Below are 108,943 nucleotides of genomic sequence, written 5' to 3' on the forward strand. Positions count from 1 at the left end.
CGACCAGCGCGCCGTGAATGAGCGCCACGACCGGGTCGTGCCGCCGCAGCGGGATCAGCACATCGCCGATGGCGAGGCGTCCGCGCCAGATCGGGTTGATCATGGGGTGATCGGCATTCGCCGTCGAGTCCGCGCTGGCGACGGCGGGGTCGGCGCAGAGATGGCGGGTAAGGTCGAGCGTGAGCTGCACGCCCGGCGAATATTTTGCAAAGCGCTCGTCGATCCCAAGCTTGAAGAAGAAGGCGCGATCCTGATGGCGCAACACGATGCCGGCCGCGACCGGCGTCGCGCCGGCGCGAAGGGTGACGATCTCGCACTGCGCGGTCTCTGCCAGCGCGGGCACTGCGCGGCGGATGAAGGTTGCGTCGCCCGCGTGCTGAACCAGCGCGGTGCCCCGCTTGCCCTTCCAGCCGCTCGCTTCGAGCTGCAGGAAGGTTTCGAGCGCACGTCCGATCTGGTCGGAGCTGCGCGCGATCTCGAACACGACGGAGCCGTGCTCCTCGAGACGGTGGCGCTGGCGCCGCAGCTCCTTGAGCTTCTTGGCGCCGAGCGCCTCGCGCAACAGTGCGTCTCCATCCTGCGTCGCATCGAGGCTGGCGCGGATGTAGGAGCTGAGGATTCTCGGCTTCAGGCGGTCGCGCTTCAGCACCTGCTTGAGTGATGCCATCGCTGCGCCGTCGAGCGCGACGTCGGTCATCACGAGCGCATGCGCGCCGGCCTCGCGCGCCTGCTGCAGCAGACGCGCAGCGGCCTCGAGCGGAGCGTCGCGGTCGAGCAGCGGGCTGCACAGCGTGCCATAGGGATGCGCGCTCACCAGGGCGGGCAGGGGGATCTTCAGGGCGTGCCAGAGTGAGACCACCGGCATCAGGCCGATCAGCCGGGCCGAAGTGCCGTCAAATGCGGACAGTGCCGAGGCATCCGTGCGACCGCGCGCAGTTGCGCTGACGGCGAGCTCCCAGGCGGGCAGGTAATATCCGTTCGGCTCGATCGCCCGCTGCGCCAGCGCGCGCCATTGGCCGGTGTCGACGGCCGCAAGCGGGACAGGTGCGCGCGCCATCGCGGCATCCCTTGCCGATGCCGGATTGATCGCAGCCTGATGCGCGATGTCGACCACGTCCCGTCGTCCCCGTTCACACGAGCCGGGGCCCGTGCCACCGGCCATGCTTAGCGCAAAGATTGGAAAATACCGTTGGCACGCCGCCGCAATTCGAGCGGTAGTGTTAACATTCCATTCAGCATCGGGCCGGGGGTGACCCTGAGGAATCGTGGCTAGTCTCCCGGCACGAAATGATCGCGGGTGCTCGCGCGGCCGCCGCTGGCGGTATCGGTGATGGTGATCTCGATGTCGCGGGAGGTCTTCGGCAGGTCGCTGGGCCCGACCTGTACCGAGAGCCTGACCTCGCGGGTCTGATCCTGCCCGACCTCGATGATGGGCTTGCCGCCGGGTTCCGCCTCGATGCCGGCGACGCGAATGGTCGCGCGCGGCAGACCGGAGACTTCGAGCGCAAACGAGCGCTGTGCACTCTTGTTGAGGATACGCACGGTGTAGTCGTTGCGCACGCCGCCGTCCGAAAGCTGGACGAAGAGGGGATTGCGCTCGTGCAGTACGTTGACGTCCATCGTCGCGCGAGTGGCGAGAGTGTACAGCATGATGCTGCCCACAATGGCGATGGCCGCGGCATAGATCAGCGTGCGCGGACGGATGATGCGGTAGATCGGCGGCTTGCCCTCGCGTCGGCGCTGCATGTTGATGTCGGTGTCGTAGCCGATCAGGCCCTGGGGCCGGCCGATGTCGCGCATGACGTTGTCGCAGGCGTCGATGCACAGGCCGCACTGGATGCAGCCGAGCTGGATGCCGTGGCGGATGTCGATGCCGGTGGGGCAGACATTGATGCACTGATGGCAGTCGACGCAATCGCCGGCGGGATCGCCATGGGCGCGCGCGGCATCCGCCTTCTTCACCGACATGCGCGGCTCGCCGCGGTCACGCCGATAGGTGACGTTGAGCGCCCATTCGTCGGTCAGCGCTGCCTGGATCCGCGGCCACGGGCACATGTAGATGCACATCTGCTCGCGGGCGTGACCGGCAAAGACATAGGTCGTAGCGGTGAGGATGCCGATCCAGAGATAGGCGATGAACGGGGCCTGGAAGGTCGCGAGCTCCTTCACCAGCGTCGGCGCGTCGGAAAAGTAGAGCACCCAGGCGCCGCCGGTCCACCAGGCGATCATGATCCAGAGGAAGTGCTTGAGCGCGACCTTGCGAAGATGGTCGAACGTCCAGTAGCGCTTGTCGCCCTGCATGCGCTCGCGCCGGTCGCCCTCGACCCAACGCTCGACCGCGTAGAACAGGTCGGTCCACACCGTCTGCGGGCACATGTAGCCGCACCACAGCCGTCCCGCGACCGCGTTCATCAGGAACAGAATCATCGCCGCGATGATGAGGAGACCGGTGAAATAATAGACCTCCTGCGGCCACAGCTCGATGAAGAAGAAATAGAAGCGCCGATGCGGGAAGTCGATCAGCACGGCCTGGTCGGGCAGGCCGGGTCCGCGATTCCAACGCACGAACGGCAGCAGGTAATAGGTTCCGAGCGTGACGCACAGGATCGCCCATTTGATGCGGCGGAAAGGGCCATTGACCGACTGCGGGTAGACCTTCTTCCGCTTCTCGTAGAGAGGCCCCTCGATGAAGGTGTCGTCGGTCATCCCATGCTCCCCGCGTTTTGCGAAGGCGAGAGTCCGACTTGCCGGCGCAGAAGAGCCGGCAAAGAATCTCCAGCACTGCGCGGACTTTCGGGCTCGCGATGTTGTAGTATATCGTTTGGCCGTCCCGCTTTGGTTTGACCAAGCTCAATGCGCGCATCTTTCCGAGATGCTGGGATAGCGCGGCCATGGTATTTGCGCCCTACGCAAGGGCGCTCTCGCTCAGGAGAGGTCATGGTCACGACGTCTTTTACGCCGATCGCGTCGCTCGTTGGCGGTGCGATGATTGGCCTCGCGGCCGTTCTGCTGATGTGGGCAACGGGTCGGATCGCCGGCGTCAGCGGCATCGCGGCGCGGCTGTTTCCGCCCTATGAGGACAGCGAACTCGCTGGGCGCCTTGCCTTCGTCGCCGGTCTTGCTGCTGCGCCCGTGCTGGTCCGGCTCGTCACCGGAGGTCTGCCGGAGCAGACGATCGCGGCGGGGCCGGCCCTCCTGATCATCGGCGGATTGCTCACGGGTTTCGGTTCGGTGTGGGGCAGCGGCTGCACCTCGGGCCACGGCGTTTGCGGCCTGTCGCGGCTGTCGGTGCGCTCGCTGGTTGCGACCATCACCTTCATGGCCGCCGGCATGGCGACCGTGTTCTTGATGCGGCACTGGAACTGACGGCGATGGCAATCCTGGTTCAATTCGCGATTGGGCTGATCTTCGGCCTCGGCCTCATCGTCTCCGGCATGTCGAACCCCGCAAAGGTGCTGAACTTCCTGGACGTCGCCGGCATTCAGGCAGGGACATGGGATGCAAGCCTCGCCTTCGTGATGGCGGGCGCGGTGGCCGTGACCTTCGTCGGCTTCAGCCGCGTTCTCAAGCTTCCGCGTCCATTCTTCGCTGATCGATTCTATTTGCCGACGCGGCGAGACATCGATCCCAGGATCGTCGCAGGTCCGGCGATCTTCGGCATCGGCTGGGGGCTGGTAGGCTTTTGCCCGGGGCCGGCGCTGACCGCGCTCGGATTTGGCTCGCTCTCCGCCGTCATCTTTGTCGTGGCGATGTGCGCCGGCATGGTGCTCGCCCGCTTCATCGCTCAGCTGCCGTCATCGACGCGCTACATCACGCCGGCCGATCCACTCGAAACCTGAGGTCACGGGACCGGGCGAATAGTCTCGCCCGGTCTCCGACCATCAAGCCTTCATCGCTCACCAGCTACCGACGCCGACGCTGACGCCGGGCGCGCGAATGCCGACGCCGGCGCGCGGGCCGTCATCGTAGTGGCGATGATAGCTCCGGCGCTCATAGTAGCGGTCGCGCGGCATGTAATTGTAGGAATCGCGCACGATCACGCGCGACCCGCCGCGCGTGCGATAGCAGCGACCATCCTCGTCGCAGACGAGTCGCACCTGCTGCACGAGATCCGGATTGGTGTATTCGCTGGTCGTATAGATATCGGAAGCCTTGGCCCCCGAGGCGGCGGCCAAGGCCCCCACGCCTGCCAGCAGCGCAATAGTCAACGTCCTCATCATGTCCTCCTCGAAACTGCCCTCGGCGGTAACAAGAAGGGGAGGCGGTGATCGTTCCGGGTCATCTACAGGTTTTTCCCGGAACCTGTCGTCAGGGGCGGGTTCCTAGATCGGCTCGTAAGTCTCCGTGCCGCAGATGTCGTCGGCGTCGGCGCGCCGGCGGTCCACGACCCTGCCGTCGTTGATCGTCACGATGTAGGTCTGGGCGCCGAGCGACGTACCGGTCGCCGAGGTGAGCTGCGCGCGGACGCACGCGGTCCAGCCCGGTCCTCGCAGCTCACGATGCGGCGGGGCGACGTGAACCTCGCGCGGATAGGACGTTGCGAGAAAGACGACGTCGATCTGCTCGCGCACCACGCGCTTGACGTCGGGCGGCGCTTCCGGCGGCTGCTCGGGCTCCTTCATGCGCATGAATTCCGGCACCGGTGCGCGGCTGTCGGCAAAGCCGCAGGCACCGAGCGCAAGCGCGCCAATGAGCAGCGCCGCATGAGCAATGATCCGCAACATCCGTGAAAGGTCCCCTGCGGGCCGACAGATAGGCACGAATGCGATCGGACGAAGTCCAGGCCGATCAAGATTTGCTGAGGTCCCGGAACCCGGACATCGCTATTCCGCGATTGGGGGCTGGCTTGTACCCCAGAGGTGGGGGATTGCGGTAATGCGGATTCTGGTCATCACGCCGCCGTGCTGGCGCTGAGGGCCGCCTCAGCGCAGGCGCAGTGCCCGCCCAATGACCGCGTCGAGTCGATCGACGTTGCGGGGCTCATCATCGCTCGCGGGTGTTACGCGCGTGATTGCGAGCCAGTCATGATGGTGGTGTGCACGCGATGCGAACCTTCGTTCACATCGCGCCCGCTATTGCACGAAAGCGAGGCCGACGCGCTTGTCGCTGCGCCAAACTGTGCGACAATGCCGTACGAAATGGTCACAGGCGATCGAGAGCGTGACCGATTGCGGCAACATGACGGGAGTGTCGAGGTCGATCGCCGCGCCGCCCGCCGACATGTTTCGCACCGTGCAAGGAATGCCGCTGTTTTCGAACGTGATCTTTCCGCCCTTGAAAACACGGTGACGTTGCGATGTGCGCTTCTCAATCATCTGCATCAGTCCTGCCGATGAGTATGAAGTAGTGCATAGAAATTACGTTGAACTAAACTCAATACTGGCGCTACTTGCACGGCGTTTCAGACTTTGTTTACGACGTTGGAGCGGCGAGCCGCTCCCACGAACCTGCCCAAAGAGCCTACCCAAAGAGCCTACCCAAGTGCCTTTCCTTTATGGCGCGACGCGCCGATGGAGATATTGATGAAGACTTCGCTTTCGATTTTGTTCGCCGCAGCGCTCTCGCTGGCCTCGATGCCCGCCCACGCCGTCAAGTGGGACCTCTCGACCATGACCTGCAAGCAGTTCCTCGAGAGCGGCGAGGACAACATCGGCGTCGTGCTGACCTGGATGGACGGCTGGTACAAGGGCGACGAGGACAATGCGATCATCGACACCGACGTCTTCATCGAGAATGCCAAGAAGTTCGGCGCCTATTGCGGAAAGAATCCGACCGTCAGCGTCGTCACCGCGGCCGACGAGATCCTCGGCAAGTGACATTGCCGGCGCAATGACGGCAAGCGCGATCGCGCTTGCTGTCCCGACACGATTTCCATCGAGAGCCGCCTCGAGCCTTGCGCTTCGCGCGGCTCTCTTGTTTTCAGGGCGCGTTCACCCCGGCAGCATCGCGAACGCGCTCGACACCATCGCGGCCGGCTTGCCGTCGGCGGCCGAGAGCAGCGTGACGCGGCCAAAGCTCATGGTGCGCCCGAGCCGCACCACGCGCGCATCCGCCAGCACGTCGGACGCGGCGATCGCGCGCATGAAATGCGTGGTCTGATCGACCGTGGTCATGGGACGGTAGCCGCGATTGGCCGCGAGGATCGCGATCACCATCGCGGTATCGGCGAGCGCCATCAGGGCCTGGCCGCAGACCACGCCGCCGTTGCGGCACAGCCGCTCCGAAAACGGCATGCGCAGCAGCGCGCCGGGCTGCCAGTCCGGGTCGTCCGCGGGCTGTACATGCTCGATGCGCTCGACCGCGAGGTTGAGATCCTGGACCCAGGGCGCAAAGACCTCGCCGAGGATGCGACTGGCGTCGGCGGGGCCGAACTCGGCTTCTGGCTGCGTTTGCATTGCTGTCGCGCTCTCCTGTGTTGCCGGATGTTTCACCGCATTGTGCGCGCATCCGCGAGGCAAAGTCACCCGGTCTGGCGCCGGCCGCCTCGGCTTGAAAATGCCTGACTTGGCCCGATATGATGCCTGGCTTGGGTAGGGGTGGATGATGTTGCGTCGCTGTATCCTCGTCTTTGGCATGGGCCTGCTCGGTCTCGCGCTGAGCGGGTGCACCAAATGCGGTCCGATCTGGGACGATTGGCTGCAGGCGCCCAAATCATGCCGATCGGATCGGCACTAGCTGCCACCGGGTCGTGACCGGGCTGACGAGGATGACACGGCGCGGGGCGATCCGCGCCTCATGGAAGACTTAAGGAGTGGATGATGAAGCTTTTCCGTTTGGCCGCGGTGCTGGCCGTGCTGGCGGGACCTGCCTACGCGCAAATGCCCAACATCAACTTGATGCAGGATGCCCCGAGCAAGTCGCCGGAGGAGAAGGCCATCGAGGCCGAGCGTGAGAAGGCCTACAAGGAAACGCTGAAGAAGATTCCGGATACCAAGGCGTCCAGCGATCCCTGGGGCGGCATGCGCGCCGAACAGCCGAAGCAGCCGGCGGCGCCGAAGGCGTCGGCCGCGACCAGTGCGCCGAAGAAGGCCAAGAGCGGGACGGCCGCCAACTGACCCGTTCCGGGGAGGCACAATGCTCCTCGGAAGGACTCCTCTTGATCCGGCCCGCGCCCTACATTGTCCGTAACGTAGTGCGCAGAGGAAGGCAGGACATGGCCGATCGTCCGCGGGATCTCGCCGAGCGGATGGCGCGCCGGCGCAAGGCGGCCGGCAAGCCCGGCCAGTCCGCCGGCGATGGCTATCTGCGCGAGACCTTCACGCTGCCGCGGGCGGCGGCACGGGAGCGGGCGCAGGCCTTCTTCGCCCGCTACCCCAAGGCCGGCTATATGAGCGAGGTCGAGACCTGGCGCGAATTGCCCGGCGGCGATATCGAGTTCACCATGCGTCGGCTGCCCAGCGCCGACTGACGCGCGCTATGACGCAGAAGGCGAAACGGTTCAGGCCGTCTTTCGCCCGATCGCCTTCAGCTCGCGGTCGATGCGCAGCTGCACGCGCCGGATCGCCAGCAGGTCGATCCTGGTCTCGGTCTTGCCGGTCTTGATCCGGTCGCCGATGCGGAACTGCCACTGCCAGACTCCGGGAATCGCCGTCTTGGCGATGGTGAACTCGACGCCCCTGTGATTCATGGTCACCTCCCACGATTCACCCTTGTGCCTGCAAACATGTTGGTCGTCGCAATATTCCGCAGGCAAGAAAAATGTCGCCCGCGCCTCCGTGGTTCTCCGACCATGAACAAAGTTCCTGGAGCCCGGCCGGGGTGCATCCGGCGGTCCCGCATCGCGGTTCCAATCGAAGCGCCGGATCCGCTCGACGGCATGTGCCTTGCTTGCCGATCACGGGCAAGCAACCATGGGCGCCTCATGCTCGGCATTCCCCGCCGCTACTCGCATTTCGTCTTCGGCATCATCCAGTCCGGGCTGACCTCGCTGATCGCGGCGGGGATCGCCAGCTTTCCCGCCGGCAGCCCGATGCTCTTCGTGCGGCACTGGATGGTGTCCTGGCTGATCGCATGGGCCGCGATGCTGCCGGTCGTGCTGCTGGCGGCGCCCGCGATCCGCGCCTTCTCGCTGCGCCTGACGCAGGAGGAGCAGGAGCCCCGCGCCGGCCGGTAGCCGGGCGAGCTAGCCGGCTGGCTGACGAAAGCAGGCGCGCGAGGCCGCAGACTGGCCCCGTACCGGTCCCAATTTCGACATCCGTCCGCACCACTGCGGACACACCCGTCGGCAAGATTTTATCCGTTCGGCGCAGCCATGGGGGAAACGTGGCGCGCCGGAAACGGGGTGGCATCATATGGATAACGTAGAGCGGTCATTCGCCGCCGCGACGGCGGCTGGCTTCGTCGTGCTGGTGATAGGTCTGGTTCTGCTGGCGGTGCTCTAGCAGGCGCTGCTGCAGACGGAACTGACGTGCCGGGCCGTCCTATCGAAGGCGCCGGCGCGCCTTGCCTCTCAAAAGTGGCAAAACAACCCCATGCACAGTAGGGGTCCTGGCGATTTCATCGCTTCGCCAATGGGTTATGGGTAGTATTTAGCTACCTGGTGGATCCGCGGTCGCGGGCCCCGACCGGCGATGCCGATCGGAGGTTCCGGCCAAGGACCGGAGCGGAGTGCCGCATCGCGGGCGGCCTGGCCGGCACCGGACGCCGGTCCTGGCAGTGCCTAATGAACCTTGATCTCGTTCAGCGGCAGATGGAGCTCGGCGGCGCGCTCTTCACGGTCCCTCTTGCGGAACTCGTTTTCCTTGCGCTCGAACTTCACCATCTCCTCCTGCGCCGCCTCCAGCATCGGCTTTCGCCTCGGCGTATCGTGCAGCGTGTCGTTGTTTGTCATGACTAGAGATCCCCAAAAGTTGCGGTCCCATCCCCACAGAAAACCGGAGACCGCGAAAAGGTTCGGTGCCGCAGGATTACGGAAACATGACGGCGCCCCAGTCGCGCGTCGTTGATCCCGGTCATGGTCGCTTCCAGGAACCCGACGGAGGCCCGGTTTATTTCGGCGGCTGCAGCCCCGGCGATTTGACCCAATCGTTGAGATGATTGGCAACGTCGGCCTGGCGGGCCTTCTTGAGCAGCGCGTCTCGCTCCGGCCCGGGAGGTAGCTTGGAGGCCTGTTCGCGGATCTGCTTCACCCATGCGGACAGCCGGTCCTGAAGGGTCAGTTGCTGCTTGAAACGTCGTCGCTTGAACATGGCGCGCTCTTTCCGTGCGATGAGGCGGGAGCGCGAGGTGAGCGTTCTCATCACCGATAGTGGCCGGGGTCCGCGCGGTGATGATGCATTAGGATCCGGAAATGGATCCGCGTCTGTTCAGTTGTGCACGCAGAGCAAAGCGGGGAGCGTGACGATCCAGCATGGCTGGTTTGTCAGAGGTTGATTTATCAACCGAAAGAGGCCGCCAGACGAGGCGGCCTCCGGTCATCCCAGGAACTTGCCACCAGGGCACCGAATGAGGTTGCGGTGACGGCGAGGAAGGCCACGAAATACCATAGGCGATGCATGCCGCGGCAACGCGGACGCGCAGCCATGGTTCATGAAGCTGTTTCGAACAGCTCTGTGGTCTTCTGGTCCAGTCGGCAAGACAAAAACCCTTGGGGCTGTCCTAATTAGGACACCCGCAGAGACAGATTAGAACAGTTAGAGAATTCTCCCCTTGAAGCGGATTGGCTGGGCCATTTTGATTTCCATCGCATCGGGTTTGGCTTTCGTCTTGTTGACGAAGCCGAATTGTTTCCGCGGTACCGAGCGCCTGACGCTAACCGGCTGGGAATGTGTTCAGGACAGGCCGCCGCTTTGACACTGCTGAGGGAAATTAGGGCAAAGGGGAAAACCCGCAAAAGAACATATTGCGAACTGAGAACAAATGGGGTACATTGCTTTTATCGCCGAGCTGCCTCGCAACCGTTTGTCCCTCACGCGAATCCTCGCCATAAGGAGCACGACCCAATGTCCGCAACTGCCCTGCGTATCGTCGAAGGATCTTCCATGGACAAGAGTAAAGCTCTGGCCGCCGCGCTCTCCCAGATCGAGCGGCAGTTCGGCAAGGGCTCGGTGATGAAGCTCGGCAAGAACGACCGCTCCATGGACATCGAGGCGGTGTCCTCCGGGTCGCTCGGGCTCGATATCGCGCTCGGCATCGGCGGCCTGCCCAAGGGACGCATCGTCGAGATCTACGGGCCGGAATCCTCGGGCAAGACCACGCTGGCGCTGCATACGGTGGCGGAAGCGCAGAAGAAGGGCGGCATCTGCGCCTTCATCGACGCCGAGCACGCGCTCGATCCGGTCTATGCCCGCAAGCTCGGCGTCAACATCGACGAGCTCCTGATCTCGCAGCCCGACACCGGCGAGCAGGCGCTGGAGATTTGCGACACCCTGGTGCGCTCGGGCGCCGTCGACGTTCTCGTGGTCGATTCGGTGGCGGCGCTGGTGCCGAAGGCCGAGCTCGAAGGCGAGATGGGCGATGCGCTGCCGGGACTTCAAGCGCGGTTGATGAGCCAGGCGCTGCGCAAGCTGACGGCCTCCATCAACAAGTCCAACACCATGGTGATCTTCATCAACCAGATCCGCATGAAGATCGGTGTGATGTACGGCTCGCCGGAAACCACCACCGGCGGCAATGCGCTGAAATTCTACGCCTCCGTCCGCCTCGACATCCGCCGCATCGGCGCGATCAAGGAGCGCGACGAGGTGGTCGGCAACACCACGCGCGTCAAGGTGGTCAAGAACAAGCTGGCCCCGCCCTTCAAGCAGGTCGAGTTCGACATCATGTACGGCGAGGGCGTCTCCAAGATGGGCGAGATCCTCGATCTCGGCGTCAAGGCCGGTATCGTCGAGAAGTCCGGCGCCTGGTTCTCCTATGACAGCCAGCGCCTCGGCCAGGGCCGCGAGAACGCCAAAGCGTTCCTCAAGGGCAACCCCGACATCACCGCCAAGATCGAGACCGCGATCCGCCAGAATTCCGGTTTGATCGCCGAGCAGATTCTGGCCGGCACGCCGGAGCGCGACGCCGACGGCGAGGAGCCGGCGGACGAGTAAGACCTAACGCGAAAATTTTTCGCGAGGAGCGGGCACTGAGGACGTTGAGTTGCCGACGTCTTCGGTGCCCGTTTCGTTTTGCGTCGCGTTGATCAGGTGGTGCGATGAAGCGGCTGATCTTGACTGGCTGGGGCGGCGGGAGTGATCTCGGTCGATCGGGGTTGGCCGAGATCGTCATACCTTTCCATTTTCAATTTGAGTGGGGGCCGCTCCCGCCGGCGGAAAAGCTCTCAGCTTATTTGGCTGCCCAAACCGCAGAGCTAGGCCATGCCGAACATTGGTCGGATTGGGTCCGCTGGTCCCGCGGCGCCAAGGGCCGCAAATTGTCGCTGGCCGAATTTTGCGAGCCGTATGACGAGATCGAACTCTGGTTCGGAGCGACTCCGCGCGACCAATTGCAACTGGTCTGGTTGCTCGATCACCTCAGCAGCTATCCTGCGCTAGCGCAGAAGCTCGGGCTGCGATTGCTGGACTCCGATCTGTTTTTCAGTCCCGATTATGATTTCGCCAAGGGCGAGCCCCATATTCCTGTTATGGACGTTGCTGCGGAGGAGTTCGAGACTGCCAAGTTGGCGTGGTCGGCCTATCGCGCGCGGACGCCTGAGGCTTGCATGGATTTGCTTCACCGCGATCTGAGTGCCTTGCTGATGCTGCGGCCGGTTTTGCTCGATCTGCTGGCGGAACTGCCGTCACCCAGGACCGGGCTTGGTGCGACCGAGACGCGATTGCTTGAGATGCTTGCCAGAGGGTTTGCCAACACGAACGGGTTGTTTCACCTGCGCTCGCAGCGGCGTACCTATGTGTTCGGAGAATTTGAGTTGGGCTCGTTGCTTGAGGGGCTAGCGCTCGGCCCGAGGCCGGCCGTGGCCGGCTTGGGCGACGAACTGCGCACGATCGACCCTAAGAATTTGAGGGCTCGGCATGAAGTCTATCTGCGCAGCCGCCTTTCGCTGACCGAGTTCGGGAAGGCTGTCCTGGCGGGCCATGACGACTTCAGCCGTTACAATCCGATCGATCGTTGGTGGGGTGGCACGCATCTGACCAACGATCGGCTGTGGCGCTCCGGCCCTGTCCTGACGATGCCCTGAGAGGCTGACGTGACGCGGCTCATTGTGACAACAGATTCGTCCGCCGCCGGCGCGATACAGCGGGCCGGCCTTGCCGACCTCGTCCTTGCGATCGAGCGTCGCTTGGTCTGGGGACCGCCGCCCACGCAAACGGAATGCCAGGCATTCTTCTCCCCGCGCGTGGCTCAGCCGAACGGCCTGCACTGGCTCGACGACACGCCGGTTTGGCGCCTGGAAAGGTCTGGGGTGAAGGGGCGCGGACTGATTGATCTGTTGTCCGAATGTGGCTCGGCCGAACTATGGATGGGGCCAGAGCCGAACGCACAATTACTTCTGCTCTGGCTACTCGACCATTGCGGCATCGAGGAAGCGGCATTGTCCAAGCTCGCGATACGTCACCTGGACCTTGCCGTAGGCGATGTCGCGCCAACGCAACTGGCGAAGCTGAACCCACCGATTGTCAAGCTCACGAAAGATCACCTTGAACTGGCTGGTCGCGCCTGGCGAGCTTACCGTGCGCCGACGCCGCAGGCCTGGTTCGATCTCCTCGAAACGGATTTGCGCCTGCTTCCGCAGCTCGAGCGTTGCGTCGTTGATCTGCTCGAAGAGCTTCCCAACGTGACCAGCGGCCTTGGGGCCACGGAAACGCGGATTCTGGAATTGATCGCGCCGGGCGAGGTGCAGTCCTTTGATGTGTTCCCGGGATATCAGAAGCCCAACGAGCGTCGCGTCTTCGATTACTGGGAAGTTGGCGCCCTGCTTGATGGACTAGCACGATGCGAGAGGGCAGCGGTCGCTGGACTGGACGAAGGCCCGTTTTCCCTGGAGATGCACGACGATTCGAGCCGCCTCCAGCGGTACAAGCAATCCCGCTTGTCGCTCACCGCGTTCGGCAAAGCGGTGCTTGGCGGCGATGAAAACTTTTGCCGCCATAACCGAATCGATCGCTGGTGGGGCGGCATCCATCTGACCAACGACCGGCTGTGGCAGTGGGACCCCGAGGCCCTCTCACTCATCGCGCCTGATTAGTGCGTAACTCTTCGCTCAGAGTGTTCTTGTATTGTATCATTTCGAGAGGCAATCGTGTCACATTTGATCCTGGCAACGAACGATCGTGCGGAGGACACACTTCGCCAGTCCGGCGTTGCGAACGTCGCGCTCGGGTTCTATCCGCGGTTCGTCTTGGGGGAACTGCCTTCCGACGAGCAACTCTTGAGGGGGCTGGAGCGCCGATCGGAAAAGCACCGCAATCCCGGCGATCATTGGCTCGATGACGTTTGTCGCGGTGCACTCGACGGCTTCGGCACGCGCGATATTGGTTTGTTCGAGCTGTGCGAGAAGTTCGACTCAATTGAAATATGGGTGGATGCTCGGCCCAATGATCAACTTGTGCTCGTCTGGCTGCTGGACCTGATTCGTCCTCACAGGGAGATCACGAGCAAGCTGAGCCTGGTGCATGCGGACGATACTATTGCCAACAATACCCCGGAGTCTGTCGCAAAATGGAAGCTGCCGGCCTTCAAGGTGACCGAGAACCATTTGGTGACGGCAAGCCGCGCCTGGCGGGCCTATCGGGCTGAAACGCCAGAATCCTGTTTCGATCTGCTCATGACGGATCTGATGCTCCTGCCGAGACTTCGATCGGCGCTAATCGCGGTGCTCGAAGAGCTTCCGGACAGCGTGACGGGACTCGGTGCAACTGAAATGGATCTGCTGGATTCTGTGAACGACGGGCAAACCGACCCAAGGCTCGTCCAACACGCGAGATGGCTTCGCGATGTATTCGGCGAAAACGACGCGCGTGACGCTTTGCTCGAGCTGGGGGCGTATTCGGCGCCGTCGCTCTTATTGGGCGATCCGGCGTTCGACAATGAGGATCGTTACTTCGGCAGGAGTGAGTGGAGGCTCACGCTGACTGAACTCGGGCGTTCACTTCTCGCCCGCGAAGACGATATGTGGCGGCACAATGCCATTAAACGATGGTGGGGTGGGACCGAGTTGACCAACGAACGGCTGTGGCGGTGGGATCGCGAAAGCCGATTGCTGGTTGCGCCCTAGGTCAGCTTCGTAGGATGGACTAGTCTTACTGAGTCACTCGGCCGCGCCGCGAGAAGTGTTATCGGTCCGGCAGCGCGGATGAGGCCACTGCTTGACTATTGTACCGGCCTGATGCTGCCGGTGAACAAGGGCGCGTCGACGATGAAGCGTGTGATTCTGACTAGTTCGTCCGGCGTTGGTCTCACCTATGCCGGTCGTGCTGACATGGTCGTCCCGTTGATCTTTCGGTTCGTTTGGGGGCCGTTGCCTACGTCGCACCACCTCGAGGACTATCTTACGGGAGGCTATTACAGGGGCGATCCGGAGGTGCGGTGGTCCGATCTTGTTGGCCGGTTGCCTCAGACCGGTCTCGCGCACAAGGAGACTGGCCTGGTTTGGTTTTGCGAGACCTATGGCGTCGAGTTCATCGAGCTGTGGTTCGACCCTGAGCCTAACAGTCAATTGCAACTCATCTGGATCCTGGACTATTTGCGGTCCCATCCATCGATCACCCATTGTCTTAGACTGCGACGGGTCAATTTCGATCTGCGCGAAGCGGACGGCCCGCAACTTCGCGATCGTACGGTGCGGGAATCGGAGATCGCAGAGTGCGACTTCGAGATAGCCAACATGGCCTGGGAGGCGTATCGGGCGCCGACGCCTGAACTCTGCTTCGGGTTGCTGACAAGGGATTTACCAAGGCTACCTTTCCTGAAGCCGGCTCTGGAAGCGTTGCTAGCTGAACTGCCGTCACCAATCACCGGATTGGGCGCGACGGAGGCGCGGCTTATCGAGCTGATTGCAAGGGGGCACAACCGTACAAAAGAACTGTTTCAGCCGGGCGGGCTGCTCGAAACGCGCGTGTTCGACCAGTGGGAGCTGGGTCCGTTGCTCGAAGGGCTTGCGTCGGGCCCGATGCCGGCGGTCGCAGGTCTCGATCCGAAACTCGCGACGCTCGCCCCGCACGATGCGCGAGGTCGCAACGCCGCCTATCGTCGGAGCCGGTTGTCGCTGACCGAATTTGGCAAAGCGGTTCTGGAAGGCCGCGAAGATTTCCGTCGCCACAATCCGATTCGACGTTGGTGGGGCGGCACGCTGCTCACCAATGAACGGCTGTGGCGGTGGGATCGCGAAAGCCGGTTGCTGATTGCGCCTTAGCGGCGCGTTCGGCGCCGTAGGGTGGATTAGCCGAAGGCGCAATCCACCACTGTTTAGGTGGGTTACGCGTCGCGGACTGCGCTTTGCGCAGCCGCGAGGCTAACCCACCCTACAAAGCTTACTCCGCGGCTTCTGCGTAATCGCTCACCGGCGGGCAGGAGCACACCAGGTTGCGGTCGCCATAGACGTTGTCGACGCGGCCGACGGGGCACCAATATTTGTCGGTGCGCGAGACGCCGTCGGGGAAACACCCCTCGCTGCGGGTGTAGGCGCGCTTCCAATCGTCGTCGGCGATGTCGTGCACGGTGTGCGGGGCGTGGCGCAAGGGCGAGGCTGCGATCTCAAAGCGGCCGGCCTCGACCTCGGCGATCTCCTTCCGGATCGCGATCATGGCGTCGCAAAAACGATCCAGCTCGGCCTTGGATTCCGATTCGGTCGGCTCGATCATCAGTGTGCCCGGGACCGGGAAGCTCATGGTCGGGGCGTGGAAGCCGTAGTCGATCAGGCGCTTTGCGATGTCGTCGACGGTGACGCCGCTCGTCGTTTTCAGCGGACGGGGATCGACGATGCACTCATGCGCGACGCGGCCCTTCGCGTTCTTGTAGAGCACCGGGAAGTGCGGATCGAGGCGCGCTGCGATGTAATTGGCGTTGAGGATCGCGATCTCGGTGGCGCGCTTCAGGCCCTCGCCGCCCATCATCAGGATGTAGATGTAGGAGATGGTGAGGATCGAGGCCGAGCCGAACGGCGCGGCCGAGACCGGACCGACCGGCGCGTCTGCCTTCGTCGCGGGGTGGCCAGGGAGGAACGGCGCGAGATGCGCCTTGACGCCGATCGGGCCCATGCCGGGGCCGCCGCCGCCATGCGGGATGCAGAAGGTCTTGTGCAGGTTGAGATGGCTGACATCGGCGCCGTAGTCGCCGGGCCTGGAAAGGCCGACCTGCGCATTGAGATTGGCTCCGTCGAGATACACCTGGCCGCCATGGCCGTGCACGATGTCGCAGATCTCGCTTATATGCTCCTCGAACACGCCGTGCGTCGAGGGATAGGTGATCATGACCGCGGCGAGATCGTTTGCATGCTTCTCCGCCTTGGCGCGGAGATCATTGACGTCGACGTCGCCGTTCTTCTCGCAAGACACCACCACCACGTCCATGCCGACCATCGCGGCCGAGGCCGGATTGGTGCCGTGGGCGGAGGAGGGGATCAGGCAGATCTTGCGATGGCCCTGTCCGCGCGCGGCATGATAGCCGCGGATCGCGAGCAGCCCGGCATATTCGCCCTGCGCGCCCGAGTTCGGCTGCAGCGAGATCGCGTCATAGCCGGTGATGTCGCAGAGCCATTTCTCCAGGCGTGCGAACAGCGCGTGATAGCCGGCCGCCTGCTCGCGCGGGGCGAACGGATGCAGCGAGCCGAATTCCGGCCAGGTCAACGGCATCATCTCGGTGGTCGCGTTCAGCTTCATGGTGCAGGATCCCAGCGGGATCATGGCGCGGTCAAGCGCGAGGTCGCGGTCACTGAGCTTGCGCATGTAGCGCAGCATCTCGGTCTCCGAGCGGTGCGCATGGAACACCGGATGGGTCAGGAATGCGGTGGCGCGCTTCAACGCGTCCGGCAGCGCCTCGCGCGTCTCGGCGTCGATCTCGGCATAGGCAAGCTTGCCGCCGAAGGCGCGCCAGACTGCTTCAATCGTCGCAGGCGTCGTGGTCTCGTCGAGCGCGATGCGAAGAGCCGTATCGCTGACGCCGAGATTGATCTTCTCGCTTGCTGCCCGCGCGACGATCTCGGCGCGCTTGCCGCCGGCATCGACGCTCAGCGTGTCGAAGAAGCTGTCCGATTGCGGCGCGAAGCCGAGCTTGCGCAGGCCGGTCGCGAGCACGGCGGTGCGGCGGTGGACGTTGCGCGCGATCTGCGTGAGGCCCTCGGGGCCGTGATAGACCGCGTACATCGAGGCGATCACGGCGAGCAGCACCTGCGCGGTGCAGATGTTGGATGTCGCCTTCTCGCGGCGGATGTGCTGCTCGCGGGTCTGCAGCGCGAGCCGATAGGCCGGCGCACCGCGGGAATCGACGGAGAGGCCGACGATGCGGCCGGGCAGCGAACGCTTCAGCGCATCGCGCACCGCCATATAGGCGGCGTGCGGCCCGCCATAGCCCATCGGCACGCCGAAGCGCTGGGCCGAGCCGATGGCGATGTCGGCCCCGAGCTCGCCGGGCGAGGCGAGCAGCGTCAGCGCCAGGAGGTCGGCGGCTAGAATCGCGAGTGCGCCCTTGGCCTTCAGCGCGGCGATCGCGGGCCTGAGGTCGCGCAACGCGCCCGAAGAACCGGGGTATTGCAGCAGCGCACCGAGCACGTCCGATTTGTCGAGATCGGTGAGGGGATCGCCGACGACCAGAGTCCACCCCAGCGGCTCGGCGCGGGTGCGCATCACGGCCAGCGTCTGCGGATGCACGTCCTTGTCGACGAAGAAGGCCCTTGCCTTGACCTGCGAGTGGCGCTCGGCGAGCGCCATGGCTTCGGCCGCCGCGGTGGCTTCATCGAGCAGCGAGGCGTTGGCGACGTCGAGCCCGGTGAGGTCGCAGATCATGGTCTGGAAGTTGAGCAGCGCTTCCAGCCGGCCCTGGCTGATCTCCGGCTGGTAGGGCGTATAGGCCGTGTACCAGGCCGGGTTCTCCAGGATGTTGCGCTGGATCACCGCAGGCAGGATGGTGCCTGAATAGCCCTGGCCGATCAGCGAGGTGAAGACCTGGTTTTGACGCGCAAGCTCGGTCATGTGCGCGATCGCCTCGGTCTCGCTCAAGGGCTTGCCCAGATCGAGCGGGGCGGCCTGCCGGATCGAGGCCGGCAAGGTCTCCGCGATCAGCGCATCGACGCTCTTGGCGCCGACTGTCTCGAGCATGGCGGTGACATCGCGCGCCGATGGGCCGATGTGGCGGCGGACGAAGGAGGTGGCGGTGTCGCCGTTGGACTTGCGGTGCGCGGTCATCATTGGGTCCTCGCTTCAGATTTCGCTGTCAGTGTCATGCCCCGCGAAGGCGGGGCATCCAGTACTCTCCAGCAGCGCGGATTGAACCGAGGGGCCGCGGCGTACTGGATCACCCGCCTTCGCGGGTGATGACACTGAGCATGAGGTTAGACTTCGCTTCATCTCACGCCGTATGCGCCTTGTAGGCGGCTTCATCCATGAGGCCGCCGAGCTCGCTTCTGTCGGCAATCTTGATCTTGAAGAACCAGGCCTTGCCTTGCGCGTCCGAGTTCACCAGCGCCGGCTCGGATGCGAGCTCGGCGTTGGTCTCGAGCACTTCGCCAGAGATCGGCGCGTAGACGTCGGAGGCCGCCTTGACGGATTCGACGACCGCGGCGGCTTCGGCCTTCTTCAGCGCGCGGCCGACCTTGGGCAGCTCGACGAACACGACGTCGCCGAGCTGCTGCTGCGCGTAATCGGTGATGCCGACGGTGGCGACATCGCCGTCGATCGCCAGCCATTCGTGATCAGAGGTGTACAGCGTCGTGGTCATTTCGAATCCTCAGCGTTTGTAGGTGTTTTTCACGAAGGGCATGGCGGCGACCTGTAAGGGCAGTCGCTGGCCGCGCACCTCGGCGAAGAGCTTTGTGCCAAGCGCGCTCAGATTCGTGGGCACGTAGCCCATCGCAACCGGCGCATTCAGGCTCGGGCCGAAACCGCCCGAGGTGACTTGTCCGATCGGCTCGCCGCTCGCGTCATTCGCAAACAGCAGCGCGCCCTCGCGCACCGGCGCGCGGCCTTCGGCGCGCAAGCCGACGCGGCGGCGGGATGCGCCGCCATCGAAATGGGCGAGGATCTTCGCAGCGCCGGGAAAGCCGCCGGTGCGCGCACCGCCGCTGCGGCGGCTTTTCTGCACCGACCATTCCAGCGCGGCCTCGACCGGCGTGGTCGTGGTGTCGATGTCGTGGCCGTACAGGCAGAGCCCGGCTTCCAGCCGCAGACTGTCGCGGGCCCCGAGGCCAATCGGGAGCACGTCGGGATTTTCCAGCAGCATTTTTGCCAGGCGTTCGGCATCGCCTGATGGAACCGAGATCTCGAAGCCGTCCTCGCCGGTGTAGCCGGAGCGCGAGACGAAGCACTTGATGCCGGCGACCTCATGCGGGCCGGCATCCATGAATTTCATGGCCGGCGCGTCTGCACAGAATTTCGCCAGCGCCGCTTCCGCCTTCGGGCCCTGCAACGCGATCAGCGCGCGGTCGGCAAGCTGCTCGATCACGCAGGCGTCGGACAGGTTCGCGCGCAGATGCGCCTCGTCCTGGGCTTTGCAGGCGGCGTTGACGACCAGGAACAGGTGATCGCCGAAATTGGCGACCATCAGGTCGTCGAGAATGCCGCCGTCGTCATTGGTGAACTGGGCGTAGCGCTGCCGCCCTGCGGCGATCGCCACGATGTCCTGCGGCACCAGCCGCTCCAGCGCGCGGGCGGCGTCCTCCACATTGCCGGATTTCGGCCGGAGCGCGAGCTGGCCCATGTGGGAGACGTCGAACAGGCCCGCTTTGGTGCGGGTATGGAGGTGCTCTTTCAAGACGCCCGCGGGGTACTGCACGGGCATGTCATAGCCCGCGAACGGCACCATCTTGCCCCCTAGGGACACATGAAGGTCGTAGAGGGGGGTGCGTTTCAGGGAGTCTTGGTCGTGCGCTAGCATCTTGAGGGCCCTCGGCGGTTCCCCCGGGGAGGATTCCCCGATGGACACCAGTCGAAGCCCCATCTGTCGCTGTGCCTGAGAGTATTATCCCGTCGGCGGACGCTGTCCGGGCCTAGACCCGTCGGCGCCTCTTTCCAGATGCTGTCAAAGCCACGCGGTCCTTTTGCCTGAGAGTTTCCGGGGCGGTTGCTCCTTCGGCGCCGGCTACCAAGTGCCGGTCTCTCCCGACGTGGCCGTACGATACAGATGGGTAGAGACCACAGGGGAGCCAAGCCTGTCAACGCGTCCGCGCGCCCTATCCAACGGGATTGCAAGGGGATTGAGCGCCTGCGGCAACCCTCTGATCTCTCTGCACAGTTTCTGGACAGCGAAGCTGGCCTTGTCTAAAAGCGCTTTGGCCCGCAGATATCAGCCTTAACGGTCCGGTTTGGACCGCGAAAAGCGGGCCCAAGCATACCCGATTGGATGAACATGAGCGGCGTCAACGAGATCAGGTCGACCTTTCTGAACTTCTTTGCCGAGAACGGCCACGAGATCGTGCCGTCCTCGCCACTCGTGCCGCGCAACGACCCGACGTTGATGTTCACCAATGCCGGCATGGTGCAGTTCAAGAACGTCTTCACCGGCGTCGAGAAGCGGCCCTATCAGCGCGCCACCACCTCGCAGAAATGCGTGCGCGCCGGCGGCAAGCACAACGACCTCGACAATGTCGGCTACACCGCGCGCCATCTCACCTTCTTCGAGATGCTCGGCAATTTCTCGTTCGGCGATTACTTCAAGGAGCGCGCGATCGAGCTCGCCTGGAAGCTGATCACGAGCGAGTTCGGGCTGAAGAAGGACAAGCTGCTCGTCACCGTCTACCACACCGACGACGAGGCGGCCGGCCTGTGGAAGAAGATCGCCGGCTTCTCCGACGACCGCATCATCCGCATCCCGACCTCGGACAATTTCTGGGCGATGGGCGACACCGGGCCGTGCGGCCCGTGCTCGGAGATCTTCATCGACCGCGGCGAGCACATCTGGGGCGGTCCTCCGGGATCGCCGGAAGAGGACGGCGACCGCTTCCTCGAATTCTGGAATCTCGTGTTCATGCAATACGAGCAGGTGACGAAGGAGGAGCGCGTTAATCTGCCGCGTCCCTCGATCGACACCGGCATGGGCCTGGAGCGCATGGCCTGCATCCTCCAGGGCGTCGAGAGCGTGTTCGAGACCGACCTGTTCAAGAACCTGATCGACGCGACCTCGTCCGCGCTCGGCAGCGGACCGAACGAGCAGAACGTCGGCTCGTTCCGCGTCATCGCCGATCACTTGCGCTCGTCCGCCTTCCTGGTCTCCGACGGCGTGCTGCCCTCGAACGAGGGCCGCGGCTATGTGCTGCGCCGGATCATGCGCCGGGCGATGCGCCATGCCCAGCTCTTGGGTGCCAAGGAGCCTTTGATGCACCGCCTCGTCTGGGCGCTGGTGCGCGAGATGGGCCAGGCCTATCCGGAATTGATGCGCGCGGAAAAACTGATCGAGGAAACGCTGCGGCTGGAAGAGACCCGCTTCCGCAAGACTCTCTCGCGCGGCTTGGCCATCCTCGACGAGAAGAGCGCGTCCTTAAAGAAGGGCGACATGTTCGACGGCGACGTCGCCTTCACGCTCTACGACACCTACGGCTTCCCGCTCGACCTGACGCAGGACGCGCTGAAGTCGCGCGGCATCGGCGTCGACCAGGCGGCGTTCACTGACGCGATGGAGCGTCAGAAGGCCAAGGCGCGCGAGTCCTGGAAGGGCTCGGGTGAGGCGGCATCCGAGGCGATCTGGTTCCCGCTGCGCGAGAAGCTCGGCGCCACCGAATTCCTGGGTTACGAGACCGAGAGCGCCGAGGGCGTGGTCTCGGCGCTGGTCAAGGACGGCGCCGAGGTGACGAGCCTCAAGGCCGGCGAGACCGGCGCGATCGTGCTGAACCAGACGCCGTTCTATGCGGAGTCCGGCGGCCAGGTCGGCGACACCGGTGTGCTCTCGGGCGAGGGCGGCATCAAGGTTCGCGTCACCGATACGCAGAAGAAGCTCGGCGATCTCTTCGTCCATATCGGCACGGTCGAGAGTGGCGAAGTGAAGCTCGGCACGGCGCTGCAGCTCGAGGTGGATCACGCACGCCGCTCGACCATCCGCGCCCATCACTCGGCGACTCACATTATCCACGAGGCGCTGCGCCAGGTGCTCGGCGATCACATCGCCCAGCGCGGCTCGATGGTCGCGCCGGATCGGCTGCGCTTCGACTTCGTGCATCCGAAGCCGATCACGGCTGAGGAGCTCGCCCGGGTCGAGGACATCGCCAACGACGTGGTGTTGGAGAACGACGAGGTCACCACGCGCGTCATGGGCGTCGACGAGGCCCGCGAGGCTGGCGCGCGCGCGCTGTTCGGCGAGAAATATGGCGACGAGGTCCGCGTCGTCTCGATGGGCAGGACCGCGCGCGAGCGCGGCGCCAACGCGCTCGGCTGGTCGGTCGAGCTCTGCGGCGGCACCCATGTGAAGCGCACCGGCGATATCGGCCTGATCACGGTCACGAGCGAGAGCGCGGTCGCCTCCGGCGTGCGCCGGATCGAGGCGCTGACGGGCAACTACGCGCGAAAACATGCCAACGACACCATGGCGCTGGCGAAGATCGCGGCGAACGAGCTGCGCACCTCGCTCGACGACGTGCCGGCGCGCATCTCGGCGCTGATGGAGGAGCGCAAGAAGCTCGAGCGCGAACTCTCCGATGCCCGCAAGAAGCTGGCGATGGGCGGCGGCGCCGCAGCCGGCAACAACGGCGCAGCGTCGGGCGTGCGCGAGGCCGGCGGCGTCAAGCTGATGGCGCGTGCGGTCGAAGGCATCGAGATGAAGGATCTCAAGAGTCTCGCCGACGACGGCAAGAAGCAGATCGGCTCGGGCGTCGTCGCCATCGTCGGCGTCACCGGGGACGGCAAGGCCGGAATCGTGGTTGGCGTCACGCAGGACCTCACCGCGCGCTTCAACGCGGTCAATCTGGTCCGCATCGCCTCCGAGGCGCTCGGCGGCAAGGGCGGCGGCGGCCGGCCCGACATGGCCCAGGCCGGCGGCCCCGATGGCGCCAAGGCGTCCGAGGCCCTGAGCGCGATCGAAAAAGCGATGGCGGGCGCGTAAGGCGCGCGTCGCCAGGGTCGTCTCACCGGCTTCAATGGCATCGGCGTGGCACCTTGATCGCGCCGCGCGGTTCGGCCCGTAAAGCGATCAGCCCTTCTTCAGGAAGACGTAGTCGGCGGAGTAGGGCACGCTCCTGAATTCGCCGGCCTTGTCGCAGGCGCCGTCGAGCTTGCCGCCCTGGGTGTTGATGCGCTGGACCGTGGTGACAGGCGCAAGCACGCCGCTGCCGCGGTGAGTGGTGACGTCCAGCTTCAGCCAGGGGATGTCGGCTGCGGTCGCGCCCGGCGCATTGCCGACGGCTTTACCAGTCACGGCGCTGCCGTCGGCAAGCTCCCAGTTCGGGCCGGCATAATGGCGGCCGATGGTCTTGCTTTCGGACAGCAGCGTCGCGATCGGCTCGCGAAAAGCCCACGCGAGCTTGCCGTCGAGGCCAGCCTTGCACTCATAGACCTGCGCACCTTCGGCGTGGACGCTGAGCACGACGGTCTCGCCGGGGGCGGCGATCGCGTTGGGGAGTGGGTCGGCGGCGACAGCGAGCCCGGCCATTGCGGCGAGCAGGAGCAGGCAGGGGGTGGCAAGCTTGATGAACATGGCGGTCTCCGCGAATGCTCTCAAAAAAACGGGCCGCGCTGGTCGCGCGGCCCGTGATGATGTCTGGCTCCGTCGGGCGAAATTGCGGTCGACTTACGCCGCCAGCTCTTTCGTGAGGTTCTCGGCGACCTTGTCGAGGAAGCCGGTGGTCGAGAGCCAGCGCTGGTCGGCGCCGACCAGCAGCGCGAGGTCCTTGGTCATATAGCCGGCCTCGACGGTGTCGACGCAGACCTTCTCCAGCGTGGCCGCGAACTTGGCGAGCTCGGGGTTGTTGTCGAGCTTGGCGCGGTGCGACAGGCCTCTCGTCCAGGCGAAGATCGAGGCGATCGAGTTGGTCGAGGTCTCCTTGCCCTTCTGGTGCTCGCGGTAATGGCGGGTCACCGTGCCGTGGGCAGCTTCCGCCTCGACGGTCTTGCCGTCGGGGGTGAGCAGCACCGAGGTCATCAGGCCGAGCGAGCCGTAGCCCTGCGCGACCGTGTCGGACTGCACGTCGCCGTCGTAGTTCTTACAGGCCCAGACATAGCCGCCGGACCATTTCAGCGCCGAGGCCACCATGTCATCGATCAGGCGGTGCTCGTAGGTCAGGCCCTTGGCGTCGAACTCCTTCTTGAACTCGCGGTCGAAGATGTCCTGGAAGATGTCCTTGAAGCGCCCGTCATAGACCTTGAGGATCGTGTTCTTGGTCGACAGGTACACCGGGTAATTGCGCAGCAGGCCGTAATTGAAGGAGGCGCGGGCGAAGTCGATGATGGAATCGTCGAGATTGTACATCTCCATGGCGACGCCGGCGCCGGGCGCCTTGAACACTTCCTTCTCGATCACGGTGCCGTCCTCGCCGACGAACTTCAGCGAGAGGGTGCCCTTGCCGGGGAACTTGATGTCGGTGGCGCGGTACTGGTCGCCATAGGCGTGGCGGCCGATGATGATCGGCTTGGTCCAGCCGGGAACCAGGCGCGGCACGTTCTTGCAGATGATCGGCTCGCGGAAGATCACCCCGCCGAGAATGTTGCGGATGGTGCCGTTCGGCGACTTCCACATCTGCTTGAGATTGAACTCCTTCACCCGGGCTTCATCCGGGGTGATGGTGGCGCATTTGACGCCGACGCCGACCTTCTTGATCGCCTCGGCGGCGTCGATCGTCACCTGATCGTTGGTGTGGTCGCGGTATTCCATGCCCAGGTCGAAATAGAGCAGCTCGACATCGAGGAACGGGGTGATCAGCTTGTCCTTGATGTACTGCCAGATGATCCGGGTCATCTCGTCGCCATCGAGCTCGACGACGGGATTGGATACCTTGATTTTTGCCATGATCGGGGAAGCCTCTTGGGAACGGCGCTTTCGGCGCGCCACGGGAATATCCGCCGCCTCTTAGCACCTGATAGCAGCGGGCGAAAGCCAAGGGATTATGCACTTTTAGCTCATCCAGCTTGCGCAGGCGGGAAGCGGCCGGCCGGCCCTCGGCCCGGCCTTCGGGCCCGTTTCGGGCGAGATTCAAAGTCGAATCCAAGTCGTTATTTCCCTTGAGAATTTTGTCAGGACAGGCAAACGACAGACCGCGAGGCGGCCCGGTCGTGGGGGCCGCTTGAATCAATTCCTAAGGCGGCCTTGCCAAGGCCTTGAGACGAAGAGTGGAAGCGAAAGCAGATGTCGGGGACTGACAAGAGCAAAGCGGGCCTTTCCCTCGACGGTCCCATCGTGATCCTGGTCGAGCCGCAGCTCGGCGAGAATATCGGCATGGCCGCGCGCGCCATGGGCAACTTCGCCCTCGACCGGATGCGCATCGTCAATCCCCGGGACGGCTGGCCCAACATCGCGGCCCAGCGCGCCGCGGCCGGTGCGGACCATATCCTGGAGAAGGCGCAGCTGTTCGACACGGTCGAGCAGGCGGTTGCCGACCTCGACCTCCTGTTCGCCACCACCGCACGCCCCCACGACCAAGCCAAGCCCTTGGTCGGGCCGGAGGCCGCAGCGGCCGAGATCGCAGGTCACGTCGCGACCGGCGGCAGGGCCGGCATCCTGTTCGGCCGCGAGCGCTGGGGTCTGACCAACGAGGAGGTCGGGCTCTCCAACCGCATCATCACCTTTCCGGTCAATCCGGGCTTCGCCTCGCTCAACCTCGCTCAGGCCGTGCTGCTGGTCGGCTATGAATGGTTCAAGCGCGCCACCTCCGGCGAGCTGCCGCACGCCATGCCTGAAAGATCCGAGCGCGCCTCGCAGCACCAGATGCAGGCCTTCTTCGACAATCTCGTGCGCGAGCTCGACAAGGTCGAGTTCCTGCGCCCGGCCGAGAAGCGCGACACCATGCTGGTGAACCTGCGCAACATCTTCACCCGGATGGAGCCGACCAAGCAGGATATGCACACGCTGCACGGCGTGATCATGGCGATCGCCGAGGGGCGCAAGGGTCCGGCCAAGGGCGGCGTGCTCGATGGCGAGCAGGCCACGCGCCTGCGCGCGCTGCTGGCCGAGCACGGGCAGGGCGGCGGCGTGCCGGACAGCGGCTCGACCGTGCGCGGCCTTGCCCGCCTGCTCCGCCGCAACCCGACCGACGCCGAACGCCTGCTCTGGCAGGCGCTGACGCGTGATCGCCGCTTCGCAGGTGGGTTCAAGCGGCAGACTCCCGTGGGGCGCCACATCCCCGACTTCGTCTCATTTCCGCACCGGATCGCGATCGAGCTGGTGAACCCGGGCGAGGGGGAGGCGATTGCGGCCGATCGCGCGGGACGGCGGACTTGGCTCGAGGCGCGCGACTATCGGGTGCTCGACATCCGGGCAGTGGATGTGGAGCGCGATCTCGAGGCGGAGCTGGTGCGGCTTGCCGGGATGTTGGGACAGTAGAATCTCAGCGGGCCGCGGCGTCATCGAAGCGAGCGGATGCGGTGACGATGGCGGCAAGCAGCGCGGCGATCAGGATGATGGCCAGTGCGGCCGTCCACCCATAGGCTTCAACGGCACTTCCGACCGCGACAGGCCCGGCCACCTGGCCGAGATTGCTGCCCTGCATCACCAGACCGGTGACAACAGGAATGAGTGCGGCGGATGGCGCGAGCAACGGGATCGATGAGATCAGGACGGCCGGCATCAGGCCACCAACCGCCGCGAACAGGATGCACAGCAGAAGCGTCGGCGTATCGCCGAATATCTGCAGGAAGATGCCAGGAGCTGAAAAGCCCATGGCCAGACAGGCCGCGAAGATCAGCACTGAACGCCGGGCACCGCGCGCGAGCAGGTAGCCGGCAGCGACATTCCCGATGATGTTGCTTGCGGTGGCGAGGGCACTGAGCATGCCGGCCGTGCCATGGGGGATGTTCATCCGTTCCATCAGCAGCACCGGGAGGAAGCTGAACAGCGCGAAGAACATCAGGCTGTAGAGGACAAAACATCCGGCCAGCAGAAGCGGGCCTTTGCTTGCCGCCACGTACACGGCATCGGACATCGTCCGTCGCCACGATGCCGGGGTGCGCTTCGGAGCGGCCGGAATACTCATCCACGCGGCCACGATGGCGATCGCTGCAGGACCGGCGCTGCCCCACCACAGTGCGCGCCAGTCGCTGAAGAACGTCCCGACGAGCATCGCGAGCGCAATGCCGGCCGGCATGAAGCAGCTCCACAGGGCAAGCGGAACGTCCTGTTGCCCGGACGGGACTGCTCTGTTCAGGATCGCCGGCCCCGCAACAATGATCAGAAGAAATCCTGCCCCTTCCAAAATGCGCGATGCGAGAAGCACCGCATAGTCGGTTGCGAGCGCGCCGATGATGGCGCCAAGGATGAGCAGCCCGAGGCCGAGAATGAGACTTCGCCGATCTCCGGCGCGGGCGACGAGGGAGCCGGCAGGGATACCGCCCAACAGGCCGAGAACAGCGATGATCCCGGTCAGCCAGCCGGCAGCGGCGAGGTCAAGGCCCAGATCCTTTTGCAGCATGGGCGTGGCGATCGCAGCCTTCCCCACCTGGATCGCGGCGACGGCGCCGGAGCCCACGACGATGCTCACCACATGCCAATGCCGATCTCGCAAGGACGAGGCAGGTGCTGCCGCCGCCATCAGGCCGCCTCCGTGAGCCGCCCAGCGGCCAGGGCGCGAGCGATCTCGGCGACATGGCGTCCCTGAAAGCGTGCCCCAGCCAGTTCGTTGGCGCTTGGACGACGATCCCCGCCGCTGCCGTCGTCGGCGAGGGTCGATGCGCCGTAGGGCGAGCATCCGGTGACCTCGTCCATGCGCATCTGTCCCTTGAATGTGTAGGGCAGCCCGACCACGATCATGCCGAGGTGCAGCAGCACGCTGTGCACGGACAGAATGGTGCTTTCCTGGCCGCCATGCTGGCTGCCCGTCGATGTGAAGACGCTGCCGACCTTGCCCACGAGCTTGTTCTCGAACCACAGGCCGCCGCACTGGTCGAGGAAGTTCTTCATCTGCGCGGCCATGTTCCCGAAACGCGTCGGGGTGCCAAGGATGATCGCGTCGTAGTCCGGCAATTCGGCCACGGCGGCGGTGTCGGCGCGTTGATCGACCTTGTATCCGGCCCTCTGCGCGACGTGGTCGGGAACAATTTCCGGCACGCGCTTGATGGCGACTTCGGCTTCGGCCTCCCGTGCACCCCGGGCCATCTCTTCAGCCATCGTCTCGATGTGACCGTAGGACGAGTAGTACAGCACCAGGACCTTCGTCATTTTGCTTCCTCGCTCTCAGGTGGGGGCTAGCAGCCAAAATAGGTCTGTGCTTGATCAGCGGTAGCGCGATAAGATCGATGAGTTCGATCGATTGGATAGATCATGCTGGATGTGCTGACGCTTGATCAGTTGCGAACATTCGTGACGGTGTCGGAAAGCGGGAGCTTTCGCTCGGCGGCCGCTCGGCTGTCCCGTGTTCAGTCCGCCATCAGCCATGCCATCGCCAATCTGGAGGCCGAGCTGGGTCTTGCGCTGTTCGATCGCACGGGTCATCGGCCCGTCCTGACGCCTGAGGGACAGTCACTGCTCGCGAACGCACGTGACATTCTTCTCAGAGTGGATGCGATGCGGGCGAGAGCCCGGGGCCTTGGCGAGGGAGTCGAGCTCGAGCTTTCCTTGACAATCGACACATTGTTTCCGATCGGCATGGTCGGTGCGGCATTGACGAAGATGCGCGCTGCCTATCCCTCGGTTTCGATCAGGCTTGCGGTCGAGCCGCTGGGTGGACCGATCGCCTCGCTGATCGACAAGCGCAGTTCGCTCGCGATCGTGGTCGGCGAGGATTTCCGCGACCCGCGGATCGCAGTCGAGGCGGTCTCGTCGGTCGAGCAGGTTGCCGTCGTTTCCGTTGAGCACCCATTGGCGAGGCGGCAATCGCGCAACAGGATCAGCCTTCAGGATCTGGCCGATCATCTGCAGATCGTTCTGTCCGATCCGACGCCGCTGACGGAAGGGCGCATGTTCGGTGTGCTTTCGCCCCAGACCTGCCGGGTCACCAATCAGGACACCAAGCATGCGATGATTCTCGCCGGTCTCGGCTGGGGCCGCCTGCCGTTCTGGCTGGTGGAGCGCGATCTGAGGGAAAGGCGCCTCGTGCGCCTTGCCACCACCGCCCTCGGACGGCGCAGCCAGGTTGCCGCAGAAGCCTATCTCGCGCACCGGCTGGACCAGCCGCTCGGACCAGCCGCGCTGGCTTTTCGCGAGGCCTTGTTGCAGATCGCCGAGGCGTAGGCGGACACGGCTCGAGGCGCGTCGCGTGCTCGACATTAGGGCAGTGGATGTGGAGCGGTGATCTGGAGGCGGAACTGGTGCGGCTTCAGGGGATGATGGCCAAGTCGGCCTGAGCATCGGGCCGCACGGACCCGTCGCCTGCAAGTGCGCAACCAAGGGCTGTGCATAGACAAGATTGGTTGCTATGAAGTCTCTGGAAATTGAGTGGGGACTGCATGTTTGGAAGGATCGGCCGCGCAGGAGTTCGTGCGGCAGCAAGCTTCGGTGTTGTGGCGCTGACGGCCTTGCTCGAAATGTCAGGCGCTCGCGCGGAAATGCCGTTGGCTTCCAAGTGTAACGCGGTCGGCAATTTCAGCCTCGATGACAGGATCGCAGGCTGCACCGCCATCATTCAGGCGGCGGGGACGGGCATGCAGCAAGGTGTGGTCATGGCGCGCTTCCGCCGCGCCATGTTCTACCGCCAGAAGGGCGAGATCGACCTTGCGATAGCGGACTACAACGAGATCATTGAGCGCGATCCGGGCAATCTGAACTCCCGCATCGCGAGGGCTTCTGCGCTGATCCAAAAGCGAGAGCCCGAGGCTGCGCTGCTTGATTATGCCAAGGTGATCGAGCTCGATCCGAAGAATACCTACGCCTATATCGGACGTGCTCACGTCTATTCGGCGAGACGCGACTTCGTCCGTGCCATCGCCGATTATGATCAGGCCCTTCTGATTCATCCGGACAATGTCATAGCGCATGTCGAACGAGGCCTCTCTTACGTCCGGAATGGGGATCCCGATCGGGCCATGGCTGACTGCGATCGTGCGGTCGAGATCAGCCCGCAAAACGGTGGAGGCCAATTGTGCCGCGGTCGAGTTTACTTCGCAAAGGGTAAGAGAGAGCTCGCGTTGGCCGCACTGGATCAAACCATCCAGATCAAACCCAGAAGCGAGAATTTTTACTACTTCCGAGCCGAATCCTTTTCTCAACTGGGTGAACTCGACCGCGCGATCGCCGACTATGACCGGATCATCGAGCTAAACCCACAGAGCCGGTCTGCCTATGGTTGCCGGGGCGTCGCCTATTTTCAAAAGGGTGATTACGATCGCGCCATTGCCGATTACAATCAGGTGATCCAGCTGGCACATAAGGGTCAAGGAAACACCGGCGATCGGCAGAGTCAGCTTCAAGGTCAGGATGCAGATCCCATTTCTGCGTCCGTCGCAGGTGAATCGATTGCGCTCGCGTCCACGGATGGCCCCGTGCTCCGCGCTCGGGGTGGGGCCTACCACGCGAAAGGGGAGCTTGACCGCGCTATCGCAGACTTCGATGACGCGATACGCCTCAACCCCAAGGATAAGGATGCATTCGGGCTCCGCGCCAACGCGTACAAGGCCAAGGGGGACTTCGGCCGCTCGCTCGAGGACTACGATCAACTCGTGCAGCTCGATCCCAAGGATGCGCGCGCCTACTTTCATCGTGCGAGGCTCTATTGGCAGACCGCTTCCTTCGCCCAATCGTTGACCGATCTGAATCAGGCGATCGAGCTCGATCCGAAAGGTGCCTATCCAGTCATCTGGCGCGAAATTGTTGCAAGGCGCAGCGACCAACCGAGCCGGCTGAGCGAGGCTGCAAAGCGGCTCGACGCGACGAAATGGCCCGCGCCGGTCGTCAACCTCTTCCTGGGTACGACGACGCCGGAGCAAGTGCGCAGCGCAGCGGACGATGCCGACCCGGCGAAGAAGAAGGGGCGGGTCTGCGAGGCGAATTTCTATATTGCCGAGCGAGCCCTGCAGAGCGGCTCCAGGGAAGAGGCGTTAAAACTGTTCGAGCAGGCGGCTGCCGATTGCCCGAGGACCTTTATCGAGAAGTCGGCCGCCGACGTCGAGCTTGCCGCGCTGCGAGCGAGCCGCTGATCGAGCGGACGGGTCCGTAGGCGGGCAAATCAAAGCTTACAGTTGAGACGGAATGGTGGGCACGGCGCGTCGCGCCTTTGCCCACCCTACGAAGTCATCGTAGCCCGGATGGAGCGCAGCGCAATCCGGGACAGTGTCCCCGTTACGAAGCAAGAACCGTCACACGGCCTCCAACTGCTCCGCCGCGCGCTTCTTCTTCGCCTTGGCCTGGCCGAGCAGGGGGCCTGCCGTAAGCGCCGCGGTATCCGCGACGGCCGGGTCGCGCGAGATCATGGCGGCGACGATGGCGCCGTCGATGATGAGGCCGAGCTGGTGCGCCAGCACTGCAGGCTCGGCCGAGCCGAGCTCGCCGGCGAGCTTCTCGATGTGACCGAGCACGATCTTCTTGTGCTTCAGCGCGATGTTGCGGAATTGCTTGGCGTCCTTGTCGTGCTCGCCGACGGCGTTGATGAAGGGGCAGCCGTAGAAGCGCTCTTCGGCGAACCAGCTCTTCAGCGCGGGGAAGATGCGCGTGAGTTTCGCCTGCGCATCGCCGCCGCCTTGCTCCATGGCGCCGATGAACCATTCGCGCCATTGCTTGCCTTCGCTCTCCAGCACGGCGTTGACGAGGTTGGTCTTGGAGCCGAATAATTTGTAGAGCGTGGTCTTGGCGGTACCGGCCTCTTCGATGATCGCATCGATGCCGGTGGCGTTGATGCCGTTCTTGCAGAACAGATGCGTCGCCGCGTTGAGAAGGCGACCGCGTGCGGATTCGTCGTCGCCGGCAGCGGCGTGGGGCGGATTCTTCTTCGATGACGGCTTTGCCATGAGCGACAACTTAATCGCAGCCGCCTCGCATCAGCAAGCCGCATCTGTTCGGCGCCGAAAAGATTCGCATCCGCGCGCGCGGCTGCTCCGCCTTTGAGCAGGAGTGGGCTGACCAATCTGCAGGCAGCGACGTTTAAGCGGCTCCAAAGCCTCGCCTTTTGTTTTTCGCGAGATCTGGCACGCTCCATGCAAGGAAACAGACCGTTCGGTATCCTGCCGATTTCCACTTCTGCCAGGGAGAAGATTGATGACTGCCGTCGTTCAGAAGACAGTGCTGACGGGGTGCCTCGCGCCCATCGACAAGAACGGGCTCGAGCAACTGATTGCCAACGGCAAGGCAAACCCGAAGGTCATCAAGACCTTGAAGTGCAAGACGGTCGCGGAGGGCAAATTCCGCCACGCCAACTATATCCGCAACCTGCCGCCCTACATCGTCGACGAGCCGCCGGGGCTTTTGGGTGACGACACCGCGCCCAATCCGTCGGAAGCCTCGCTCGCCGCGCTCGGCTCGTGCCTTGCGGTCGGCCTGCATGCCAACGCCGTGCACCGCGGCTGGATCGTCAACAAGCTCGAGCTCGAGCTCGAAGGCGATCTCAACATCACCGCGGTCTGGGGCACCGGTGACACCTCCGACAAGCCGGTCGGCTTCACCGATGTGCGCGTCAAGGTGGACATGGAATGCGAGGGCATCTCGCCGGACGAGATCAACGCGCTGGTCGCCCATGTGAAGAAATGGTCGCCGGTCGCCAACACCTTCACGCGGCCGGTCAATCTCGAGGTCGGCATCTAGCAGACGGCAATCAGGACAGGGTGCGGGAGACGATCATGGGTTCACTGGCTTTATCGCGGGCCGACGTTCTGGATCAGCCCGCACCGTCCATTGCGGACGAGGTGGCGCGGATCGCGCGCCAAGAGCTCGCGCCGCTGGCCGCCGGCATCGACGACGGTTCGGTCTATCCAGCCGAGGTGCTGCGCAAGTTCGGCGCGGTCGGAGCGTGGGGCAGCCATGTGCCGCACGAAGGCCCCGCCGATCTGCGCTGCGCGATTCAGGCGATGGCGGCGATCGGCGAGGTCTGCGGTGCCACGGCCTTCATGGCGTGGTGCCAGAACACGCTGGTCTGGTACGCGGCGAACTCCACCAATGTGAAGCTCGCAAAGCGCTTCGGAGATGCCTTCTCGACCGGCCGCGTGCTTGGCGGCACCGGGCTCTCCAATCCCATGAAGAGCTTCTTCGGCATCGAGAAGCTCAAGCTAAAGGGCCGCAAGGTCGAGGGCGGCTATATCGTGCGCGGTGCGTTGCCCTGGGTCTCCAACCTCGGGCCTGATCACTACTTCGGCACCATCTTCGAGCGCGAGGACGAGCCGGGCATCGCAAGTGGCGAGCCCGGCACTGTCATGTTCCTGGCCGATTGCTCCGACCCCGCGATCACGCTGACGCCCTGCAAGCCGTTCCTCGCGATGGACGGCACCGGCACCTATGGCGTGCAGTTCCGCGACGCTTTCGTGCCCGATGAGCTGATCCTGGCCGATCCCGCCGCGCCCTTCGTCAAGAAGATCCGCGCCGGCTTCATCCTGCTGCAGGCCGGCATGGCGCTGGGGGTGATCAAGGATTGCATCAACATCATGGACGAGGTCGACAATCCCCTCGGCCATATCAACCGCTATCTGCCGCAGCAGCCGGTGCATTTCCGCGAGCTCGCCGCCGAGCTCGAGGCCGAGACCATGGCGCTGGCGCGCGATCCCTACAACGAGGAGGAAACCTACTGGCGCAAGGTGATTGCGCTGCGGCTGCGCGCCGGCGAAGCCAGCGTCGCGGCGGCGCATGCGGCGATGCTGCATTGTGGTGCCCGCGGCTACCTCAAGAGCCACCGCGCGCAGCGGCGCCTGCGCGAGGCCTATTTCGTCGCGATCGTCACGCCGGCCACCAAGCAGCTGCGCAAGATGCTGGCCGAGTCCTGAGTTCTACGAGTCCACCCGAAGACCCCCAACCTCAACGGAGAGGCTGCCATGACTGACGTTCTGATCACTGCCGTCGAACTCGCCGATCTCTTGAAGACCGAGCCGTGTGTCGTCATCGACACCCGCAATCCCGACGCCTACGCCGCCGGCCATCTGCCGGGCGCCGTCAACGTGCATGAGATCTTCACGTTCCTCGCGACCTCCACGCCCGAGGGCATGGCCGAGCTCAAGACCAAGTTCGCCGATGCGTTCGGCAGCGCCGGTCTTTCCGGCAAGGAGACGGCGGTGATCTACGAACAGTCGATGAACTCCGGCTTCGGCCAGTCCTGCCGCGGCTATTACCTGCTCACCATGCTCGGCTATCCCAAGGTGAAGGTGCTGCATGGCGGCTTCGACGCCTGGTCGGCCGCGGGCTTCCCGGTGACCAACGATGTTCCCACACCTGGGAAGGCCTCTTTCTCGATCGTGCCCGAAGCGGGCGAGATCCTGATCGATGCCAAGACCATGCTCGCCGCGGTCGGCAAGCCCGGCATCGCGATCCTCGACGTCCGCGACGTCGACGAATGGATCGGCGACAGCTCGTCCCCGTACGGCAAGGATTTCTGCCCGCGCAAGGGCCGCATTCCCGGCGCCGTATGGCTGGAATGGTATCGCATGATGAAGCCGACCGCCGAAGGCCCGCGCTTCAAGTCCAAGGACGAGATTCTGGCGGAATGCGCCACCGTCGGCATCTCGCAGACCACGCCCGTCTATCTCTACTGCTTCAAGGGGGCGCGCGCCTCGAACACGTTCCTGGCGCTGAAGAACGCCGGCGTGAAGGACGTGCGGATGTATTTCGGCTCCTGGAACGAATGGTCGCGCGATCCCTCGCTGCCGATCGAGCAGGGCCTGCCGATCGCATCGGACGTCACCACCAAGGCAGCCTGAGCGCGCGCCTCGTCCTTCGAGACGACCGCTTCGCGGTCTCCTCAGGATGAGGCTAAGCGGCACCGGTGTCTGTTGATACTGTTGCCGCGCCCTCCGACCTCATCCTGAGGAGCCCGCCTAAAGCGGGCGTCTCGAAGGATGGGCCCCTTGCGGACGAGGCGCGATTCCCAGCGCCTTGATCCGTGAGGCCAGCGTGGTCGGCTTGATGTCGAGCATCTCGGCGGCGCCGCCGGGGCCGAAGACTTTTCCGGCGCAGGCCTCAAGCGCGGCGAGAATGTTGGCGCGCTCGTGGTCGCGCATTTCCGACGACGTCATGATTGCGGGGCGCGCGTCGGGCCTCTGGCGGGTGGCGCCGCTGGGCGCTTGTTCACCTGAAGGATCGGGCAGATCGATGCGCAGGCGGCCGTTCTGCGACAGAATCGCAGCGCGCTCGATCACGTTCTGGAGTTCGCGGACATTGCCGGGCCAGTTGTAGCGGGTCAGCCGCCGCGCATCGCCCTCCGACAGACGGAGGTTCGATTTCAGCGCCTTGCTCTCGCGCGTCAGGAAATGCTGGGCCAGCAGGGGAATGTCCTCGCGGCGTTCGCGCAAGGGGACGGTCTCAATCGGAAACACGTTGAGACGGAAGTAGAGATCCTCGCGAAAGCGGCCGCGCTGGACCTCCTGCTTGAGATCGCGATTGGTCGCGGCGATGACGCGAACGTCGACGGCGCGGGTGCGCGCCTCGCCGACGCGCTCGAAATGGCCTTCCTGCAAGACGCGCAGCAGCTTGCCTTGCAGCTCGAGCGGGATCTCGCCGACCTCGTCGAGGAATAGCGTGCCGCCGTCGGCGAGCTCGAAGCGGCCGATGCGGTCGCGCGTTGCGCCGGTGAAGGCGCCGCGGACATGGCCGAAGAACTCGCTCTCGAACAATTCGCGCGGGATCGCGGCGCAGTTGACGCGGATCAGCGGCCGGTCGCTGCGGGTGGAATCCTCGTGGATGGCGCGCGCGATCAGCTCCTTGCCGGTGCCGGATTCGCCGGTGATCATCACCGCCGCGGTGGTCGGCGCCACCAGCTTGACCTGGCGCAGCGTCTTCTGGATCGCCTCGCTTCCCCCGATGATGCCGCGCGGGTTGGTCTCGATGCGGATTTCCTCCTGGAGATAGGCGTTCTCCAGCTCGAGCCGCTCGCGCAAGCGGTCGACCTCGGCAAGGGCCGCGTGCAGCTTCTCGGCGGCCTCGCGGCGCTGGCTGACATCGCGAAACACCACGACGGCGCCGACCACGACGCCGCGGTCGCGGATCGGTGTCGAGGTGTACTCGACCCAGGCCGGCGAGCCGTCCTTGCGCCAAAACACCTCGCCGTCGACCTGGTGCACGGCGCCGTCGCGGAACGCCGCATAGATCGGGCAGTCGTGGTTGTGATAGTGCCGGCCGTCGTGATGGGTGTGGTGGACGATCGGGTGGATCTCCTTGCCGACCAGCTCCTCGGCGGTCCAGCCCAGCATGCGCTCGGCCGCGGGATTGACGAAGGTGGTCTTGCCTTCGGCGTTGACGCCATAGATGCCTTCGCCGGCGGCGCGCAGGATCAGCTGGTTCTCGCGCTCGATGTCCTGGAACACGCGCTCGACCCGCTGCCAAGTCGAGATGCCGCCGCGCATGTGGTCTTCGGCGGCAGCATCGACATTGCGCCGGCGGCGGGCTTCGAGGTCGGTCAGCGTCAGCAGCAGCAGCGTGCGGCCGTCATGCGGCAGCAGGCAGCCGGCATATTCGAGCTTGAGATCTTGCCCGGTCGCGTGGCGTGGATTGAGCGCCGTGGTCCAGTAGGCGCCCTTGTGCAGCACGGCCTGGGTGAAGACGGTGAGGGCGGCAAGCTCGCCGGCGTGGAGCGTGCTGGCCCTGGTCTGCCGCAGCAAAGCGCGGTCGTAACCGAGCAGGGCGCAGGCGGCGGGATTGGCATCGACGATCTGGTCGCCATAGGGATCGACCAGCAGCATCGCCTCGACCGAGGATTCGAAGGCCGCGATGCGCGGGTCGATGACGGGGGCCACCTCGTCGTGGGCGGGCATTGGCGTCGTTGCCATTGCGAAATCTCGTAATTGAACTACGAAATCTCGTTTATCACGAGTTTTCGTAGCGGCCAAGCGCGGGTGAAAATGCTGCGTCATCAAGGCAATGCCTGCCTATTCGTCGGTGGCATGCTCCTTGCGTAATTCCTTCTCGCATTGACGCGCAGGAGGGCCGATGTCCACGTTCGACAATCCGTTTGATCCCGATCGCAAGCTTCGAGCCGGCTGTGTTTGCGGCCAGCATCGTTCCGCAGCTGAGCATGAGCAGGCGACGGCGCTGCATTGCGAGCCGGTAGCAAGCGAAGAGCAGCGCTACGAGGGCGTGGTCGCCTCCGCATTGATGCGCGCGATGTTTCCGCAGGACGTGGCGCGGCGCGCCTTCCTGAAGTCGGTCGGAGCATCGACCGCGCTCGCGGCGCTGTCGCAATTCTTCCCGATTCAGACGGCGACCGAGGTGTTCGCGCAAGCCGGCGCGCCCGAGAAGAAGGACCTCAAGGTCGGCTTCATCCCGATCACCTGCGCCACGCCGATCATCATGGCAGCGCCCATGGGCTTCTATGCCAAGCACGGCCTCAACGTCGAAGTTGTGAAGACCGCCGGCTGGGCCGTGATCCGCGACAAGACCATCAACAAGGAATACGACGCTGCGCACATGCTGGCACCGATGCCGATCGCGATCTCGCTCGGCCTCGGCGCCAACGCGATTCCCTTCACCGTCCCGGCCATCGAGAACATCAACGGGCAGGGCATCGTGCTGGCGAGCAAGCACAGGGACAAGCGCGATCCGAAGGACTGGAAGGGGTTGAAATTCGCCATCCCCTTCGACTATTCCATGCACAATTATCTCTTGCGCTATTACCTCGCCGAGCACGGTCTCGATCCCGATACCGACGTGCAGTTGCGCTCGGTGCCGCCGCCGGAGATGGTCGCGAATTTGCGTGCCGACAACATCGACGGCTTCCTCGCGCCCGACAACATCTGCCAGCGCGCGATCTATGACGGCGTCGGCTTCATGCATCTGCTCTCCAAGGAGATCTGGGATGGCCATCCCTGCTGCAGCTTTGCTGCGAGCCGCGAGTTCATCACGACGGCGCCGAACAGCTTCGCGGCGCTGACCAGGGCGATCGTCGATGCCACCGCCTTCGCCTCGAAGGCCGAGAACCGCAAGCAGATCGCCGAGGCGATCGCGCCGGCGAATTACATCAACGCGCCGGTCACCGTGCTGGAGCAGGTCCTGACCGGCACCTATGCCGACGGCCTCGGCGGGGTGAAGACCGATCCCAAGCGCGTCGATTTCGATCCATTCCCCTGGCAGTCCTTTGCGGTTTGGATGCTGACGCAGATGAAGCGCTGGGGCCAGATCAAGGGCGACGTCGACTACAAGGCGGTGGCCGAGCAGGTGTATCTGGCAGCCGATACCAAGAAGCTGATGACCGAGATGGGCCTCACGCCGCCGGCGAGTGCCTACAAGTCGTTCGCGGTGATGGGCAAGAATTTCGATCCGGCCAAGCCCGAGGACTATCTGGCGAGCTTCAAGATCAGGAAGGCGTCGTGATGGGAGCTCCCGCCGCTTTCGTGTCCCGGACGCGATGCAGCACTCCCGGCGATGCGAAGCATCGTCCGGTGTGCTGCTTCGCTGAGCCGGGACCCAGTCAGACCCCATGGGTCCCGGTTCTACGGCGCATCACTTCGTGCTGCGCCGCGCCCGGGACATGAGAGGGCGCAGTATGACCTCCTCCCTTCGCCTCCGCGCCGGCCTCGTCTCCCTCGTGCTGCTCGCCGCTTTCCTCGGCATCTGGCATATCGCCACGCGCTCGACCGCCGCGACGACGACGATGAGCCCGGAATACGCCAAGCTGATGGGCCTGACCGCAACGCAAGGCAAATCGGCGATGCCCGGGCCGCTCGATGTCGGCGCCAAGCTCTGGGAGCATCTGAAGCGGCCGTTCTACGACAACGGGCCGAACGACAAGGGGCTCGGCATCCAGCTCGGCTATTCCATTGCGCGCGTCGGCACCGGCTATCTGCTGGCCGTGCTGGTGGCGATCCCGCTCGGCTTTCTGATCGGCATGTCGCCGCTGCTGAGCAAGGCGCTCGATCCGTTCATCCAGGTCTTGAAGCCGATCTCGCCTTTGGCCTGGATGCCGCTCGCGCTCTACACAATTAAGGATTCCTCGGTCTCCGCGATCTTCGTCATCTTCATCTGCTCGATTTGGCCGATGCTGCTCAACACGGTGTTCGGCGTCGCGAGCGTGCGCAAGGAATGGATCAACGTCGCGCGCACGCTCGAGGTCGGCACCGTCAGGCGGGCCTTCACCGTGATCCTGCCGGCAGCGGCCCCGACCATCCTGACCGGCATGCGCATCTCGATCGGCATCGCCTGGCTGGTGATCGTCGCAGCCGAGATGCTCGTCGGCGGCACCGGCATCGGCTACTTCGTCTGGAACGAGTGGAATAATCTCTCGATCACCAACGTCATCATCGCGATCCTCCTGATCGGGGTCGTCGGCATGCTGCTCGACCAGATCCTGGCGCGCTTCACGCGCATGGTCACGTTTCCGGAGTAGAGGCGATGACCGACAAGTTCATCTCGATCGAAGGCATCGCCAAGCGCTATTCCGGCGCGGGCGGAGCGACGACCACCATCTTCGAGAACCTCTGGCTCTCGATGGCGCGCGGCGAGTTCGCTTGCGTGATCGGCCATTCCGGCTGCGGCAAGACCACGGTGCTCAACATCCTCGCCGGGCTGGATGCGCCGAGCGAGGGCGCGGTCATCGTCGACGGCCAGGCGATCTCGGGCACCAGCCTCGACCGCGCCGTGATCTTCCAGAGCCATGCGCTGCTGCCCTGGCGCACGGTGCTCGGCAACGTCGCCTATGCCGTCAGCTCGAAATGGCGCAGCTGGGACCGCGCCAAGGTCAAGGCGCATGCGCAGAAGTTCATCGATCTGGTCGGCCTCTCCGGCGCCGAGCACAAGCGTCCCTCGGAACTGTCGGGCGGCATGAAGCAACGCGTTGGCATCGCACGGGCGCTGTCGATCACGCCGAAGATGATGCTGATGGACGAGCCGTTCTCGGCGCTGGACGCGCTGACGCGCGGCACGCTGCAGGACGAGGTGCGGCGGATTTGCCTGGAGACCGGGCAGACCGCGTTCATGATCACCCACGACGTCGACGAGGCGATCTATCTCGCCGACAAGATCTTCCTGATGACCAACGGTCCCGGCGCGGTGCTGGCGGAGGTGGTCGAGAATCCGCTGCCGCGCGATCGCGGCCGCACCGACCTGCACCGCCATCCGCTGTACTACGCGCTGCGCAACCACATCATCGATTTCCTGGTGACGCGCAGCAAGACTTTTACCACTGAAAAGCCGGATCACGATCCGCGCAATGTGCCGACGGTGCAGATCGGCAAGCCCGGGCTCTCGATCGCATCAAGCGGCGAAGAGCCGCGACAGACCTGGATGCCGGGGACAAACCCCGGATTGAGCGCCTAGCAAGGAGACCCTAATGAAACGCGAAGACCTCACCGAAAAACTGCTCGACATCAAGCGCGAGAAGGGGTGGAGCTGGAAGCACATCTGCGAAAAGATCGGCGGCTATTCCGAGGTGCTGATCGTCGGTGCGATCATGGGCCAGATGAAGCTGACGAAGCCGCAGGCTGCCAATGCCGGCGAGCTGTTCGGCCTGTCGAAGGCGGAAGTTGCCATGCTCAACGAGGTGCCGATGCGCGGCACCGGCACGCCGATGCCGCCGACCGACCCGCTGATCTACCGCTTCTACGAGATGGTGATGGTGAACGGTCCGGCCTGGAAGGCGCTGATCGAGGAGGAGTTCGGCGACGGCATCATGTCGGCGATCGACTTCGACATGGGCATCGAACGCGTCGCCAACCCCAAGGGCGACCGCGTCAAGATCACCATGAGCGGCAAGTTCCTGCCGTATAAATATTACGGCGCCAGCGGCAACGTGCCGGAGTACGGCTTCAAGGAGGAGTGACCGCGGCGAAGGCGGCGCGCAGCTCGCCGACCGGCGCCATCTCGCGGATGTAGGTGAAGGACCCCTTGTCCTTCATCTCGCGCGCGCAGTTCAGGAACGCTGCGAGCGCGTAGCGCGACATGGCTCCGCCGACGCTGATGCGCTTGACGCCAGCGGCGGACAATTGCTCGACGGTTAGCGTCGGGTCGGCAAAGCCCATCACGTGGTTGAAGGGCTTGCCCAGCGAGGACACCACCGTCCTGATCGTGGCGAGATCGTACAGGCCCGGCGCATAGAGGACGTCGGCGCCGGCGGCCTCGAAGGCCTGCAGGCGGCGGATCGTATCGTCGATGTCCTTGCGGCCGTGCAGGAAGTTCTCGGCCCGCGCTGTCAGCGTGAACGGAATGGGCAGCGCGCGTGCCACCTCCACCGCGGCCTGGACGCGCTCGACGGCGTGGGAGAAGTCGTAGATCGGGCGATCGCGATCGCCGCTGAAATCCTCGATCGAGCCGCCCACCGCGCCAGTGTCTGCGGCACGCCGAATAGCTTCGGCGGCGCGTCTCGGCTCATGTGCGCCGCAATTCTCGAGGTCGACGCTGACGGGCAGGTCGGTCGCTTCCACGATCGTGCGTGCGTTGGCGAGGATGACGTCGAGGCTGACGCCGCTGCTGCCGAGCATGTTGGCGACCCCGAGGCTCGTAGTGGCCAGGGCTTCGAAGCCCATCGCCGCGAGCAGCTTCGCGGTGCCGGCATCCCATGGATTGGGAATGATGAAGGCACCGGGCCGCTCGTGCAACGCGCGAAACGCTCTCGCCTTGTCCAACTGGCTCGTCATGGCTCGTCTCCATTGTCTGTCCCAACGAGCTTTAGGCGCACTTTCGTAATCCGCCAAATTTGTTATTCTGTCAGATATCATCAGCTTTTTGCATGAGGTCGCGATGGACAGTGACGCCCTCAACACCTTCCTGGCGGTTCATCGCAGAGGCGGGATTTCGCATGCCGCGAAATTCCTGCACCGCTCGCAGCCGGCGATTTCGCGCCGTATCGCTCTATTGGAGCAGGAGCTCGGCGTTCCCCTGTTCGAGCGGGTGGCAGGCCGCACCCGGCTGAGCGATGCCGGGCGCGTGCTGATCCCCTATGCCGAGCGCGCAGTCGCCGCGGCGCAGGATGCCGAACAGGCGATCCGCGCACTGACCAAGCAGAATGCAGGGCCGGTTTCGCTGGCCGTGACCGGGACGCTCGCTGACAGCCGCCTCTCGACCATCATGAAGCGATTTGCCAAGGAGCATCCCGCCGTCGTGCTGAGCTTGCGGACGGCGACCAGCGCGGAGGTCAGCGATCTCATCCGGCGCGGCGAGGCCACGATAGGCCTGCGCTACAACGCCGACGGCTCGGGCGATCTCGCCTGCGAGCAGATCCTGCGCGAATCGTTGCAAGTGGTCTGTGCGCCCGACCATCCTCGCGCCGGACAGCGGGTGAAACGCCTCGCCGAGCTTGGTGGCGAGCGCTGGATCGCATTCCCCGAGATTCGCGGGCGCCGCGAGATTGCCGCGGCTCACGTGTTCGCGCTGTTTCTGACGCGGGGACTTGGCGAGGTGGAATGGACTACCGTGGACAGCCTCACTGCGCAGAAGCGGCTGGTGGAATCGGGCTTCGGTCTTGCACTACTGGCAAAAAGCCATGTGGCGGAGGAGCTGCGTGCGGGCTCGATCGCGACGATCGCCGTGGGCGACCTTGGTGCGCACCAGGATATCATCCTCGTCACGCGTCGTGACGGGTTTTTGAGCGCTGCCGCAGAGCGCCTGCTCGAAACCATCCGCCGCAACTATGCCGGGCCGAATGTCTCGACCACGCGGGAAGGCAGAAGAAGAACGCCGGCGCGCAAGGCTATTGCGCGCCAGCGGGTCGGTTGACTCGATTATTTCCCCGCCTTCACCTCGGCGGCGGCAACTGCGAGCAACTCGCTCATCTTGGCGCGAATCGCCTGCTCGGTGACGGTGACGTTCTTGGCGGCGAAATCGGCCGTCAGCTTGCGCACGACGTCGGCATCGCCGGCCTCCTCGAAATCGGCCGCGACGACCTCCTTGGCATAGGCGATGGCGGCATCACCCGTGATGCCGAGCTTCTCGGCTGCCCACAGGCCGAGCAGCCGGTTGCGGCGGGCCTCCGCCTTGAACTTCTGCTCCTCGTCGAGGGCGTACTTCTTCTCAAAGCCTTCCTGGCGTTTGTCGAACTCGCTCATGCCTGTTCCAAATCCTCGCTGAATGGAGCGGGAGCCTTCCGTTGCGGCGACCCGGCTGCATGCCTACATAGATAGCACGAATCGGCAAAACAACGGGCCGTTAAGCCGCAGGCAAGACGGTATAAGTTGGTGCCGGACGGCCGGATCGATTGTGCTCGGACAGCCAATCGGATAGGTTGCCTAAGGCTTGGTTCCCGTTCTGTTTCCAACGGGTTATAGATGGGTTCCTGGCCGTTCACGGCAGCTCCGCTGTGGGTCGTAATCCTAGTCAACCGGAGCACACCAAATTCATGGATTTCAACAAAACACGGTACATCCCCATGAGCCGTCGGCGTCGCATTTATGAAGGCAAGGCAAAGGTTCTTTACGAAGGCCCCGAGCCCGGTACCCTGATCCAGCACTTCAAGGACGACGCCACCGCGTTCAATGCGAAAAAGCATCAGGTGATCGAGGGCAAGGGCGTCCTCAACAACCGGATCTCGGAGTACCTGTTTCAGCACCTCAACGACATCGGGGTGCCGACCCATTTCATCCGCCGCCTCAACATGCGCGAGCAGTTGATTCGCGAGGTCGAGATCGTGCCGCTGGAGGTGGTGGTGCGAAACGTCGCCGCCGGCTCGCTGTCGCAGCGCCTCGGCATCGAGGAGGGCACACAGCTGCCGCGCTCGATCATCGAGTTCTATTACAAGAACGACCAGCTCAACGACCCCATGGTGTCGGAAGAGCACATCACCGCCTTCGGCTGGGCGACGCCGCAGGAGATCGACGACATCATGGCGCTCGCCATCCGCGTCAACGACTTCCTCACCGGCCTCTTCCTCGGCATCGGCATCCGCCTCGTCGACTTCAAGATGGAGTGCGGGCGCCTGTTCGAGAACGAGATGATGCGCATCATCGTCGCCGACGAGATCTCGCCGGACAGCTGCCGGCTGTGGGACATCAAGTCGAACGAGAAGCTCGACAAGGATCGTTTCCGCAGGGATCTCGGCGGCCTGCTCGAGGCCTACACCGAAGTTGCAAAGCGTCTCGGCATCCTCATGGAGAACGAGCGTCCCCAGGGCACCGGCCCGGTGCTGGTGAAGAGCTGAAGAGGACTTTTGACGTGAAGGCACGTGTCACCGTTACCCTGAAGACGGGCATCCTCGATCCGCAGGGCAAGGCCATCGAAGGCGCGCTGAAGTCGCTCGGCGTCGACGGCGTCGCCAGCGTCCGCCAGGGCAAGGTGTTCGACATCGAGCTCGCCGGCGCCGACAAAGCCAAGGCGGAGGCGGCGCTGAAGGAAGCCGCCGACAAGCTGCTGGCGAACACCGTGATTGAAAATTATGCGATCGAGATGAAAGCCTGAGCGGAGTGGCGGATATCGGCAAAGAGCTGATTTTCGAGCTGCTGAAGCAGATCGAGCAAACGCTCGGTGATGTCGAATACAAGATCGACGAAATCAGGTCTGAGCTGAGCGCCTGTCGAGAAGAGCAGCTTCTCATGCTGCACGACCTTCAGGTGGTGCAGAGCACGTGGTCTGGCAGACGAGGCATGTAACCAGTCTGAGCGTCTGGACTCACAGCCATCCCACCCGCCGAAAACGCCAGTACAGCCCGCCGCAGGCGGTCAGCATCACGCCGAGCAGCATGAAGTAGCCGTACTCCCATTCCAGCTCCGGCATGTGCTTGAAGTTCATGCCGTAGATGCCGGCGAGCGCGGTCGGGACCGCGATGATGGCGAGCCAGGATGCGAGCTTCTTGGATACCGCCGTCTCCTGGGCCTGGCCGACCAACAGGCTTGCCTCGAAGGCGAAGGCCAGCACCTCGCGCATGGAATCGATGCGCTCCTGGATGTTGCGGACGTGGTCGGTGACGTCGCGGAACAGCGGCTGCATGGCCTGCCGCACCATCGACAGGTCGTCATGCTCCAGCCGGCGGCAGACCTCCACCAGCGGGCCGATCGCGGTCCTCAGCCGCAACAGGTCGCGGCGGAGCATGTAGAGCCGCTCGATCTGCGCCTTGCTGATCTGCTTGGAGAGCACGTCATCCTCGATGCTCTCGATCTCGTCGTGGATGCTCTCCAGCACGGGCGAGTAATTGTCGACGATGAAATCGAGGATGGCATAGAGGATGTAGTCCTCGCCGCGCGCGAGCGCCCGCGGACAGCTCTCGCAGCGCTCGCGCACCGGCGTGTAGGAGGTCGAGGCGCCGTGGCGCACCGAGACCAGATAGCCTTCGCCGACGAAGATGTGGGTCTCGCCGAAGGCGATGCGTCCCTCGATCAATTGCGCGGTGCGCGCGACGATGAACAGGGCCTCGCCATATTGCTCGATCTTCGGCCGCTGATGGGCGTGGTTGGCGTCCTCGATCGCGAGGTCGTGCAGGTCGAACTGCTTCTGCACCGCACCGAGCAGCGCCATGTCGGGCTCGTGCAGTCCGATCCACACGACATGGCCGGGCTTGGCTCGCCAGCTCGAGGCCTCGCTGATGGCTATATTGGCGACTCTGCGGCCGTCGACATAAGCGCCGGCGGCGACGACGCCCTCGGCGGATACCGGTTCGGAGAGGGACGTGGGCAGCGACGGGACGTTCATGGCTTCAATCCCGGCAAATCGAGCGGCCAAAGGCGCGCGGCTATGGCCTGTGTACAAGGGCGCTCCGCAACGCTAGCACTGGTAAAATCCCCGTCAAATGGTTATGTCTGTTCGCGAATTGGCCCGTTGGCCAGCTTCGATTCTCAGCCTCGTCGGAACCCCTGCCATGAAAGCCGCCATCCTCGTCTTTCCCGGAATCAACCGCGAGCGCGACATGGCGCGCGCGTTGAGGCTGATCTCCGGCAGCGAGCCCGCGATGGTCTGGCACGCCGAGACCTCGCTGCCTGCGGGCACCGATCTCGTCGTCGTGCCCGGCGGCTTCTCCTACGGCGATTACCTGCGCTGCGGCGCGATTGCGGCGCGTGCGCCGGTGATGGATGCGGTGCGCGACTATGCGGCCAAGGGCGGCCTCGTGCTCGGCGTCTGCAACGGCTTTCAGATCCTGTGCGAGTCCGGTCTCTTGCCGGGCGTGTTGATGCGCAATGCGCGGCTGAAATTCATCTGCCGCGACGTGCATCTGCGCGTCGAGCGTTCCGACACGCCGTTCACCCGCGGCTACAATGCCGGCCAGGTGATCCGCGTGCCGGTCGCCCATGGCGAGGGCAATTACGAGGCGGACGAAGAGACTATCAAGCGGCTCGAAGGCGAGGGGCGGGTGCTCTATCGCTATTGCTCCGCTGCCGGCGAAGTCGACGATTTCAACAACATCAACGGCGCCGCGCATTCGATCGCCGGCATCGTCAACGACCGGGGCAACGTGCTCGGCATGATGCCGCATCCGGAAAACCACGTCGAAGACATCATGGGCTGCACCGATGGTCGCGGCTTGTTCGCCGGTCTCGCCCAGCATCTGGAAAAAGCCGCGTGATCTCGTTCGTGGTGAAGCGTGCGCTCGCCGCGATCGCGGCGCTGGCGTTCGCGACATTTTCGATCGCGACTTGCGCATCCGCGCAGGATTATCCCAAGCGTCCCATCACCATGATCGTGCCGTTCGCGGCCGGCGGCACCTCAGACGTGATCGCGCGCGCGGTGGCCGAGCAGATGGGCATCGCGCTCGGCCAGACCATCGTGATCGAGAATGTTGCGGGGGCCGGCGGCTCGACCGCGCTGGCGCGGGCCTCGCGCGCCGAGCCGGATGGTTATACGATTGCGATCGGCAATGCCGGCACCAATGCCGCGACATACACGATCTATCCAAAACTGCCGTTCACGCCTGATTCCTTCGTGCCGATCGCGATGGTGGCGAAGACGTTCGGCATCATCGCGCTGCGCAAGGACTTTCCAGCGAAGGACCTGAAAGAGTTCATCGCCTATGCCAAGGCGAATCCGGGCAAGATCAATCTCGGCCATGCCGGCGTCGGCTCCTCGAACTATCTGATCTGCAAAAGCTTCGTCACAGCAGCCGGGATCGACGCGACGCTGATCGGCTATCGCGGCGCCGCGCCGGCCCTGACTGACGCGGTCGGCGGCCAGATCGACGGCGTCTGCGATGCGGCCGCCTCGGTTTCCCAATCGATCAACGACAAGCTGGTGAAGGGCCTCGTGGTCGGCTCGACCGTGCGGCTCGCCACGCTGCCGGATCTGCCGACCTCGGCGGAAGCGGGCCTGCCCGAGTTCGAGGCGCAGGGCTGGAACGGCCTGTTCGCGCCCAAGGGCACGCCGCAGGCCGTGATCGCCAAGCTGAATGCCGCGGCGCGCACGGCCGTCGAGACCGAGGCGGTGAAGAAGCGCTTCGCCGACCTGTCGACCGTCGCGCCCGATGCCGACGAACACGCGCCCGACGTGCTGCAAAAGCTCGTGACGCGCGACGTCGAAAAGTACCGCAAGATGCTGGCGGACGACGCCAACAAGTAGCCTGGCCAAGTTGCCTGCCGGCGGCCGGTGTATGGCCGCCCGGAAGCTTACTGGAGCACAGGAATGCGGGCGATGACCTTGATCTCGAAGTCGAAGCCGGCCAGCCAGTTCACGCCGACGGCCGTCCAGTTCGGATAGGGCGGCTCGCCGATCTCTTCGGCGCGAACGGCCATCACCGTCTCGATCTGGCTCGCCGGATCGGTGTGGAACGTGGTGACATCGACGACATCGTCCAGCGTGCATCCACCAGCGGCGAGCACGGCACGCAAATTGGCGAACGCGCGCCGGACCTGGTCCTCGAATACCCGTTCGGGCGAGCCGTCCTCGCGGCTGCCGACCTGTCCCGACACGAACAGCAGGTCGCCGGAGCGGATCGCCGCGGAGTACCGATGCACTTGATAGAGCGCGTGGCGGTTCGCGGGGAAGATTGCCTCTCGCTGGGGCATGGCAGGGCCTTTCGGTTGATGGGCGTGAGCGGATCGTGGGTGTTCCATGGCTGGCGCGTCACGGCAATTTCAGATACGTTTCGTATGTGAGATATCGCTCACATACGAGGCGTATGTCAAGAGGGGACAGGGCATGGCAAAAGGGAAGCGCGCCGCGGCCATGGCGGAAAATCGGGCCAGGCTCATCCGCGCCGCACGCGCGGCATTTGCCACGCAGGGCTATGCAGACGCGTCGATGGACGAGCTCACTGCGGCCGTCGGTCTGACGCGGGGCGCGCTGTATCACAACTTCGAAGACAAGAAGGGGCTGCTCTGGGCCGTCGTCGAGCAGATCGACGGTGAAATGGCGGAGCGGCTCCGCATCGTTCGGGAGCGAGCGCCCAGCCCGTGGCTGGGCCTGCTCGCCGAGGGAAGCGCCTATATCGAAATGGCGCTCGAACCTGAGATCCAGCGCATCATGCTCCTGGATGGACCTGCCGTGCTCGGCGATCCCTCCAAATGGCCCGGCGAGAACGCCTGTCTCGTTATCACCATGCGAACGATCCGTGCGCTGATCGAGGAGGGAATCGTGAAGCCGGTCGACGTCGAAGCGGCGGGGCGGTTGCTGAACGGGGCTGCGCTCAGCGCGGCCTTGTGGGTCGCGGCCGCCGACGATCCCAAGAGCGTGCTGAGCAAGGCTGTTGATGCGTTTCGAGAGCTGGCCAGTGGGTTGCTGCGCGAAGTTCATGAACCTGCATAGGTTTTGCAGCGACTGACTCCTCGTCACCATTACGGCGCGCGTCCGGGTTCGCTGATTTTGCCGGCTGAGGCAACTCAAAGTTGTTTCATCGGTTCGATTGCGATATCAGGAGGCCGGCTGTCGTTGTGCTTTCCGGATGTCACATGCCCGTTGCTTTGGTCGTTCTGCTGCTCGATATCACGCTGATCTATCACGCCTCGCGAACCGGACGGTTGCGGCCCTGGGCCTTCATCATCCTGCTGGTGCCGATGATGGGCGCGATCGCCTATATCGCGGTCGAGCTCATTCCCGAATGGTTTTCCAGCCCCGGCGCGCGGCAGGCGCGCCAGCGTGTCGCCAATCGCCTCGATCCCGAGAAGCGCTATCGCGAGCTGTCCGACCTACTCGCCGGCACCGACACCATCGCCAACCGTGCGGCGCTGGCGGAAGAGTGCGCGAATATCGGCCGGTTCGGCGAAGCTGAAGCGCACTATGATCACATCCTGAAGCTGCCGATGGGCCACGATCCCGCCTACGCGCTGCGCAGGGCGCAGGCGCAATTTGCCGCCAGCCGCCCGGCCGATGCGCTGGCGACGCTGGACGATCTGCAGAAGCAATGGCCCGATTTCGATTCCGCCGACGCGCATCTGCTCTATGCCCACGCGCTCGCCGAGGTCGGACGTGTCGACGAGGCGCTGGAGGAATATCACGCGCTCGCCGGCTACTTCCCCGGCGCCGAGGCGCGGGTGCGCTACGGCATGCTGCTGCAAACGGTCGGCCGCACCGCAGAGGCGCGCATGGTCTTCAACGAGCTCCTGATCCAGATGCGCCGCGCGCCGAAATATCTGCGCAAGGCGCAGGCCGATTGGCTGTCCATCGCGGAGAAGCAGTTGTCGGCGTAAGGAGTCCGGCCCGCGTGAGTTGTTTTGATGCCTTGGGCGATTCCTTTTGATTGTTCGGCCCACATTTGAGAGAACGTTCCTGCCCGCTGACGTCGCCGAGCGGCGTCGTCATTCGCAGCAACGCCAGGAAGCAGCAACATGGTGAGTGATACAAACGTCCGGGCTGGTCAGTGCCATTGCGGGGCGGTGCGTTTCGAGGCGTCGCTGAGCGACGGTTTCAATTCGATCCGCCGCTGCACCTGCTCTTACTGCCGGATGCGCGGTGCGGTCGTCGTCATGGCGGAGATGGGCGGCATCAAGTTCCTGAAGGGCGAGGATGCGCTGACGAGCTACCGCTTCCATACCGGATCAGCGCAGCATTTCTTCTGTTCCCGCTGCGGAATCTACACGCATCATCAGCGTCGATCGGACCAGAATCTGTATGCTGTCAACGTGGCTTGCCTCGACGGGGTAAGTCCGTTCGATTTTCCTGAGGTGCCCGTCATGGACGGTGTCAATCACACCAACGACACAGGAAAACCGACGCGCCGTGCAGGTACCCTCCGCTTTATTTCGGCGGATTGACCATCGCCGTCGGCTACCGCCACTTCAACCGCTCCGCCGGCACCGTCATCGCCGCAACACCGGCCATCACCAGCAATAACCCCAGTGCGAGGTTCGACGGCACGCTCTCGCCGAGCAGTAGCACCGAGAGGCCGACGCCGATCGGAATGCGCAAATAGCCTTGGGCGTTGGTCGTCAGCGTGCCGAGCCGGCCGAGGCAGACGTAGAACAACATCAGGCCGAGCGCGCTCGAGACGATGCCCATGATGATGGTGGCGACGATCGCGGTCGGCGTTGGTTGCAGGGTCCAGGGCTGGTCGATCAGCAGTGAGGGCGGCAGCAGCACGAGGCCGCCGAATAGTAGCGATCCCGCCGCGACCACCATCGGATCGTATTCGGACAGGCGAAGGCCGAAGATCGTCGCGCAGGCAAAGGAGATGGTGGCGAGCAGGATCGCGATCTCTGCCACGATCTCGCTACCGAGCCCGCGCAGTGCGTCGAGGCCGACGATGGCGACGGTACCGGCAAGGCCGAGGATTGCACCGGTGAGCTTGAGCAGCGTCGCCGGCTCGTGCCGCGTGATCAGCGAGGTGATCAGGAAGGCGAAGATCGGCGTGGTCGAGGCCAGCACCACCGTGTTCGAGGCCGGCACATATTGCTGCGACCAGGTGATGATCAGGAACGGGAAGGTCGAGTTGATCAATTGTTGGGTCGCGAACAGCTTCCATGCTTTCGCGTCAGTCGGGATCCTGGTGCCGCGCATCCACAGGATCGCGAACAGGAAGGCGGCGGCGATCAGCGAGCGCGCCGAGATGAAGGTGATGGGTGGGATCGTGGGAAGCGCCAGCTTGGTCAGCGGATAGGTCGAGCTCCAGCAGCAGGCGAGCGCCAGCAGCAGCGCATAATCGCGCCAGTTGCGTGCGCCGGTGGCGATGGACGGCAACGGCGTTGATGCGGCCGCCGTCGCGCAACCCGCCTCGGATGTGCTCTGCGGCACCTTGTTCTTGCTCCCCGGCGCCAAAGCGCTTGGTGGGAAGTCTGGGCGAGGGCGCGCGAAAAGGGAAGGCGTCGAGCTATGCGTTTGGCTGAGGGAGTGCCTTCCGCTTCATCCGCTTGATCGTTCCGGAAAAGGTCAGCAGCAGCCGCTCGCCCGACATCATCTTGCCGCGCAGGAAGATCAGCGAGCCGCCGGCGCGGGTGACCTCGCCGGTGCATTCGATCAGCTCGCCCTCGCGTGCCGCATCGAGGAATTCGCAGGCGAAATTGGTCGTCACCGCCCGGCTGTCCAGGACATGGGTGGCGATCGCAAACAGCGAATAGTCGGCAAAGGCCATGTAGCAGCCGCCATGGACGTTGCCGGAGCCGTTGAGGTGTTTCCTCTCGACGCGGAAGGCGCTGCGGATGCTGCCGTCGGCCTCGATCCGGTGCCAGAACGGGCCGACATGGGACTCAAAACTGTCGCGAATCCAGGTCCGCCAGCCCACAAATTCACCCTCGGTGGCGACGTGGAGGTCGGGGCGGCGGGGCGGGGGCGCTTTGGTCAATTCGTGCAAGGAAATAGGCCTTCAATTGCGGGTCTTTAGACCTTAAATCCGATCCGACCGCGCCGTGCAATTCCCGTTCCCGCCGGCCCTGCCGGCGCAAAACGTGGGACAGCGGAAAAATGCGCCATAAAGGGCTTTTCGAAGCCGTCCGATGTTCCTAAGAACGGCCAAACCGCCGCCGAAAGCCTCGAAACCATGAAGAACGAACCCAAGATCACCCCCGAACTGGTTGCCGCCCACGGGCTCAAGCCCGACGAGTATGAGCGCATCCTGAAGCTGATCGGGCGGGAGCCGACCTTCACCGAGCTCGGCATCTTCTCGGCGATGTGGAACGAGCATTGCTCGTACAAATCCTCGCGCATCCATCTGCGCGGCCTGCCGACCAAGGCGCCCTGGGTGATCCAGGGCCCCGGCGAGAATGCCGGCGTGATCGACATCGGCGACGGCCAGGCTGTGGTCTTCAAGATGGAGAGCCACAACCATCCGAGCTATATCGAGCCGTATCAGGGCGCGACCACCGGCGTCGGCGGCATCCTGCGCGACGTCTTCACCATGGGCGCGCGCCCGATCGCCTGCCTCAATGCGCTGAGCTTCGGCGCGCCCGAGCATCCGAAGACGCGGCATCTCGTCTCCGGCGTGGTGGCGGGCGTCGGCGGCTACGGCAATTCCTTCGGCGTGCCGACGGTCGGCGGCCAGGTGCGCTTCCACACCCGCTACGACGGCAACATCCTCGTCAACGCCATGGCGGTGGGCCTCGCCGACGCCGACAAGATCTTCTATGCGGCAGCTTCCGGCGTGAACATGCCGATCGTCTATTTGGGCTCCAAGACCGGCCGCGACGGCATCCACGGCGCCTCGATGGCCTCGGCCGAGTTCGACGACAAGTCCGAGGAGAAGCGCCCGACCGTGCAGGTCGGCGATCCCTTCGCCGAGAAGCTGCTGTTAGAGGCCTGCCTCGAGATCATGGAGAAGGGCTGCGTCATCGCCATCCAGGACATGGGCGCGGCGGGCCTGACCTGCTCGGCGGTGGAGATGGGCGCCAAGGGCGATCTCGGCGTCGACCTCGACCTTGATGCGGTGCCGACTCGCGAGACCGGCATGAGCGCCTACGAGATGATGCTCTCGGAAAGCCAGGAGCGCATGCTCATGGTGCTCAAGCCCGAGAAGGAGAAGGAAGCCGAGGCGATCTTCAAGAAGTGGGGCCTCGACTTCGCCGTGGTTGGCTACACGACGCCGAGCAAGCGCTTCGTGGTCAAGCATGGCGGCGACGTCATGGCCGATTTGCCGATCAAGGAGCTTGGCGACGAGGCGCCGGTCTATGACCGTCCGCACGTCCCCTCGGCCGCGCTGCCGGTCGTGCATGCCCGCGACGTGCCGGCGCCGATGGGGCTCGGTGCGGCGCTGGAGAAGCTGATCGGCACGCCCGACATGTGCTCGAAGCGCTGGGTCTGGGAGCAGTACGATCACGTCATCCTCGGCAACACCATGCAGCGTCCCGGCGGCGACGCCGCCGTCGTGCGCGTGCAGGATGGGCCGAAGGGCCTCGCGCTCACTGTCGACGTCACGCCGCGCTATTGCGAGGCCGACCCCTTCGAGGGTGGTAAGCAGGCTGTCGCCGAAGCCTGGCGCAACATCACCGCGGTCGGCGGCAAGCCGCTCGCGATCACCGACAATCTCAACTTCGGCAACCCTGAAAGGCCCGAGATCATGGGCCAGTTCGTCGGCTGCCTCAAGGGCATCTCGGAAGCCTGCCGCACGCTGGACTTCCCGGTCGTGTCCGGCAACGTCTCGCTCTACAACGAGACCAACGGCCGCGCGATCCTGCCGACGCCCTCGATCGGCGGTGTCGGCCTGCTCGATGACTTCACCAAGTCGGCGTCGCTCGCCTTCAAGGCCGAGGGCGAGGCCATCCTCTTGATCGGCGAGACCCATGGCTGGCTCGGCCAGTCCGTCTATCTGCGCGACATCTGCGGCCGCGAGGAGGGCGCGCCGCCACCGGTCGATCTTGCGGCCGAGAAGCGCAACGGCGATTGCGTGCGCGGCATGATCCATGCGGGCACCGCGACTGCGGTGCATGATTTGTCGGACGGCGGCCTCCTGATCGCGCTGGCCGAGATGGCGATGGCGGGCGGCATCGGCGCCAAGCTGCTGGCGGCGCCGACTGCGCTGGTGCCGCAGGCCTACTGGTTCGGCGAGGACCAGGCGCGCTATCTCGTCACCGTGCCGGAAACCGAAGCCGGCCGCGTGCTCGCCAAGATGCGCGGCTGCGAGGTGCCCTGCGTGCGGATCGGCACCACCGGCGGCGATGCCATCGCGATCGCCGGCGAGGCGCCGGTTACGATCGACAGCTTGCGCAAATCGTACGAGCGCTGGCTGCCGGAATATATGGGTGGGAAGGCGGCATAAGGCGCTGCCACAAATCAGATCTGTAGCCCGGATGGAGCGTAAGCGTAATCCGGGACCGCTATCACTTGTGGCGAGGTCCCGGATTACGCTGCGCTCCATCCGGGCTACGGACCGAGAGACCGCGCCTCACAACACCTTCAACGCGCCCGGGATCTGCCGCAACGCTCGCGTCAGCGCCCAGCTCGCTGCGACAGTCAGGACGAACCCGACCGTGGCCTTGACGATCGCCGGCAGGTCATAGTCGAACAGCCAGTATTGCAGCCACAGCGCGATCGGATAGTGCACAAGGAACATGCCGAACGCGTCGCCCTGCATTGGATCGAGCAGCCTGGCTGAGCCTGATTGCTTGAATCTCTGGAAAAGGGCCAGGATCAGAAACATGATGGCCACGCTGAAGACGGTGAAGCAGATGGCATAAAGCGCTTCATACCAATCCGGCAACGGCGACGGGTTGCCCAGTATTTCGCGCTTGATGAAGATCAGCCCCCACAACAGGCAATACGGAACGATCGCCAGGACCATCCAGTCCCAGCTGACCTTTGCCATGCGGCCGTCGACAGAGAGCAGCCCACGATCCATTTGCGCAACGCCGATGCCGGCGCCGAAAAAGAAATAGGTCGCGTACAGCATCACGCGCCCGTGCTGGACCGAGAACGGCCCGAACTCGAACCAGCTGCTGTGTCCGTAGTGAACCAGCCCGGGAATGTAGAACGCGGCGGTGACGGCCAGCATGACCGCGAAGAACACGGCGGGCCGGCGGCGACCGTGTAGCGAGAGGCGATTGATCGGATCGAGCAGGTTGGGTGACAGCCGGTACAAAAGACAGGCCACCAGGTCGAAGGCAAACAAGACCCAAAGGAACCAGATCGGTCCGCTCGGCCACGGGCCCTTCGTGACCATATTCCACCAGAATTCAGCAAAACCGATCTCGGGATGGTGCCGCAGGGAGATCGCGTAATACGCGAGCGGAATGACTGTAAAGGCGCAGATCGCGAAGGGTAGGCCAAGCCGAAGCAGGCGATCTGCCAAATAGCTCCGGACTCCCTTCCGGGCGATGCCAGACCAGGCGAACAGTCCCGACAGGAAGAAGAACATCGCCATGAAGAAGCTGTCGGTGGCGAGCACGATCATGTCGAAGCCGAAGAAATAACTCGGATCGGTATGCCCGAAATAGGTATAGGGGATCACCGCGTGATGCAGCAGCACCACCAGAGTGAGGAAGGTGCGGGCGCGATCGATCGCCAGATTGCGCACCTTGCTCGTGGGCGCGGCATGCACCTCCGCGCCGATCGTCGCTGAATGTGACATCGTCATCGTGGCCGCCCCGATCCTGACCTCGGCTGGACTGTGCCGCCGGGAACTCGATTCAGCAAGGGCCGTTTGTTTCGGAGGTCGCCCCCGACTACCTCTAGGAACCAGTTCCTCGCAGCAATGTTAGCGTTCGCCGAAAACAGCGTAGGCCGTGAGACGCGGCAGTTCGGAGCTGGCGATGTCGATCCTGAAATGGGCCCTGATCTTCCTACTTGTCTCGATCGTGGCCGGCGTGCTCGGCTTCACCGGAATCTCGGCCGCCTCCGCCGATATCGCGCGCTTCCTGTTCTACGTCTTCGTGGCGATCTTCCTGGTGCTGCTGATACTGGGACTCACGATCTTCAGGACGTAGCTGATTCAGCCCTCTTCGCCGTCATGGCCAGGCTTGACCCGGCCATCCACGCCTTACCGCGTACAGAACGTGGATGCCCGGGCCTTCGCCTCGCCGGAGCGGCTTCGACCGCGCAGGCGGGACAAGCCCGGGCATGACGGTCGTGGGTTGCGGCGCTTATCCCACTTCCTCGATCTTCACCTTGTCCGGATAGAACGCGAGATGGCCTGAAATCTCCGTCATCGCGGGGAAGGGTGTCTCGTAGGTCCAGATCGCGTTGTCCAGCGTCTTGCCGTCGGCCTTGACGCTGTAATAGTTCGCGTCCCCCTTGTAGGGGCAATGGGTGACGCGGTCGGTACGCTCCAACAGGGCCATGTTGGCGTCCTCCCGCGGTACATATTGCACTGCCGGATATCTGGCCTCCTTCAAGGTCAGCGCCTTGCTGGTCTCGGCGATCACGATGTCGCCCGCCGTGACGCGGACGCGCCGGGGATTTGGGGTGATCGTGATCGGGTGGTCGGGCCCTGGAAGCTTCATGATTTCACGCCTTTTCGATCAATCTGCCGCGCGCGGCACTTTGTCGTGCCTATGTCCTGATGGGATCAGGGATATAGTGCCGGAAAGCGTGACGTAGAAGGCCGTTCACGCTAAGTTTGACCTTGCCGGTGAGGGGACCCCCGGCAGCGATTCGATGATGAGGCTGTTTGCAGCCGAGATAAGGAGCAAGACCCGAATGCCCATGGACGCCCACGATATCGAGGCGATGATCAAGGCAGCGATCCCCGATGCCGAGGTGACCATCCGTGACCTCGCCGGCGACGGCGACCACTATGCCGCGACCGTGATCTCGGAATCCTTCCGTGGCAAATCGCGCGTCCAGCAGCACCAGATCGTCTACCAGTCCCTGCGCGGCCAGATGGGCGGCGTGCTGCACGCGCTGGCGCTGCAAACCGGCGTGCCAGGTACTTGACGAAGCTGCACCTGACCTGACCAGCGCCACGAGGGGACGATGATGGCTGCGGACAATCCGCACGGCGCGATGTTCCGCGTCATTGTGCCGAACCAGCACAGCCGCGTCACTTTCGTCGAGCTGTTCTTCGACCTTGTCTTCGTCTTCGCCGTCACGCAGATATCGCACACGCTGCTGCACCATTTCACGCCGCTCGGCGCCGTGCACGTCGCGGTGCTGTTTCTCGCGGTGTGGTGGCTGTGGGTTTTCACCGCCTGGGTTACCAACTGGCTCAATCCCGAGCTGACCCCGGTCCGGCTCCTGCTCTTTGCGATGATGTTGGGCGGCCTCGTGCTGTCGACCACGATCCCGACCGCCTTCGAGGGCCGTGGCCTGTGGTTCGCGATTGCCTATGCGGCCATGCAGGTGGGGCGTACCGCGTTCTGGCTGCTCGCAACGCCGCTGCATCGAACAGCGGTGCGGCATAACGCAATCCGCATCCTGACCTGGCTGTCGATCTCCGCGGCGTTGTGGATCGCGGGCGGCCTGGCCGAGGGCGAGAGGCGGCTATGGCTGTGGATCGCGGCGGTTACCTGGGAATACATCTCGCCGGCCGCGCGGTTCTGGGTGCCGAAGCTGGGCTTTTCTTCCGTTGAGGCCTGGGCGGTCGAAGGCGGCCATATGGCCGAGCGTTGCGGTCTATTCGTCATCATCGCGCTCGGCGAGGCCATTATCGTCAACGGCGCGACCTTCGCTGAACTGGAGTGGACCGCGAGCAACATTCTCGCCTTCGTCTCAGCGCTGGTCGGCGCCATCGCGATGTGGTGGATCTATTTCCACAAGGGCGCGGAGGCCGGCTTGGAGCGGATCTCGAAGTCAAGCGAGTCCGGCCGCCTGGCGCGGCTCGCCTACACCTATCTGCATATGCCGATCATCGCCGGCATCATCCTGACCGCGGTCTCGGACGAACTGGTGCTGAAGCATCCGTCCGGCCATTCCGACGTCCGCACGGTTCTGAGCACGATCGGCGGCCCCCTGGTGTTTCTGATCGGCACCATCCTGTTCAAGCACGCGGTCCGCGGCTTCCTCCAGCTTTCGCACGGCATCGGCATCATCGCGCTATTGGTGCTGTGGTGGTTTGCGTCGGATTTGTCGCCGCTGTGGCTCTCGATCGCGACGAGCGCCATTTTGATCGTGGTGGCGGTGTGGGAGTCGGTGTCGCTGGGGTCGGCGCCCGAAGAAGCCGAGGAGCATTGAAGCCCGGCCTTACTCCGCGACCTCCAGCGCGTGCACCGAGAACATCTTCGCCGCATCCGTCCAGCTCTCGCGGACCCGCCAGCCCGCGCCCTGGGCCAGCGCGGCAAAACGCGCGATGCTGTATTTGTAGCTGTTCTCTGTGTGGATGCTCTCGCCCGGGCGGAACGAGAAGCTGGTGCCCAGCAGGCGCACGGTCTGGCTCTTCCTGCTGATCAGGTGCATCTCGATGCGGTGCCGCTCGCGGTTGTAGATCGCGCGATGGGTGAAGGCGGACAGGTCGAAATTGCCGCCGAGCTCGCGGTTGATGCGCACCAGCACATTGAGGTTGAAGCGCGCGGTGACGCCGGCCGCATCGTTATAGGCGTCGAAGAGGATCCGCTCGTCCTTCTCGAGATCGGCGCCGATGATCATCTGCGCGCCCTTGCCGAGGATCTTGCGCGCGCTTTTCAGGAAGGCCTGCGCTTCCTGCGGCTCGAAATTGCCGATGGTGGAGCCGGGGAAGAAGCCGACCTTCGGCATGGATGCAACCTGCTTGGGCAGCTCGAACGGCGTGGTGAAATCGGCCGCCACCGGATAGATGCCGAGCGCCGGGAAATCCCGCTTCAGGCCGCTCGCCTGTGCCTTCAGGAAGTCGCCGGAGATGTCGACGGGGACATAGGCTGCGAATTTGCAATGATCGAGCAGCAGGCGCACCTTCGTGGTCGCGCCGGCGCCGAACTCGACCAGCGCGGCGTGCTCCGGGATGATGCTTGCGATCTCGCTTCCGCGCTCCTTCAGGATCGATAGCTCGGTGCGCGTCGGATAATATTCCGGCAGCTTGGTGATCGCCTCGAACAGCTCCGATCCGGTCGCGTCATAGAAATATTTCGGCGACAGCTTTTTCGGCTGCTGCGAGAGGTCCTCGATGGCCTCGCGGGCAAAGGCGGTGGTCTGCTCGTCGGGAAGATGGGCCTCGGCCAAAGCGCTGGCGTGCACATTCATGATACTCTCCTGAACGCGCTGTCCGGCGCGCATCTGTCGTCGGAATACTTAGTCGTAATCGGCAAGCCGCAACCCGGTGAACTGCCAGCGGTGGTGCGGATAGAAGAAGTTGCGATAGGTGGTACGACTGTGGCCCTGCGGAGTTGCAAGCGAGGAGCCGCGCAGCACCAGCTGGTTGACCATGAACTTGCCGTTGTACTCGCCGAGCGCGCCTTCGACGGCGCGATAGCCGGGGTAGGGCGCGTAGGAGCTGCGGGTCCATTGCCAGACGAGGCCGAAGGCGTCGTTGAGCTGGCCAGCGCGGGCCGCGACCTCCCATTCCATCTCGGTCGGCAGGTGTTTTCCGGACCAGCGCGCGAACGCATCCGCTTCGTAATAGCTGATGTGGCAGACCGGCGCGTCCGGATCGACCGGCTTGAGGCCGGCCAGCGTCATCACCTGCCATGCGCCGTCGACCTCGCGCCAATAGCCGGGGGCTTGCCAGTCTTCCTTGCTGGCCGCGGCAAAGCCGTCCATCAGCCACAGGGTTGCGGTCCGGTAGCCGCCGTCCTGCATGAAGGCGAGCCACTCGGCATTGGTGACCAGATTGCGGGCGATCCTGACCGGGCCGACCAGGGCGCGGTGCGCCGGCTTCTCGTTGTCGAAATGAAAGCCGTCGTCGACATGGCCGACGGTGTGGATGCCTTCGTTCAGCGTCAGCCAGTCATCGCCGCCGCGCGTTGCGGTCGGGAAGCGCCAGGCCGGGTCATACGCCGGATAGATCGGGTTCTGCGCAAAGGCATGCAGGATGTCGGTGAACATCAGCTCCTGATGCTGCTGCTCGTGATTGAGCCCGACCTCGACCAGCGGCGCGATTGCGCGGAGCTTGTCCGCGCCGGCCTCGCGGAAGAATTTGCCGACGGCCGTATCGACGTATTTGCGATAGGCGCCGACCTCGTCGGCGCTGGGGCGGGTGATGTCGCCGCGATGATTGCGAGCATGTCGCGGGCCGGCGCTGACGTAGTAGGAATTGAACAGGAACGCGAAATCGGGGTGGAAGGGCCGGTAGCCCGCAGCATGCTCGCCGAGCAGGAATTGCTCCCAGAACCAGGTCGTATGGGCCCGGTGCCATTTGGTCGGGCTGGCATCCGGCATGGACTGGATCTGCTGGTCCTCGGGCGATAGCGGTGCGGCCCGGCGTTCGGTCTCATTGCGGACAGTCGAGAACGCCGCTTCCAGCCGCTGGGCGAGGTCGTCCTCGCGAGAGGACGGTGACGAACGCAGGGAGGCCGTGGCTGAGGCTTGTTTCGTCACGTTTTTCTCCAGACAGGACAAGAGAACGTTGTTCGCACGACCCGGTTCCATGAACAGGGTTCGTCCTAGATAGGGGCTCCGTTACGGTATGAAAGTCCTCTGCGGCGATGATATTGATGTCATCAGCCTATGGACCCGGCTGGGGTCAATCCGGCCGCGGGGACCCGTCGCCGCCATTTTACTTTGGATGCACAACGGTTTGGGCTACATATATGGGCAGGTATCGGGTTAAATCGGCTGAGCCGGCCCGAAGCAATTGGTGAGGGCTCTGCCCCAGAAGGACACGGATATGAGCATCGCGGAATTCATCGACAATGAAGTGAAGTCGAACGACGTGGTTCTGTTCATGAAGGGGACGCCGCAATTTCCGCAGTGCGGTTTCTCCGGCCAGGTGGTCCAGATCCTCGACCATATCGGTGTCGGCTATAAGGGCCTCAACGTTCTCGAATCCGCCGAGCTGCGCAACGGCATCAAGGAATATTCGAACTGGCCGACCATTCCGCAGCTCTATGTGAAGGGCGAGTTCATCGGCGGCTGCGACATCGTCCGCGAGATGTTCCAGGCCGGCGAATTGCAGCAGCTCTTCTCCGAGAAGGGCGTCGTCGTCGCGGCCTGACACGTGACCGTGCTGACGCGCCGGATTGGCGGCGCGGAGCTCGAGGTCATCGTCGCCGATATCACCACACTCGGCGTTGACGCCATCGTCAACGCCGCGAACACGTCGCTCCTTGGCGGGGGCGGCGTGGATGGCGCGATCCATGACGCCGCTGGTCCCGAGCTTCTCGCCGAATGTCAGACGCTCGGGGGATGCCCGACCGGCGATGCCAAGATCACGAAGGGCTATCGTCTGCCCGCCCGATACGTGATCCATGCCGTCGGTCCGGTCTGGCACGGCGGCACTCGCGGCGAGGCGGCGGCACTTCGTTCCTGTTACCGCCGTGCGCTGGAGCTCTCCCAGGCCAATGGGCTGACTTCGCTGGCGTTCTCCGCGATCTCGACCGGCGTATATCGTTTTCCTGCCGACCAGGCGGCAAAGATCGCGGTCCATGCCGCCATCGAAGCCCTGCCTGCTGCGCCGCTGGTTGCGCACGTCATATTTTGTTGTTTCTCGGAGGCAAGCGCCGCCCTCCATTCGGATGTCTTGGCGCGGTACGGCAGCCCTTGTGCCTGATGACGCGGTCGGTACACTCCGAGGCGCCATGTTCCGGGGAGGGGATATGATTTCACAATTTGGACTGCGTGCGCTCGCCTGCGGCGCGTTGGTGTCGCTTGCCGCGATCTCGCCGGCGCGCGCGGAGGGCACTTACGAGATTCCGGCCGGCGCACGTTTCAACCAGGAGAAGCTCGGCAGGATCACCGAGTTCTTCAAGAACGAGGTTGCGACGGGCAAGATCGCCGGTGCAAACGTGCTGATCCAGCAGCATGGCAAGCCGGTCTATCACGAAGTCTTCGGCGTTCAGGACGTGGTCAGCAAGGCTCCGATCACGGACAAGACCATCTTCCGCCTGTCGTCGCTAACCAAGGTGATCACCTCCGTTGTGGCGATGCAACTGATCCAAGACGGAAAGATCAAGCTCGACGATCCCGTTTCGAAATACATTCCCTCCTTTGCAAATGTGAAGGTCGGTGAGGAGAAGAAGGTCGAGGACGGCACCAAGACGCTCGAGCTGGTACCACTGGCCCGGCCCATTACCATTCTCGATCTGATGCGCCATACCTCCGGGATAACCTACGGTTTCTACGGCGATAGTCTGGTTCGCAAGGCCTATCGCGACGCTAGCATCTACGCGGGCGAATTCGATCTCGCCGAGTTCGCCGAGCGGATCGCCAAGCTGCCGCTGCACAATCAACCCGGCGCACTCTGGCAGTACGGCCATTCCACTGACATTCTGGCGCGGATCATGGAAATCGTGTCCGGAAAGACATTGTTCGAACTCGAGAAGGAAAAGCTGCTCGATCCGCTCGGTATGACCGATACAGGCTTCTTCGTCACCGAACCGGAGAGACTGAAACGACTCGCCCAGCCGCTGCCGAACGACAGCAATTTCCGGGTCGGCCGCGAGTACAGGACTGAGGTTCGCCAGAAGTGGGAATCCGCCAGCGGCGGCATGGTTTCGACTATGGCGGACTTTTCCCGCTTTGCGCAGATGCTGGTCAATGGAGGAACGTTCGAGGGCAAGACCTATCTCAGCCCGCAGACGTTTGAGCTAATGGCATCGGACCATGCAGGCAAGGACTCCGGCGTTGAGCGGGACTACTTCTATTTTCCCGGTGACGGTTTTGGCATGGGACTTGGGTTTGCCGTGCGCACCGATCCCGGTAATGCCAAACCTCCGCCGCCCGGCGATCTCGGGGAATTGAAATGGGACGGCGCCAGCGGTTGCTATTTGGTGGTTGATCGCAAGCAGGACATGTTCTTCCTGGTGCTGCAGCAGACCCCGAGCGAGCGCCAGCGCGTGCAGCGGACATTGAAGCAGCTGGTTTATGAAGCCATGGAGAAGTGACATGAACGGGCGCCGCGCGCTGTTCGCGGCGCTCGTTCTTTTGTTCAGCGCCGTAAGTGCGCGGGCGGGCTCGGAGGGCCGCGCGTACAGATTCACGCCCGAAGGCCTGGCAAAAGTCTCCGACTACATCAGGAACGAGATCGCGACCGGCAAATTTCCGGGGGCAATTCTGCTGCTCCAGCAACACGGCGAGCCGGTCTACTGCGAGAATTTCGGCGTCCGCGACGTCGCGACCCAACTTTCGATGAGTGCGGACACGATCTTCCGCCTCTATTCGATGACCAAGCCGATCACCTCGGTCCTGGCGATGATGCTGGTCGAGGAGGGTAAGCTTGCGATCAGCGATCCCGTCTCGAAATACATTCCGGCTTTTGCCGGCATGAAGGTCGGCGTCGAGAAGAAGGCCGAGGACGACAAGGTCTCGCTGGAGCTGGAGCCGCTCAACCGTCCGGTGACGATCGAGGATTTGATGCGGCATACCGCCGGGATTCCTTATGGCTATTATGGCGGGGACCTGGTGAACAAGCTCTACGCCGACGCCGGACTGTTCGACAGGAATTCGACCAATGCCGAATTCGTCGCGAAGATCACCGCGCTGCCGCTCGCCGAACAGCCCGGCACGATCTGGGACTACGGCCATTCCACCGATGTGCTCGGGCGCATCATCGAGGTGATCTCGGGGACATCGCTGCTCGAGTTCGCGAAGACGCGGCTGCTCGAACCACTCGGGATGAAGGACACGGCGTTTTACGTCGCCGATCCCGCCAAATGGCCCCGTATCGCCGAGCCGATGCCGCAGGATCGGGCGATCAGCCCGATCACGCAGGTTCGCGATATCAGGAAGCCGCTGCGATGGGAGTCGGGCGGCGGCGGCCTCGTCGGCACCGTCGGCGATTATGCCCGCTTCTCGCAAATGCTGCTCAACGGCGGCACCTTTGAAGGTCGACGTTATCTGAAGCGGGAAACCATCGCCTTGATGGCGAGGGATCATATCGGTCCCGAAACCCGCGTCGAGCGCGACAAGCACTACTATCCGGGTGAGACCAGCGGCTACGGCCTCGGCTTCGCCGTACGTACCGCAGTGCCGCCGGGCACGAACTGGCCGCTTGGCGAATATCGCTGGGACGGCGTTGGCGGCACCTTCTTCTTCATCGATCCCGAAGACGACCTGTTCGGAATCTTCATGGTGCAGACCCCCTCGCAGCGCGGCCGGATCCAGCTCGAGCTGAAGACGCTGATCTATCAGGCGATGGGGCGGTGAGATCTCTCTCCCTTTGCGTAGCCGGATGGAGCGAAGCGCAATCCGGGACGTCCTCACCGCGTGGATAGATCCCGGATTTCGCTGCGCTCCATCCGGGCTATGGGGCTGAGCTTTACGCCCCGCGCATGATCTCGCGCACGTATCCGATCGTCTCCTCGATCTGGCTCGCATTGACGTCCAGATGCGTGCAGGCGCGGATGCGGCCGTCCATCATCGCGAGCGTCACGCCGCGCTGACGGAGAGCGGCGACCATCTTGTCGCCGGGAATGCCGGCGCCGTCGGGCTTGAAGAACACGAGATTGGTCTCGGGCTCCTGCACCTCCATGCCCGAGATCTGCGACAGGCCGCGGGCGAGCGCGCGCGCATTGGCGTGGTCGTCGGCCAGGCGCTCGACGTGGTGGTCGAGAGCATAGATGCAGGCTGCGGCGCAGATGCCGGCCTGCCGCATCGAGCCGCCGAGCCGCTGCTTCCACTGCCAGACCGCGTCGATGAAGGCGCGCGAGCCTGCGAGCACGCCGCCGATCGGTGCGCCCAGGCCCTTGGAGAAGTCGATCCAGGCCGAGTCCCAGCCCGCGGTCATGTCGCGTGGCGAGATGCCGCTCGCGACCGTGGCGTTGAGCAGGCGCGCGCCGTCCATATGGGTGACGAGGTCGTGCTGCCTGGCGATCGCGACGATCTCGTCGAGCACCGCCTTCTTCCAGATCGTGCCGCCGCCGATATTGGCGGTCTGCTCGACACTGACGATGGTCTGCGGCGGCTGGTAGCGGGTGCGCGGATGCAGCGCCTTGCGAAGAGTCTCCGGCGTGAACTGGCCATCGGGGCCCTTGAGCTGGGTGACCTGGAAACCGCCGATTGCGGCATGCGCGCCGCCTTCGCGCGCGATGATATGCGCGGTCTCATGGGCGAGGATCTCGTCGCCGGGGCGGCAATGCACCAGCGTCGCGGTGACGTTGCACATCGTGCCCGAGGGCATGTAGACCGCAGCTTCCTTGCCGAGCAGATCGGCCACGCGCTCGCACAGCGCGTTCACGGTCGGATCGTCGCCGACCTGTTCGTCGCCGACTTCCGCCCGCGCCATCGCCTCCCGCATCCCTGCCGTCGGCTTGGTCTGCGTGTCCGAGAGCAGATTGATGCGCACCGGCGGCGCCTTGGGATCGACGGGGGGAGGGGTGTAGAGCATGGCGTGTCTCATCTCTAGTCGAACAATTGCGACGTATTGCGTGCGTGCCCCGATGACCTGTACTAGCCACGAGAACGTTGAGCGACGCGCTGTCGCGCGGCGAGGAGGATGTCGTCTGGCGTGTCTGCTGTGAAGATATTGCAATCGGGCAGAGCGAACAGCCCCTGATATCGGCAGATCTGCTCGGCACGGGAGAGGGCCTCCCACGCGCGAAGCGCCGCTTCAGTCGGCGTTGCAGAAGGCAGAGTGTTGGCGACTGGTCGGCCGCGCGAGACATCGATGACATGCTACCAAACAAAAAGGCCCCGGAGAACCGGAGCCTTTTGAATGTCGATCTGCCGAAACTTATCAGCGCGAATAGAATTCGACGACCAGATGCGGCTCCATCTGCACCGGGAACGGCACGTCGGAGAGGCCGGGGATGCGGGCGTACTTCGCGGTCATCTTGCCGTGGTCGACTTCGAGATAGTCGGGGACCTCGCGCTCGGGAAGCTGGCTGGCTTCGAGCACGTGGGCGAGCTGCTTGGAGGCTTCCTTGACCTCGACCACGTCGCCGACCTTGAGCTGATAGCTCGAAATGTTGACCTTGCGGCCGTTCACCTTGATGTGGCCGTGGTTGATGAACTGGCGTGCGGCGAAGATCGTGGAGACGAACTTGGCGCGGTACACGACCGCGTCGAGACGACGCTCCAGCAGGCCGATCAGGTTCTCGCCGGTGTCACCCTTGAGGCGGCTGGCCTCGACATAGATGCCGTGGAACTGGCGCTCGCTGATGTTGGCGTAATAGCCCTTCAGCTTCTGCTTGGCGCGCAGCTGCACGCCGAAGTCGGAGAGCTTGCCCTTGCGGCGCTGGCCATGCTGGCCGGGGCCGTATTCGCGGCGGTTGACGGGGCTCTTCGGGCGGCCCCAGATGTTCTGGCCCATACGGCGATCGATCTTGTACTTCGCCTCACTGCGCTTAGTCATCGCGTCCTCTTCAGGTCATGGTTTGAGGAAACGCGCCCTCCTGTGTGACGGGATGATCCCGGCACCGACAGGTCCGATCCCCAAAGCTTAAGGGAGAGGACCACGGGTCGCGAAACGCTTCGCGGGCCGAAACCGGCCCGCGAGCAGGCGGCTTTTAGGGGACTTTGGGGTTGGCTGTCAATTCTTTAGCCTGTCAGTCCGGAGCGTGCGACGACGGTATTCTCACGTCCTGACCGCCCGGACCGGCTTTGACCCCGCCGCCCGCAATTCGGCAGCAATTTCAGTGTTCAGGACCTGTTCCAGCCGGGTCAGGACCCGCGCGATCGGGGCGGCGTCGGTGACGCGGTGGTCCCAGCGGATCACGACATGGATGGTCTGATCCGGCTCGACCAGCCCATAGCTCAGGACAAAGGGGCCCGGCGTGATCGGGTGGAGCTCGCCGCCGCCGTAGGCGGCGACCGAGCTTACCGCAAAGCTGCCGAACCAGTTACCGCGCTGACGGCCGAAATTCAGACCGATGGCCAAGGACAGGCGCCGCAATGGCAACGGCAGGCGGGTCGCCCGCATGATCTTGCGGTACATCGGAACATCCTCGATCGGGGCCGTCTTGCCGCGTCGGATTTCCGCATCGACTTCTGCCAGCGAAAGAGCCTCGGGACCCGCGATTCGCTGCAGCAGCACGCACTCCTCGCCATCCTCGACCCGCGCGATCGCGACCGTCGCCACGCTCTTTGGAAGCTCATACAGAGCCGGCCAGGGCCATTTGACGTAAAGGGTGCGCAGGATCGGCTCGTCCTTTGCAACCAGGGCGAAAGCCTTGACGAACATCGAGGCCCAGCCGGCGGGCGCGGCCGCGTCCGCGCGGGCCTCCAGCAGGGGGCGGATATTGAGCGAACGGGCCAATGAAACGAAAGGTACGCCCTTCGAGGCGTGCATGAGGTCGCAGATCACACGACGACGCAGCGAAATGGTCTTGGGCGTCCCGCGCATAGGCCTCCGGTTCCAAATCAAAAGATCAAAATATGTGCAACGAGCGGGGCCCGCCTGCTCGCTCTAGCACGAACCAACCCGCTTGGGGCCGGTCGGTTCGCCGCACCGGGCAGCGCCAAAGATGGACCCCCTTTAGACCAAAAAATCATCCATTTTCAATGATTTATATCTCGATCAGGCGCTCTTGGTCGCGTCGGTCGGTCATGCGTCGATCGGCCCGATCAGCGCCTGACCCCCTCGTAGGCCGCCATGATGCCGCGCTGGAACAGCGACCAGTCGAAGCCCAGCGCAATCGCGCGGTAGCCGCGGTCGATCAGCGCATTGGCCTGATCGGCGGTGCGCGCCACCCCGCCGATCGGCACCCCGCTCTTGAGGATGCCCGCCTCGGCGCGCGCGATCAGGTCCAGCAATTGCGGATCATCCATCTGGCCGCGCTTGTTGATGGAGGTGGCGAGATCGCCGGGACCGATGACCGCGACGTCGATACCGGGCGTTGCCATGATCTCGTCGATGCGATCGACCGCATCGACGTGCTCGATCGTGATCATACAGATCATCTCGTCGTCGGCAGAGGCCATGTAATCAGGCATCGACTGGCCCCAGCGGAACGGCGCGTGGAAGGGACCCCAGAGCCGATCGCCGCGCGGCGGGTAACGCACGCTGCGCACCGCTTTCTCGGCATCCGCGCGGCTCGTGATCATCGGGAAGTTGATGCCGAAGGCACCGATGTCCATCGGCGCTTTCGCCAGCCACGGCTCGTTGGCGGCGATCCGCACCAGAGGCGTGCACGGCGTGCCCGTGGTCGCGGCGATCATCGCGTGGGCTTCGGTCAATCCGATCGGGCCGTGCTCGAGATCGACGATGATCCAGTCGAGCGAGCGCGCCATGATCTGCACCATCTGCACGCTCGGGATGGTCGCGATCGCACCGAAGGCGGGGCGACCCTCGCGCCAGAGCTGGAGGAGGCGGTTCAGCGGCTTTGCGGGGACCGACATGGAACATCCTGCGGGACGATGGCGACGGCAAAGCCTAGCAGCGCGCCGCCAGTGCGCAAGCTCAGGCCACCGCGCGTCCGCCGAAGAACGGCGTCAGCGTGGCGCTGAGACCATGCACGCGGTTCGATGTAAAAATCATCTCGGCGCCGGACTGCGCGATGCCGCCGGTCGGCGGGCCGAGCAGGTCGGAGACGCGACGGGCGATCGCGGGCGCCGGATCGATCCAGTCGACCGGCCAGGGCGCGAGCTTCTTCATCCGGTCCAGCAGAAGCGGGTAGTGCGTGCAGGCGAGCACCACAGTGTCGGTGCGCGCGCTCGCATCCGAGGCGTCGCCGACGAAGCAGGGAGCGAGCTCGGCGAGGATGGCTTCGTCGCTGATCGGGCTACCGCCGAGCGCGGCTTCGGCCAGCGAAGCGAGCTCGGGCGAGCCGACCAGCGTCACCTCGCATCCTTGTGCGAAATCGCGGATCAGCGCCTTGGTGTACTCGCGCTTCACCGTGCCCTTGGTGCCGAGCACCGAAACGCGGCGGGTCCTGGACTGCGCACAGGCCGGCTTGATCGCCGGCACCGTGCCGACGAAGGCTACGGAATAGGTGGCGCGCAAGTGAGACAGGACCAGGGTGGACGCCGTGTTGCAGGCGATGACGACGAGGTCTGGACTATGCCGGCCGATCAGCTCCCCCATCAGCGGCACGACGCGGGCGATGATCTCGTCCTCGCTGTGGTGGCCATAGGGGAAGAAGGCGTCGTCGGCGACGTAGACGTAATGCGCGTCGGGCCGCGCCGCCACGACCTCGCGGAGCACCGTGAGCCCGCCAAGGCCGGAATCGAACACCAGGATCGTCGGAGAATTGGTCACGTCGCCACCCTAGCCCGGCATGGTTACCATTCGGTTTTTAGGGCGATTTTGCGGCGATCCCGCAAAGACCCGGGGGCGTCTCGTGTCACGGACGCGCTGCGTCGTCATCCCCGGCGTCACATTGGCCGCGCGGCGCTCACGCGATCCTGTTGGTGGTGGTCCCGCGCTCGGTTGCCAGCTGCTTCTGCAGGCGATCGATGTTCTGCAACAGGCGCTGGCTGGTCAGCACCAGGAAGTAATAGCCGAATTGCGGATCCTGGAAGTAGATCTCGAGCAGCCGGTCATAGGTGATGGTCAGCACCTGGCCGTCCTCGATGCATTCGACCGTCCCCGTGCGCCGGTTGTCCGGCGTAAGGAAGCCGAGCTCGCCCATCAGCGCCCCGGGGCCGATCTCGACGTTGATCTCCTTGACCAGGAACTTGCCGGTGACGGTGAGGAACATTTCATTGGCTGGGTCACGCATCTTGAAGAGGATGTCGCCGCGCCGGTATCTGCGCTCGGTCATGAATGGCTTGAGCCATTCGATCGACATGTCCCCTTCGGCCGCATGGCGCGCCTTCTTGACCAGCTTCAGCATCTGCCGCAGGCGCAGCGCGTTGATCGGAAGCATCAGGAGATAGAGCAGGAACGTCGCGACGTTGGCGGAGAGCGCGCCGAAGAGAGCGAAGAACGCGCAGCCGATCATGTTGGCGACGCGCAGCGGCACCATTGTCCGCATCAAGAGGGTGGCGACGAAGAAGACCGCCCCGACCACGGCGAACAGATTGGCGAGCGTGATGTTGTGGACGAAGATCTCCAGGAGCCGGTTGAAGATCGCCTCGTAGGTGACGCTGTCGGGATCGAGGCCCATCTGGACCAGGATTTTCGCGATCCTGAGGTTGTCCGTGGCCGCTTCGAGGATGCGGTCGAGGATCGACGAAATGTCTGCGCTGCCGGACGGCATGGTACTAACCCCACGTAAGGCATTCAGTCCTGGTCGGCACCCGTATAGCCGAATTCGAATGACGACCGCTTGAATGACGCTTCCGGCCATCGTGCCGCAAGGGGCAAATTTTAGCCTGATCGGGCGTTTCGGCAATTGCCCGTTGGTTGCGCGTCCGGCCGCGGGCAGCCGTGATTCGGGCCATCCCTGCGGGCTTGAGCGTCGCTGACGAGCCCGAAGCGACCTTCGTTTACGGCTTGGCGGCGGGTTGCACGACCCGCTGCTCGACGAGGCCGAGCCGCCCCGGCAGAGAGCCGGCGCGCAGCAGCATGGCGACGCTGTTGGCCTCTTCCAGGGTGAAATTGCCGGAAATCTGGCCGGAGCCGCCGGTGATGGGCTCGCGGATCACGGGCGCGGAGATCACCTTGTCGTCGAGCACGATGGCAAAGGGCTTTCCGACATTCTCTGCCGTGATATGGGCAAAGCGCCGCGTGCCGCGGCCGTTGAAGCGGAACGATGCGATCGGCTCCTTGCTGTCGCCGGTCAATCCCGGGCCGGCATAGCTGATCTCGCCGCCCTCGAGGGCGCTGTCCTTGGCGACGAGATAAGGAAGCTTGTCCTTGAAGCCGAGCAGGACTTCCGTGCCCGCCGGCGGCGTGCCCGATTGCGCCTGCTCTGCGGACATCGAGAGGTCGATCAGGCGGAAGCCGACCTTGACCTTCCTGGCGAAGATCGCGGTGATTTGCTCGGGCTCCATCAATCCGGGCAGGAAGATGCGGATACGGTCCATTCCCTCGGGCTGGACGCTGGCGAGCTTGACGCCGGCGTCCTTGAGGCGCTGCTCGATCATGGCGATGGAATCTTCGACGAGGTCGCGCAGCCGCGCGGCGGATGCGGCATCGGTCGGCGCGAGCCTGAGCAGCCCGTCGCCGGCGTCGGTGACGTTGAGCGCGTGTGTCGGCAACCCCTCCGCCGCCGCGACGAGCTTGCGCGTGAGCTGTTCGCGGCCTTTGCCGTCAGCGATCTTCACGTCGACGCCGCCGTCGCGGATCGCAAGTCCGGAGAACGCGATGCGGCCCTCGCGCAGAATCTTGTAGACGTCGTCGCGCAAATCCGTGACGACCGCCTCCCGCAAGGCATCGGTGTCGACCCTGTAGACGATCCGCGATCCGCCCAGCTTCTCCATCTTGTCGGCGATGAAGGCGGCGACCTTGACCCGCACCTTGTCGAGCTGGCTGTCGGCAAGCGAGGCACCGGGCAGGGCGATCGCGGATACCATTGTGAACGCAGCGACCAGCCGTGCGATCCGGTTCCGCAGGGGCGTCGTCATGATGACCTCGAGTCTTGCGGCAGGGCGCTGGCGAGTGAATTCAGTGGCAGTTCTTGGTCCCTCGATCAGGCGCAGAGGTTCAAGTGGCGCAGCCGGTAGGCAATGGACGAACGGCAAATCATCCATCATTCTGGTCCGGCTCGGCCGAACACGGCCGAGACCTCGCCGAACCAAACTGTCAAAAGATACGGCGGCGGGGACATGCATCTGAGGGAGGACGGAATTCATGGCGGGCATCCACGCGCTCGATCGGTTGATCGGCAACGACTATCCGGAACTGTTGACGGACGAGGAGGTCCGGGCGTTCGAGCAGGTCCCCTACGCCGACCGCGTCACGGCCGAGAGCACCTATGACGCCATCAGGCTTGGTGCCGAGCGCAATCCCGACGGGGCGGCGATCCAGTTCCTGCAAAATGCCGATCCCGCCGACGCGCCGCTGGTCGTCACGCACCGCGATTTCATCGCGCGCGTCACCCAGGCCGCCAACATGTTTCACGCGCTCGGCGCCGAGAAGGGCGACGTCATCAGCTTCATGCTGCCCTTGGTGCCGGATGCGTTCGTCACTCTGTTCGGCGCCGAGGCCGCCGGCATCGCCAATCCCGTCAATCCGCTGCTCGAGCCGCACCAGCTCGCCGAAATCCTGGAAGCTGCGAACACCAAGATCCTGGTGGCGCTCGGGCCGATGCCGGGCACCGACATCTGGCAGAAGGTCGAGCAGATCCGCCCGCATCTGAAGCATCTGAAAGCCATCGTGCAGGTGTTCGGCGGCGGCGATCCGGCCAATGGCATCTTCGCCTTCAGCGACCTGATCAAGCAGCAGCCGTCGGATCGGCTGGTCAGCGGGCGCAAGATTCGCGGCAGCGACATCGCAGCCTATTTCCACACCGGCGGCACCACGGGTACGCCCAAGCTGGTGCGGCATACCCATGCCAACCAGGTCTATCAGGCCTGGGCACTCAATCTGCTGTTGAAGGGCAAGCCCGGCGCCAACCTGCTGTTCGGCATGCCGCTGTTTCACGTCGGTGGATCGCTGACCCAGGTGCTGACGACGCTGTCGGGCGGGGGCTCGCTGGTCGTGCTGTCGCCGAGCGGCTGGCGCAACCCGAATGCGGTGAAGAACATCTGGCAGCTCGTCGAGCGCTTCAAGCCCGAAGCGCTGTCGAGCGTGCCGACCGTGCTCGCCGCGACGCTCGCGGTGCCGCCGGGGAATGCGGATATCTCGAGCCTGAAATATGCGGCCGGCGGCGGCTCGGCGATTCCGGTCGCGGTCGGCTCGGCGATTCAGGAGACGCTGAAGCTGCCGGTGGTCGAGGTCTACGGCATGACCGAGACCTCGAGCGTGCACACGCTCGCTTATCCGGGCCGGCCGATCCGGCTCGGCTCGGTTGGCCTTCCCATGCCCTATGCGCGCGTGCGCATCGTGCAGCTCGACGCCGACGGCCGCCTGATCCGCGACTGCAAGCCGGACGAGATTGGTGTCGTCATCATGGCCGGGCCCGGCGTGTTCGGCGGCTATCTCAACGACGAGCACAACAAGGGTGCCTTCATCGACGGGGTCTGGGTCAATTCCGGCGATCTCGGGCGGCTCGATGCCGACGGCTATCTGTGGATCACCGGCCGCGCCAAGGATCTCGTGATCCGCGGCGGCCACAACATCGATCCGGCGCCGATCGAGGAGATCATGTTCCGCCATCCCGCCGTCGGCTTCGCCGCGGTGGTCGGCCAGCCCGACGCCTATGCCGGCGAATTGCCGGTAGGCTACGTGCAGTTGAAGCCCGGCGCAAAGGTTGAGCCGGGCGAGCTGGAAGCCTGGGTGCGTGAGCGCACCCCGGAGCGCGCCGCCGTTCCTGTGCAGGTCATTCCGATCGATCCAATGCCGGTGACGGGCGTCGGCAAGGTGTTCAAGCCGCAGCTGCGCTGGGACGCGGCCGAACGCGTGTTCACCAAGGTGCTGGCGCCGCTGGTCGAGCGCGGCATCGATTGCAAGGTGAAGGTCGGTCCGCACGGCAGCCACGGCTCGATCGCGACCGTCACGCTGACGGGCCTGCCGGCTGGGCAGCGCGAAGCGGTGGAGGGGGAGGTGCACGCACTGCTCGCACCCTTCGTGATGCGCCACGAGGTGGTGCAGGCGTAGGTCCGCGCCTGCGGGGCGAGGGCTGACTGCATTAGCTATAAGCCGCGATCGAGGCGTTTATGTGATGGGCCTCACATAGAAAAATTTGGCTTTCGTCGACGCTCCGAATAGTCTCAGGAAATTGCATCCGAGGGGGCTGCAGTGATTCCGTTTCGGCTATTTGGTTTATTGATTTTTGCGACCTTACTGGCCTGCGGATCGGCACACGCCGATCGGCGGGTCGCGCTCGTCATCGGCAATTCCGCTTACAAGAGCGCGCCCAAGCTCACCAATCCCGCGAACGATGCCACGCTGATCGGCGGCATGTTCAAGAAGGCCGGCTTCGATTCCGTCGATGTCAGGCTGGATCTCAGTGCGAGCGAGATGCGGCGCATGTTGCGCGAGTTCGCCGGCAGGTCACGCGATGCGGATATGGCGGTGATCTACTATGCCGGCCACGGCATCGAGCTCGACGGCAACAATTATCTCATTCCGACCGACGCGACGCTGGAGACGGATGGCGACGTTCTCGACGAGACCATCCCTGTCGAGCGCGCATTGTTCGCAGTCGAGCCGGCCAAACAGCTGCGCCTGATCATCCTCGATGCGTGCCGCGACAACCCCTTTGCGAAGACGATGAAGCGCACGCTGGCCTCGCGGGCGATCGGACGCGGCCTCGCTAAGGTCGAGCCAACCAGCCCGAACACGATGATTGCCTTCGCCGCGAAGGCCGGCTCGACTGCATCCGACGGCGATTCTCGCAACAGTCCGTTTGCTGCCGCGCTGGTCGAGCACCTGCCGAAGCCGGGCCTCGATCTGCGCAAGGCGTTCGGCTTCGTGCGCGACGACGTGCTCAAGACCACCGGCTACAAGCAAGAGCCCTATGTCTATGGCTCGCTCGGCGGCGACGACGTGCCGCTCGTAATGAAGCCGGCCGCAACCGGTCCGCAGGCAAATCCCCAGGACGCGGTTCGCAGGGACTACGAGCTCGCGCTCCAGCTTGCGACGCGCGATGCCTGGGAAGCCTTTTTGGCGACCTATCCGGACGGCTTCTATGCCAGCCTCGCCAAGGGGCAGTTGAACAAGATCGGTGCCGAAGAGACGCGTCTGGCTGCCGAGCAAAAGGCCAAGGCGGCCGAGCAGGAAAAGGCAAGGCTAATCGCCGAGCGCGCCCAGAAAGCCGAGCAGGAGAAGGCGGCTGCTGCTGCGAAGGCCGCTGAAGAGGCGCGAATCGCTGCGGAGAAGCAAAAGCAGATTGAACAGGCCAGGGCGGAAGCGGCCGAGCAGCAGCGCAAAGCTGCCGAGGCGGCGGCCGCGAAAGCGCTGGCCGAGAAACAGGCGGCAGAGAGGGCCAAGGCCGAGCTGGCGGCCAAGCAGGCCGCCGAGAAAGCGGAGCAGGCCGCCAAGCCGGCCGCCGATCGGCAGATGCCCGAAGTCGAGAACCAGAAAGTGGCTGCGCTCTCGCCCGGACCCACATCCACATTATCGGCGGCCGAGCTTTCCAAATCGGTACAAAGCGAACTGCGCCGCGTCGGTTGCCTGACCTCGTCTGCGGAAAGCGAGTGGAGCTCGGCCGCGCAGCGCTCGCTGACGCTGTTCAACAAATATTCCGGCACCAAGTTCGACGTGAAGCTGGCCAGCGTCGACGCACTCGATGCTTTGAAGGCCAAGCCGGGACGGGTTTGTCCGCTGGTGTGCAATTTCGGATTCAAGGCCGACGGCGACCAATGCGTGAAGATCACCTGCCGGGCCGGTTATCGTGTCAACGACGATAACGAATGCGAAAAGGTGCAGGAGAAGAAGCCGGTTGCGACGCGCGAGAATTCCAGACCGCGAGACGATGAGCGGAAGGCAAGCGAGTCCGCGCCGTCAAAACCGCAGGCGACCGGTCAGGTCTTTTGCAACAGTGCAGGGTGCCGGCCGGTCCGGCAGGGTTGTCGGCTCGAGACGTGGGGCAATAGGACTGCCGGCCAAACGGCCGGCGGCGGCACCAGCATGGTCGAAGTCTGCAACTGAGCTGGTGATTGCCCGCCTGCTACCCCGCAGGCATTCGTGTTTCCACCAGCCGCGCCCAGAACGAGGCGCCGTGACCCAGAATGTTGTCGTTGAAGACGTAAGCCGGGTGGTGACACTCGTTGCCGTCGCCCATGCCGACCAGCACCATCGCGCCGGGGCGTGCTTCCAGCATGAACGAAAAGTCCTCGGCGCCCATCATCGGGACGAACTTGTCGTTGACGCGCTCAGTGCCGACGATGTCGCGCGCGACGTCGGCGGCGAGTGCGGCCTCGCGGGCATGGTTCATCGTCACCGGATACATCCGCGTGTATTTCGTTTCGGCCGAGCCACCATAGGCGCGGGCGATGCTGTCGGCGACTTCGCCGATGCGGCGTTCGACGAGATCGCGCACTTCGGGGTCGAGCGTGCGCACGGTGCCGGCGAGCTCGGCGACCTCCGGGATGATGTTGAAGGCGGTGCCGGAGTGGAATTGTGTGATCGAGATCACCGCCGATTTCAGCGGATCGACGTTGCGCGCCACGATCGATTGCAGCGCGTTCACGATTTGCGAGCCGATCAGCACGCTGTCGACAGATTTGTGCGGACCGGCGCCGGCGTGGCCACCCTTGCCGCGGACCGTGATCTGGATGTTGTCGGAGGAGGCGAGCATCGCACCCGGCGTGGTGGCGAAATGGCCCTCGGGCAGGTTCGGCATGTTGTGCATGCCGTAGACCTCCTGGATGTTCCAGCGCGTCATCAGTCCGTCCTCGACCATCGCCTTGCCGCCGCCACCGCCTTCCTCGGCGGGCTGGAAGATCATCACGGCCGTGCCGTCGAAATTGCGCGTCTCGGCGAGATATTTGGCCGCGCCCAGCAGCATCGCGGTGTGGCCGTCATGGCCGCAGGCGTGCATCTTGCCGGGGACCTTCGAGGCATAAGACACGCCCGACGTCTCCATGATCGGCAGCGCGTCCATGTCCGCGCGCAGGCCGATCGTCTTGCCGGAGGCCGACTTGCGGCCGCGGATCACGCCGACCACGCCGGTGCGGCCGATGCCCGTCACCACCTCGTCGCAGCCGAATTCGCGCAAGCGATCGGCGACGATGCCGGCGGTGCGGTGGACTTCGTAGAGCAGCTCGGGGTTCTCGTGGAAGTCATGGCGCCAGGCGGCCATTTCGTCGGAGAGGGCGGCGACGCGATTGACGATGGGCATGAGGGAATCCGTTTTCTGGTTGTCGTTTGTAGGGTGGGTTAGCCCCGTGGATGCGCAAGCGCATCCACTAGGCGTAACCCACCACGGTTTCCGTGGGAGCGAAAGAGGTGGGTTACGCCCAGCGGACTGTGCTTGGCGCAGGCCACAAGGCTAACCCACCCTACGATCCTACGCTTCCCCGAACACGCGCCTGAAGATCGTGTCGACGTGCTTGAGGTGATAGCCGAGGTCGAACTGCTCCTCGATCTCGGCGTCGGTGAGATATGTCTTCACCTCACTGTCCTTCTTCAGCAGCTGAAGGAAGTCGCCTTCGCCGCGCCAGACCGGCATGGCGTTGCGCTGCACGAGCTTGTAGGCGTCCTCGCGGCTGGCGCCCTTCTGCGTCAGCGCCAGCAGCACGCGCTGCGAATGCACGAGGCCGCCGAGGCGGTCGAGGTTCTTTTGCATGTTGGCGGGATAGACCAGCAGCTTGTCGATCAGGCCGGCGAGGCGCACCAGCGCGAAGTCGAGCGTCACGGTGGCGTCCGGGCCCATCATGCGTTCGGCCGAGGAGTGCGAGATGTCGCGCTCGTGCCAGAGCACGACGTTCTCCAGTGCCGGCGTCACATAGGCGCGCACCATGCGGGAGAGGCCGGTGAGGTTCTCCGACAGCACCGGGTTGCGCTTGTGCGGCATGGCGGAGGAGCCCTTTTGTCCCTCCGAGAAGAACTCTTCGGCCTCGAGCACCTCGGTGCGCTGCATGTGACGGATCTCCACGGCGATGCGCTCGATCGAGGAGGCGATCACGCCGAGGGTCGAGAAATACATCGCGTGACGGTCGCGCGGGATCACCTGGGTCGAGATCGGCTCCGGCACGAGTCCCATGGCCTTGGCGACATGCTCTTCGACGCGCGGATCGATCTGCGCGAAGGTGCCGACGGCGCCGGAGATCGCGCAGGTCGCGACCTCCTTGCGCGCCGCGATCAGACGGTCCTTGGCACGGGTGAATTCGGCATAGGCATAAGCGAGCTTGAGGCCGAAGGTCACGGGCTCGGCATGGATGCCGTGGCTGCGGCCGATAGTCGGCGTCATCTTGTGCTCGAAGGCGCGCTTCTTCAGCGCGGCCAGCACCTTGTCGAGGTCGGCGAGCAGCAGGTCGGCGGCGCGGGTGAGCTGGACGTTGAGGCAGGTATCGAGCACGTCGGAGGAGGTCATGCCCTGGTGCACGAAGCGCGCCTCGGGGCCGACGATCTCGGCAAGGTGGGTGAGGAACGCGATGACGTCGTGCTTGGTCTCGCGCTCGATCTCGTCGATGCGGGCGACGTCGAAGATGGCGTCCTTGGCCTTGGCCCAGACCGTCCGGGCGGCCTCCTTGGGGATGGTCCCGAGCTCGGCGAGGGCGTCCGCCGCATGCGCCTCGATCTCGAACCAGATCTTGAACCGGGTCTGCGGCTCCCAGATCGAGGCCATTTCCGGGCGGGTGTAGCGGGGGATCATGGGCGGCTCCAGGAAGGTGGGCGGGCGCTCCCGAGAACGGCGGCGCCGGCCAAAATGCTTTTTACGCCGTGATGTAACAGAGCAGGCAGGGCGAAACAAACGGTCTGGGCCCCGGAAGAAGGGCATCGCCGACCTTTCTATCGGATCTATCGGACCGGCCGGCCGGGATGGCGGCGCCTGGCCGCAGATATTAGCTGTCAATCACGAATCATTGACTGACAGATATTGAAATCTGTCAGCGGGACGTGTATATCCGTTCTCGGACGCTCCGATTGGGCGTCCCGCGACAAGCCCCGGGGAGCCCGACATCCGAGCCACGCTCGGATCGGAGGGCGGATTGAAGAGCGGGGACCGCGGACGAATGGAGACTTAGACAATGACGACCGAAATCCTCAATTTCACTGGCGTGATTGGGCATTGGCTCAATTTGCTGGTGGCGCGCCAGATCGCGGCGCAGGCTGCAAAACTGCCGCATTAAGGCATAGGCTTTCCGAAACGACCGGCCAGGGCGCTTCGGAAGCAGCCCTACTGTCGGAGTAAACTGAGCCCTGAACGGGAACATGGTGCTGGCATGAATGAAGCTGTTGTCTTGACGCCGGAGCGGATCCTCGAAGTCACCGAGGACGTGCTCAGGCGTTACGGACTTGCCAAGGCCACCGTGGTCGACGTTGCCCGTGCGCTCGATGTGAGCCACGGCAGCGTCTACCGTCATTTCCCCAGCAAGGCCTCGCTGCGCGAGGCCGTTGCCAAGCGCTGGCTGGACCGCATCGACGCCCCGCTGCTGGCGATCGCCAGGGAGCAGGGGTCGGCGCCCGACAGGCTCGACCGCTGGCTGCGCACGCTGTTCGCGGCCAAGCGTTCGCGTGTGCTCGACGATCCTGAAATGTTCGAGACTTATCTGACTCTGGCGCGTGAGGCATGCGCGGCCGTCAAGTGCCACAAGGACACTATGATCGACCAGATCGCCGCGATCCTGACCGACGGCGTGCAGCAGGGCGAGTTCGCCGTGGGCGACGTCAAGGTGACCGCGCGCGCGATCTTCGATGCGACCGTCCGCTTCCACCATCCGGCCCATGCCGAGGAATGGAAGGACGCCGATCTCCCCGCGCGCCTCGATGCGACGCTGGCGCTGCTGCTGCGTGGGCTCAAGGCGGCCTAAGGCCGCAGAACCCGTTCAGCCCTGGGTGCTGTCAATCAACCTCGCGTTTTCTGGAGAGCGGCGCCGTCGCGGGGCAAGGGTGCGGATGCCGAATGTCTGCGCGTGTGGAAGGCAGGATCGGACGATGGCACGACCGGCGGACTATCCGGATAAGCGTTGACCGCGATTTCGACGGCGTCCTTCGATCGCCTTCGAAGCCGGTAGAATGTCAGCTCCTGATCGAACATCGGGCAGCGAAAGTGGACGATGGCGGTGTCCGGCAGACGGCAAAGTTCGTCGATGAGCTCGCCTACTGTGATGATGGGGGGATGGTCGACTGCTTTGGGGTGACCCTTACTCATGACCCTTTACTCCTTGTCTGCCGTACTAACCGGAGCCGGATCGGAACCGTTCCAATTTCGTTCGGCAGATTGAGGATCGCGAGGGATGAGGCTGTGCGGCAGCTTTGCTGCTAGATCCTCGTCAGCCCGCAGGTCGCGGCGAGCCGCACCAGCTGCGCATCGGTGCGCGCGCCGGTCTTCGATTTGATCAGGTAGTGATAGTTCTGCACGGTCTTGACGCTGAGATTGAGATGCGCCGCGATCTCTTCGGTGGTGGCGCCGCCGGCGAACTGCCGCAAGATCTCGATCTCGCGCTCGCCCAGCTGGTCCAGCACCGAGCCGGTCGGGGACAGGCTGTCCTCCGCCAGCACATGCGCGATGTCATCGCTCATGGCGCGCTCGCCGCGGGCGACGCTGCGGATGGCATTCACGACCGCGGACGGCTCGCTGCTTTTGGTGACGAAGCCGGAGGCGCCAGCGCCGAAGGCCGACTTCACCAGCACGGCCTCATTGTGCATGGTGAAGACGAGAATGCGCGCACGCGGGCTGCGGGCGCGGATGTTGCGGATCGCCTCCAGCCCGCTCGCGCCGGGCATCGAAATGTCGAGCACCACCACGTCGGGGTCATGCGCCTTGAACGCGCCGTAGGCGTCGGCGGCGTTGTCGGCTTCCGCCACGACATGCAAATCGCCCTGGCTCTCCAGCACGCGCCGATAGCCTTGCCGCACGATCGGATGGTCGTCGACCAGCAGCACGGAGATGCCTGTTGCCGCCACCTCGTTCATCCCGGCCTCATGCAGCGAGCGGGATGGTCGCGGCAACGCTGAGGCCGCCGCGGGCGGGCAGGATCGACAGCGATCCGCCGGCCGCCGTGACGCGCTCGCGGATTCCGGTGAGGCCGAAGCCGGCCGATTGCGCGACGCGCTCCGCATCGCCGCCGCCGTCGTCCTCGACGCGGATCAGCAGCGCATCGTCCTCGCCGGCGCGCCGCTCGACGCGGAGCGAGATCTCGCGCGCTGCACTGTGGCGCAGCGCGTTCGTCAGGCATTCCTGTGCGACTCGATAGGCGGTGGTGGCGGCCGGGCCGCTGATATCGGTGAGGTCGCCCCTGAGATCGAGCTGGATCGCCGGCCGCGCGGCGCTGTGCGAGCGCCAGCTGTCGACGAGATTGACCAGGCTCGCCTCGAGCCCGAGCTCCTCCGGCAGCGGATTGCGCAGCCGGTTCAGCGCGTCGCGCAGCGAGGCCATCAGATGGTGCGTCGCCTGCGAGATCATGCGCGCGTCTTGCGCGATCCCATCATCCTTGTGCCGCTTCGTGCTCGCCGTCTCGATCGTGTTGGCGAAGGCGAGAATGGCGGACAGATTCTGCCCGAACTCGTCGTGCAGCTCGCGGGCGAGCGCGCGGCGCTCGTCGTCGCGGATCTCGATCAGGCGGCGCGTCAGCGCGGCGCGCTGCTCGGTCGCTTCCTCCAGCCGGCCGCCGAGCTCGCCGACGGCGCTGCCGATCATCGCCAGCTCCATCGAGCGGAAGCGCGGCAGCCTGGTGCGATACTGACCGCGCGCCATGCGCTGAAGCGCGGTGACGATCGCGCGCGCCGGCGCCAGCGCGTGCGCGATGGCGAGTGAAGCAAGCAGGGCGATCGCCGCCGCCATCAGCAGCGCGACGTCGATGACGTTGAGGACGTAGTCCCAGGCGAGCGCGATCGCGGCGGCCGCATGGGGCGTCGCAACGACGGCGCCGGCGGCTGCGGCGCGGGGACTGACGGGCCGCACCACCTCGGCGTGGCTGCCGAGGAAGCTCGGCACGATGGCGGCGAACCAGCGCGGCGGCGTCTTGCCCAGCCCCTCGCTCTGGCCGCAGAGCGGCTTCTCGAAGGCCGCGGCCGGCTGGAACTCGACGCAGACGCCGGGCGAGATCAGCTTCATCGTCTCCAGCGTGCGCCACTCCGGAACCGGCAGGAGATGCTCGCGCGCCCTGCTGCTGCGCAACAACAGCTCGCGCCAATACAGCGCCTGAAGCGCCTGCGCGACCCGCTGCGCCGACGCCGCCGTCGCCCGATCGACGCTGCGATAGGCATCGAACGTGGCCCATACGGTCGCGGCTCCCAGGCACAGCGCTACGATTAGAAGCAGGCGAGCTACAAGCTGAAGCACGAGGCGCATGCGATCACCCCCGACGTTTGCTAAGGTCAGCCTAACAACGCCGCCGTGCCTTGCCAATCGCAGAACGCTAGGGATTGCAGCTCGGGCAAATTTCCCAAGCCGGATTGGGCATGGGTCTTTGGACCTGAAACGGCGGCTTTGATCTAATCGGTGAGGACACGTTGCAGGCCGGCGCCTGCAAGCCAGGAGCGGTGCAGCATGAGTTCGATAACGATTGGACCAATCGCAAGCCAGGCTGCCGATCCATCCGAGCGCAGCGCGCTGCTGTTCTGGATGATCTTCACCGGGCTGTCGATCTTCGCTGTCGTGCTGCTGTGGCGCTTCGGCCTGATTCACCTGATGCTGACCTCGGATCGCACCTACATTTCAGCGGTGATCGCGGCGCTCTACGTCCTCACCTGCGGCCACTGCTTCCTGCGGACCCGGGCCATCGCGCGGGAAGGGGCGGCGACGCGGCGCTGCCGCGCGGTGCTGTCGGCAGCGGGCGGCAGCAAGGCGCTCGATGCGAGCGCCGTGGCGCTGCCGCGCGGTCTGGTGCGCGACCACATCGAAAGCCTGGTGACCAAGGCCGCGGCGCAGGACTACCGGCCGGTCGACCAGACGCTGCTGCTACGTAATCTCGCCGATCGCTTGCGCGGCTCCAACGGGTTCGGCGCCTTCGTCTCCGATACGCTGATGAAGCTCGGTCTGCTCGGCACCATCATCGGCTTCATCATCATGCTGGCGCCGATCGCGGGGCTGGACGCCGCCGACAAGGTCGCGATGCGCTCCTCGATGGGCTTGATGAGCGACGGCATGGCGATCGCGATGTACACGACGCTGGCCGGCCTTGTCGGCTCGATCCTGATCCGCATCCAGTACTACATGCTCGACGCCGCGACCCAGCGGGTGTTCTCGGACGCGGTGGTGCTGACCGAGACCTATGTGACGCCGGTGCTGGAGCGCAAGGGTTCGGGAACGCCGTCATGATGGATGATTTCGGTCTCTATCCGCGCGAGGAGCCGTTCGACCCGCTGGGCGTGATGCTGTTCAAGGCGCTCCAGGTGATCGCCTTCCTGTTCTTCCTGGCGCTGCTGGCGGTCTCCCCCGACGCCAAGGACGGCAAGATCGATTCCAAGGCGGAGTTCATGATCACGCTGGACTGGCCGGACAACCACCCCGACGATCTCGACCTGTTCGTGCAGGATCCCGCCGGCAACATCGCCTGGTATCGCCACCGCGAGGCCGGCTTCCTCACGCTCGACCGCGACGACCGCGGCGGGGCCAACAATTTCATCATCGTCAACGGCAAGAAGATCGCCTCGCCGATCCGCGAGGAGATCGTCACCGTGCGTGGCATCCTCGCCGGCGAGTACGTCGTGAACGTCTCGCATTTCGTCGCCACCACCGGCGAGCCTGTGACGGCCGGTGTGAAGGTGCAGAAGCTCAATCCCACCGCGCAGGTGATCTTCGACAACAAGTTCACGCTGGACCACACCGGCGACGAGAAGACCGCGGTCCGATTCCGGATCGATGCGGAAGGCAAGGTCGTCGATGTCGATCAGCGGCCGAAATCGCTGTTGGAGACGTTCCGCAGCAGCTGGCGCAACGGCGGCGATCTCGATGCCAGGACCGGTGTGAGCAGGAACGCTACGAGGGTACGCCGTGAGTAACCTGCAAACGGTCATCCTGACGCTATCGGTCGCGTATGCCGTCATCGGCGCGCTGCTGCTGGTCGTTCTGGTCTATGCGCGGCTGCACTGGTCGCTGAAGGCGGTCGCCGTGGTCGTGACCAGCACCTTCTACATCGTCAGCTTCACCGAAATGCGCGGCCTGCTCGGTTGGGCCAGCACGGAGCGGCTGCCGACCACCTTCAAGCTGCTGAAGGCCCGCATCGTCGAGCCGCATTCGCTTGAGGGCGATCCCGGCTCGATCTATCTCTGGGTCGAGGCGCTGGACGAGGACAATCGCCCGAGCGGCATCCCGCGCGCTTTTCGTGTGCCGTACAATGACCGGCTGGCCGACAAGACCCACGCCGCCGAGAACGAGATCGCGGCCGGACATCCGCAAGGAGGGCGCGCGGCGGATTTCGGCGGCGGCGACGGCAGCCTGATCGACTTGGTTCGAGAATATGTGACGCCGAAGACCATCCTGGAGACCAGCGGCGGCGATTCCTCGACCGGCGAGTTCACTGCGCCGCCGGCCGGTGCCCAGGACGCGGTGTTCACGCCGATTCCGCCGCCCCGGATGCCGCCCAAGGACGAGCAATAGGCCCATCACCATCACCGCAGAGCAGCGCTGGCAAACGGCCCAGTGCTGGCGCATCCTGTTGACCTCCCTCAATTTGGCCTCATCGGCCTCGAATAAGAATTTGAGGGGTGGAGGGTGCGTGCTTCTCGCTGTCTTCTCGGATATCCATGGCAACAGGCAGGCGTTCGAGGCCTGCCTGAAGATCGCGCGTGCGAAGGGCGCGGAGGGCTTCGTCCTGCTCGGCGACTTCGTCGGCTATGGCGCCGATCCGGAATGGGTGGTGGACACCGCGATGGAGCTGGTCGCGCAGGGCGCCGTCGCGGTGCGCGGCAATCATGACCAGGCGATCAATTCCACGGCCGAGACGATGAACGCCGAGGCGCAGATCGCGATCGAATGGACCCGCGGCCGCCTCGACACGGCGCAGCGGCGGTTTCTGGCCGAATTGCCGATGCAGGTGGAGGACGATGGCCGCCTGTTCGTGCATGCGGAAGCCTCGCATCCCCAGCGCTGGCACTATGTCCGCTCGACCGTGGACGCCGCCAAGAGCCTGATTGCGACACGGGCCCACGTCACCTTTTGCGGCCACATCCACAGGCCGGCGCTCTATTCGATGTCGGTCACGGCGAAGATGACGAGCTTCGTGCCGAAGACCGACGTCCCCGTGCAGCTCCTGCGCGGACGGCAATGGCTCGCCGTGCTCGGCTCGGTCGGCCAGCCCCGCGACGGCGATCCGTCGGCGGCCTTCGTGCTGTTCGACACCGAGTCGTGCCAGATCACCTATTGCCGCGCGCCCTATGACGTCGAGACCGCAGCGAGCAGGATCCGCGACAACGGTCTGCCGCCTTGGCTTGCCGACCGCTTGTTGCAGGGGCGCTGATGGATGCCGAAACCCCTGGTCAAGTCAGGCGCGGAGATCGACGGTTTTACGATCGGCGAATGCGTTCATGCCGGCGGCATGGCGACGCTGTGGACCGTCACCCATCCCGGCATCGACGTCCCCTTGCTGATGAAGATCCCGCGGGTGTCGGAGGGCGAGGACGCCGCCGCGATTGTCTCCTTCGAGATGGAGATGATGATCCTGCCGCGGCTGGCGGGGCCGCACGTGCCGGCCTGCTTCGGCACCGGTGATTTCGCCCGCCAAGCCTATGTCGTGATCGAGCGCATTCCAGGTGCCACGCTGTACAAGCGGCTCCCCGACCTGCCGCTGCCCTATGACGAGGCGCGGCAGCTCGTCGCCAGGATCGCCACGGCGCTTGCGGATCTGCACCGGCAGAACGTGATCCACCACGACATCAAGCCGAGCAGCATCATGTTCCGCGAGAGCGGCGAAGCGGTGCTGATCGACTACGGCCTGTCGCATCACAACCACCTGCCGGACCTGTTGCAGGAGGAATTCCGCCTGCCTTACGGCACCGCGCCCTATATGGCACCCGAGCGGCTGCTCGGGCTGCGCGACGATCCGCGCAGCGATGTGTTTTCGCTCGGCGTGCTGCTCTATTTCTTCACCACCGGCGAGCGGCCGTTCGGCGAGGGCGAGACGCTGCGGGCGATGCGGCGCCGGCTGTGGCGCGATCCGCATCCGCCGCGGAAGCTTCGTGCGGATTATCCGCCCTGGCTTCAGGAGGTGGTGTTGCGCTGTCTGGAGATCGAGCCGGTGTGGCGCTATCCGACCGCGGCCCAGCTTGCCTTCGATCTCGCTTATCCGGACCAGGTCAAGCTCACCGCGCGCTCGGAGCGGGTGAAGCGCGATTCCCTCGGCATCGCCTGGCGCCGGCGCTTCAACCAGGGTGTCATGGCGCCGCGCGCGAAATCGGATGTCGCAGCCCAGATCGCATCGAGCCCGATCCTCGCCGTTGCGCTCGACACGGCGGAGGGCGCTCCGGAGCTGAACGAGGCGCTGCGCGTGACCACCCAGCGCATCCTCGCCACCTTGCCCTCGGCGCGGCTTGCCTGCGTCAACGTGCTCAAGCTGAACCGGATTGCGATCGATCGGACGTTGGACGAGCAGGGCTCCAACAAGCATATCGATCGTCTGGTCGCGCTCAGGCATTGGGCAACGCCGCTCAAGCTGGACGAGAGCCGGCTGTCGGCTCATGTGCTGGAGGCGGTCGATCCCGCCGCCGCGATCCTGGAGTTTGCCAAGGCCAACCAGGTCGACCACGTCATCATCGGCGCGCGACAGAGCTCGTTCCGGCGCATGCTGCTCGGCAGCGTGTCGGCCAAGGTGGCCTCGGAGGCGAGCTGCACCGTCACCGTGGTGCGGCCGCCGCGATTGGCGGGGGACGGCGGCGGGCCGGAGGCCGGCGAAGGCTAGGCCGGCCGGGGCGATTTGCGGGCCGGATCAGGCCGCGTGGACGGCAAATGCGCGCTTGCGGCGGATCGGCCAGGCGAATTGCGGTCCCGGCTCGCCGTGATCGGCGCTGCCGCCGAAATACTGGATGATCTCGCGGCAGGGCTCGCAATTGAACAGGTTACGCGACGCGGACGCCTTGGTCATTTCCTTCAGGCAGTTCGGGCAATGCGGTTTCATGGGCGGTCCGAAAAAGAGGTCTTAGTGTCGGCGCGGCGAGCCAAGCGAACGGTCGAGGTCCGAATTGTCGAGCCCGGCATCGTCGTCCAGCGTGCCATCGGCGCGCTCGAGGCGGCCGAAGAAATAATCGAGGCTCGGATGCGGGCGCCGTGGAATCCGGCACCGGCGCTTCGGCTGACGCCTCACGAGTGCGATCTGCATGACGTCAGCCCCTGGTGCGGTCGCGACGGATGTTGCGGGCCGGACGTGCCGGGGCCTCGACCGGTCCGGCCGAGGGACCGAACACCACAAACGCACTGAAACCAATCCACAACGCTACGCCAGTCCAGACCAGGGTCGTCGTCATGATGTGCTCCCGCGAAAACAGGCAGGAATCACTTGCAGTGATTTGCGCGAATCAGGGAAGTCCGGATGAGTACGGACCAAGGCTACAATTTTAAGCTTTGCGCCTTGCAGAACCCGTGGAAGCCGCAGTTCTTCCCGCGTGCGACCGACGTACTTTGCCGGTGCGCGCATGATCGAGGATATCCCGGATGCGCCTTGCGTCTCGAACACAGCGAAACCCATAGCGCCCGGTGTAGTCGGTATCGGGCGAACGGGTCGAGCGCCCTGACGCAAAGTTCAGGTGGCCGACGCCGCCGCCGATGCCGAGGATTTCGAACACTTCATCCATGGCGTCGAACGAAGTAGCGGTCACGCTGCGTCTGCTCCAGGCCGTGCGCACGATCAGCGCGCGGCGGTCGGTGATCACATAAAGCGTCTGCAGGTCTTGCAGCAGCATCACGAACGGAGCTGCAATCATCCCAACTCCAATCATTGCCAGAGGTTGGGTCGCTTGGTCGATCCAATCGTTGCTGACGGCGATGACGGTCAGCAACAACCAGGGAAATCCGATCCACCAGAGAAATCGCCACATTGTCGCGTTGGCGATGGCGTCGGGCTGCCCCTGCCAGACCACTTGCTCTCCATCCTGAAGGGACTCGGCGAGAAGACGAAGCAGGCCGGCAGTAAACGGAGTGGCGCGGAGTTTATCCATTCCACTTGGTCGTAGCGGCCGCGGCTCCGGTTCGGATAGCGATGGTCTCAGATCGCCTCGCCGCGTGCCCCAAGTGCCGCGTTGCGGATCGCGGCGATGTTGGTCTTGTAGGCCTCCTGCGTGCCGCCTTTGAACACCGAGGTGCCCGCGACGAAAGCGTTGGCGCCGGCCGCGGCGAGCGCACCCGCGACATCGGGGCCGACGCCGCCGTCGACCTCGATGTCGATAGGGCGGCCCGCAACCATCGCGCGGATGTCCCGGATCTTGTTGATCGCGGAGGGGATGAAGGCCTGGCCGCCGAAGCCGGGATTGACCGACATCACCAGCACGAGGTCGACGAGGTCGAGAACGTATTCGAGCGCGCTGATCGGCGTCGCCGGATTGAGCGAGACGCCGGCCTTCTTGCCGAGCGCGCGGATCGCCTGGAGCGAGCGGTGCAAATGCGGACCTGCCTCCGCGTGCACGGTGACGTGGTCGCAGCCGGCCTTCGCGAAGGCCTCGAGATAGGGATCGCAGGGCGAGATCATCAGATGCGCGTCGAAGATCTTCTTGGTGTGCGGGCGCATCGCCCTGATGACGTCAGGACCGTAGGAGATGTTCGGAACGAAGTGCCCGTCCATCACGTCGAGATGGATCCAGTCGGCGCCGGCGGCGTCGACGCTGCGCACCTCCTCGCCGAGCTTCGAGAAATCCGAGGCCAGGATCGAGGGCGCGATGGCCAGGGGGCGGGGGGCGAAAGCTTGGGTCATGGCGCGTTTTCCCGGGGGCGTACGGACGACGAATGGCCTCGCCTAACATGGGCTCTTGTGGCGGGCAATGCAGGAGGGGCGCGCTTCCTGTGGGCGGAAATTTCTGCCGCCGGCGGCATGAATTGCCGATGTTCCCGCGGCCTGCACGACCCGACGGATGCGGAATTCGTTGAGCTTTTCGCGATGGCACGGCGCTTGCTGAGTTCAGCCGCAGAACATTGGTCGCGGCATGCCGCATCCTGTTGGAGTTGTGCAATGTTGTTCGCCCTTGGTGCGGTATCGAGCGCGCTCGACGCGATCCAGTCGCTGACAAACGCGAAATCGTCGTCGGCGGCGCACAAGACCGGCTCCTCGCAGAGCGCGCCGACCAATCCGTTCGCAATCGACAGCGGCAGCAGCACGACCGGCGCGACCTCGTCGGTCAATGCAGGTAAATATCCGCAGATCTCGGCGGAGACGATGAATGCGCTGTTCGCGGCGCAGGGCCAGTCGGCCAACGGCACATCCTCGTCGTCGAAGGGCCGGGAGGCTGCGCTGAAGGATCTGTTCTCGCAGATCGACGCTGACGCCGACGGCAAGATCACCAAGTCCGAGTTCGAGGACGCGCTCGGCGCGGGCGGCACCAACCTGGCCCAGGCCGACGACGTGTTCTCGAAGATGGACGCGAATGCGGATGGCAGCGTCAATCTCGGCGAGATGACGAAGGCGCTGAGGGGCGGTCACGGCCGTGATCACGCGGAAGGCGCGGGCGATGGCTCGGATTCCTCGTCGCAATCCAGCCGCGGCTCGACGTCGACCACGACGACCAATGCCGACGGCTCGACCACCACCACCGTCACCTATGCCGACGGCTTCAAGATGTCGACCACGGTGCCGGGCGCCGCCAGCTCGTCGAATGCGAAAGGTGGCGGAAATTCGCCTTATGATTGGTTCGGGCAGATGATGCAGCGCCAGGCCCAGGCTACTGCGGGATCAGCAGCTTCATCGATGTCGATCAGCGTGTGAGCACATCCCGAAGCTAACCGGCAGGTTCGTGCGTGATGTCACGACAGGCATAGCGGTCACGGATCTCGCGATTGAAGAACGTTCCTTTTGCGCGCGCATCCCTGAACGCAGCAGCGATCTCGGGCGGAACATCCTCATAGACATAGAGGCGCCCGCTGACGAACGTCACCTTCAGCTCGCGTTTCTCTGGCGAATAGCGAAAGAAGCGAATCACGGAAGAGGGCATGGCCGCACACCTTGTCCGCCGGGTAACGCTTGGGTGACGGTTTCGTTTCTAGCCGAACCGGTCTTGCCAGGTTGGCTGCGCGCCCGGAAACGGTAGGGCCGTCGCGCTGTAGACGCCGCGGGCGATCGCGCGGGCGACCACGTTGGCGGCGATCGTGCCGAGCTCGGTGAGGCCAACCAGCGGCTCGATCGGCTTTTCGCACGTGGCGGCGGCGAACAGCACGTCGCCGTCGGTCGGCGCATGCACCGGATAGATCGCGCGGGCGAAGCCGGTATGCGCGATCATCGCCAGCCGCTTGGCCTGGGGCTTGGTCAGCACCGCGTTGGTCACGACGGCGCCGATGGTGGTGTTCTCGCGCGCGCTCGCGGCAGGACCGCCCTTGATGCGCATGCGGAGCATGTCCTCGGTGAACTTGTCCGGCAGGCCGCGTCCACCGAATTCGCTGTCCACCTCGAACGGCGCCGCCCAGAACCACGGGCCATTGCCGACGGTGACGCTGCCCACGGCGTTGACGGCGACGATCGCCGCGACCTTGATTCCGCTCGGCGTCACGGCCGATGCCGAGCCGAGCCCGCCCTTGAACGTCGCGGTGGTGGCGCCGAAACCGGCGCCGGTGCTGCCAAGCGCGAAATCCGCGCTGGTGGCGGCAGTCGCCGCGGCATAGCCGAGGTCGCGATACGGCGAGAAGCGTCCCCAGGCCTTGTCGCCGCCATTGAGCAGGTCGAACAAGATCGCCCCCGGCACGATCGGGATCAGCGCTTCGCGAACCCGGTGGCCGCGGCCCTGCTCGGCGAGCCAGGCCTGCACGCCGCCGCCGGTGTCGAGGCCGAAGGCCGAGCCGCCCGACAGCGCGATAGCGTCGACGCGCTCGACCGTGTTGGCGAGATCGAGCAGTGCATCCTCGCGCGTGCCGGGGCCGCCGCCGCGCACGTCGATCGCGGCGATCGCAGGAGAATCGAAGATGATCGCGGTCGCACCGGAACCGACTTTCGGATCTTCGGCGTGGCCGACCCGGACGCCGGCGATATCGGTGAGAAGGTTCTTCAAGGCGGCCTCGTGTTTGAGAATTCACGATCTGCGATAGCGCAGCAATGCCGCAGGCTCAACCGGCGAGCGCGGTCCTCAGCATCTTGGCGAGCTCGGACTTGCGGTAGGGCTTGGCCAGCAGCAGCACGCCGGAATCGAGCCGGCCGTGATGGACGATGGCGTTCTCGGTGTAGCCCGAGGTGAACAGCGTCTTCAGGTCGGGGCGGCGCTTGTGGGCTTCGTCGGCCAGCTGGCGGCCATTCATGTTGCCGGGCATGATGATGTCGGTGAACAGCAGGTCGATGGTCTCGTCGCTGTCGATGATATTGAGCGCCTCGGCGCCGTTGGCGGCCTCGAGCGCGGTATAGCCGAGGCTCTTGACCTGCGTCACGACATACTGCCGCACCAAGGCATCGTCCTCGACGATCAGGATCTTCTCGTTACCGCCGGTGATTGGCGCATTCTGGAGCGATTCGAACTCGGTCTCCTGCACACCGGTCGAGCGCGGCAGGTAGATCTTCACGCTCGTGCCGTGGCCTTCCTCACTGTAGATCTTGATGTGCCCGCCCGATTGCTTGACGAAGCCAAACACCATGCTGAGGCCGAGGCCAGTGCCCTTGCCAACCTCCTTGGTCGTGAAGAAGGGATCGAACACCCGGTCGATCAGCTCGGCAGGAATTCCGGTGCCGGTGTCGCTGACCGCGATCATGACGTAATTGCCGGCAACGACGTCGGGGTTCATGCTGGCATAGCCGTCGTCGAGGAAGATGTTGCGCGTCTCCAGCACCAGGGTACCGCCCTCGGGCATGGCGTCGCGCGCGTTCAGCGCGAGATTGAGGATCGCGGTGGAGAGCTGGCCCGGGTCGACCAGTGTCGGCCAGGCATCCTCGGTGAGCTGCGGCATGATGGTGATCTGCTCGCCGAGCGTCGGATGCAAGAGCTTGGCGGCTTCGAGCGCCAGTGCGTTGACGTCGATCTCGCGCGGCTGCAGCGGCTGCTTGCGGGCGAAGGCGAGCAGGTGCTTGGTCAGCTGCGCGCCGCGCTCGGCGGCGTCGTCGATCAGCTTGGTGATCGCGGCAAGATCGGGCCGGTCGGCGACCGCGTCGCTGAGAATGCCGATCGTGCCCGTGATCACGGTCAGCACGTTGTTGAAGTCGTGGGCGACGCCGCCGGTCAATTGGCCGATCGAGTCCATTTTCTGGACCTGCCGGAGCTGGGCTTCGGCGGCCTGCTTGTCGGTGAGGTCGCGGCCGATGAAGAAGTGGCGTTTCACCGGCTCGGACCAGGTGCCCATCCAGTTCAGCGTGACCTCGTGACCGTCGCAATGGTAGTAGCGCGCCTCGAAGCTGCGCTTGACCGCGCCGCGACGGGCCGCGCGCATCTCGCTCCGCGTCTTCTCGAGATCGTCGGGATGGATGAACTCGATCGCGCTGTGCCCGACCATGTCCTCGGGGCTGTAGCCGAGAATGTTCTGCACGCTCGGGCTGACCTGGACGAAATTGCCGTAGCCGTCGGTGACCAGGATCAGGTCCTGCGATGTCTCGAAAATCCGCTGGCGTTCCTCGGTCTCGCGGCGCAGCTTCTCTCTAGCCTGCTTTTCTTCCGTGATGTCATGGGCGATCTTGGAAGCGCCGATGATCTCTCCATCGTCGGTCCGCAGCGGCGAGACGTTCAGGACGACGTCGAGCGGGCGGCCGTCTTTGCGGATTCGGACCGTCTCGTGCTGGGCGATCGATTCATTGCTGGCGATCTGGTTGAGGGTGCTTCTGATCTCGCCCTTGCGATCCGGCGGCACGATGATGTCGATCGGCTTGCCGACGGCCTCGGCGGCGGAGTAGCCGAATAGGTTTTCGGCGGCCTTGTTCCAGCTGGTGATGATGCCGTCGAGCGACTTGGTGATGATCGCGTCATTGGAGGATTCGACCACGGCGCCGTACAGCGCGAGGCGCTTGCCGAAATAGTCGCGTTGCGAGGCCGATTGCTGGCGCAGCTTTCCGACGAGGCCCACTGTATGCGCCTGGAGGCGGACATTCTCGATCAGAAGCACCGCGAGCACGAAGGTCGCCGCGGCGAGGCCGTAGAGCCGGCCGGCATAGAATCCGAGATCGAAGCGCGCGACGTTGACGATCGCCGACAGGGCGATGTCGAACAGCCAGGCGCACATGACCACCATCAGCCAGATGTCGATCACCGTATGCGGCCTGCGGAACCAGAGCGAGACCAGCGCGGCAAAGCTCAGCGACCACACGAAGGACACGACGCCGATCATGGTCGCCGTGTAGCGGCCCTCGCTCAACAGGACCGGCAACAGATCGTGCTGCGCGGTGACGATCCAGGCGAAGACCGCCATCGCGGCGACGACGCCGAGCCCGCAGGCATAAATCGCGGTGCTTACCGCGCCGCGGATCCGGGGCCCACCGTCTTTCTCCTTCAGCCAGGCATATGCCATCACGCAGAGCGGAAAGCCGGCGTGCCAGATCATGTAGAGCCACACCGTGGTCTGTCGGCCCGCGCCCAGGAGTCCGGTCGGGGTGAACAGCCCTGGGAAGGTGAGGGCATGAACCAGCGCCGCCGCGGCGGTGAAGAGATAGCCGCTGGCGAGCCACAGCAGCGCGCGGGTGCGCAGGATCGCAAATTGCGACAGCAGCAGCACTGCCGTGACGATGTCGCTCACGGCCAGCGCGGATTGATAGCTGGCGACGAAGGCTGGCACCGGCAGGAGCGGGGTACCGGCGAAGGGCACGGCTGCGGCGAACAGGAGCGAGGACACACCGACAATCGTCAATGCTGCAGTGCGGTCGGCCGACGTGGCCGGCAGGGTCGACAGAAATGTGCTTCGGTCGATCGGCGCAGGCACGTCCATTTCGCGCGAGTCGATGGGCTTGAGCATCTCCGCTAGTCTCATTCGCCGGCAGTCCGTTCATCGTAGCGGGTTCTGGGCGCAGGTGGTCACGGAACCGGTTTACGACTCAACCGAGGGTTACAGCTTACCTAATTTCGGTGAGAGCACGGAACAGGGATTGGTAAGGGGCACTTTACTGGGCGGTGTCATAATGCCCTGCCGCTGCGGCCGGTTCCAGGCTTGAAACAGGCGATTTTGATTTCGAGATCGGGAGTTTGCCCCCATGCCCCGCGTTCTCATCATCGACGACCAGAAGGACGTCCGCGCGATGGTGGCGATCGTGCTTCGGGTCAACCATTTCGAGGTCGTGGAGGCCGAAACCGGCGCGGCGGGGCTGAAGGCCTTTGCGGAAAGCCGCTTTGACGCGGCGATTGTGGACATCTTCCTCGGTGATACCAGCGGCGTCGACGTCATCACCGCCTTGCGCGAACGCGCGCCGGCGCTGCCGGTGATTGCGGTATCCGGGATGACGGCACTCGATTTCATGGACCAATCGCCCCACCTCGCCAACGTGGTCGGCCTGCAAAAGCCGTTTCGGCCGAACGATCTGCTGCAGGCCCTGCGGAAGGCCCAGGCCGCGGCCGGCGACGAGATTTCGGCCGCGGTCTGACCGGCAAAAGAACGCCCCGGCAAGCCGGGGCGTGGTCGCGATGGCGGGAGCCTTCGGGGGATCGCTGATCGGGATCCCCGAAGAGCATTCTCGATCAAGAGCCCTTGGCGCCGAGCTCGGCGTAATTGCCCTTGGCGTCCCACTTGTAGACGACATAGTCGATCTGCTTGAGGTCGCCCTTGGCGTCAATTTCGATCGGGCCGAGCACCGTGTCCCACTTGCCGGCCTTGATGGTCTCCATGACCTTCTTGGCGTCGGTGGTGCCGGCCTTCTTGACCGCCTGCGTCCAGACCTGCAGCGCAGCGTAGGTATAGAGCGTATAGCCTTCCGGATCGATGCCCTTGGCCTTGAACGCCTCGACGATCTTCTTCGCGGTCGGCTTGTTGCGCGGGTCGGGACCGAAGGTGAACAGCGTGCCTTCGCCGGCGGGACCGGTGATGGAGGCGTACTCCTTGTCGGCGAGCGCGTCGCCCGACATCAGCACCGTCTTCATGCCCTGATCGCGCATCTGGCGGAGGATGAGGCCGGCTTCCTGATGGTAACCGCCGACATAGACGAGCTCGACATTGTCCTTCTTCAGGCGCGAGACGATCGCGTTGAAGTCCTTGTCGCCCTTGTTGTAGGATTCGTACATCTTCTCGGTGATGCCGGCCTTGTTGAGCGCCTTCTTGGTCTCGTCGGCAAGACCCTTGCCGTAAGTGGTCTTGTCGTTGAGGATCGCGATGTTCTTGCCCTTGTAGTTCTTGGCGATGTACTGCGCGGCGATCAGGCCCTGCTGGTCGTCGCGGCCGCAGACTCGCGCCACGTTCCACAGCTTGCGCTCGGTGAAGAGCGGGTTGGTCGAAGCCGGGGTGATTTGCAGGACGTTGCCGTCCGCATAGGCTTCAGAGGCCGGGATCGAAGACGACGAGCAGAAATGGCCGGCGACGAACGGGATCTTGGCGCCGGCGATCTTTTCCGCGATCGAGCGGGCCTGCTTCGGATCGCAGGCGTCGTCCTCGGCGTTGAGCGCGAGCTTCTTGCCGTTGACGCCACCGGCGGCGTTGATGTCGGCGACGGCCATCTCGGCGCCGTTCTTCATCTGGCGGCCGAAGGCGGACTCGCCGCCGGTCATCGGGCCTGCGACTGCGACGGTGACATCCTGCGCGAATGCCGCGCTCGATAGCGCGAGCGATGCGCCGAATGCCAGACCGATGAGCTTCAGTGATTTCATGAGATACCTCGCGGGTGGTCGCCTGTGGAAGTTGCCGGGCATGCCCGGTTCAAACCGGCGCCATTCTTGAATGAATTCGAGGAGAAGTCACCGGCAAAATACGGGCATACGCCAAGATATCTAGCCGCATTCTCGCGCAGGGCGGGGCCGGTCAGTGCCGGCCGCCTTCCAGATAAGCGGCGCGGATTTCGGGGCGCTGCAGCAATTCGGCGCCGCTGCCGGCCAGCGTGATCAGGCCGTTGACCATGACATAGCCGCGATGGGCCAGCTTGAGGGCGTGGTTGGCGTTCTGCTCGACGATCAGCACGGTCAGGCCGTCCTGCCGGTTCAGTGTGCGGATGGCGTCGAAAATCTGCCGCGCGATGAGCGGGGCGAGCCCCAGCGAGGGTTCATCGAGCAGGAGCAGGCGAGGGCGGCTCATCAAGGCGCGGCCGATGGCCAGCATCTGCTGCTCGCCGCCGGACAGGGTTCCGCCGCGCTGGGCGAAACGTTCCTTCAGGCGGGGAAACAGGGCGAACACGCGCTCGAGTGTGCTCTCCCGTTCCGCCGGCGTGCTCTCGGTGACGTCGGCCCCCATCTGGAGGTTCTCGGCGACGCTCATGCGCGGGAAGATGCGGCGGCCTTCGGGCGACTGCGCGATGCGCAAATGGGCGATCTCGTGGGTCGGGACGGCCGTGATGTCCTTGCCCTCGTACAGGATCTGCCCGGCGCGGGCGCGCGGCTTGCCGAAGATCGTCATCATCAGCGTCGACTTGCCGGCGCCGTTGGCGCCGATCAGCGCCACGATCTCGCCGGAATTGATGTCGACGTCGACGCCCTTCAAGGCCTCGATCTTGCCGTAGGCCGCGCGCAGGCCCCGGATCGCGAGCAGGGGGGATGCCGCCGTCACGATCCGCTCTCCATGACGGCCACGGCCTCTTCCTCGTCGGTGCCGAGATAGGCGGCGATCACCTTGGGATCGTCGCGCACCTCGCGCGGCGTGCCTTGTGCGATCTTCACCCCGTGATCCATCACCACGATGTGGTCGGAGATCTCCATCACCACCGACATGTCATGCTCGATCAGGAGGATCGACGTTCCCAGGTCGTTGCGGATCGAAAGCAGGAGCTCGTTCAACGCGGCGCTCTCTCGCGCGTTGAGGCCGGCAGCCGGTTCGTCAAGGCACAGCAGTGCGGGCTCGGTGCACATCGCGCGCGCGATCTCGAGGCGGCGCTGATCGCCATAGGCGAGATTGCCGGCCGCGTCGTCGGCGCGGTCCAGCAGGTTGACCCGCTTCAGCCAGTCGGAGGCGAGATCAATCGCGCGCTTTTCTGCGTCGCGATAGGCGGGCGCGCCGACAAGGCCGAGCAAGGTGAAGCCCGAGGCGCGCATCAGCATGTTGTGCTGCGCCACCATCAGGTTTTCGAGCACGGTCATCCCGGGAAACAGGCGGATGTTCTGGAACGTGCGCGCCACCTTGGCCTGTTTGGCGATACGGAAGTCGTTGAGCCGCTGGAGCGCGATTTCCTTGCCGTCATCGTGGGTGAGGCGGATGGCGCCGCCGGTCGGCTTGTAGAAGCCGGTGATGCAGTTGAACACCGTGGTCTTGCCGGCGCCGTTCGGCCCGATCAGCGCGGTGATCTTCTTCCGCTCGGCGGCGAACGAGAGATCCTGCACGGCGACGATGCCGCCGAAGCGCATCGTCAGCCGGTCGACGCTGAGGATCTTGTCGCCGCTCATCCGTGTCCTTCCTTGACGAGGTCGGAGGAGATGGCCTGCGCCTTCTTCAGATAAACGGTCGGCGCGCGATGGCCGACCAGGCCGCGTGGCCGCCAGATCATGATCAGCACCATGGCCCAGCCGAACACCAGCATACGATAGGTCTCGAGGCCGCGGAACAGCTCGAAGCCGCCGATCATCGCCAGCGCGGCGAGCGCGACGCCCAGCTGCGAGCCCATGCCGCCGAGCACGACGATGGCGAGCACCAGCGCCGATTCCTGGAAGGTAAAGGATTCCGGGCTGATGAAGCCCTGGCGGGTGGCGAAGAACGCACCGGCGAAGCCGCCGAACATGGCGCCGGTCGCAAATGCCGTGAGCTTGGTCGTCGTGGTGTTGATGCCGAGCGCGCGGCAGGCGACCTCGTCCTCGCGCAAGGCTTCCCAGGCACGCCCGATCGGCAGCCGGCGCAGGCGGATCGTCGCCCAATTGGTGAGCAGCGCCAGCGCCAGGATCAGATAGAACAGGAAGACGATACGGTGGGTCGCCGAGTACTCGATGCCGAGCTTGTTGGCCAGCCCATCGTCAGTGTTGCTCAGCGGAATGCCGAACAGGGTCGGACGCGGAATACCGGACACGCCGTTCGGTCCCCCGGTCAGATCCTGCCAGTTGATCAGGACGAGGCGGATGATCTCGCCGAAGGCGAGCGTCACGATGGCGAGGTAGTCGCCGCGCAGGCGCAGCACGGGGAAGCCGAGCAGCACGCCCCAGAATGCGGCGAGGATGCCGGCGAGCGGCAGGCAAATCCAGAACGACCAGCCGAAATTGGTGGCGAGCAGCGCGTAGGAATAGGCGCCGACGGCATAGAACGCGACGTAGCCGAGATCGAGCAGGCCGGCGAGCCCGACCACGACGTTGAGGCCCCAGCCCAGCATCACATAAGTGAGCACGAGAATGGCGAGGTCGAGGATGTAGCGCTGGTTATAGAAGATCACGGGCACCAGCAGCGTGAAGATCAGCAGCGCGGGCGCAAGGTAGCGGCCGACCAGCGACACGCCCTTCTGCAACGCTGGCGGCACCAGCTGCTCGGTGCCGGCCGGGCCGATCCATTGCCTGAGCAGCTCGATCACGATCGAGCCGCCGAACACCGCGGCGACGAGGGAGGCGAGCTCGCCGAATCGCGTCCAATAGGTGAGCTGGCCGTCGGAGCCCGCCTCGGTGCGGACGCCCACCATCAGCGAGAACAGCACCAGCGCGATCACTGCGTTGATGAAGGCGGTCTTGAGGAGAGCGGGGATGCCCGTTGCAGGTTTGGTCGTGTGGGTGGAGGGAGCTGTCACGCGCGTCAGACTTTTTCGACTTCGGGACGGCCGAGCAGGCCGGTCGGCATGAAGATCAGCACGACGATCAGGATCGAGAACGCCGCAACGTCCTTGTACTCGACCGAGAAATAGGCCGACCAGAACGTCTCGATCAGGCCGATCGCAAGGCCGCCGAGCATGGCGCCGGGCAGCGAGCCGATGCCGCCGAGCACCGCGGCGGTGAAGGCCTTGATCCCGGCGACGAAGCCCATGAAGAAGTCGACCAGGCCGTAATAGAGCAGGTACATCAGACCCGCAACGGCGGCGAGCGCCGCGCCGATCACGAAGGTCATGGAGATGGTGCGGTCGACGTTGACGCCGAGCAGCGCTGCCATGGTCTGATCCTGCTCGCAGGCGCGCATGTCGCGCCCGAGCCGGGTGTTCGACACCAGCCAGGTGAAGATCGCCAGCAGCACGATGGTGGTGATGACGACGATGATCTGGATGTTGGAAAGCTGGATGACGAAGCCGTCCGCGCTTTCATGCAGCGTATAGCCGCCGGTGATGACCGGCGGGATCGGCTTGACCCGGGCGCCTTGCGCCACTTGCGAATAATTCGTCAGCACGAAAGACATGCCGATGGCCGACAGCATCGGGGCGAGGCGGAAGGAATGGCGCAGCGGCCGGTAGGCGATGCGCTCGATGGTCCAGCCATAGAGCGCGGTGATCGCCATCGAGACCAGCAGCACCACGAGCAGGATCAGGGGAATGGCCGTGAGGCCGAGCGAGATCAGGATCAGGAAGGTGATGAGGGCGATGAAGCCGCCGATCATGAAGACGTCGCCATGGGCGAAGTTGATCATGCCGACGATGCCGTAGACCATCGTGTAGCCGATCGCGATCAGGCCGTAGATCGAGCCGAGCACGAGGCCGTTGATGAGCTGCTGGGCGAAATAATCCATAAGCTGCCGTACCCAAACTTGACGCTGCTCAAAGGGAGCTCTTGCAGAGAGTTCTTGGGCCCCGGCAGCCCTTGAGCATTTGGGTTTTGTAACAGGAGGGAACTGGCGGCTGCAACTGGCCCGGTCTCCACCTTAAGGCTTGTACAGAGATCATTTCGGCGCCGGGTTCCCTGGGTCCTGCGAGGAACCCGGTTCCCGAGGCAACCAAAGTGGATGCCCGCCGTTGTCTCCCCTCTGACGTCCAACAAGGGAGTTTCCCCGAATGACGAAGCAGCAGAACCAGAATCCGGGTCAGCAGAGTCAGAATCCCGGCCAGCGCAACCCGCAGCAGGGTGGTGGCCAGAAACCCGGACAGCAGCAGCAGGACCCGCGCCAGGGCGATCGCCCGGGCCAGCAGCAGGGCGGCCAGCGCGATCAGGAATAGCGAGTTTGGGAGCCCGGCAGTGAGGAGAGGTCCCGCCGCAAGGCGGGGCCTTTTTTCTTTGCGAAAGAGTCATTCCGCGTCTGGTGCTGCGCACCACCCCGGAATGACGCCGCGCGAGAGGGCAGTTAAGGTAAACAAAGGGTTTAAATTGCCGCCACAGTCTGATGCGAGTTAGCTCGGCATGGCCGCCGCCTTCCATCGAAGGCTCGGCAAATCAGGCGGGAAGCGGCATGTTCAGGAATTGGCGGATCGGCTCGGTCAACGGCGCGCTGCTGGCGGCCTATTTCATTCCCGTCTGGAGCCTCATAGCCTTCAGCATCATTGTCGCGCCCGTGCGCGGCCTCTACGAGCGGCCGAGCGTCGCGGTGGCGCTGTACCTGAGCGACCATCTGCAGATGGCGGGCATGGACACGGTGCGTGCCGCCTGGCTGCTGGCGCTCGGACGGCTGACCGTGGTGGCGTTCTTCGCGATCTACCTCGTGCTGCTCTGCATTCCCCGCACCCGTAAGGGCGGCGGCAGTGACGAGGCGCTCGGGATTGCGCTGGCGATCGGCAGCCTGATCTCCTTTGCCAGCATGGTGATGGCCTCGAAGGTCGGCGAGATGGCCGCGCTTCGGCTCCACGCCACCGAGCTCCTGATGCTGCTCGGTGCCGCCGTCGTGCTCGTGATCGAGAAGCCGGAGGCAGCGTCGAAGGTGGCCGAGGTCGCCGCACCGCCGAATCTTCAGCCTCTAGGTCTTGAGCAGGCCGAGCTCCTGCACAATCGCTGAGGCTTCCTTGACGGCGTGGTTCGCCGCCGGCACGCCGCAATAGATCGCCTGCTGCAGCAGGATCTCCTTGATGTCATCGGGCGTGAAGCCGCCCTCGGCCAGTGCCGCACGCACGTGCAGGCGGAATTCGTCCCATTGCCCGAGCGCGACCATGGTGCCGATCACCAGCACCCGCCGCGTGCGCTCGTCGAAATGCGGCCGCGTCCAGATCTCGCCCCAGGCGTAGCGGGTGATCAGGTCCTGGAAGTCGGTGTTGAAGGCATTGCGGTTCGCGATCGACTTGTCGACCCAGGCATTGCCCAGCACCTTGCGGCGCACATTCATGCCGGCATCGCGGCGCTTCTGGTCGTCCATTCTGCTCCTCCTCTTTCGTCATTGCGAGCGCAGCGAAGCAATCCAGAAATGTGTCCGCGGAGACGGACTGGATTGCTTCGTCGCTACGCTCCTCGCAATGACGGTTGTTGCTAGCGCTGCGTCAGGAACCCCACCACCGCATCCGTGAACGCATGCGGCTGCTCGACGTTCGAAATGTGCGCGGCGTCGATGATGGTCATGCTGGCGCCGGGAATGCTGGAGCGGATCAATTCGGCCGCCGAGATCGGCGTCGCCGCGTCGTGGCGGCCGGCGATCACGAGCGTCGGGCTCTTGATTTTCGGCAGCAGCGCGCGCTGGTCGAGCGTCGACAGCGCTTCGCAACAGGCGAGATAGCCCTCGACCGGGGACGCCAGCAGCATCGCTTTCATCTTCGCGGTAATCGCAGGCTCGCGCTCGCGGAAATCCTGGGTGAGCCAGCCCGCGATCACGGCATCCGCGACCGCGGCGATGCCGCCCTCCTTTACCGCCTTGATGCGGTTGTGCCAGTTAGTTGGATCGGGGTAGTAGCAGGACGTGTTGGCGAGGATCAGCTTGCCGAACCGTTCGGGCGCATTGGCGCCGAGCCATTGCCCGACCATGCCGCCCATCGACAGGCCGCACCAATGCACCTTCTCGATGTTGAGGTCGTCGAGGATCGCGAGCACGTCGCGGCCGAACCGCTCCATCGTGTAGGGGCCAGGCGGGACGTTCGACTTGCCGTGGCCGCGGCGATCGTAGCGGATGACACGGAACACCTGCGTCAGCGCCTTCATCTGCGGGTCCCACATCTGCAGCGTGCAGCCGAGCGAGTTCGACAGCATCAAGGTCGGCCCGCCGTCGCGGCCCTCGACGGAGACGTTGAGCAGGCATCCGTCGGCATCGATCATGGGCATGCGGCGTCTCCGTTCTTAATCTTGATCGAGGTTGTCGAGCAGCCGGTCGATCAGCGCCTGTGAGGCCCCTTGATAGGCCATCGGCTCGAACAATGCCGCAATTTTTTCCGGCGAAAGGTGCGCGATGACTTGCGAATCGGCCGACAGCACCTCGCGCAGATGCTTCTTCTCGGCGACGGCACGCTTGCTCGCGGCCTCGACGAGATGATGCGCGTTGCTCTTGCCGATGGCTTCGGCGAGCGCGAAGGTGACGGCCTCGGCCATGATCAAGCCATGCGTCGCATCGAGATTGCTACGCATGCGCGCCGCATCGACCTCGAGACCCTCGGCGATGTCGACGACGGCCGCCAACGCGCCTGATGTGACCAGCATCAATTGCGGCAGCGTCGGCCATTCCGCGTGCCAGGGACCGGCACTGCGTTCGTGGTCCTGCACCTGGGCGGCGAAGATCGTCGCGGCGAGCTGCGGGGCCATGGTGGCAGCGCCCAGCGCGCTCGCGGCGGCGACCGGGTTGCGCTTGTGCGGCATGGTCGAGGAGCCGCCGCGGCCTTCGCCGGCGGGCTCGAACGCTTCGGCGACGTCGGTCTGCATCAGCAGCGAGACGTCGCGCGCGATCTTGCCGCAGCTGCCGGCGAGAATGGCAAAGCAGGATGCGGCCTCGGCGATGCGGTCGCGATGGGTATGCCAGGGCGCCTCGGGCAGCGGCAGGTCGAGCTCCTGCGCCAGCCGTTCGGCCACCGCGAGCCCGTTATCGCCGAGCGCAGCGAGCGTGCCGGCGGCGCCGCCGAATTGCAGCGCGAGGCCCTCGCGGGAGAGCCGCCGCAGGCGGCAGCGGGCGCGGGCAAGGCTCGAGGCGTATTCGGCGGCCTTCAGCCCGAACGGCATCGGCAGCGCATGCTGGAGCCAGGTCCGCGCCACCATCGGGGTGTTGCGATGGCTGCGCGCCAGCGCGGCAAAGCCCTTGATGGCACGGCTGAGGTCGGCATCCAGCGCCGCGATGCCGGCGCGAAGCATCAGCATGGTCGCGGTGTCGATGACGTCCTGGCTGGTCGCGCCCCAATGCACGTAGCGCGCGGCCTCCGCGTCATTCTTGCCAACATTGGCGGTCAGCATCTTGACTAGGGGAATCGCGAGATTGCCCGACCGCGTCGCGGCCTCGGCCAGTGCGGCCATGTCGAAGCCATCGGCCTTGCACGCCGCCTCGATTGGTCCGATGGCGGATGCGGGAATCACCGCACTGGCCGCCTCGGCCCGTGCCAAGGCTGCCTCGAAATCGAGCATGTTCTGCAAGGTCGACCGATCGTCGCAGACCACGCGCATGGCGGCGCTCGACAGCATCGGTGCGAGCAGGGGGGAGAGGGATGTGCTCATGTTGCGCGCGACCTAATCATCATGGCCCGGCCGTGCCAATCCCCCACCGCCCGCACACGTCATTTTGCAGTTGCGAATATGCATTGCACGTGACCGGGCGCCGGCCTTTTCTTTGCCGCGCCGCTGCGTTACTTGATCAGCACTATAGTTACGCGATCCGGGAGGCACCCTCATGGCCATGACGATGAACGGCGAAGTCCAGCTTGCAGCGCCGCGCGAGGCCGTGTGGGCCAAGCTCAACGATCCCGAGGTGCTGAAGGCCTGCATCCCCGGCTGCGAGGAGCTGGAGAAGACCGACGACGGCGGCTTCCGCGCGACGGCGAAGATGAAGGTCGGCCCGGTGTCGGCGCGCTTCAAGGGCAAGGTCACGCTGTCCGATCTCGACCCGCCGAACGGCTACAAGATCTCCGGTGAGGGCGAAGGCGGGGTGGCCGGATTCGCCAAGGGCGGTGCGGCCGTCAAGCTCGCCGAGAAGGACGGCGGCACGCTGCTCTCCTACGACGTCGAGGCGCAGATCGGCGGCAAGTTGGCGCAGCTCGGCCAGCGCCTCATCAACGGCGCCGCCAAGAAGCTTGCCGACGAGTTTTTCGCGAACTTCGCCAAGGCCGTACAGGGCTGAAGGTCCAATACCTTTAGGGTAGCGCCTTCGGCATGGCGCCTTGCGCCCGGGGCGATGTTGCCCCGGGGCATAATGGCCCATATGATGGGTTGGAATAATTATAAGAACCGCTTCGACGGGACCCGTCGGGGTGCTGACAGAGAGTGCTTATGGCAAAAATCTCCCTCATCGTGAACGGCAATCCAGTCACCGCCAATGTCGATCCCCGCACGCTCCTGGTGCAATTCCTGCGCGAGAATCTGCGGCTGACCGGCACCCATGTCGGCTGCGACACCTCGCAGTGCGGCGCCTGCGTCGTGCATCTCGACGGCAAGGCCGTGAAGTCCTGCACCACGCTTGCGGTGATGGCCGATGGCCACGAGGTCAAGACGATCGAGGGGCTGGCTGCGGACGGCGCGCCGCTGCATCCGATGCAGGAGGCCTTCCGCGAGCACCATGGCCTGCAGTGCGGCTTCTGCACGCCCGGCATGATCATGACCGCGATCGACATCGTGCACCGCAAGGGCCACGAGCTCGACGACCACACCATTCGCGAGGAGCTCGAAGGCAATCTCTGCCGCTGCACGGGCTACCAGAACATCGTCGCCTCGATCTCCGCCGGCGCGAAGGCGATGGCCAAATCCGACCTCGCGTAACGCGCCTCCCGCGATCAGGACATACAGATGTACGAATTCAAATATCATCGCCCTGGGACCGTTCGCCAGGCGGCCAACCTCCTGGTGAAGAACGAGGACGCCAAGGTGATCGCCGGCGGCCACACGCTGATTCCCGTCATGAAGCAGCGCCTCGCCAGTCCCCCGCATCTGGTCGACCTCTCCCACATCGAGGGGCTCAACACGATCGAGATGAAGGGTCGCTCGCTGGTGATCGGCGCCACCGCCAAGCATGCCGAGGTCGCGACCTCCGCCATCGTCGGTGAAGCCATTCCGGCGCTGGCGAATCTCGCCGGCGGCATTGGCGATCCCGCCGTGCGTCACAAGGGCACGGTCGGCGGCTCGCTCGCCAACAACGATCCGACTGCCGATTATCCGGCCGCGGTGCTCGCGCTCGGGGCCACCATCGTCACCAACAAGCGCCGCCTCAAGGCGGAAGAGTTCTTCCAGGGCCTGTTCACGACCGCGCTCGAAGCGGATGAGATCATCACCAAGGTGATGTTCCCGCTGCCGAAGAAGGCCGCTTATGTCAAGTTCCGCAACCAGGCCTCGCGCTATGCGCTTGTCGGGGTGTTCGTGGCGCGGCGTCCTTCGGACGTGCGCGTTGCCGTCACCGGTGCGGGCTCCGAAGGCGTGTTCCGCGTCACCGCATTCGAGGAAGCCTTGAAGAAGCGCTTCGCCTCGAAGGCGCTGGAGGGCATCGCGGTACCGGCCGAAGGCCTCAACAGCGACATCCACGGCAGCGCCGAATACCGCGCGCATCTCATCGGCGTGCTGACGCGGCGCGCCGTCGACGCCGCCAATGCCAAGGAATGAGCTGACCTCATTCCTCGGTCCAGACCTGTCCCCGGTGAGGGCGTAGCGAGACTGGCTTTTTCATGACTTCAGCGGCCACTTCTTCCGGTGCTTTGCCGGCATCGGTCGATGCGATGCTCGAACTCCTGACGTCGCGCGGCTATCTCGCTGAGCGCTCGCTGGCGACGGTGACGTATCTGTCGCTGCGTATGGGCCGACCGCTGTTCCTGGAAGGTGAGGCCGGCGTCGGCAAGACCGAGATCGCTAAGGTGCTCTCGGCGGCGCTGGGGCGGAAGCTGATCCGCCTGCAGTGCTATGAAGGCCTCGACGTCTCCTCCGCGGTGTATGAGTGGAACAGCGCGTCGCAGATGATCGCGATCCGGATGGCGGAAGCCGCGGGCGACACCGATCGCGATCAGCTTTCGAGCGATATCTTCGCCGACCGCTACATGATCAAGCGGCCGCTGCTCCAGGCGCTGGAGCCTGATGTCGCCGGTCCGCCGGTGCTGCTGATCGACGAGCTCGACCGTGCCGACGAGGCGTTCGAAGCCTACCTGCTCGAAATCCTCAGTGACTTCCAGGTGACCATCCCTGAGTTCGGCACCGTGAAGGCGCCGCATCCGCCGATCGTCATCATCACCTCCAACCGTACCCGCGAGATCCACGACGCGCTGAAGCGGCGCTGCCTCTATCACTGGGTCGACTATCCCGCTGCCGAGCGCGAGCTCGCGATCGTCAAGACACGTGTGCCCGGCATCTCCGCCAAGCTGTCGCAGCAGGTCGTGCGCTTCGTGCAGGCACTGCGCAACCAGGACTTCTACAAGTCGCCGGGCGTTGCCGAGACCATCGACTGGGCCACCGCGCTGTCGGAGCTCGATGCCCGCTCACTGACCCCGCAAGTGGTCGGCGACACGCTGGGCGCGCTGCTCAAGTACCAGGACGACATCACCCGCATGCAGGGCGACACGCTGCAGAAGGTGCTGAAGGACGCGACGAGCGAGAATTGATCTCGCGCGTCATTCCGGGGCGCGCGTTAGCGCGAACCCGGAATCCATCGGCCGCAGAGTTGGTGGATGAATGGATTCCGGGCTCGATGCTGCGCATCGCCCCGGAATGACGACCGAGGGTGCTGAACCAATGGCCATCAACCACCTTGCCCCCGAAAAGACCGAGCAGTTCGCCGACAACATCGTCGGCTTCGCCCGCGCGCTGCGTGCGGCCGGCCTGCCGGTCGGGCCGGGCGCTGTCATCGATGCTATGAGCGCGCTGCAAGTGATCGACATCGGCAGCCGATCCGACGTCTTCACCACGCTGGAGGCGATCTTCGTCAAGCGTCATGAGCATGCGCTGATCTTCAAGCAGGCTTTCAACCTGTTCTTCCGCGCCTCGGAAGAATGGAAGCACATGTTGGATTCGGTGCCGCTGCCGGACGAGGCCAAGAAAAAGCCCCAGGCCGGCGCCCGCCGCGTCCAGGAGGCGATGTCGCAGCCGCGCATGACCGAGACGCCGCAGCACCAGGAGCAGGATCTGCGCCTGTCGGTCTCCGACAAGGAGATCCTGCAGAAGAAGGATTTTGCGCAGATGAGCGCGGCGGAGATCGCCGAGGCGCTCCGTGCCATCGAGCGGATGCATCTGCCGCAGGCCGAGCTCTTGACGCGCCGGCGCCGGCCCGATGCGCGCGGCCTGCGCCTCGACCTCCGCCGCACGCTGCGCGCCTCCTTGCGCACCGGCGGCGACATCATCGACATTCATCGCCTCGGACGGATCGAGAAGCCGGCGCCGATCGTGGCACTGCTCGACATCTCCGGCTCGATGAGCGAATACACCCGCCTGTTCCTGCATTTCCTGCATGCGATCACGGATGCGCGAAAGCGCGTCTCGGTGTTCCTGTTCGGCACCCGCCTGACGAATGTCACCCGTGCGCTGCGCCAGCGCGATCCCGACGAGGCGCTGGCGAGCTGCTCGGCCTCGGTCGAGGACTGGGCCGGCGGCACCCGTATCTCGGCCTCGCTGCACAACTTCAACAAATTGTGGGCGCGCCGGGTGCTGAGCCAGGGCGCCATCGTGCTCCTGATCTCCGACGGGCTGGAGCGGGAGGCCGATTCCAAGCTCGCCTTCGAGATGGACCGGCTGCACCGGTCCTGCCGGCGGCTGATCTGGCTGAACCCGCTGCTGCGGTTTGGCGGCTTCGAGGCCAAGGCGCAGGGCATCAAAATGATGCTCCCCCACGTTGACGAATTCCGCCCGGTACATAATTTGAGTTCGATCCAGGAGCTGATCACGACGCTCTCCCAGCCGCTGCCGCCGCATCACCGCAGCCTGATCCGCTCCGCAGCTTGAGAGGCCAGCCATGCTCGATCGCGACGAGGACATCCTGAAGGCGGCGGAGGACTGGCAGAAGGCCGGCCGTGGCGTCGCACTGGCGACGGTGGTGGAAACCTGGGGCTCGGCGCCGCGCCCGGCGGGCTCGAGCCTCGTCATCAACGACGAAGGCACGTTCTTGGGGTCCGTCTCCGGCGGCTGCGTCGAGGGCGCGGTGGTTACGGAGGCCATGGATGTGATCCAGAGCGGCAAGCCGAAGATGCTGGAATTCGGCGTCGCCGACGAGACCGCCTGGAACGTTGGGCTGTCCTGCGGCGGCACCATCCGCGTCTTCGTCGAGAAGGTCGGTTAGCCGTGAAGCTCGACATCCTGCACGAACTCAATGCCGAACGCGCCGCGCGCCGGCCGGTCATCCTGGTGACGGACACCGAGAGCGGCGAGCAGCGGCTGGTGAAGGCGAAGGATTTCGCCAAGGATCCGCTGCGCGCCGAGCTCGAGAAGCAGCTTCGCATAGGCAAGAGCGCCAATGTCGAGGCCGGCGGCAAGAAGCTGTTTCTCAACGTCTACGCCCCGACGGCAAAGCTCGTCATCATCGGCGCGGTCCATATCAGCCAGGCGCTCGCGCCGCTGGCGCGCTCGCTCGGCTATGACGTCACCGTGGTCGATCCGCGCACGGCCTTTGCGAGCCCCGAGCGCTTTCCCGACATTCCGTTGATCGCCGAATGGCCTGATACTGCGCTGCCGCCGCTCAATGTCGATGCCTACACCGCGTTCGTGGCGGTGACGCACGATCCCAAGATCGACGACCCCGCGCTGCTGCACGCCTTCGAGCGCAACTGCTTCTATATCGGCGCGCTCGGCTCGCGAAAGACGCATGCCAAGCGTGGCGACCGGTTGCGGGCGCAAGGCGCCAAGGAAAGCGACATCGCGCGCATCCACGCGCCCATTGGGCTAGCGATCGGCGCGGTCTCGCCGTCCGAGATCGCGGTGGCGATCATGGCCGAGATCACGGCCGTGCTTCGGCTGCCTCCCAAGGAAAAAGAAGAAGCGGCATGAAGTTCGGCCCGGCGAGCCCCAAGGATGCGATTGGCGGGGTGACCGTCCACACCCTGCGCCAGGGATCGCTGGTGCTGAAGAAGGGCACGACGATCGGACCTGCCGAGGTCGAGGCGCTGGAGCGCGCCGGCATCAAGGACATCGTCGTGGTGCGCATGGAGGCGGGCGACGTCTCCGAGGACGTTGCCGCCGCCAGCATCGCGCTCGCCATCGGCGGCGAGGGCATCCATGTCGAGCGCGCTTTCACCGGCCGTGCCAATCTGTTCGCCGCGCGAGCGGGCGTGCTGGTGATCGATCGCGCCGCGGTCGACCGCATCAACAACATCGACGAAGCCATCACCTTTGCCACGCTCGCCGCCTACAAGCCGGTGGTCGAGGGCGAGATGGTCGGAACCG

The 108,943-nt window shown here is 64.6% G+C and carries 114 protein-coding genes, 1 pseudogene and 1 riboswitch (2 of these 116 cut by a window edge); of the genes and pseudogenes, 59 read left to right on the forward strand and 56 right to left on the reverse strand.

All coding sequences use genetic code 11. The features are described 5' to 3' along the window. From ACTEK7_RS31675 to ACTEK7_RS31685, 3 genes and pseudogenes are all read right to left on the reverse strand, one after another. Positions 1 to 1,114: the 5' portion of a GNAT family N-acetyltransferase gene (locus ACTEK7_RS31675; protein WP_225147585.1), read on the reverse strand. It extends 56 nt beyond the left edge of the window; only the first 1,114 of its 1,170 coding nucleotides appear in the window; it begins with the start codon at positions 1,112 to 1,114; its stop codon lies off the left edge, out of view. Between the two features lie 155 nt (positions 1,115 to 1,269). After that, a complete protein-coding gene (gene ccoG / locus ACTEK7_RS31680; protein ID WP_225147584.1) occupies positions 1,270 to 2,706 on the reverse strand; it encodes a cytochrome c oxidase accessory protein CcoG in 1,437 nt (478 codons plus the stop codon). Positions 2,707 to 2,749: 43 nt separating this feature from the next. Next, positions 2,750 to 2,890: pseudogene (locus ACTEK7_RS31685) on the reverse strand (ArsR/SmtB family transcription factor); the annotation flags it as partial. Between the two features lie 47 nt (positions 2,891 to 2,937). Between ACTEK7_RS31685 and ACTEK7_RS31690 the strand changes: the two are divergent. Beyond that, positions 2,938 to 3,366 carry a YeeE/YedE family protein gene (locus tag ACTEK7_RS31690; RefSeq protein WP_036013017.1) on the forward strand — a complete coding sequence of 143 codons (429 nt, stop codon included), beginning with the start codon at positions 2,938 to 2,940 and terminating at the stop codon, positions 3,364 to 3,366. Positions 3,367 to 3,371: 5 nt separating this feature from the next. After that, the gene (locus ACTEK7_RS31695) at positions 3,372 to 3,839 is read left to right on the forward strand and encodes a DUF6691 family protein (protein WP_036013015.1); all 468 of its coding nucleotides are present in this window, start codon (positions 3,372 to 3,374) and stop codon (positions 3,837 to 3,839) included. A 57-nt stretch (positions 3,840 to 3,896) separates the two neighbouring features. Here the strand turns inward: ACTEK7_RS31695 and ACTEK7_RS31700 are convergent, their stop codons facing one another. The 3 genes from ACTEK7_RS31700 to ACTEK7_RS31710 all read right to left on the reverse strand — a co-directional run bounded on the left by ACTEK7_RS31700 (position 3,897) and on the right by ACTEK7_RS31710 (position 5,321). After that, positions 3,897 to 4,220, reverse strand: coding sequence for a hypothetical protein (locus ACTEK7_RS31700; RefSeq protein WP_036013014.1), 324 nt, complete (start codon positions 4,218 to 4,220; stop codon positions 3,897 to 3,899). A gap of 102 nt (positions 4,221 to 4,322) precedes the next feature. Continuing rightward, complete coding sequence (locus ACTEK7_RS31705) at positions 4,323 to 4,724, reverse strand: hypothetical protein (protein WP_036027875.1); 402 nt, start codon at positions 4,722 to 4,724, stop codon at positions 4,323 to 4,325. A gap of 348 nt (positions 4,725 to 5,072) precedes the next feature. After that, positions 5,073 to 5,321 carry a PilZ domain-containing protein gene (locus ACTEK7_RS31710; protein ID WP_225147583.1) on the reverse strand — a complete coding sequence of 83 codons (249 nt, stop codon included), beginning with the start codon at positions 5,319 to 5,321 and terminating at the stop codon, positions 5,073 to 5,075. Positions 5,322 to 5,522: 201 nt separating this feature from the next. On the opposite strand from ACTEK7_RS31710, the gene ACTEK7_RS31715 reads away from it, so the two are divergent. Next, positions 5,523 to 5,816 (forward strand): HdeA family protein, encoded by a 294-nt coding sequence (locus ACTEK7_RS31715; RefSeq protein ID WP_225128886.1) that lies wholly within the window; start codon positions 5,523 to 5,525, stop codon positions 5,814 to 5,816. 114 nt (positions 5,817 to 5,930) lie between these two features. On the opposite strand, the gene ACTEK7_RS31720 is transcribed toward ACTEK7_RS31715, so the two are convergent. Beyond that, positions 5,931 to 6,395, reverse strand: a complete 465-nt coding sequence (locus ACTEK7_RS31720) for a PaaI family thioesterase (protein WP_225147582.1) — start codon at positions 6,393 to 6,395, stop codon at positions 5,931 to 5,933. 363 nt (positions 6,396 to 6,758) lie between these two features. On the opposite strand from ACTEK7_RS31720, the gene ACTEK7_RS31725 reads away from it, so the two are divergent. Beyond that, positions 6,759 to 7,055 (forward strand): hypothetical protein, encoded by a 297-nt coding sequence (locus ACTEK7_RS31725; RefSeq protein ID WP_036013030.1) that lies wholly within the window; start codon positions 6,759 to 6,761, stop codon positions 7,053 to 7,055. Between the two features lie 98 nt (positions 7,056 to 7,153). Next, complete coding sequence (locus ACTEK7_RS31730) at positions 7,154 to 7,408, forward strand: hypothetical protein (RefSeq protein ID WP_036013009.1); 255 nt, start codon at positions 7,154 to 7,156, stop codon at positions 7,406 to 7,408. 30 nt (positions 7,409 to 7,438) lie between these two features. Here ACTEK7_RS31730 and ACTEK7_RS31735 read toward each other — a convergent pair whose 3' ends face one another. Next, positions 7,439 to 7,627: a hypothetical protein gene (locus tag ACTEK7_RS31735; RefSeq protein ID WP_225147581.1), complete on the reverse strand. Its 189-nt coding sequence runs from the start codon at positions 7,625 to 7,627 to the stop codon at positions 7,439 to 7,441. 234 nt (positions 7,628 to 7,861) lie between these two features. On the opposite strand from ACTEK7_RS31735, the gene ACTEK7_RS31740 reads away from it, so the two are divergent. Next, positions 7,862 to 8,113, forward strand: coding sequence for a DUF2798 domain-containing protein (locus ACTEK7_RS31740; protein WP_109143204.1), 252 nt, complete (start codon positions 7,862 to 7,864; stop codon positions 8,111 to 8,113). Positions 8,114 to 8,659: 546 nt separating this feature from the next. On the opposite strand, the gene ACTEK7_RS31745 is transcribed toward ACTEK7_RS31740, so the two are convergent. Together ACTEK7_RS31745 and ACTEK7_RS31750 are read right to left on the reverse strand one after the other, a co-directional pair. Further along, complete coding sequence (locus ACTEK7_RS31745; RefSeq protein ID WP_036012997.1) at positions 8,660 to 8,830, reverse strand: hypothetical protein; 171 nt, start codon at positions 8,828 to 8,830, stop codon at positions 8,660 to 8,662. Between the two features lie 157 nt (positions 8,831 to 8,987). Then, positions 8,988 to 9,188 (reverse strand): hypothetical protein, encoded by a 201-nt coding sequence (locus ACTEK7_RS31750; protein WP_036013004.1) that lies wholly within the window; start codon positions 9,186 to 9,188, stop codon positions 8,988 to 8,990. Between the two features lie 753 nt (positions 9,189 to 9,941). Between ACTEK7_RS31750 and recA the strand changes: the two genes are divergently transcribed. The 5 genes from recA to ACTEK7_RS31775 all read left to right on the forward strand — a co-directional run bounded on the left by recA (position 9,942) and on the right by ACTEK7_RS31775 (position 15,292). Next, positions 9,942 to 11,030 carry a recombinase RecA gene (recA, locus tag ACTEK7_RS31755; RefSeq protein WP_027577058.1) on the forward strand — a complete coding sequence of 363 codons (1,089 nt, stop codon included), beginning with the start codon at positions 9,942 to 9,944 and terminating at the stop codon, positions 11,028 to 11,030. A 104-nt stretch (positions 11,031 to 11,134) separates the two neighbouring features. After that, positions 11,135 to 12,118, forward strand: coding sequence for a hypothetical protein (locus tag ACTEK7_RS31760; protein WP_036027870.1), 984 nt, complete (start codon positions 11,135 to 11,137; stop codon positions 12,116 to 12,118). 9 nt (positions 12,119 to 12,127) lie between these two features. Further along, positions 12,128 to 13,126, forward strand: coding sequence for a hypothetical protein (locus ACTEK7_RS31765; RefSeq protein WP_225147580.1), 999 nt, complete (start codon positions 12,128 to 12,130; stop codon positions 13,124 to 13,126). Positions 13,127 to 13,180: 54 nt separating this feature from the next. After that, on the forward strand, positions 13,181 to 14,155 hold the full coding sequence (locus tag ACTEK7_RS31770) for a hypothetical protein (RefSeq protein ID WP_036027867.1): 975 nt from the start codon (positions 13,181 to 13,183) through the stop codon (positions 14,153 to 14,155). 78 nt (positions 14,156 to 14,233) lie between these two features. Then, positions 14,234 to 15,292: a hypothetical protein gene (locus ACTEK7_RS31775; RefSeq protein ID WP_345944097.1), complete on the forward strand. Its 1,059-nt coding sequence runs from the start codon at positions 14,234 to 14,236 to the stop codon at positions 15,290 to 15,292. A gap of 118 nt (positions 15,293 to 15,410) precedes the next feature. Here ACTEK7_RS31775 and gcvP read toward each other — a convergent pair whose 3' ends face one another. The 3 genes from gcvP to gcvT form a co-directional block, all read right to left on the reverse strand. After that, entirely contained in the window at positions 15,411 to 18,278 is a 2,868-nt protein-coding gene (gcvP, locus tag ACTEK7_RS31780) for an aminomethyl-transferring glycine dehydrogenase (RefSeq protein ID WP_225132793.1), read from the reverse strand. Positions 18,279 to 18,441: 163 nt separating this feature from the next. Then, positions 18,442 to 18,810, reverse strand: coding sequence for a glycine cleavage system protein GcvH (gcvH, locus tag ACTEK7_RS31785; protein ID WP_109143207.1), 369 nt, complete (start codon positions 18,808 to 18,810; stop codon positions 18,442 to 18,444). Between the two features lie 9 nt (positions 18,811 to 18,819). Further along, on the reverse strand, positions 18,820 to 19,965 hold the full coding sequence (gcvT, locus tag ACTEK7_RS31790; RefSeq protein ID WP_225132745.1) for a glycine cleavage system aminomethyltransferase GcvT: 1,146 nt from the start codon (positions 19,963 to 19,965) through the stop codon (positions 18,820 to 18,822). 146 nt (positions 19,966 to 20,111) lie between these two features. Continuing rightward, positions 20,112 to 20,202, reverse strand: a riboswitch (glycine riboswitch). 234 nt (positions 20,203 to 20,436) lie between these two features. Here gcvT and alaS point away from each other — a divergent pair. Further along, on the forward strand, positions 20,437 to 23,118 hold the full coding sequence (gene alaS, locus ACTEK7_RS31795) for an alanine--tRNA ligase (protein ID WP_225124731.1): 2,682 nt from the start codon (positions 20,437 to 20,439) through the stop codon (positions 23,116 to 23,118). An 87-nt stretch (positions 23,119 to 23,205) separates the two neighbouring features. Here alaS and ACTEK7_RS31800 read toward each other — a convergent pair whose 3' ends face one another. Next, positions 23,206 to 23,709, reverse strand: a complete 504-nt coding sequence (locus tag ACTEK7_RS31800; RefSeq protein WP_225147579.1) for a DUF3455 domain-containing protein — start codon at positions 23,707 to 23,709, stop codon at positions 23,206 to 23,208. A 93-nt stretch (positions 23,710 to 23,802) separates the two neighbouring features. Next, positions 23,803 to 25,017: an NADP-dependent isocitrate dehydrogenase gene (locus tag ACTEK7_RS31805; RefSeq protein WP_225114235.1), complete on the reverse strand. Its 1,215-nt coding sequence runs from the start codon at positions 25,015 to 25,017 to the stop codon at positions 23,803 to 23,805. Positions 25,018 to 25,353: 336 nt separating this feature from the next. On the opposite strand from ACTEK7_RS31805, the gene ACTEK7_RS31810 reads away from it, so the two are divergent. Next, complete coding sequence (locus tag ACTEK7_RS31810; RefSeq protein ID WP_225147578.1) at positions 25,354 to 26,547, forward strand: TrmJ/YjtD family RNA methyltransferase; 1,194 nt, start codon at positions 25,354 to 25,356, stop codon at positions 26,545 to 26,547. 4 nt (positions 26,548 to 26,551) lie between these two features. Here the strand turns inward: ACTEK7_RS31810 and ACTEK7_RS31815 are convergent, their stop codons facing one another. Together ACTEK7_RS31815 and wrbA are read right to left on the reverse strand one after the other, a co-directional pair. Next, positions 26,552 to 27,751: an MFS transporter gene (locus tag ACTEK7_RS31815; RefSeq protein WP_225147577.1), complete on the reverse strand. Its 1,200-nt coding sequence runs from the start codon at positions 27,749 to 27,751 to the stop codon at positions 26,552 to 26,554. Further along, the gene (wrbA, locus tag ACTEK7_RS31820) at positions 27,751 to 28,377 is read right to left on the reverse strand and encodes an NAD(P)H:quinone oxidoreductase (RefSeq protein ID WP_225147576.1); all 627 of its coding nucleotides are present in this window, start codon (positions 28,375 to 28,377) and stop codon (positions 27,751 to 27,753) included. The genes ACTEK7_RS31815 and wrbA overlap by 1 nt, the downstream gene beginning before the upstream one ends. A 102-nt stretch (positions 28,378 to 28,479) precedes the next feature. Between wrbA and ACTEK7_RS31825 the strand changes: the two genes are divergently transcribed. After that, positions 28,480 to 29,388, forward strand: coding sequence for a LysR family transcriptional regulator (locus ACTEK7_RS31825; protein WP_225139755.1), 909 nt, complete (start codon positions 28,480 to 28,482; stop codon positions 29,386 to 29,388). A 215-nt stretch (positions 29,389 to 29,603) separates the two neighbouring features. Further along, the gene (locus ACTEK7_RS31830) at positions 29,604 to 31,289 is read left to right on the forward strand and encodes a tetratricopeptide repeat protein (RefSeq protein WP_225147575.1); all 1,686 of its coding nucleotides are present in this window, start codon (positions 29,604 to 29,606) and stop codon (positions 31,287 to 31,289) included. Between the two features lie 159 nt (positions 31,290 to 31,448). Here ACTEK7_RS31830 and ACTEK7_RS31835 read toward each other — a convergent pair whose 3' ends face one another. After that, on the reverse strand, positions 31,449 to 32,096 hold the full coding sequence (locus ACTEK7_RS31835) for a TetR/AcrR family transcriptional regulator (protein WP_225114230.1): 648 nt from the start codon (positions 32,094 to 32,096) through the stop codon (positions 31,449 to 31,451). A gap of 247 nt (positions 32,097 to 32,343) precedes the next feature. Between ACTEK7_RS31835 and ACTEK7_RS31840 the strand changes: the two genes are divergently transcribed. The 3 genes from ACTEK7_RS31840 to ACTEK7_RS31850 are packed head-to-tail and all read left to right on the forward strand — an operon-like array spanning position 32,344 to position 34,982. After that, positions 32,344 to 32,886, forward strand: coding sequence for an OsmC family protein (locus ACTEK7_RS31840; RefSeq protein ID WP_027576569.1), 543 nt, complete (start codon positions 32,344 to 32,346; stop codon positions 32,884 to 32,886). A gap of 35 nt (positions 32,887 to 32,921) precedes the next feature. Next, complete coding sequence (locus tag ACTEK7_RS31845; protein ID WP_225124737.1) at positions 32,922 to 34,055, forward strand: acyl-CoA dehydrogenase family protein; 1,134 nt, start codon at positions 32,922 to 32,924, stop codon at positions 34,053 to 34,055. Between the two features lie 48 nt (positions 34,056 to 34,103). Beyond that, positions 34,104 to 34,982 carry a sulfurtransferase gene (locus ACTEK7_RS31850; protein WP_225147574.1) on the forward strand — a complete coding sequence of 293 codons (879 nt, stop codon included), beginning with the start codon at positions 34,104 to 34,106 and terminating at the stop codon, positions 34,980 to 34,982. Between the two features lie 117 nt (positions 34,983 to 35,099). Here ACTEK7_RS31850 and ACTEK7_RS31855 read toward each other — a convergent pair whose 3' ends face one another. After that, entirely contained in the window at positions 35,100 to 37,046 is a 1,947-nt protein-coding gene (locus ACTEK7_RS31855; RefSeq protein WP_225147573.1) for a sigma 54-interacting transcriptional regulator, read from the reverse strand. Positions 37,047 to 37,206: 160 nt separating this feature from the next. Here ACTEK7_RS31855 and ACTEK7_RS31860 point away from each other — a divergent pair, with 160 nt between their 5' ends. The 4 genes from ACTEK7_RS31860 (at position 37,207) to cynS (ending at position 41,029) form a co-directional block, all read left to right on the forward strand. Further along, positions 37,207 to 38,586 carry a CmpA/NrtA family ABC transporter substrate-binding protein gene (locus tag ACTEK7_RS31860; protein WP_225147572.1) on the forward strand — a complete coding sequence of 460 codons (1,380 nt, stop codon included), beginning with the start codon at positions 37,207 to 37,209 and terminating at the stop codon, positions 38,584 to 38,586. Between the two features lie 172 nt (positions 38,587 to 38,758). Next, positions 38,759 to 39,598: a nitrate ABC transporter permease gene (ntrB, locus tag ACTEK7_RS31865; RefSeq protein WP_225147571.1), complete on the forward strand. Its 840-nt coding sequence runs from the start codon at positions 38,759 to 38,761 to the stop codon at positions 39,596 to 39,598. A 5-nt stretch (positions 39,599 to 39,603) separates the two neighbouring features. Continuing rightward, positions 39,604 to 40,527 (forward strand): ABC transporter ATP-binding protein, encoded by a 924-nt coding sequence (locus ACTEK7_RS31870; RefSeq protein WP_225139760.1) that lies wholly within the window; start codon positions 39,604 to 39,606, stop codon positions 40,525 to 40,527. A gap of 13 nt (positions 40,528 to 40,540) precedes the next feature. Beyond that, positions 40,541 to 41,029 (forward strand): cyanase, encoded by a 489-nt coding sequence (gene cynS / locus ACTEK7_RS31875; protein WP_025037304.1) that lies wholly within the window; start codon positions 40,541 to 40,543, stop codon positions 41,027 to 41,029. On the opposite strand, the gene ACTEK7_RS31880 is transcribed toward cynS, so the two are convergent. Further along, positions 41,016 to 41,843 carry an isocitrate lyase/PEP mutase family protein gene (locus ACTEK7_RS31880; protein WP_036027851.1) on the reverse strand — a complete coding sequence of 276 codons (828 nt, stop codon included), beginning with the start codon at positions 41,841 to 41,843 and terminating at the stop codon, positions 41,016 to 41,018. The two genes, cynS and ACTEK7_RS31880, sit on opposite strands and share 14 nt — an antisense overlap. A gap of 103 nt (positions 41,844 to 41,946) precedes the next feature. Here ACTEK7_RS31880 and ACTEK7_RS31885 point away from each other — a divergent pair, with 103 nt between their 5' ends. Further along, entirely contained in the window at positions 41,947 to 42,921 is a 975-nt protein-coding gene (locus ACTEK7_RS31885; RefSeq protein WP_225147570.1) for a LysR family transcriptional regulator, read from the forward strand. A gap of 5 nt (positions 42,922 to 42,926) precedes the next feature. Here ACTEK7_RS31885 and ACTEK7_RS31890 read toward each other — a convergent pair whose 3' ends face one another. Continuing rightward, a complete protein-coding gene (locus ACTEK7_RS31890) occupies positions 42,927 to 43,250 on the reverse strand; it encodes a DUF1476 domain-containing protein (RefSeq protein ID WP_036027850.1) in 324 nt (107 codons plus the stop codon). A gap of 320 nt (positions 43,251 to 43,570) precedes the next feature. On the opposite strand from ACTEK7_RS31890, the gene purC reads away from it, so the two are divergent. From purC to ACTEK7_RS31905, 3 genes are read left to right on the forward strand one after another with little or no spacing between them, the layout of a single operon-like run. After that, positions 43,571 to 44,338 (forward strand): phosphoribosylaminoimidazolesuccinocarboxamide synthase, encoded by a 768-nt coding sequence (purC, locus tag ACTEK7_RS31895; RefSeq protein WP_172782948.1) that lies wholly within the window; start codon positions 43,571 to 43,573, stop codon positions 44,336 to 44,338. Between the two features lie 14 nt (positions 44,339 to 44,352). Continuing rightward, positions 44,353 to 44,595 (forward strand): phosphoribosylformylglycinamidine synthase subunit PurS, encoded by a 243-nt coding sequence (gene purS, locus ACTEK7_RS31900; RefSeq protein WP_036012950.1) that lies wholly within the window; start codon positions 44,353 to 44,355, stop codon positions 44,593 to 44,595. A gap of 5 nt (positions 44,596 to 44,600) precedes the next feature. Then, complete coding sequence (locus ACTEK7_RS31905) at positions 44,601 to 44,786, forward strand: hypothetical protein (protein WP_225147569.1); 186 nt, start codon at positions 44,601 to 44,603, stop codon at positions 44,784 to 44,786. Positions 44,787 to 44,805: 19 nt separating this feature from the next. Here the strand turns inward: ACTEK7_RS31905 and ACTEK7_RS31910 are convergent, their stop codons facing one another. Beyond that, on the reverse strand, positions 44,806 to 45,822 hold the full coding sequence (locus ACTEK7_RS31910; RefSeq protein WP_225147568.1) for a magnesium and cobalt transport protein CorA: 1,017 nt from the start codon (positions 45,820 to 45,822) through the stop codon (positions 44,806 to 44,808). Between the two features lie 166 nt (positions 45,823 to 45,988). Here ACTEK7_RS31910 and purQ point away from each other — a divergent pair, with 166 nt between their 5' ends. Continuing rightward, positions 45,989 to 46,690 (forward strand): phosphoribosylformylglycinamidine synthase subunit PurQ, encoded by a 702-nt coding sequence (gene purQ / locus ACTEK7_RS31915; protein ID WP_225147567.1) that lies wholly within the window; start codon positions 45,989 to 45,991, stop codon positions 46,688 to 46,690. Continuing rightward, positions 46,687 to 47,676, forward strand: a complete 990-nt coding sequence (locus ACTEK7_RS31920; protein ID WP_225114221.1) for a tripartite tricarboxylate transporter substrate binding protein BugD — start codon at positions 46,687 to 46,689, stop codon at positions 47,674 to 47,676. The genes purQ and ACTEK7_RS31920 overlap by 4 nt, the downstream gene beginning before the upstream one ends. A gap of 47 nt (positions 47,677 to 47,723) precedes the next feature. Here ACTEK7_RS31920 and ACTEK7_RS31925 read toward each other — a convergent pair whose 3' ends face one another. Beyond that, positions 47,724 to 48,122 (reverse strand): RidA family protein, encoded by a 399-nt coding sequence (locus tag ACTEK7_RS31925; protein WP_225147566.1) that lies wholly within the window; start codon positions 48,120 to 48,122, stop codon positions 47,724 to 47,726. Positions 48,123 to 48,255: 133 nt separating this feature from the next. Between ACTEK7_RS31925 and ACTEK7_RS31930 the strand changes: the two genes are divergently transcribed. The 3 genes from ACTEK7_RS31930 to ACTEK7_RS31940 all read left to right on the forward strand — a co-directional run bounded on the left by ACTEK7_RS31930 (position 48,256) and on the right by ACTEK7_RS31940 (position 50,306). Continuing rightward, positions 48,256 to 48,861, forward strand: a complete 606-nt coding sequence (locus tag ACTEK7_RS31930; protein ID WP_225147565.1) for a TetR/AcrR family transcriptional regulator — start codon at positions 48,256 to 48,258, stop codon at positions 48,859 to 48,861. A 143-nt stretch (positions 48,862 to 49,004) separates the two neighbouring features. After that, complete coding sequence (locus tag ACTEK7_RS31935) at positions 49,005 to 49,742, forward strand: tetratricopeptide repeat protein (protein WP_225147564.1); 738 nt, start codon at positions 49,005 to 49,007, stop codon at positions 49,740 to 49,742. Positions 49,743 to 49,880: 138 nt separating this feature from the next. Continuing rightward, on the forward strand, positions 49,881 to 50,306 hold the full coding sequence (locus ACTEK7_RS31940) for a GFA family protein (protein ID WP_225114258.1): 426 nt from the start codon (positions 49,881 to 49,883) through the stop codon (positions 50,304 to 50,306). Between the two features lie 13 nt (positions 50,307 to 50,319). On the opposite strand, the gene ACTEK7_RS31945 is transcribed toward ACTEK7_RS31940, so the two are convergent. Beyond that, positions 50,320 to 51,282, reverse strand: coding sequence for a DMT family transporter (locus ACTEK7_RS31945; RefSeq protein WP_225147563.1), 963 nt, complete (start codon positions 51,280 to 51,282; stop codon positions 50,320 to 50,322). A 76-nt stretch (positions 51,283 to 51,358) separates the two neighbouring features. Beyond that, positions 51,359 to 51,838 (reverse strand): PaaI family thioesterase, encoded by a 480-nt coding sequence (locus tag ACTEK7_RS31950; protein ID WP_225147562.1) that lies wholly within the window; start codon positions 51,836 to 51,838, stop codon positions 51,359 to 51,361. Between the two features lie 186 nt (positions 51,839 to 52,024). Between ACTEK7_RS31950 and purL the strand changes: the two genes are divergently transcribed. Next, a complete protein-coding gene (gene purL, locus ACTEK7_RS31955) occupies positions 52,025 to 54,235 on the forward strand; it encodes a phosphoribosylformylglycinamidine synthase subunit PurL (protein ID WP_225147561.1) in 2,211 nt (736 codons plus the stop codon). Positions 54,236 to 54,361: 126 nt separating this feature from the next. Here the strand turns inward: purL and ACTEK7_RS31960 are convergent, their stop codons facing one another. Beyond that, positions 54,362 to 55,549, reverse strand: coding sequence for an acyltransferase family protein (locus ACTEK7_RS31960; RefSeq protein WP_225147560.1), 1,188 nt, complete (start codon positions 55,547 to 55,549; stop codon positions 54,362 to 54,364). Between the two features lie 175 nt (positions 55,550 to 55,724). Here ACTEK7_RS31960 and ACTEK7_RS31965 point away from each other — a divergent pair, with 175 nt between their 5' ends. Further along, positions 55,725 to 55,898, forward strand: a complete 174-nt coding sequence (locus ACTEK7_RS31965) for a DUF1328 domain-containing protein (RefSeq protein WP_036012969.1) — start codon at positions 55,725 to 55,727, stop codon at positions 55,896 to 55,898. Between the two features lie 156 nt (positions 55,899 to 56,054). Here the strand turns inward: ACTEK7_RS31965 and ACTEK7_RS31970 are convergent, their stop codons facing one another. After that, positions 56,055 to 56,414: a DUF427 domain-containing protein gene (locus ACTEK7_RS31970; protein WP_036043505.1), complete on the reverse strand. Its 360-nt coding sequence runs from the start codon at positions 56,412 to 56,414 to the stop codon at positions 56,055 to 56,057. Between the two features lie 196 nt (positions 56,415 to 56,610). Here ACTEK7_RS31970 and ACTEK7_RS31975 point away from each other — a divergent pair, with 196 nt between their 5' ends. Both ACTEK7_RS31975 and ACTEK7_RS31980 read left to right on the forward strand, forming a co-directional pair. Beyond that, complete coding sequence (locus ACTEK7_RS31975; RefSeq protein WP_011088461.1) at positions 56,611 to 56,847, forward strand: BolA family protein; 237 nt, start codon at positions 56,611 to 56,613, stop codon at positions 56,845 to 56,847. 42 nt (positions 56,848 to 56,889) lie between these two features. Beyond that, positions 56,890 to 58,083, forward strand: a complete 1,194-nt coding sequence (locus ACTEK7_RS31980; protein ID WP_225147607.1) for a low temperature requirement protein A — start codon at positions 56,890 to 56,892, stop codon at positions 58,081 to 58,083. 9 nt (positions 58,084 to 58,092) lie between these two features. Here the strand turns inward: ACTEK7_RS31980 and egtD are convergent, their stop codons facing one another. Together egtD and egtB are read right to left on the reverse strand one after the other, a co-directional pair. Further along, positions 58,093 to 59,064, reverse strand: coding sequence for an L-histidine N(alpha)-methyltransferase (egtD, locus tag ACTEK7_RS31985; RefSeq protein ID WP_036027840.1), 972 nt, complete (start codon positions 59,062 to 59,064; stop codon positions 58,093 to 58,095). 48 nt (positions 59,065 to 59,112) lie between these two features. Continuing rightward, positions 59,113 to 60,408, reverse strand: a complete 1,296-nt coding sequence (gene egtB / locus ACTEK7_RS31990) for an ergothioneine biosynthesis protein EgtB (protein ID WP_225147559.1) — start codon at positions 60,406 to 60,408, stop codon at positions 59,113 to 59,115. Between the two features lie 238 nt (positions 60,409 to 60,646). Between egtB and grxD the strand changes: the two genes are divergently transcribed. Genes grxD through ACTEK7_RS32010 form a run of 4 tightly spaced genes read left to right on the forward strand, consistent with a single transcriptional unit; the run spans position 60,647 to position 64,122 of the window. After that, the gene (grxD, locus tag ACTEK7_RS31995) at positions 60,647 to 60,973 is read left to right on the forward strand and encodes a Grx4 family monothiol glutaredoxin (protein WP_018647423.1); all 327 of its coding nucleotides are present in this window, start codon (positions 60,647 to 60,649) and stop codon (positions 60,971 to 60,973) included. Between the two features lie 3 nt (positions 60,974 to 60,976). Beyond that, positions 60,977 to 61,528 (forward strand): O-acetyl-ADP-ribose deacetylase, encoded by a 552-nt coding sequence (locus ACTEK7_RS32000; protein WP_109143232.1) that lies wholly within the window; start codon positions 60,977 to 60,979, stop codon positions 61,526 to 61,528. 46 nt (positions 61,529 to 61,574) lie between these two features. Continuing rightward, the gene (locus ACTEK7_RS32005; protein WP_225147606.1) at positions 61,575 to 62,861 is read left to right on the forward strand and encodes a serine hydrolase domain-containing protein; all 1,287 of its coding nucleotides are present in this window, start codon (positions 61,575 to 61,577) and stop codon (positions 62,859 to 62,861) included. A 1-nt stretch (position 62,862) separates the two neighbouring features. Further along, positions 62,863 to 64,122, forward strand: coding sequence for a serine hydrolase domain-containing protein (locus ACTEK7_RS32010; protein WP_225147558.1), 1,260 nt, complete (start codon positions 62,863 to 62,865; stop codon positions 64,120 to 64,122). Between the two features lie 112 nt (positions 64,123 to 64,234). Here the strand turns inward: ACTEK7_RS32010 and ACTEK7_RS32015 are convergent, their stop codons facing one another. The 7 genes from ACTEK7_RS32015 to ACTEK7_RS32045 all read right to left on the reverse strand — a co-directional run bounded on the left by ACTEK7_RS32015 (position 64,235) and on the right by ACTEK7_RS32045 (position 71,364). Then, positions 64,235 to 65,302, reverse strand: coding sequence for a threonine aldolase family protein (locus ACTEK7_RS32015; RefSeq protein WP_225147557.1), 1,068 nt, complete (start codon positions 65,300 to 65,302; stop codon positions 64,235 to 64,237). Positions 65,303 to 65,650: 348 nt separating this feature from the next. Further along, positions 65,651 to 66,268, reverse strand: coding sequence for a 30S ribosomal protein S4 (gene rpsD / locus ACTEK7_RS32020; RefSeq protein WP_036012915.1), 618 nt, complete (start codon positions 66,266 to 66,268; stop codon positions 65,651 to 65,653). A gap of 222 nt (positions 66,269 to 66,490) precedes the next feature. Next, positions 66,491 to 67,258, reverse strand: coding sequence for an acyltransferase (locus ACTEK7_RS32025; protein WP_225147556.1), 768 nt, complete (start codon positions 67,256 to 67,258; stop codon positions 66,491 to 66,493). 221 nt (positions 67,259 to 67,479) lie between these two features. Beyond that, complete coding sequence (locus ACTEK7_RS32030) at positions 67,480 to 68,253, reverse strand: HpcH/HpaI aldolase family protein (RefSeq protein ID WP_225147555.1); 774 nt, start codon at positions 68,251 to 68,253, stop codon at positions 67,480 to 67,482. A 61-nt stretch (positions 68,254 to 68,314) separates the two neighbouring features. Then, the gene (gene murI / locus ACTEK7_RS32035) at positions 68,315 to 69,112 is read right to left on the reverse strand and encodes a glutamate racemase (protein ID WP_225132718.1); all 798 of its coding nucleotides are present in this window, start codon (positions 69,110 to 69,112) and stop codon (positions 68,315 to 68,317) included. Positions 69,113 to 69,248: 136 nt separating this feature from the next. Next, entirely contained in the window at positions 69,249 to 70,055 is an 807-nt protein-coding gene (locus ACTEK7_RS32040) for a Crp/Fnr family transcriptional regulator (protein ID WP_225114210.1), read from the reverse strand. A gap of 229 nt (positions 70,056 to 70,284) precedes the next feature. Further along, positions 70,285 to 71,364, reverse strand: coding sequence for a SecDF P1 head subdomain-containing protein (locus ACTEK7_RS32045; protein ID WP_057029492.1), 1,080 nt, complete (start codon positions 71,362 to 71,364; stop codon positions 70,285 to 70,287). 226 nt (positions 71,365 to 71,590) lie between these two features. Between ACTEK7_RS32045 and ACTEK7_RS32050 the strand changes: the two genes are divergently transcribed. Both ACTEK7_RS32050 and ACTEK7_RS32055 read left to right on the forward strand, forming a co-directional pair. Next, positions 71,591 to 73,498, forward strand: a complete 1,908-nt coding sequence (locus ACTEK7_RS32050) for an acyl-CoA synthetase (protein WP_057029493.1) — start codon at positions 71,591 to 71,593, stop codon at positions 73,496 to 73,498. A 168-nt stretch (positions 73,499 to 73,666) separates the two neighbouring features. Continuing rightward, complete coding sequence (locus tag ACTEK7_RS32055; protein ID WP_225131932.1) at positions 73,667 to 75,493, forward strand: caspase family protein; 1,827 nt, start codon at positions 73,667 to 73,669, stop codon at positions 75,491 to 75,493. 19 nt (positions 75,494 to 75,512) lie between these two features. Here the strand turns inward: ACTEK7_RS32055 and ACTEK7_RS32060 are convergent, their stop codons facing one another. After that, complete coding sequence (locus ACTEK7_RS32060) at positions 75,513 to 76,685, reverse strand: M20 aminoacylase family protein (RefSeq protein WP_036012899.1); 1,173 nt, start codon at positions 76,683 to 76,685, stop codon at positions 75,513 to 75,515. A gap of 168 nt (positions 76,686 to 76,853) precedes the next feature. After that, positions 76,854 to 78,161: an adenylosuccinate lyase gene (gene purB / locus ACTEK7_RS32065; protein WP_036027821.1), complete on the reverse strand. Its 1,308-nt coding sequence runs from the start codon at positions 78,159 to 78,161 to the stop codon at positions 76,854 to 76,856. A gap of 571 nt (positions 78,162 to 78,732) precedes the next feature. Here purB and ACTEK7_RS32070 point away from each other — a divergent pair. Beyond that, positions 78,733 to 79,320, forward strand: a complete 588-nt coding sequence (locus ACTEK7_RS32070; RefSeq protein WP_036012895.1) for a TetR/AcrR family transcriptional regulator — start codon at positions 78,733 to 78,735, stop codon at positions 79,318 to 79,320. Positions 79,321 to 79,771: 451 nt separating this feature from the next. Here ACTEK7_RS32070 and ACTEK7_RS32075 read toward each other — a convergent pair whose 3' ends face one another. Both ACTEK7_RS32075 and ACTEK7_RS32080 read right to left on the reverse strand, forming a co-directional pair. Next, complete coding sequence (locus ACTEK7_RS32075) at positions 79,772 to 80,425, reverse strand: response regulator (RefSeq protein WP_036012892.1); 654 nt, start codon at positions 80,423 to 80,425, stop codon at positions 79,772 to 79,774. A 7-nt stretch (positions 80,426 to 80,432) separates the two neighbouring features. After that, on the reverse strand, positions 80,433 to 81,803 hold the full coding sequence (locus ACTEK7_RS32080; protein WP_225114376.1) for a sensor histidine kinase: 1,371 nt from the start codon (positions 81,801 to 81,803) through the stop codon (positions 80,433 to 80,435). Positions 81,804 to 82,001: 198 nt separating this feature from the next. On the opposite strand from ACTEK7_RS32080, the gene ACTEK7_RS32085 reads away from it, so the two are divergent. The 5 genes from ACTEK7_RS32085 (at position 82,002) to ACTEK7_RS32105 (ending at position 86,349) form a co-directional block, all read left to right on the forward strand. Further along, positions 82,002 to 82,772, forward strand: coding sequence for a MotA/TolQ/ExbB proton channel family protein (locus ACTEK7_RS32085; RefSeq protein WP_036027818.1), 771 nt, complete (start codon positions 82,002 to 82,004; stop codon positions 82,770 to 82,772). Next, positions 82,769 to 83,455: a hypothetical protein gene (locus tag ACTEK7_RS32090; protein WP_036012886.1), complete on the forward strand. Its 687-nt coding sequence runs from the start codon at positions 82,769 to 82,771 to the stop codon at positions 83,453 to 83,455. Before ACTEK7_RS32085 ends, ACTEK7_RS32090 begins: the two co-directional genes overlap by 4 nt. Then, positions 83,448 to 84,053: a hypothetical protein gene (locus ACTEK7_RS32095; protein ID WP_036027815.1), complete on the forward strand. Its 606-nt coding sequence runs from the start codon at positions 83,448 to 83,450 to the stop codon at positions 84,051 to 84,053. Before ACTEK7_RS32090 ends, ACTEK7_RS32095 begins: the two co-directional genes overlap by 8 nt. A gap of 118 nt (positions 84,054 to 84,171) precedes the next feature. Beyond that, positions 84,172 to 84,912, forward strand: coding sequence for a metallophosphoesterase family protein (locus tag ACTEK7_RS32100; RefSeq protein ID WP_225147554.1), 741 nt, complete (start codon positions 84,172 to 84,174; stop codon positions 84,910 to 84,912). A gap of 3 nt (positions 84,913 to 84,915) precedes the next feature. Further along, the gene (locus ACTEK7_RS32105) at positions 84,916 to 86,349 is read left to right on the forward strand and encodes a bifunctional serine/threonine-protein kinase/universal stress protein (protein ID WP_225147553.1); all 1,434 of its coding nucleotides are present in this window, start codon (positions 84,916 to 84,918) and stop codon (positions 86,347 to 86,349) included. 27 nt (positions 86,350 to 86,376) lie between these two features. Here ACTEK7_RS32105 and ACTEK7_RS32110 read toward each other — a convergent pair whose 3' ends face one another. The 5 genes from ACTEK7_RS32110 to rpe form a co-directional block, all read right to left on the reverse strand. Beyond that, on the reverse strand, positions 86,377 to 86,565 hold the full coding sequence (locus ACTEK7_RS32110) for a hypothetical protein (RefSeq protein ID WP_109143246.1): 189 nt from the start codon (positions 86,563 to 86,565) through the stop codon (positions 86,377 to 86,379). 21 nt (positions 86,566 to 86,586) lie between these two features. After that, on the reverse strand, positions 86,587 to 86,766 hold the full coding sequence (locus tag ACTEK7_RS32115; RefSeq protein ID WP_036012879.1) for a hypothetical protein: 180 nt from the start codon (positions 86,764 to 86,766) through the stop codon (positions 86,587 to 86,589). A gap of 4 nt (positions 86,767 to 86,770) precedes the next feature. Further along, on the reverse strand, positions 86,771 to 86,911 hold the full coding sequence (locus ACTEK7_RS32120) for a hypothetical protein (RefSeq protein ID WP_167361692.1): 141 nt from the start codon (positions 86,909 to 86,911) through the stop codon (positions 86,771 to 86,773). Between the two features lie 90 nt (positions 86,912 to 87,001). After that, complete coding sequence (locus ACTEK7_RS32125; RefSeq protein WP_225147552.1) at positions 87,002 to 87,601, reverse strand: hypothetical protein; 600 nt, start codon at positions 87,599 to 87,601, stop codon at positions 87,002 to 87,004. A gap of 47 nt (positions 87,602 to 87,648) precedes the next feature. After that, positions 87,649 to 88,350: a ribulose-phosphate 3-epimerase gene (gene rpe, locus ACTEK7_RS32130; protein WP_036012875.1), complete on the reverse strand. Its 702-nt coding sequence runs from the start codon at positions 88,348 to 88,350 to the stop codon at positions 87,649 to 87,651. 255 nt (positions 88,351 to 88,605) lie between these two features. Between rpe and ACTEK7_RS32135 the strand changes: the two genes are divergently transcribed. Continuing rightward, entirely contained in the window at positions 88,606 to 89,355 is a 750-nt protein-coding gene (locus ACTEK7_RS32135; protein ID WP_225147551.1) for an EF-hand domain-containing protein, read from the forward strand. 13 nt (positions 89,356 to 89,368) lie between these two features. Here the strand turns inward: ACTEK7_RS32135 and ACTEK7_RS32140 are convergent, their stop codons facing one another. The 3 genes from ACTEK7_RS32140 to ACTEK7_RS32150 are packed head-to-tail and all read right to left on the reverse strand — an operon-like array spanning position 89,369 to position 93,497. Continuing rightward, entirely contained in the window at positions 89,369 to 89,581 is a 213-nt protein-coding gene (locus tag ACTEK7_RS32140; RefSeq protein WP_036012871.1) for a KTSC domain-containing protein, read from the reverse strand. A gap of 48 nt (positions 89,582 to 89,629) precedes the next feature. Next, on the reverse strand, positions 89,630 to 90,628 hold the full coding sequence (locus ACTEK7_RS32145; protein WP_225147550.1) for a P1 family peptidase: 999 nt from the start codon (positions 90,626 to 90,628) through the stop codon (positions 89,630 to 89,632). 55 nt (positions 90,629 to 90,683) lie between these two features. Further along, a complete protein-coding gene (locus tag ACTEK7_RS32150; protein ID WP_225147549.1) occupies positions 90,684 to 93,497 on the reverse strand; it encodes a PAS domain S-box protein in 2,814 nt (937 codons plus the stop codon). Between the two features lie 235 nt (positions 93,498 to 93,732). Here ACTEK7_RS32150 and ACTEK7_RS32155 point away from each other — a divergent pair, with 235 nt between their 5' ends. Continuing rightward, positions 93,733 to 94,119 carry a response regulator gene (locus ACTEK7_RS32155; RefSeq protein ID WP_036027801.1) on the forward strand — a complete coding sequence of 129 codons (387 nt, stop codon included), beginning with the start codon at positions 93,733 to 93,735 and terminating at the stop codon, positions 94,117 to 94,119. Between the two features lie 94 nt (positions 94,120 to 94,213). Here the strand turns inward: ACTEK7_RS32155 and ACTEK7_RS32160 are convergent, their stop codons facing one another. The 5 genes from ACTEK7_RS32160 to ACTEK7_RS32180 all read right to left on the reverse strand — a co-directional run bounded on the left by ACTEK7_RS32160 (position 94,214) and on the right by ACTEK7_RS32180 (position 99,290). Continuing rightward, positions 94,214 to 95,332: a branched-chain amino acid ABC transporter substrate-binding protein gene (locus ACTEK7_RS32160; protein WP_036012868.1), complete on the reverse strand. Its 1,119-nt coding sequence runs from the start codon at positions 95,330 to 95,332 to the stop codon at positions 94,214 to 94,216. 151 nt (positions 95,333 to 95,483) lie between these two features. Continuing rightward, a complete protein-coding gene (locus ACTEK7_RS32165) occupies positions 95,484 to 96,221 on the reverse strand; it encodes an ABC transporter ATP-binding protein (protein ID WP_025037253.1) in 738 nt (245 codons plus the stop codon). Beyond that, entirely contained in the window at positions 96,218 to 97,051 is an 834-nt protein-coding gene (locus ACTEK7_RS32170) for an ABC transporter ATP-binding protein (protein ID WP_036043573.1), read from the reverse strand. The genes ACTEK7_RS32165 and ACTEK7_RS32170 overlap by 4 nt, the downstream gene beginning before the upstream one ends. Continuing rightward, positions 97,048 to 98,367 (reverse strand): high-affinity branched-chain amino acid ABC transporter permease LivM, encoded by a 1,320-nt coding sequence (gene livM, locus ACTEK7_RS32175; RefSeq protein WP_225114385.1) that lies wholly within the window; start codon positions 98,365 to 98,367, stop codon positions 97,048 to 97,050. The genes ACTEK7_RS32170 and livM overlap by 4 nt, the downstream gene beginning before the upstream one ends. A 5-nt stretch (positions 98,368 to 98,372) precedes the next feature. After that, a complete protein-coding gene (locus ACTEK7_RS32180; RefSeq protein ID WP_057029507.1) occupies positions 98,373 to 99,290 on the reverse strand; it encodes an ABC transporter permease subunit in 918 nt (305 codons plus the stop codon). A 262-nt stretch (positions 99,291 to 99,552) separates the two neighbouring features. On the opposite strand from ACTEK7_RS32180, the gene ACTEK7_RS32185 reads away from it, so the two are divergent. Beyond that, a complete protein-coding gene (locus ACTEK7_RS32185; protein WP_167361691.1) occupies positions 99,553 to 99,714 on the forward strand; it encodes a hypothetical protein in 162 nt (53 codons plus the stop codon). Between the two features lie 230 nt (positions 99,715 to 99,944). After that, complete coding sequence (locus ACTEK7_RS32190; protein ID WP_225147548.1) at positions 99,945 to 100,484, forward strand: hypothetical protein; 540 nt, start codon at positions 99,945 to 99,947, stop codon at positions 100,482 to 100,484. Here ACTEK7_RS32190 and ACTEK7_RS32195 read toward each other — a convergent pair. The 3 genes from ACTEK7_RS32195 to ACTEK7_RS32205 all read right to left on the reverse strand — a co-directional run bounded on the left by ACTEK7_RS32195 (position 100,446) and on the right by ACTEK7_RS32205 (position 103,102). After that, entirely contained in the window at positions 100,446 to 100,838 is a 393-nt protein-coding gene (locus ACTEK7_RS32195) for a carboxymuconolactone decarboxylase family protein (RefSeq protein ID WP_024340834.1), read from the reverse strand. The two genes, ACTEK7_RS32190 and ACTEK7_RS32195, sit on opposite strands and share 39 nt — an antisense overlap. Positions 100,839 to 100,948: 110 nt before the next feature. After that, entirely contained in the window at positions 100,949 to 101,731 is a 783-nt protein-coding gene (gene pcaD / locus ACTEK7_RS32200; protein WP_225147547.1) for a 3-oxoadipate enol-lactonase, read from the reverse strand. A gap of 15 nt (positions 101,732 to 101,746) precedes the next feature. Next, on the reverse strand, positions 101,747 to 103,102 hold the full coding sequence (locus tag ACTEK7_RS32205; RefSeq protein WP_225147546.1) for a 3-carboxy-cis,cis-muconate cycloisomerase: 1,356 nt from the start codon (positions 103,100 to 103,102) through the stop codon (positions 101,747 to 101,749). A 172-nt stretch (positions 103,103 to 103,274) separates the two neighbouring features. Between ACTEK7_RS32205 and ACTEK7_RS32210 the strand changes: the two genes are divergently transcribed. From ACTEK7_RS32210 to ACTEK7_RS32245, 8 genes are all read left to right on the forward strand, one after another. After that, positions 103,275 to 103,721, forward strand: a complete 447-nt coding sequence (locus ACTEK7_RS32210) for an SRPBCC family protein (RefSeq protein ID WP_036012850.1) — start codon at positions 103,275 to 103,277, stop codon at positions 103,719 to 103,721. A gap of 149 nt (positions 103,722 to 103,870) precedes the next feature. After that, the gene (locus ACTEK7_RS32215; protein ID WP_014494194.1) at positions 103,871 to 104,356 is read left to right on the forward strand and encodes a (2Fe-2S)-binding protein; all 486 of its coding nucleotides are present in this window, start codon (positions 103,871 to 103,873) and stop codon (positions 104,354 to 104,356) included. Positions 104,357 to 104,383: 27 nt separating this feature from the next. Further along, the gene (locus tag ACTEK7_RS32220) at positions 104,384 to 105,190 is read left to right on the forward strand and encodes an FAD binding domain-containing protein (RefSeq protein WP_225147545.1); all 807 of its coding nucleotides are present in this window, start codon (positions 104,384 to 104,386) and stop codon (positions 105,188 to 105,190) included. Between the two features lie 62 nt (positions 105,191 to 105,252). Then, positions 105,253 to 106,176: an AAA family ATPase gene (locus ACTEK7_RS32225; RefSeq protein WP_036027789.1), complete on the forward strand. Its 924-nt coding sequence runs from the start codon at positions 105,253 to 105,255 to the stop codon at positions 106,174 to 106,176. A gap of 130 nt (positions 106,177 to 106,306) precedes the next feature. Beyond that, positions 106,307 to 107,509, forward strand: a complete 1,203-nt coding sequence (locus ACTEK7_RS32230) for a vWA domain-containing protein (RefSeq protein WP_225147544.1) — start codon at positions 106,307 to 106,309, stop codon at positions 107,507 to 107,509. A gap of 10 nt (positions 107,510 to 107,519) precedes the next feature. After that, positions 107,520 to 107,843, forward strand: coding sequence for an XdhC family protein (locus tag ACTEK7_RS32235; RefSeq protein ID WP_025037240.1), 324 nt, complete (start codon positions 107,520 to 107,522; stop codon positions 107,841 to 107,843). A gap of 2 nt (positions 107,844 to 107,845) precedes the next feature. Beyond that, positions 107,846 to 108,547 carry an XdhC family protein gene (locus ACTEK7_RS32240; protein WP_057029513.1) on the forward strand — a complete coding sequence of 234 codons (702 nt, stop codon included), beginning with the start codon at positions 107,846 to 107,848 and terminating at the stop codon, positions 108,545 to 108,547. Next, positions 108,544 to 108,943: the 5' end (the start) of an NTP transferase domain-containing protein gene (locus tag ACTEK7_RS32245; RefSeq protein ID WP_225147543.1), read on the forward strand. Its footprint extends 1,205 nt past the window's final position; the window shows 400 of its 1,605 coding nt (coding positions 1-400); it begins with the start codon at positions 108,544 to 108,546; its stop codon lies beyond the right edge, outside the window. The genes ACTEK7_RS32240 and ACTEK7_RS32245 overlap by 4 nt, the downstream gene beginning before the upstream one ends.

This window comes from Bradyrhizobium sp. JHI2711 (assembly GCF_056156565.1).

Excerpts from the sequence above, each read along its gene's own strand:
- ccoG (WP_225147584.1), bottom strand. The coding sequence starts at position 2,706 with ATGACCGACGACACCTTCATCGAGGGGCCTCTCTACGAGAAGCGGAAG.
- ACTEK7_RS31690 (WP_036013017.1), top strand. The coding sequence starts at position 2,938 with ATGGTCACGACGTCTTTTACGCCGATCGCGTCGCTCGTTGGCGGTGCG.
- ACTEK7_RS31695 (WP_036013015.1), top strand. The coding sequence starts at position 3,372 with ATGGCAATCCTGGTTCAATTCGCGATTGGGCTGATCTTCGGCCTCGGC.
- ACTEK7_RS31700 (WP_036013014.1), bottom strand. The coding sequence starts at position 4,220 with ATGATGAGGACGTTGACTATTGCGCTGCTGGCAGGCGTGGGGGCCTTG.
- ACTEK7_RS31705 (WP_036027875.1), bottom strand. The coding sequence starts at position 4,724 with ATGTTGCGGATCATTGCTCATGCGGCGCTGCTCATTGGCGCGCTTGCG.
- ACTEK7_RS31710 (WP_225147583.1), bottom strand. The coding sequence starts at position 5,321 with ATGCAGATGATTGAGAAGCGCACATCGCAACGTCACCGTGTTTTCAAG.
- ACTEK7_RS31715 (WP_225128886.1), top strand. The coding sequence starts at position 5,523 with ATGAAGACTTCGCTTTCGATTTTGTTCGCCGCAGCGCTCTCGCTGGCC.
- ACTEK7_RS31720 (WP_225147582.1), bottom strand. The coding sequence starts at position 6,395 with ATGCAAACGCAGCCAGAAGCCGAGTTCGGCCCCGCCGACGCCAGTCGC.
- ACTEK7_RS31725 (WP_036013030.1), top strand. The coding sequence starts at position 6,759 with ATGAAGCTTTTCCGTTTGGCCGCGGTGCTGGCCGTGCTGGCGGGACCT.
- ACTEK7_RS31730 (WP_036013009.1), top strand. The coding sequence starts at position 7,154 with ATGGCCGATCGTCCGCGGGATCTCGCCGAGCGGATGGCGCGCCGGCGC.
- ACTEK7_RS31735 (WP_225147581.1), bottom strand. The coding sequence starts at position 7,627 with ATGAATCACAGGGGCGTCGAGTTCACCATCGCCAAGACGGCGATTCCC.
- ACTEK7_RS31740 (WP_109143204.1), top strand. The coding sequence starts at position 7,862 with ATGCTCGGCATTCCCCGCCGCTACTCGCATTTCGTCTTCGGCATCATC.
- ACTEK7_RS31745 (WP_036012997.1), bottom strand. The coding sequence starts at position 8,830 with ATGACAAACAACGACACGCTGCACGATACGCCGAGGCGAAAGCCGATG.
- ACTEK7_RS31750 (WP_036013004.1), bottom strand. The coding sequence starts at position 9,188 with ATGTTCAAGCGACGACGTTTCAAGCAGCAACTGACCCTTCAGGACCGG.
- recA (WP_027577058.1), top strand. The coding sequence starts at position 9,942 with ATGTCCGCAACTGCCCTGCGTATCGTCGAAGGATCTTCCATGGACAAG.
- ACTEK7_RS31760 (WP_036027870.1), top strand. The coding sequence starts at position 11,135 with ATGAAGCGGCTGATCTTGACTGGCTGGGGCGGCGGGAGTGATCTCGGT.
- ACTEK7_RS31775 (WP_345944097.1), top strand. The coding sequence starts at position 14,234 with ATGAGGCCACTGCTTGACTATTGTACCGGCCTGATGCTGCCGGTGAAC.
- gcvP (WP_225132793.1), bottom strand. The coding sequence starts at position 18,278 with ATGACCGCGCACCGCAAGTCCAACGGCGACACCGCCACCTCCTTCGTC.
- gcvH (WP_109143207.1), bottom strand. The coding sequence starts at position 18,810 with ATGACCACGACGCTGTACACCTCTGATCACGAATGGCTGGCGATCGAC.
- gcvT (WP_225132745.1), bottom strand. The coding sequence starts at position 19,965 with ATGCTAGCGCACGACCAAGACTCCCTGAAACGCACCCCCCTCTACGAC.
- alaS (WP_225124731.1), top strand. The coding sequence starts at position 20,437 with ATGAGCGGCGTCAACGAGATCAGGTCGACCTTTCTGAACTTCTTTGCC.
- ACTEK7_RS31800 (WP_225147579.1), bottom strand. The coding sequence starts at position 23,709 with ATGTTCATCAAGCTTGCCACCCCCTGCCTGCTCCTGCTCGCCGCAATG.
- ACTEK7_RS31805 (WP_225114235.1), bottom strand. The coding sequence starts at position 25,017 with ATGGCAAAAATCAAGGTATCCAATCCCGTCGTCGAGCTCGATGGCGAC.
- ACTEK7_RS31810 (WP_225147578.1), top strand. The coding sequence starts at position 25,354 with ATGTCGGGGACTGACAAGAGCAAAGCGGGCCTTTCCCTCGACGGTCCC.
- ACTEK7_RS31815 (WP_225147577.1), bottom strand. The coding sequence starts at position 27,751 with ATGGCGGCGGCAGCACCTGCCTCGTCCTTGCGAGATCGGCATTGGCAT.
- wrbA (WP_225147576.1), bottom strand. The coding sequence starts at position 28,377 with ATGACGAAGGTCCTGGTGCTGTACTACTCGTCCTACGGTCACATCGAG.
- ACTEK7_RS31825 (WP_225139755.1), top strand. The coding sequence starts at position 28,480 with ATGCTGGATGTGCTGACGCTTGATCAGTTGCGAACATTCGTGACGGTG.
- ACTEK7_RS31830 (WP_225147575.1), top strand. The coding sequence starts at position 29,604 with ATGTTTGGAAGGATCGGCCGCGCAGGAGTTCGTGCGGCAGCAAGCTTC.
- ACTEK7_RS31835 (WP_225114230.1), bottom strand. The coding sequence starts at position 32,096 with ATGGCAAAGCCGTCATCGAAGAAGAATCCGCCCCACGCCGCTGCCGGC.
- ACTEK7_RS31840 (WP_027576569.1), top strand. The coding sequence starts at position 32,344 with ATGACTGCCGTCGTTCAGAAGACAGTGCTGACGGGGTGCCTCGCGCCC.
- ACTEK7_RS31845 (WP_225124737.1), top strand. The coding sequence starts at position 32,922 with ATGGGTTCACTGGCTTTATCGCGGGCCGACGTTCTGGATCAGCCCGCA.
- ACTEK7_RS31850 (WP_225147574.1), top strand. The coding sequence starts at position 34,104 with ATGACTGACGTTCTGATCACTGCCGTCGAACTCGCCGATCTCTTGAAG.
- ACTEK7_RS31855 (WP_225147573.1), bottom strand. The coding sequence starts at position 37,046 with ATGGCAACGACGCCAATGCCCGCCCACGACGAGGTGGCCCCCGTCATC.
- ACTEK7_RS31860 (WP_225147572.1), top strand. The coding sequence starts at position 37,207 with ATGTCCACGTTCGACAATCCGTTTGATCCCGATCGCAAGCTTCGAGCC.
- ntrB (WP_225147571.1), top strand. The coding sequence starts at position 38,759 with ATGACCTCCTCCCTTCGCCTCCGCGCCGGCCTCGTCTCCCTCGTGCTG.
- ACTEK7_RS31870 (WP_225139760.1), top strand. The coding sequence starts at position 39,604 with ATGACCGACAAGTTCATCTCGATCGAAGGCATCGCCAAGCGCTATTCC.
- cynS (WP_025037304.1), top strand. The coding sequence starts at position 40,541 with ATGAAACGCGAAGACCTCACCGAAAAACTGCTCGACATCAAGCGCGAG.
- ACTEK7_RS31880 (WP_036027851.1), bottom strand. The coding sequence starts at position 41,843 with ATGACGAGCCAGTTGGACAAGGCGAGAGCGTTTCGCGCGTTGCACGAG.
- ACTEK7_RS31885 (WP_225147570.1), top strand. The coding sequence starts at position 41,947 with ATGGACAGTGACGCCCTCAACACCTTCCTGGCGGTTCATCGCAGAGGC.
- ACTEK7_RS31890 (WP_036027850.1), bottom strand. The coding sequence starts at position 43,250 with ATGAGCGAGTTCGACAAACGCCAGGAAGGCTTTGAGAAGAAGTACGCC.
- purC (WP_172782948.1), top strand. The coding sequence starts at position 43,571 with ATGAGCCGTCGGCGTCGCATTTATGAAGGCAAGGCAAAGGTTCTTTAC.
- ACTEK7_RS31910 (WP_225147568.1), bottom strand. The coding sequence starts at position 45,822 with ATGAACGTCCCGTCGCTGCCCACGTCCCTCTCCGAACCGGTATCCGCC.
- purQ (WP_225147567.1), top strand. The coding sequence starts at position 45,989 with ATGAAAGCCGCCATCCTCGTCTTTCCCGGAATCAACCGCGAGCGCGAC.
- ACTEK7_RS31925 (WP_225147566.1), bottom strand. The coding sequence starts at position 48,122 with ATGCCCCAGCGAGAGGCAATCTTCCCCGCGAACCGCCACGCGCTCTAT.
- ACTEK7_RS31930 (WP_225147565.1), top strand. The coding sequence starts at position 48,256 with ATGGCAAAAGGGAAGCGCGCCGCGGCCATGGCGGAAAATCGGGCCAGG.
- ACTEK7_RS31935 (WP_225147564.1), top strand. The coding sequence starts at position 49,005 with ATGCCCGTTGCTTTGGTCGTTCTGCTGCTCGATATCACGCTGATCTAT.
- ACTEK7_RS31940 (WP_225114258.1), top strand. The coding sequence starts at position 49,881 with ATGGTGAGTGATACAAACGTCCGGGCTGGTCAGTGCCATTGCGGGGCG.
- purL (WP_225147561.1), top strand. The coding sequence starts at position 52,025 with ATGAAGAACGAACCCAAGATCACCCCCGAACTGGTTGCCGCCCACGGG.
- ACTEK7_RS31960 (WP_225147560.1), bottom strand. The coding sequence starts at position 55,549 with ATGACGATGTCACATTCAGCGACGATCGGCGCGGAGGTGCATGCCGCG.
- ACTEK7_RS31965 (WP_036012969.1), top strand. The coding sequence starts at position 55,725 with ATGTCGATCCTGAAATGGGCCCTGATCTTCCTACTTGTCTCGATCGTG.
- ACTEK7_RS31970 (WP_036043505.1), bottom strand. The coding sequence starts at position 56,414 with ATGAAGCTTCCAGGGCCCGACCACCCGATCACGATCACCCCAAATCCC.
- ACTEK7_RS31975 (WP_011088461.1), top strand. The coding sequence starts at position 56,611 with ATGCCCATGGACGCCCACGATATCGAGGCGATGATCAAGGCAGCGATC.
- ACTEK7_RS31980 (WP_225147607.1), top strand. The coding sequence starts at position 56,890 with ATGGCTGCGGACAATCCGCACGGCGCGATGTTCCGCGTCATTGTGCCG.
- egtD (WP_036027840.1), bottom strand. The coding sequence starts at position 59,064 with ATGAATGTGCACGCCAGCGCTTTGGCCGAGGCCCATCTTCCCGACGAG.
- egtB (WP_225147559.1), bottom strand. The coding sequence starts at position 60,408 with ATGGAACCGGGTCGTGCGAACAACGTTCTCTTGTCCTGTCTGGAGAAA.
- grxD (WP_018647423.1), top strand. The coding sequence starts at position 60,647 with ATGAGCATCGCGGAATTCATCGACAATGAAGTGAAGTCGAACGACGTG.
- ACTEK7_RS32005 (WP_225147606.1), top strand. The coding sequence starts at position 61,575 with ATGATTTCACAATTTGGACTGCGTGCGCTCGCCTGCGGCGCGTTGGTG.
- ACTEK7_RS32010 (WP_225147558.1), top strand. The coding sequence starts at position 62,863 with ATGAACGGGCGCCGCGCGCTGTTCGCGGCGCTCGTTCTTTTGTTCAGC.
- ACTEK7_RS32015 (WP_225147557.1), bottom strand. The coding sequence starts at position 65,302 with ATGCTCTACACCCCTCCCCCCGTCGATCCCAAGGCGCCGCCGGTGCGC.
- rpsD (WP_036012915.1), bottom strand. The coding sequence starts at position 66,268 with ATGACTAAGCGCAGTGAGGCGAAGTACAAGATCGATCGCCGTATGGGC.
- ACTEK7_RS32025 (WP_225147556.1), bottom strand. The coding sequence starts at position 67,258 with ATGCGCGGGACGCCCAAGACCATTTCGCTGCGTCGTCGTGTGATCTGC.
- ACTEK7_RS32030 (WP_225147555.1), bottom strand. The coding sequence starts at position 68,253 with ATGTCGGTCCCCGCAAAGCCGCTGAACCGCCTCCTCCAGCTCTGGCGC.
- ACTEK7_RS32040 (WP_225114210.1), bottom strand. The coding sequence starts at position 70,055 with ATGCCGTCCGGCAGCGCAGACATTTCGTCGATCCTCGACCGCATCCTC.
- ACTEK7_RS32045 (WP_057029492.1), bottom strand. The coding sequence starts at position 71,364 with ATGACGACGCCCCTGCGGAACCGGATCGCACGGCTGGTCGCTGCGTTC.
- ACTEK7_RS32050 (WP_057029493.1), top strand. The coding sequence starts at position 71,591 with ATGGCGGGCATCCACGCGCTCGATCGGTTGATCGGCAACGACTATCCG.
- ACTEK7_RS32060 (WP_036012899.1), bottom strand. The coding sequence starts at position 76,685 with ATGCCCATCGTCAATCGCGTCGCCGCCCTCTCCGACGAAATGGCCGCC.
- purB (WP_036027821.1), bottom strand. The coding sequence starts at position 78,161 with ATGATCCCCCGCTACACCCGCCCGGAAATGGCCTCGATCTGGGAGCCG.
- ACTEK7_RS32070 (WP_036012895.1), top strand. The coding sequence starts at position 78,733 with ATGAATGAAGCTGTTGTCTTGACGCCGGAGCGGATCCTCGAAGTCACC.
- ACTEK7_RS32075 (WP_036012892.1), bottom strand. The coding sequence starts at position 80,425 with ATGAACGAGGTGGCGGCAACAGGCATCTCCGTGCTGCTGGTCGACGAC.
- ACTEK7_RS32080 (WP_225114376.1), bottom strand. The coding sequence starts at position 81,803 with ATGCGCCTCGTGCTTCAGCTTGTAGCTCGCCTGCTTCTAATCGTAGCG.
- ACTEK7_RS32085 (WP_036027818.1), top strand. The coding sequence starts at position 82,002 with ATGAGTTCGATAACGATTGGACCAATCGCAAGCCAGGCTGCCGATCCA.
- ACTEK7_RS32090 (WP_036012886.1), top strand. The coding sequence starts at position 82,769 with ATGATGGATGATTTCGGTCTCTATCCGCGCGAGGAGCCGTTCGACCCG.
- ACTEK7_RS32105 (WP_225147553.1), top strand. The coding sequence starts at position 84,916 with ATGCCGAAACCCCTGGTCAAGTCAGGCGCGGAGATCGACGGTTTTACG.
- ACTEK7_RS32110 (WP_109143246.1), bottom strand. The coding sequence starts at position 86,565 with ATGAAACCGCATTGCCCGAACTGCCTGAAGGAAATGACCAAGGCGTCC.
- ACTEK7_RS32115 (WP_036012879.1), bottom strand. The coding sequence starts at position 86,766 with ATGCAGATCGCACTCGTGAGGCGTCAGCCGAAGCGCCGGTGCCGGATT.
- ACTEK7_RS32120 (WP_167361692.1), bottom strand. The coding sequence starts at position 86,911 with ATGACGACGACCCTGGTCTGGACTGGCGTAGCGTTGTGGATTGGTTTC.
- ACTEK7_RS32125 (WP_225147552.1), bottom strand. The coding sequence starts at position 87,601 with ATGGATAAACTCCGCGCCACTCCGTTTACTGCCGGCCTGCTTCGTCTT.
- rpe (WP_036012875.1), bottom strand. The coding sequence starts at position 88,350 with ATGACCCAAGCTTTCGCCCCCCGCCCCCTGGCCATCGCGCCCTCGATC.
- ACTEK7_RS32135 (WP_225147551.1), top strand. The coding sequence starts at position 88,606 with ATGTTGTTCGCCCTTGGTGCGGTATCGAGCGCGCTCGACGCGATCCAG.
- ACTEK7_RS32140 (WP_036012871.1), bottom strand. The coding sequence starts at position 89,581 with ATGCCCTCTTCCGTGATTCGCTTCTTTCGCTATTCGCCAGAGAAACGC.
- ACTEK7_RS32150 (WP_225147549.1), bottom strand. The coding sequence starts at position 93,497 with ATGCTCAAGCCCATCGACTCGCGCGAAATGGACGTGCCTGCGCCGATC.
- ACTEK7_RS32155 (WP_036027801.1), top strand. The coding sequence starts at position 93,733 with ATGCCCCGCGTTCTCATCATCGACGACCAGAAGGACGTCCGCGCGATG.
- ACTEK7_RS32160 (WP_036012868.1), bottom strand. The coding sequence starts at position 95,332 with ATGAAATCACTGAAGCTCATCGGTCTGGCATTCGGCGCATCGCTCGCG.
- ACTEK7_RS32170 (WP_036043573.1), bottom strand. The coding sequence starts at position 97,051 with ATGAGCGGCGACAAGATCCTCAGCGTCGACCGGCTGACGATGCGCTTC.
- ACTEK7_RS32180 (WP_057029507.1), bottom strand. The coding sequence starts at position 99,290 with ATGGATTATTTCGCCCAGCAGCTCATCAACGGCCTCGTGCTCGGCTCG.
- ACTEK7_RS32185 (WP_167361691.1), top strand. The coding sequence starts at position 99,553 with ATGACGAAGCAGCAGAACCAGAATCCGGGTCAGCAGAGTCAGAATCCC.
- ACTEK7_RS32190 (WP_225147548.1), top strand. The coding sequence starts at position 99,945 with ATGTTCAGGAATTGGCGGATCGGCTCGGTCAACGGCGCGCTGCTGGCG.
- ACTEK7_RS32195 (WP_024340834.1), bottom strand. The coding sequence starts at position 100,838 with ATGGACGACCAGAAGCGCCGCGATGCCGGCATGAATGTGCGCCGCAAG.
- pcaD (WP_225147547.1), bottom strand. The coding sequence starts at position 101,731 with ATGCCCATGATCGATGCCGACGGATGCCTGCTCAACGTCTCCGTCGAG.
- ACTEK7_RS32205 (WP_225147546.1), bottom strand. The coding sequence starts at position 103,102 with ATGAGCACATCCCTCTCCCCCCTGCTCGCACCGATGCTGTCGAGCGCC.
- ACTEK7_RS32210 (WP_036012850.1), top strand. The coding sequence starts at position 103,275 with ATGGCCATGACGATGAACGGCGAAGTCCAGCTTGCAGCGCCGCGCGAG.
- ACTEK7_RS32215 (WP_014494194.1), top strand. The coding sequence starts at position 103,871 with ATGGCAAAAATCTCCCTCATCGTGAACGGCAATCCAGTCACCGCCAAT.
- ACTEK7_RS32220 (WP_225147545.1), top strand. The coding sequence starts at position 104,384 with ATGTACGAATTCAAATATCATCGCCCTGGGACCGTTCGCCAGGCGGCC.
- ACTEK7_RS32225 (WP_036027789.1), top strand. The coding sequence starts at position 105,253 with ATGACTTCAGCGGCCACTTCTTCCGGTGCTTTGCCGGCATCGGTCGAT.
- ACTEK7_RS32230 (WP_225147544.1), top strand. The coding sequence starts at position 106,307 with ATGGCCATCAACCACCTTGCCCCCGAAAAGACCGAGCAGTTCGCCGAC.
- ACTEK7_RS32235 (WP_025037240.1), top strand. The coding sequence starts at position 107,520 with ATGCTCGATCGCGACGAGGACATCCTGAAGGCGGCGGAGGACTGGCAG.